The 113,391-nt window shown below is 66.4% G+C and carries 101 protein-coding genes and 2 pseudogenes (2 of these 103 only partly in view); 50 read left to right on the top strand and 53 right to left on the bottom strand.

Going from position 1 to position 113,391, the window contains the following annotated elements:
* Positions 1 to 640, bottom strand: partial view of a hydroxypyruvate isomerase family protein gene (locus ACZ9J7_RS04830; RefSeq protein ID WP_476207480.1) — the 5' portion only. 161 nt of this gene lie to the left of the window's left edge; 640 of the gene's 801 nt are visible here — the first part of the coding sequence; the start codon lies at positions 638 to 640; its stop codon lies beyond the left edge, outside the window.
* Between the two features lie 192 nt (positions 641 to 832).
* Here ACZ9J7_RS04830 and ACZ9J7_RS04825 point away from each other — a divergent pair, with 192 nt between their 5' ends.
* Positions 833 to 1,705, top strand: a complete 873-nt coding sequence (locus ACZ9J7_RS04825; protein WP_476207478.1) for a hypothetical protein — start codon at positions 833 to 835, stop codon at positions 1,703 to 1,705.
* A 100-nt stretch (positions 1,706 to 1,805) separates the two neighbouring features.
* On the opposite strand, the gene ACZ9J7_RS04820 is transcribed toward ACZ9J7_RS04825, so the two are convergent.
* Both ACZ9J7_RS04820 and ACZ9J7_RS04815 read right to left on the bottom strand, forming a co-directional pair.
* Positions 1,806 to 3,095, bottom strand: a complete 1,290-nt coding sequence (locus ACZ9J7_RS04820; RefSeq protein ID WP_476207476.1) for an MFS transporter — start codon at positions 3,093 to 3,095, stop codon at positions 1,806 to 1,808.
* A gap of 66 nt (positions 3,096 to 3,161) precedes the next feature.
* Positions 3,162 to 4,382: a M20 metallopeptidase family protein gene (locus tag ACZ9J7_RS04815; protein ID WP_476207474.1), complete on the bottom strand. Its 1,221-nt coding sequence runs from the start codon at positions 4,380 to 4,382 to the stop codon at positions 3,162 to 3,164.
* 128 nt (positions 4,383 to 4,510) lie between these two features.
* Here ACZ9J7_RS04815 and ACZ9J7_RS04810 point away from each other — a divergent pair, with 128 nt between their 5' ends.
* On the top strand, positions 4,511 to 5,542 hold the full coding sequence (locus ACZ9J7_RS04810; protein WP_476207472.1) for an Lrp/AsnC family transcriptional regulator: 1,032 nt from the start codon (positions 4,511 to 4,513) through the stop codon (positions 5,540 to 5,542).
* Positions 5,543 to 5,552: 10 nt separating this feature from the next.
* On the opposite strand, the gene ACZ9J7_RS04805 is transcribed toward ACZ9J7_RS04810, so the two are convergent.
* Positions 5,553 to 6,533, bottom strand: coding sequence for a hypothetical protein (locus tag ACZ9J7_RS04805; RefSeq protein WP_476207470.1), 981 nt, complete (start codon positions 6,531 to 6,533; stop codon positions 5,553 to 5,555).
* 143 nt (positions 6,534 to 6,676) lie between these two features.
* Between ACZ9J7_RS04805 and ACZ9J7_RS04800 the strand changes: the two genes are divergently transcribed.
* The 3 genes from ACZ9J7_RS04800 (at position 6,677) to ACZ9J7_RS04790 (ending at position 8,898) form a co-directional block, all read left to right on the top strand.
* A complete protein-coding gene (locus tag ACZ9J7_RS04800; protein WP_476207468.1) occupies positions 6,677 to 6,976 on the top strand; it encodes a putative quinol monooxygenase in 300 nt (99 codons plus the stop codon).
* 33 nt (positions 6,977 to 7,009) lie between these two features.
* Positions 7,010 to 7,888: a Rieske (2Fe-2S) protein gene (locus ACZ9J7_RS04795; protein WP_476207467.1), complete on the top strand. Its 879-nt coding sequence runs from the start codon at positions 7,010 to 7,012 to the stop codon at positions 7,886 to 7,888.
* A gap of 179 nt (positions 7,889 to 8,067) precedes the next feature.
* A complete protein-coding gene (locus tag ACZ9J7_RS04790; RefSeq protein WP_476207465.1) occupies positions 8,068 to 8,898 on the top strand; it encodes an MBL fold metallo-hydrolase in 831 nt (276 codons plus the stop codon).
* A gap of 57 nt (positions 8,899 to 8,955) precedes the next feature.
* Here ACZ9J7_RS04790 and ACZ9J7_RS04785 read toward each other — a convergent pair whose 3' ends face one another.
* Positions 8,956 to 10,551 carry an HNH endonuclease signature motif containing protein gene (locus ACZ9J7_RS04785; protein ID WP_476207463.1) on the bottom strand — a complete coding sequence of 532 codons (1,596 nt, stop codon included), beginning with the start codon at positions 10,549 to 10,551 and terminating at the stop codon, positions 8,956 to 8,958.
* Positions 10,552 to 10,687: 136 nt separating this feature from the next.
* Between ACZ9J7_RS04785 and ACZ9J7_RS04780 the strand changes: the two genes are divergently transcribed.
* Positions 10,688 to 11,563 (top strand): hypothetical protein, encoded by an 876-nt coding sequence (locus ACZ9J7_RS04780; protein ID WP_476207462.1) that lies wholly within the window; start codon positions 10,688 to 10,690, stop codon positions 11,561 to 11,563.
* Between the two features lie 91 nt (positions 11,564 to 11,654).
* Here ACZ9J7_RS04780 and ACZ9J7_RS04775 read toward each other — a convergent pair whose 3' ends face one another.
* On the bottom strand, positions 11,655 to 13,142 hold the full coding sequence (locus ACZ9J7_RS04775) for a cation:dicarboxylate symporter family transporter (RefSeq protein ID WP_476207460.1): 1,488 nt from the start codon (positions 13,140 to 13,142) through the stop codon (positions 11,655 to 11,657).
* A 195-nt stretch (positions 13,143 to 13,337) separates the two neighbouring features.
* Positions 13,338 to 14,594: an SLC13 family permease gene (locus tag ACZ9J7_RS04770; RefSeq protein ID WP_476207458.1), complete on the bottom strand. Its 1,257-nt coding sequence runs from the start codon at positions 14,592 to 14,594 to the stop codon at positions 13,338 to 13,340.
* Positions 14,595 to 14,857: 263 nt separating this feature from the next.
* On the opposite strand from ACZ9J7_RS04770, the gene ACZ9J7_RS04765 reads away from it, so the two are divergent.
* A complete protein-coding gene (locus ACZ9J7_RS04765) occupies positions 14,858 to 15,121 on the top strand; it encodes a hypothetical protein (RefSeq protein ID WP_476207457.1) in 264 nt (87 codons plus the stop codon).
* A 2-nt stretch (positions 15,122 to 15,123) separates the two neighbouring features.
* Complete coding sequence (locus ACZ9J7_RS04760; protein WP_476207455.1) at positions 15,124 to 16,056, top strand: threonine/serine dehydratase; 933 nt, start codon at positions 15,124 to 15,126, stop codon at positions 16,054 to 16,056.
* A gap of 43 nt (positions 16,057 to 16,099) precedes the next feature.
* Here the strand turns inward: ACZ9J7_RS04760 and ACZ9J7_RS04755 are convergent, their stop codons facing one another.
* A complete protein-coding gene (locus ACZ9J7_RS04755; RefSeq protein WP_476207454.1) occupies positions 16,100 to 16,453 on the bottom strand; it encodes a hypothetical protein in 354 nt (117 codons plus the stop codon).
* A gap of 157 nt (positions 16,454 to 16,610) precedes the next feature.
* Here ACZ9J7_RS04755 and ACZ9J7_RS04750 point away from each other — a divergent pair, with 157 nt between their 5' ends.
* Entirely contained in the window at positions 16,611 to 17,525 is a 915-nt protein-coding gene (locus tag ACZ9J7_RS04750; RefSeq protein WP_476207453.1) for an SMP-30/gluconolactonase/LRE family protein, read from the top strand.
* 84 nt (positions 17,526 to 17,609) lie between these two features.
* Here the strand turns inward: ACZ9J7_RS04750 and ACZ9J7_RS04745 are convergent, their stop codons facing one another.
* The 3 genes from ACZ9J7_RS04745 to hisC all read right to left on the bottom strand — a co-directional run bounded on the left by ACZ9J7_RS04745 (position 17,610) and on the right by hisC (position 20,125).
* Positions 17,610 to 18,251, bottom strand: coding sequence for an NADPH-dependent F420 reductase (locus tag ACZ9J7_RS04745; RefSeq protein WP_476207451.1), 642 nt, complete (start codon positions 18,249 to 18,251; stop codon positions 17,610 to 17,612).
* Positions 18,252 to 18,335: 84 nt separating this feature from the next.
* Complete coding sequence (locus ACZ9J7_RS04740; RefSeq protein ID WP_476207449.1) at positions 18,336 to 19,025, bottom strand: YitT family protein; 690 nt, start codon at positions 19,023 to 19,025, stop codon at positions 18,336 to 18,338.
* Positions 19,022 to 20,125: a histidinol-phosphate transaminase gene (gene hisC / locus ACZ9J7_RS04735; RefSeq protein WP_476207447.1), complete on the bottom strand. Its 1,104-nt coding sequence runs from the start codon at positions 20,123 to 20,125 to the stop codon at positions 19,022 to 19,024. Before hisC ends, ACZ9J7_RS04740 begins: the two co-directional genes overlap by 4 nt.
* 83 nt (positions 20,126 to 20,208) lie before the next feature.
* Here hisC and ACZ9J7_RS04730 point away from each other — a divergent pair, with 83 nt between their 5' ends.
* On the top strand, positions 20,209 to 20,688 hold the full coding sequence (locus ACZ9J7_RS04730; RefSeq protein WP_476207446.1) for an Lrp/AsnC family transcriptional regulator: 480 nt from the start codon (positions 20,209 to 20,211) through the stop codon (positions 20,686 to 20,688).
* A gap of 77 nt (positions 20,689 to 20,765) precedes the next feature.
* On the opposite strand, the gene ACZ9J7_RS04725 is transcribed toward ACZ9J7_RS04730, so the two are convergent.
* A complete protein-coding gene (locus tag ACZ9J7_RS04725; RefSeq protein ID WP_476207444.1) occupies positions 20,766 to 21,728 on the bottom strand; it encodes an SRPBCC family protein in 963 nt (320 codons plus the stop codon).
* A 128-nt stretch (positions 21,729 to 21,856) separates the two neighbouring features.
* The gene (locus ACZ9J7_RS04720; protein WP_476207442.1) at positions 21,857 to 24,499 is read right to left on the bottom strand and encodes an exo-rhamnogalacturonan lyase family protein; all 2,643 of its coding nucleotides are present in this window, start codon (positions 24,497 to 24,499) and stop codon (positions 21,857 to 21,859) included.
* A gap of 280 nt (positions 24,500 to 24,779) precedes the next feature.
* On the opposite strand from ACZ9J7_RS04720, the gene ACZ9J7_RS04715 reads away from it, so the two are divergent.
* Positions 24,780 to 25,391 (top strand): NADPH-dependent FMN reductase, encoded by a 612-nt coding sequence (locus tag ACZ9J7_RS04715; protein WP_476207440.1) that lies wholly within the window; start codon positions 24,780 to 24,782, stop codon positions 25,389 to 25,391.
* Positions 25,392 to 25,493: 102 nt separating this feature from the next.
* On the opposite strand, the gene ACZ9J7_RS04710 is transcribed toward ACZ9J7_RS04715, so the two are convergent.
* A complete protein-coding gene (locus ACZ9J7_RS04710; protein ID WP_476207438.1) occupies positions 25,494 to 25,970 on the bottom strand; it encodes a sensor histidine kinase in 477 nt (158 codons plus the stop codon).
* A gap of 259 nt (positions 25,971 to 26,229) precedes the next feature.
* Between ACZ9J7_RS04710 and ACZ9J7_RS04705 the strand changes: the two are divergent.
* The 3 genes and pseudogenes from ACZ9J7_RS04705 to ACZ9J7_RS04695 all read left to right on the top strand — a co-directional run bounded on the left by ACZ9J7_RS04705 (position 26,230) and on the right by ACZ9J7_RS04695 (position 28,575).
* Positions 26,230 to 26,962: pseudogene (locus ACZ9J7_RS04705) on the top strand (FadR/GntR family transcriptional regulator).
* A 118-nt stretch (positions 26,963 to 27,080) separates the two neighbouring features.
* On the top strand, positions 27,081 to 27,848 hold the full coding sequence (locus ACZ9J7_RS04700) for a glucosamine-6-phosphate deaminase (protein WP_476207437.1): 768 nt from the start codon (positions 27,081 to 27,083) through the stop codon (positions 27,846 to 27,848).
* A gap of 202 nt (positions 27,849 to 28,050) precedes the next feature.
* The gene (locus tag ACZ9J7_RS04695; RefSeq protein WP_476207436.1) at positions 28,051 to 28,575 is read left to right on the top strand and encodes a YbhB/YbcL family Raf kinase inhibitor-like protein; all 525 of its coding nucleotides are present in this window, start codon (positions 28,051 to 28,053) and stop codon (positions 28,573 to 28,575) included.
* A 33-nt stretch (positions 28,576 to 28,608) separates the two neighbouring features.
* On the opposite strand, the gene ACZ9J7_RS04690 is transcribed toward ACZ9J7_RS04695, so the two are convergent.
* The 8 genes from ACZ9J7_RS04690 to ACZ9J7_RS04655 are packed head-to-tail and all read right to left on the bottom strand — an operon-like array spanning position 28,609 to position 38,031.
* Positions 28,609 to 29,817: an N-acetylglucosamine-6-phosphate deacetylase gene (locus tag ACZ9J7_RS04690; protein ID WP_476207434.1), complete on the bottom strand. Its 1,209-nt coding sequence runs from the start codon at positions 29,815 to 29,817 to the stop codon at positions 28,609 to 28,611.
* Positions 29,814 to 30,497, bottom strand: a complete 684-nt coding sequence (locus ACZ9J7_RS04685; RefSeq protein WP_476207432.1) for an N-acetylmannosamine-6-phosphate 2-epimerase — start codon at positions 30,495 to 30,497, stop codon at positions 29,814 to 29,816. Before ACZ9J7_RS04685 ends, ACZ9J7_RS04690 begins: the two co-directional genes overlap by 4 nt.
* A gap of 54 nt (positions 30,498 to 30,551) precedes the next feature.
* A complete protein-coding gene (locus ACZ9J7_RS04680; RefSeq protein WP_476207430.1) occupies positions 30,552 to 31,499 on the bottom strand; it encodes an ROK family protein in 948 nt (315 codons plus the stop codon).
* Between the two features lie 8 nt (positions 31,500 to 31,507).
* Positions 31,508 to 32,425: a dihydrodipicolinate synthase family protein gene (locus ACZ9J7_RS04675; protein ID WP_476207428.1), complete on the bottom strand. Its 918-nt coding sequence runs from the start codon at positions 32,423 to 32,425 to the stop codon at positions 31,508 to 31,510.
* 42 nt (positions 32,426 to 32,467) lie between these two features.
* Complete coding sequence (locus ACZ9J7_RS04670; protein WP_476207427.1) at positions 32,468 to 33,274, bottom strand: ATP-binding cassette domain-containing protein; 807 nt, start codon at positions 33,272 to 33,274, stop codon at positions 32,468 to 32,470.
* Positions 33,271 to 35,409, bottom strand: coding sequence for a dipeptide/oligopeptide/nickel ABC transporter permease/ATP-binding protein (locus ACZ9J7_RS04665; RefSeq protein ID WP_476207426.1), 2,139 nt, complete (start codon positions 35,407 to 35,409; stop codon positions 33,271 to 33,273). The genes ACZ9J7_RS04670 and ACZ9J7_RS04665 overlap by 4 nt, the downstream gene beginning before the upstream one ends.
* Before the next feature lie 3 nt (positions 35,410 to 35,412).
* Entirely contained in the window at positions 35,413 to 36,369 is a 957-nt protein-coding gene (locus ACZ9J7_RS04660; protein ID WP_476207424.1) for an ABC transporter permease, read from the bottom strand.
* Between the two features lie 21 nt (positions 36,370 to 36,390).
* Positions 36,391 to 38,031 (bottom strand): ABC transporter substrate-binding protein, encoded by a 1,641-nt coding sequence (locus ACZ9J7_RS04655; RefSeq protein WP_476207422.1) that lies wholly within the window; start codon positions 38,029 to 38,031, stop codon positions 36,391 to 36,393.
* Between the two features lie 146 nt (positions 38,032 to 38,177).
* On the opposite strand from ACZ9J7_RS04655, the gene ACZ9J7_RS04650 reads away from it, so the two are divergent.
* Positions 38,178 to 39,083: a DUF4862 family protein gene (locus ACZ9J7_RS04650; protein ID WP_476207420.1), complete on the top strand. Its 906-nt coding sequence runs from the start codon at positions 38,178 to 38,180 to the stop codon at positions 39,081 to 39,083.
* Here the strand turns inward: ACZ9J7_RS04650 and ACZ9J7_RS04645 are convergent.
* Together ACZ9J7_RS04645 and ACZ9J7_RS04640 are read right to left on the bottom strand one after the other, a co-directional pair.
* Complete coding sequence (locus tag ACZ9J7_RS04645) at positions 39,040 to 39,657, bottom strand: hypothetical protein (RefSeq protein ID WP_476207418.1); 618 nt, start codon at positions 39,655 to 39,657, stop codon at positions 39,040 to 39,042. The genes ACZ9J7_RS04650 and ACZ9J7_RS04645 overlap by 44 nt on opposite strands.
* Before the next feature lie 46 nt (positions 39,658 to 39,703).
* Entirely contained in the window at positions 39,704 to 40,747 is a 1,044-nt protein-coding gene (locus tag ACZ9J7_RS04640) for a sialidase family protein (protein WP_476207416.1), read from the bottom strand.
* Positions 40,748 to 40,958: 211 nt separating this feature from the next.
* On the opposite strand from ACZ9J7_RS04640, the gene ACZ9J7_RS04635 reads away from it, so the two are divergent.
* A complete protein-coding gene (locus ACZ9J7_RS04635; RefSeq protein WP_476207414.1) occupies positions 40,959 to 43,841 on the top strand; it encodes a sialidase family protein in 2,883 nt (960 codons plus the stop codon).
* A gap of 72 nt (positions 43,842 to 43,913) precedes the next feature.
* On the opposite strand, the gene ACZ9J7_RS04630 is transcribed toward ACZ9J7_RS04635, so the two are convergent.
* On the bottom strand, positions 43,914 to 44,612 hold the full coding sequence (locus tag ACZ9J7_RS04630) for an ABC transporter ATP-binding protein (RefSeq protein WP_476207413.1): 699 nt from the start codon (positions 44,610 to 44,612) through the stop codon (positions 43,914 to 43,916).
* Positions 44,613 to 44,643: 31 nt separating this feature from the next.
* Complete coding sequence (locus ACZ9J7_RS04625; RefSeq protein ID WP_476207411.1) at positions 44,644 to 45,747, bottom strand: ABC transporter permease; 1,104 nt, start codon at positions 45,745 to 45,747, stop codon at positions 44,644 to 44,646.
* 166 nt (positions 45,748 to 45,913) lie between these two features.
* Between ACZ9J7_RS04625 and ACZ9J7_RS04620 the strand changes: the two genes are divergently transcribed.
* From ACZ9J7_RS04620 to ACZ9J7_RS04605, 4 genes are all read left to right on the top strand, one after another.
* Entirely contained in the window at positions 45,914 to 47,224 is a 1,311-nt protein-coding gene (locus ACZ9J7_RS04620) for a sensor histidine kinase (protein ID WP_476207410.1), read from the top strand.
* The gene (locus ACZ9J7_RS04615; RefSeq protein ID WP_476207408.1) at positions 47,221 to 47,880 is read left to right on the top strand and encodes a response regulator; all 660 of its coding nucleotides are present in this window, start codon (positions 47,221 to 47,223) and stop codon (positions 47,878 to 47,880) included. Before ACZ9J7_RS04620 ends, ACZ9J7_RS04615 begins: the two co-directional genes overlap by 4 nt.
* 116 nt (positions 47,881 to 47,996) lie before the next feature.
* Positions 47,997 to 49,610, top strand: coding sequence for an AMP-binding protein (locus ACZ9J7_RS04610; protein WP_476207406.1), 1,614 nt, complete (start codon positions 47,997 to 47,999; stop codon positions 49,608 to 49,610).
* 103 nt (positions 49,611 to 49,713) lie between these two features.
* On the top strand, positions 49,714 to 49,899 hold the full coding sequence (locus ACZ9J7_RS04605; RefSeq protein WP_476207404.1) for a hypothetical protein: 186 nt from the start codon (positions 49,714 to 49,716) through the stop codon (positions 49,897 to 49,899).
* 221 nt (positions 49,900 to 50,120) lie between these two features.
* On the opposite strand, the gene ACZ9J7_RS04600 is transcribed toward ACZ9J7_RS04605, so the two are convergent.
* Together ACZ9J7_RS04600 and ACZ9J7_RS04595 are read right to left on the bottom strand one after the other, a co-directional pair.
* The gene (locus ACZ9J7_RS04600; protein ID WP_364401756.1) at positions 50,121 to 50,432 is read right to left on the bottom strand and encodes an antibiotic biosynthesis monooxygenase family protein; all 312 of its coding nucleotides are present in this window, start codon (positions 50,430 to 50,432) and stop codon (positions 50,121 to 50,123) included.
* Positions 50,433 to 50,459: 27 nt separating this feature from the next.
* Positions 50,460 to 50,978, bottom strand: a complete 519-nt coding sequence (locus ACZ9J7_RS04595; protein ID WP_224023164.1) for a GNAT family N-acetyltransferase — start codon at positions 50,976 to 50,978, stop codon at positions 50,460 to 50,462.
* 143 nt (positions 50,979 to 51,121) lie between these two features.
* On the opposite strand from ACZ9J7_RS04595, the gene ACZ9J7_RS04590 reads away from it, so the two are divergent.
* Positions 51,122 to 52,363 carry a GAF domain-containing sensor histidine kinase gene (locus ACZ9J7_RS04590; protein ID WP_224023162.1) on the top strand — a complete coding sequence of 414 codons (1,242 nt, stop codon included), beginning with the start codon at positions 51,122 to 51,124 and terminating at the stop codon, positions 52,361 to 52,363.
* Positions 52,364 to 52,427: 64 nt separating this feature from the next.
* On the opposite strand, the gene katG is transcribed toward ACZ9J7_RS04590, so the two are convergent.
* On the bottom strand, positions 52,428 to 54,722 hold the full coding sequence (gene katG / locus ACZ9J7_RS04585) for a catalase/peroxidase HPI (RefSeq protein ID WP_476207401.1): 2,295 nt from the start codon (positions 54,720 to 54,722) through the stop codon (positions 52,428 to 52,430).
* Positions 54,723 to 55,047: 325 nt separating this feature from the next.
* Here katG and ACZ9J7_RS04580 point away from each other — a divergent pair, with 325 nt between their 5' ends.
* Positions 55,048 to 56,139: an SDR family oxidoreductase gene (locus ACZ9J7_RS04580; RefSeq protein ID WP_476207399.1), complete on the top strand. Its 1,092-nt coding sequence runs from the start codon at positions 55,048 to 55,050 to the stop codon at positions 56,137 to 56,139.
* Here ACZ9J7_RS04580 and ACZ9J7_RS04575 read toward each other — a convergent pair.
* Entirely contained in the window at positions 56,093 to 57,328 is a 1,236-nt protein-coding gene (locus ACZ9J7_RS04575) for an MFS transporter (RefSeq protein WP_476207397.1), read from the bottom strand. The genes ACZ9J7_RS04580 and ACZ9J7_RS04575 overlap by 47 nt on opposite strands.
* Positions 57,329 to 57,561: 233 nt before the next feature.
* Here ACZ9J7_RS04575 and ACZ9J7_RS04570 point away from each other — a divergent pair, with 233 nt between their 5' ends.
* Together ACZ9J7_RS04570 and ACZ9J7_RS04565 are read left to right on the top strand one after the other, a co-directional pair.
* The gene (locus ACZ9J7_RS04570) at positions 57,562 to 59,295 is read left to right on the top strand and encodes an ABC transporter ATP-binding protein (protein ID WP_476207395.1); all 1,734 of its coding nucleotides are present in this window, start codon (positions 57,562 to 57,564) and stop codon (positions 59,293 to 59,295) included.
* Positions 59,292 to 61,319 (top strand): ABC transporter ATP-binding protein, encoded by a 2,028-nt coding sequence (locus tag ACZ9J7_RS04565; RefSeq protein WP_476207394.1) that lies wholly within the window; start codon positions 59,292 to 59,294, stop codon positions 61,317 to 61,319. The genes ACZ9J7_RS04570 and ACZ9J7_RS04565 overlap by 4 nt, the downstream gene beginning before the upstream one ends.
* Positions 61,320 to 61,332: 13 nt before the next feature.
* Here ACZ9J7_RS04565 and ACZ9J7_RS04560 read toward each other — a convergent pair whose 3' ends face one another.
* Positions 61,333 to 64,281: a helix-turn-helix transcriptional regulator gene (locus tag ACZ9J7_RS04560; RefSeq protein WP_476207392.1), complete on the bottom strand. Its 2,949-nt coding sequence runs from the start codon at positions 64,279 to 64,281 to the stop codon at positions 61,333 to 61,335.
* 598 nt (positions 64,282 to 64,879) lie between these two features.
* Between ACZ9J7_RS04560 and ACZ9J7_RS04555 the strand changes: the two genes are divergently transcribed.
* On the top strand, positions 64,880 to 66,328 hold the full coding sequence (locus ACZ9J7_RS04555) for an HNH endonuclease signature motif containing protein (RefSeq protein ID WP_476207391.1): 1,449 nt from the start codon (positions 64,880 to 64,882) through the stop codon (positions 66,326 to 66,328).
* 44 nt (positions 66,329 to 66,372) lie between these two features.
* Here ACZ9J7_RS04555 and ACZ9J7_RS04550 read toward each other — a convergent pair whose 3' ends face one another.
* Entirely contained in the window at positions 66,373 to 66,840 is a 468-nt protein-coding gene (locus ACZ9J7_RS04550; protein ID WP_476207389.1) for a hypothetical protein, read from the bottom strand.
* 230 nt (positions 66,841 to 67,070) lie between these two features.
* On the opposite strand from ACZ9J7_RS04550, the gene ACZ9J7_RS04545 reads away from it, so the two are divergent.
* Entirely contained in the window at positions 67,071 to 68,108 is a 1,038-nt protein-coding gene (locus tag ACZ9J7_RS04545) for a hypothetical protein (RefSeq protein ID WP_476207388.1), read from the top strand.
* A 60-nt stretch (positions 68,109 to 68,168) separates the two neighbouring features.
* On the opposite strand, the gene arsA is transcribed toward ACZ9J7_RS04545, so the two are convergent.
* Together arsA and ACZ9J7_RS04535 are read right to left on the bottom strand one after the other, a co-directional pair.
* Complete coding sequence (gene arsA, locus ACZ9J7_RS04540; protein WP_476207387.1) at positions 68,169 to 69,926, bottom strand: arsenical pump-driving ATPase; 1,758 nt, start codon at positions 69,924 to 69,926, stop codon at positions 68,169 to 68,171.
* Positions 69,927 to 70,100: 174 nt separating this feature from the next.
* Positions 70,101 to 70,573: pseudogene (locus tag ACZ9J7_RS04535) on the bottom strand (GNAT family N-acetyltransferase).
* A 191-nt stretch (positions 70,574 to 70,764) separates the two neighbouring features.
* Between ACZ9J7_RS04535 and ACZ9J7_RS04530 the strand changes: the two are divergent.
* From ACZ9J7_RS04530 to ACZ9J7_RS04520, 3 genes are all read left to right on the top strand, one after another.
* Complete coding sequence (locus tag ACZ9J7_RS04530) at positions 70,765 to 71,676, top strand: patatin-like phospholipase family protein (protein ID WP_476207385.1); 912 nt, start codon at positions 70,765 to 70,767, stop codon at positions 71,674 to 71,676.
* Positions 71,677 to 71,931: 255 nt separating this feature from the next.
* Positions 71,932 to 72,066, top strand: coding sequence for a hypothetical protein (locus tag ACZ9J7_RS04525; RefSeq protein WP_476207383.1), 135 nt, complete (start codon positions 71,932 to 71,934; stop codon positions 72,064 to 72,066).
* Between the two features lie 105 nt (positions 72,067 to 72,171).
* The gene (locus tag ACZ9J7_RS04520; RefSeq protein ID WP_476207381.1) at positions 72,172 to 72,516 is read left to right on the top strand and encodes a hypothetical protein; all 345 of its coding nucleotides are present in this window, start codon (positions 72,172 to 72,174) and stop codon (positions 72,514 to 72,516) included.
* Positions 72,517 to 72,604: 88 nt separating this feature from the next.
* Here ACZ9J7_RS04520 and ACZ9J7_RS04515 read toward each other — a convergent pair whose 3' ends face one another.
* Both ACZ9J7_RS04515 and ACZ9J7_RS04510 read right to left on the bottom strand, forming a co-directional pair.
* A complete protein-coding gene (locus ACZ9J7_RS04515) occupies positions 72,605 to 73,840 on the bottom strand; it encodes an NYN domain-containing protein (protein WP_476207379.1) in 1,236 nt (411 codons plus the stop codon).
* Positions 73,841 to 73,993: 153 nt separating this feature from the next.
* The gene (locus tag ACZ9J7_RS04510; RefSeq protein ID WP_476207377.1) at positions 73,994 to 74,353 is read right to left on the bottom strand and encodes a VOC family protein; all 360 of its coding nucleotides are present in this window, start codon (positions 74,351 to 74,353) and stop codon (positions 73,994 to 73,996) included.
* Positions 74,354 to 74,429: 76 nt separating this feature from the next.
* Here ACZ9J7_RS04510 and ACZ9J7_RS04505 point away from each other — a divergent pair, with 76 nt between their 5' ends.
* Positions 74,430 to 74,750: a hypothetical protein gene (locus ACZ9J7_RS04505; RefSeq protein WP_476207375.1), complete on the top strand. Its 321-nt coding sequence runs from the start codon at positions 74,430 to 74,432 to the stop codon at positions 74,748 to 74,750.
* Between the two features lie 26 nt (positions 74,751 to 74,776).
* Here the strand turns inward: ACZ9J7_RS04505 and ACZ9J7_RS04500 are convergent, their stop codons facing one another.
* Positions 74,777 to 75,760 carry a LysM peptidoglycan-binding domain-containing protein gene (locus tag ACZ9J7_RS04500; RefSeq protein ID WP_476207374.1) on the bottom strand — a complete coding sequence of 328 codons (984 nt, stop codon included), beginning with the start codon at positions 75,758 to 75,760 and terminating at the stop codon, positions 74,777 to 74,779.
* Between the two features lie 234 nt (positions 75,761 to 75,994).
* Positions 75,995 to 76,951: a zinc-binding dehydrogenase gene (locus ACZ9J7_RS04495; RefSeq protein WP_476207372.1), complete on the bottom strand. Its 957-nt coding sequence runs from the start codon at positions 76,949 to 76,951 to the stop codon at positions 75,995 to 75,997.
* A gap of 164 nt (positions 76,952 to 77,115) precedes the next feature.
* Here ACZ9J7_RS04495 and ACZ9J7_RS04490 point away from each other — a divergent pair, with 164 nt between their 5' ends.
* The 4 genes from ACZ9J7_RS04490 (at position 77,116) to ACZ9J7_RS04475 (ending at position 80,174) form a co-directional block, all read left to right on the top strand.
* Positions 77,116 to 77,430, top strand: coding sequence for an ArsR/SmtB family transcription factor (locus tag ACZ9J7_RS04490; protein WP_476207370.1), 315 nt, complete (start codon positions 77,116 to 77,118; stop codon positions 77,428 to 77,430).
* The gene (locus tag ACZ9J7_RS04485) at positions 77,427 to 77,834 is read left to right on the top strand and encodes an SRPBCC family protein (protein WP_476207368.1); all 408 of its coding nucleotides are present in this window, start codon (positions 77,427 to 77,429) and stop codon (positions 77,832 to 77,834) included. The genes ACZ9J7_RS04490 and ACZ9J7_RS04485 overlap by 4 nt, the downstream gene beginning before the upstream one ends.
* A 90-nt stretch (positions 77,835 to 77,924) precedes the next feature.
* A complete protein-coding gene (locus ACZ9J7_RS04480) occupies positions 77,925 to 79,859 on the top strand; it encodes an ATP-binding protein (protein ID WP_476207366.1) in 1,935 nt (644 codons plus the stop codon).
* Between the two features lie 66 nt (positions 79,860 to 79,925).
* Positions 79,926 to 80,174: a hypothetical protein gene (locus ACZ9J7_RS04475; protein ID WP_476207364.1), complete on the top strand. Its 249-nt coding sequence runs from the start codon at positions 79,926 to 79,928 to the stop codon at positions 80,172 to 80,174.
* 26 nt (positions 80,175 to 80,200) lie between these two features.
* Here the strand turns inward: ACZ9J7_RS04475 and ACZ9J7_RS04470 are convergent, their stop codons facing one another.
* The 5 genes from ACZ9J7_RS04470 to ACZ9J7_RS04450 all read right to left on the bottom strand — a co-directional run bounded on the left by ACZ9J7_RS04470 (position 80,201) and on the right by ACZ9J7_RS04450 (position 85,328).
* Entirely contained in the window at positions 80,201 to 81,178 is a 978-nt protein-coding gene (locus ACZ9J7_RS04470) for an IS481 family transposase (protein ID WP_476207363.1), read from the bottom strand.
* A gap of 105 nt (positions 81,179 to 81,283) precedes the next feature.
* Positions 81,284 to 81,448 carry a hypothetical protein gene (locus ACZ9J7_RS04465; RefSeq protein ID WP_476207361.1) on the bottom strand — a complete coding sequence of 55 codons (165 nt, stop codon included), beginning with the start codon at positions 81,446 to 81,448 and terminating at the stop codon, positions 81,284 to 81,286.
* A gap of 133 nt (positions 81,449 to 81,581) precedes the next feature.
* A complete protein-coding gene (locus tag ACZ9J7_RS04460; RefSeq protein ID WP_476207359.1) occupies positions 81,582 to 82,793 on the bottom strand; it encodes a hypothetical protein in 1,212 nt (403 codons plus the stop codon).
* A 304-nt stretch (positions 82,794 to 83,097) separates the two neighbouring features.
* Positions 83,098 to 84,849, bottom strand: coding sequence for a DUF5671 domain-containing protein (locus tag ACZ9J7_RS04455; RefSeq protein WP_476207357.1), 1,752 nt, complete (start codon positions 84,847 to 84,849; stop codon positions 83,098 to 83,100).
* Complete coding sequence (locus tag ACZ9J7_RS04450) at positions 84,846 to 85,328, bottom strand: LpqB family beta-propeller domain-containing protein (protein WP_476207355.1); 483 nt, start codon at positions 85,326 to 85,328, stop codon at positions 84,846 to 84,848. Before ACZ9J7_RS04450 ends, ACZ9J7_RS04455 begins: the two co-directional genes overlap by 4 nt.
* 343 nt (positions 85,329 to 85,671) lie before the next feature.
* Between ACZ9J7_RS04450 and ACZ9J7_RS04445 the strand changes: the two genes are divergently transcribed.
* From ACZ9J7_RS04445 to ACZ9J7_RS04435, 3 genes are all read left to right on the top strand, one after another.
* Complete coding sequence (locus tag ACZ9J7_RS04445; RefSeq protein WP_476207354.1) at positions 85,672 to 87,042, top strand: MFS transporter; 1,371 nt, start codon at positions 85,672 to 85,674, stop codon at positions 87,040 to 87,042.
* 100 nt (positions 87,043 to 87,142) lie between these two features.
* Entirely contained in the window at positions 87,143 to 88,399 is a 1,257-nt protein-coding gene (locus ACZ9J7_RS04440; protein ID WP_476207352.1) for an aminopeptidase P family protein, read from the top strand.
* A gap of 84 nt (positions 88,400 to 88,483) precedes the next feature.
* On the top strand, positions 88,484 to 89,308 hold the full coding sequence (locus tag ACZ9J7_RS04435) for an IclR family transcriptional regulator (protein ID WP_476207350.1): 825 nt from the start codon (positions 88,484 to 88,486) through the stop codon (positions 89,306 to 89,308).
* A gap of 21 nt (positions 89,309 to 89,329) precedes the next feature.
* On the opposite strand, the gene ACZ9J7_RS04430 is transcribed toward ACZ9J7_RS04435, so the two are convergent.
* Both ACZ9J7_RS04430 and ACZ9J7_RS04425 read right to left on the bottom strand, forming a co-directional pair.
* Positions 89,330 to 91,759, bottom strand: coding sequence for an Ig-like domain-containing protein (locus ACZ9J7_RS04430; protein ID WP_476207348.1), 2,430 nt, complete (start codon positions 91,757 to 91,759; stop codon positions 89,330 to 89,332).
* 157 nt (positions 91,760 to 91,916) lie between these two features.
* The gene (locus tag ACZ9J7_RS04425) at positions 91,917 to 93,518 is read right to left on the bottom strand and encodes a PucR family transcriptional regulator (protein ID WP_476207346.1); all 1,602 of its coding nucleotides are present in this window, start codon (positions 93,516 to 93,518) and stop codon (positions 91,917 to 91,919) included.
* A 107-nt stretch (positions 93,519 to 93,625) separates the two neighbouring features.
* On the opposite strand from ACZ9J7_RS04425, the gene ACZ9J7_RS04420 reads away from it, so the two are divergent.
* From ACZ9J7_RS04420 to ACZ9J7_RS04410, 3 genes are all read left to right on the top strand, one after another.
* Entirely contained in the window at positions 93,626 to 95,194 is a 1,569-nt protein-coding gene (locus ACZ9J7_RS04420) for a purine-cytosine permease family protein (protein ID WP_476207344.1), read from the top strand.
* Between the two features lie 55 nt (positions 95,195 to 95,249).
* A complete protein-coding gene (locus ACZ9J7_RS04415) occupies positions 95,250 to 96,197 on the top strand; it encodes a polysaccharide deacetylase family protein (protein WP_476207342.1) in 948 nt (315 codons plus the stop codon).
* A 135-nt stretch (positions 96,198 to 96,332) separates the two neighbouring features.
* A complete protein-coding gene (locus ACZ9J7_RS04410) occupies positions 96,333 to 97,568 on the top strand; it encodes an amidohydrolase (protein WP_476207341.1) in 1,236 nt (411 codons plus the stop codon).
* Here the strand turns inward: ACZ9J7_RS04410 and ACZ9J7_RS04405 are convergent.
* Positions 97,565 to 98,398 (bottom strand): helix-turn-helix transcriptional regulator, encoded by an 834-nt coding sequence (locus ACZ9J7_RS04405; protein ID WP_476207339.1) that lies wholly within the window; start codon positions 98,396 to 98,398, stop codon positions 97,565 to 97,567. The genes ACZ9J7_RS04410 and ACZ9J7_RS04405 overlap by 4 nt on opposite strands.
* 85 nt (positions 98,399 to 98,483) lie before the next feature.
* Here ACZ9J7_RS04405 and ilvD point away from each other — a divergent pair, with 85 nt between their 5' ends.
* From ilvD to ACZ9J7_RS04375, 6 genes are all read left to right on the top strand, one after another.
* Positions 98,484 to 100,343, top strand: coding sequence for a dihydroxy-acid dehydratase (ilvD, locus tag ACZ9J7_RS04400; protein ID WP_476207337.1), 1,860 nt, complete (start codon positions 98,484 to 98,486; stop codon positions 100,341 to 100,343).
* Between the two features lie 80 nt (positions 100,344 to 100,423).
* Complete coding sequence (locus ACZ9J7_RS04395; protein WP_476207335.1) at positions 100,424 to 101,203, top strand: hypothetical protein; 780 nt, start codon at positions 100,424 to 100,426, stop codon at positions 101,201 to 101,203.
* Between the two features lie 89 nt (positions 101,204 to 101,292).
* The gene (locus ACZ9J7_RS04390; protein ID WP_476207333.1) at positions 101,293 to 102,111 is read left to right on the top strand and encodes an oxygenase MpaB family protein; all 819 of its coding nucleotides are present in this window, start codon (positions 101,293 to 101,295) and stop codon (positions 102,109 to 102,111) included.
* Entirely contained in the window at positions 102,104 to 103,000 is an 897-nt protein-coding gene (locus tag ACZ9J7_RS04385; RefSeq protein WP_476207331.1) for a DUF817 domain-containing protein, read from the top strand. Before ACZ9J7_RS04390 ends, ACZ9J7_RS04385 begins: the two co-directional genes overlap by 8 nt.
* Positions 103,001 to 103,368: 368 nt before the next feature.
* Positions 103,369 to 104,289 carry an MFS transporter gene (locus ACZ9J7_RS04380; RefSeq protein ID WP_476207329.1) on the top strand — a complete coding sequence of 307 codons (921 nt, stop codon included), beginning with the start codon at positions 103,369 to 103,371 and terminating at the stop codon, positions 104,287 to 104,289.
* 44 nt (positions 104,290 to 104,333) lie between these two features.
* Positions 104,334 to 104,729, top strand: coding sequence for a (R)-mandelonitrile lyase (locus ACZ9J7_RS04375; RefSeq protein ID WP_476207327.1), 396 nt, complete (start codon positions 104,334 to 104,336; stop codon positions 104,727 to 104,729).
* Between the two features lie 72 nt (positions 104,730 to 104,801).
* On the opposite strand, the gene ACZ9J7_RS04370 is transcribed toward ACZ9J7_RS04375, so the two are convergent.
* Positions 104,802 to 105,224 carry a universal stress protein gene (locus ACZ9J7_RS04370; protein WP_476207325.1) on the bottom strand — a complete coding sequence of 141 codons (423 nt, stop codon included), beginning with the start codon at positions 105,222 to 105,224 and terminating at the stop codon, positions 104,802 to 104,804.
* Positions 105,225 to 105,361: 137 nt separating this feature from the next.
* Here ACZ9J7_RS04370 and ACZ9J7_RS04365 point away from each other — a divergent pair, with 137 nt between their 5' ends.
* Positions 105,362 to 106,102 (top strand): hypothetical protein, encoded by a 741-nt coding sequence (locus ACZ9J7_RS04365; RefSeq protein ID WP_476207323.1) that lies wholly within the window; start codon positions 105,362 to 105,364, stop codon positions 106,100 to 106,102.
* A 14-nt stretch (positions 106,103 to 106,116) separates the two neighbouring features.
* Here the strand turns inward: ACZ9J7_RS04365 and ACZ9J7_RS04360 are convergent, their stop codons facing one another.
* A complete protein-coding gene (locus ACZ9J7_RS04360) occupies positions 106,117 to 107,010 on the bottom strand; it encodes a helix-turn-helix transcriptional regulator (RefSeq protein WP_476207322.1) in 894 nt (297 codons plus the stop codon).
* Positions 107,011 to 107,150: 140 nt separating this feature from the next.
* On the opposite strand from ACZ9J7_RS04360, the gene ACZ9J7_RS04355 reads away from it, so the two are divergent.
* Both ACZ9J7_RS04355 and ACZ9J7_RS04350 read left to right on the top strand, forming a co-directional pair.
* Complete coding sequence (locus tag ACZ9J7_RS04355; protein WP_476207321.1) at positions 107,151 to 108,167, top strand: zinc-dependent alcohol dehydrogenase family protein; 1,017 nt, start codon at positions 107,151 to 107,153, stop codon at positions 108,165 to 108,167.
* Between the two features lie 144 nt (positions 108,168 to 108,311).
* Positions 108,312 to 109,352 (top strand): NAD(P)-dependent alcohol dehydrogenase, encoded by a 1,041-nt coding sequence (locus ACZ9J7_RS04350; RefSeq protein WP_476207319.1) that lies wholly within the window; start codon positions 108,312 to 108,314, stop codon positions 109,350 to 109,352.
* A 95-nt stretch (positions 109,353 to 109,447) separates the two neighbouring features.
* On the opposite strand, the gene ACZ9J7_RS04345 is transcribed toward ACZ9J7_RS04350, so the two are convergent.
* From ACZ9J7_RS04345 to ACZ9J7_RS04325, 5 genes are all read right to left on the bottom strand, one after another.
* Positions 109,448 to 110,485 (bottom strand): nitronate monooxygenase, encoded by a 1,038-nt coding sequence (locus ACZ9J7_RS04345; protein WP_476207317.1) that lies wholly within the window; start codon positions 110,483 to 110,485, stop codon positions 109,448 to 109,450.
* Between the two features lie 137 nt (positions 110,486 to 110,622).
* Positions 110,623 to 110,817: a hypothetical protein gene (locus ACZ9J7_RS04340; RefSeq protein WP_476207315.1), complete on the bottom strand. Its 195-nt coding sequence runs from the start codon at positions 110,815 to 110,817 to the stop codon at positions 110,623 to 110,625.
* A gap of 226 nt (positions 110,818 to 111,043) precedes the next feature.
* Positions 111,044 to 111,811 carry a GAF and ANTAR domain-containing protein gene (locus ACZ9J7_RS04335; RefSeq protein WP_476207313.1) on the bottom strand — a complete coding sequence of 256 codons (768 nt, stop codon included), beginning with the start codon at positions 111,809 to 111,811 and terminating at the stop codon, positions 111,044 to 111,046.
* Complete coding sequence (locus tag ACZ9J7_RS04330) at positions 111,808 to 112,059, bottom strand: hypothetical protein (protein ID WP_476207311.1); 252 nt, start codon at positions 112,057 to 112,059, stop codon at positions 111,808 to 111,810. Before ACZ9J7_RS04330 ends, ACZ9J7_RS04335 begins: the two co-directional genes overlap by 4 nt.
* Positions 112,060 to 112,419: 360 nt before the next feature.
* Positions 112,420 to 112,614 (bottom strand): hypothetical protein, encoded by a 195-nt coding sequence (locus tag ACZ9J7_RS04325; protein ID WP_476207310.1) that lies wholly within the window; start codon positions 112,612 to 112,614, stop codon positions 112,420 to 112,422.
* Between the two features lie 233 nt (positions 112,615 to 112,847).
* On the opposite strand from ACZ9J7_RS04325, the gene ACZ9J7_RS04320 reads away from it, so the two are divergent.
* On the top strand, positions 112,848 to 113,391 hold the 5' portion of the coding sequence (locus ACZ9J7_RS04320; RefSeq protein ID WP_476207308.1) for a GAF and ANTAR domain-containing protein. The gene runs 191 nt beyond the window's last position; only the first 544 of its 735 coding nucleotides appear in the window; the start codon lies at positions 112,848 to 112,850; the stop codon falls past the right edge of the window.

The raw sequence follows: 113,391 nt of genomic DNA, 5'->3' as shown, positions 1-113,391 counted from the left end.
CCGCGATCTGGATGTGGCCGAAGTCCTTGGCGTGGTTCTCGATGACGGCCTGCACGTCGTCGCCGTTGACTGCCAGGTGGTAGAAGTCGGCGAGGAGCTTGATGTTCTCTGCGCCGGCCTCTTCCTTGACACGGGCGATGACCTTGAGGGCGTCGTCGGCGGTGAGGAGCGGGTACTTGGGTGCGCCGCTGACGGGTTCGAGGAGGACGGTGCCGCCGATGCGGGCGACGCCTTCGGCTGCTGCCGCCAGGTTCTTGACGGCGAGTTCATCCTGCTCTTCGGGGGTGAATTCGTCCTGCCGGTTGCCGTAGAGGGCGTTGAAGGCCTTGCAGCCCAGGCGTTCGCCGATGCCGGCCACGACGTCGATGTTGTCCTTGAACTCGGAGCAGCGTCCCTTCCAGGAAACCAGGCCACGGTCGCCGCCGGGCATGTTGCCCGCGTTGAAGTTCAGGCCCGTGAGCTGGACACCGGCGTCCGTGATGGCGTTCTCGAACCTGGTGATTTCACTGTCCGCCGGGACGGAGGACTCGAAGGGCCACCAGAACTCAACCGCGTCGAAGCCGGCTGCCTTGGCTGCGGCGGGGCGCTCCAGCAGGGGCAGCTCCGTGAGGAGGATGGAGCAGTTCACTGTGTACGTCATCGTAGGTCCTTCCGAGGAGGGGCTTTGATCTATCTTCCCTTGCTTCCGGCCTTGTCACCGTTTCCGCTTTGTGGAATTTAGATTCTGCTTTATGAAAAGTGTAGGGAAAGTGGGCGGGGGTAGTCAAGGGGAGCCGTGGGCAGGAGACTGGTAGCAGGTAAGCCCGCCCACCGTGAAGGAACTGGAGCGAATATGACCGCTGCCCGCCTCCGGCTTCTGGCCTGGCTCATAGCCCTGGCCGCCGTGGTCGCCGGCTGCACCCCGGCAGCGGCACCTGGGCAGACCCTGCCCGGAACCGCGGCCCCTTCGCCCGGGGCGGGCGCCACGGTGTCCACCCCGGCGGCCGGTTCGGCAAGCTCCGCGCCGGACGCGGCCGACGTCGCCCTCGCTCCTCCGCAGGTGCCGGTCCCGGCGGTGGTACCTGAGGCGGGTTCGGCTGCCCCGCCGGCTCCGGCCCCCGCACCGCAGCCGTTCGCCCTCAACCTGTACCGGGAAGGAGACTTCGTCCCGCAGTACACCTTCGACTGGTGCGTTGCAGCGAGCATCCAGATGGCGCACAACCTTATTGACGACACCGGCGGCGGCACCTGGGCCGACCGCACGCAGCAGAATGAGCTGTGGGAGAGGGCCCGCGCCCACTCCTCGGACTCGTTCAACGGTGCCAATCCCTTTGGCTGGGCGCAGGTACTGACGGAAGCGGGGATGGGGCCGTACGCCGTCGTGAGCGTTCCGGGCTATGACGAGGCACTGCGGACCGCGGCCCGTGCCATCACTGAGACGGGCAGGCCGGTGGGCCTGGTGATGTGGAGCGGCCGCCACGCCTGGGTCATGAGCGGCTTTGAATCAATGGGCGATCCCCGGCAGTTCCCCGACTTCCTGGTGACCGGCGTCCACGTCCTCGACCCGCTCTATCCGTACGGCAGCGGCCAGTGGGGACCGTCGCCGGCGCCCGATGCGCTGCTCACGCCGGAGCAGCTGGCCACGCAGTTCGTGGTCCGCGAACCGCGGCGCTGGAGCAGCGGGCTGGCCGCCGGCTATCTGCTGGTGCTGCCCACCGCCGCGTAGCCAGCCCGGCATCCGGCCCGGCTGCCTCGAATCCCTGGAAACGCCAAACATCCCCGGCACGAAAAATTGTGCCGGGGATATTTGTTTGGGAAGCCGGGAGCTAGTGGGTCAGGTCCTTGCCCTTGGTTTCAGGAATCGTGAACACGAACGCTGCGCTGACCACCAGGAGCAGCACTGCGTAGATGTTGAACACCTGCGGTGCCCCGAGTGAGGAGCCAAGCCACTGCTGGAGGTAAGGGGCAGTGCCGCCGAATACGGCCACGCAGATGGAATAGGGGACGCCGACGCCCACGGTGCGGATCGAGGTGGGGAACAGTTCCGCGTACACGGCCGGAACAATGGCCGCGCTCGCGGCCACGAAGATCAGCATCACGGACATGCTCACGGCCAGCTGCCAGGCGGAGTCCTTCAGCAGCCAGGTCATGGGGAAGTGCAGCACCGCGGAACCGATGGCACCGGCCCACAGGACCTTCTTGCGGCCGATCCGGTCCGAGAGCTTTCCCCATACCGGCAGGGCTGCGATGAAGACGATGTTGGCGATCACGCCCGCCCACAGCGCCTCGCCGCGGTCGATCTTCAGTGCGGTGGTGGCGTAGCTGGGTGCCACGACGCCCCAGATGTAGTAGATGACCGTCAGGCCCACGGTCAGTCCGATGACCTGCATGGCCTGCTTGCGGTAGCGGACAATCTGCGGCCAGATGGGAGCGCGCTTGGCGGTGACGGCCTCGTCCTGGAACGCCTCGGTCTCGTGCAGGCGCGACCGCATGATCAGCGCGTACAGGCCCATGGCGGCGCCGATCAGGAAGGGGACCCGCCAGCCCCAGGCGTTCATCGCCTCGGTGCTCAGCGACATGTTCAGGACGGCGCCCAGCAGGGTGCCGAACAGGATGCCCACGGTGCCGGACGTGTAGATGAGGGTGGCCCAGAAGCCGCGGTGCTCCTTGGGTGCCATTTCGGACAGGTATGTCTGCGACGACGGCAGCTCGCCGCCGTGCGCCAGGCCCTGCACCAGACGGGCCACCAGCAGCATCAGCGAGGCGAACGCGCCGACGCTGGCGAACGTGGGGGCTACGCCGATCATCAGGCTGCCGAGGGAGGCGAGGCCGACGGCGAACGTCATCGAGGTCTTCCGGCCCACCCGGTCACCGATCCAGCCGAAGAGGAAGCCGCCGAAGGGCCGGGCGACAAAGCCGACGGCGAAGATCGCCAGGGTGGACAGTACGGCCGACGCCGGGTCTTCCTTGCTGAACAGCTGGCTGGCGATGAAGGGGGTGAAGGTGGCGTAGATAGCCCAGTCGTACCATTCAACGGCGTTGCCGATGCCGGTGCCGACGACGGTCTTGGCGGTGGACATGCGCCCCGCCCGGGGCTTGCTTACTGCAACGGACATGGTGTTCTTCCTGGTCATTGGTCTATTGGGTGGGGGCAGCGTTGCTGCCGGATAGGGGAGGGGCGCTTACGCGGCCCGTGAGAGCGTGGCGAGCCGTGAGATGGCGAGTTCCGCGTACAGCGCGGCCCCGTCGGCCAGCACGGCGTCGTCGAACGTTGCGTACGGTGAGTGGTTGAAGGGTGAGGCGGAGTGGTCGGCGCCGGGTGCAACGGCGCTGAGACCGACGAAGGTGCCGGGCACCTCGGCCAGTACCCGGGAGAAGTCCTCCGAGCCGCTGAGCGGGGTGGCCCAGCGCGAGAGGCGGCGCTCGCCGAAAAGCTTGGTGATCACTTTCTCTGCGGTGTGGGTTTCGTCTTCGCTGGTGATGGTGAGCGGGTACTCCTGCAGGTAGTCGACGGCGACCTCCACCCCGTGCGCGGCTGCAATCCCCTTGAGCAGGCGGGGCACGGCGTCCATCATCTTCAGCCGGGATGCTTCGGAGAAGGTCCGGATGGTTGCTTCGATGCGGGCCGACTCCGGGATGATGTTCCGCTTGGTCCCGGCGTGCAGCACCCCCACGGACAGGACCACGGGATCGAACATGTTGAACTGGCGGGTGACCATGACCTGCAGGGCCGTCACCATCTCGGCAGCCACGGTGACGGGATCCTTGGCCGAGTGCGGGGCCGAACCGTGGCCGCCGGCGCCGAGTACCGTGACTTCCAGCCCGTCCGAGGCGCTGAGCATGACGCCGGGCTTGGTGCAAAAGGTGCCGTGCGGCTCCAGTGAGGAGAATACGTGCATGCCGTAGGCGGCCTGGACGCGGGGGCCGGCGGCGTCCAGCACGCCTTCCCGGATCATGTAGCTGGCACCGTCGCACCCTTCCTCGCCCGGCTGGAACATGAGGACGACGTCGCCCTGGAGCTGGTTCCGCTTCTCCGCCAGGAGCGTCGCGGCTCCGGCAAGCATGGTGGTGTGCAGGTCGTGGCCGCAGGCGTGCATGGCGCCGTCAGCCTGGGAAGTGAAGTCGACGCCGGTCTTCTCCTGGACGGGCAGGCCATCCATGTCGGCGCGGAGCAGCACGGCCGGCCGCTGTGCGCCGGCACTTGGACTGCCGCCACGCAGGACCGCGGTGACCGACGTCGTCTCTTTGCCCAGGGTGACCTCGAAGGGGAGCCCATCCAAGGCCTTGAGGACCTTCTCCTGGGTCCGCGGGAGGTGGAGGCCGATTTCCGGCTGCCGGTGCAGGTCGTGGCGCAGGCGGACCAGGTCATCCTGCAGGTCCTTGGCGTCGGCGGTTATGGTCATGTGTTACTCCTTGGCAATGGGCTTCAGGGCTTGGGGACTATTCTGAAGTGGCGTGGTTCACATTTCCGTGAAGCGCAGGAATTATTCTCGGGCTGCCGATATCGGGCAGGATTCATGCAGGGAAAAGGATGGTTTGGGTGGAGCTTAGCGAAGACGACCTTGCGCTGATCCAGGTGCTGCAGGCATCCCCGAGGCTCGGCTGGGCTGACGCTGCCAAGGTGCTGGACGTGCATGCCACCACCCTTGCGGCCCGCTGGGACCGCCTGACGTCGCAGGGGGCGGCATGGGTGACGGCCCACCTGGCGGGTGACCCGAAGCAGATGCTCCTGGCCTACGTCGCCGTTGACTGCGAGATGAACCGGCGGGACAGTGTCACGGCGCAGCTTGCTGCGGTTCCAGAGATCGTCACGGTGGAGGAGGCGGCGAGCAACCGGGACCTGATGCTGACGGTCATTACCCGCTCACTGGAGGAGTTCAGCGAGCGGGTGGTTTCACACCTGAAGACCATTGATGGGTTGACCAAGTACCAGGTGGCCCTGTGCACCCGGCTGCACAGCAGCGGGGACGACTGGCGGCTGAATGTCCTCAACCGTTCCCAGCTGGCCACCCTTCGCACGCTCGGACCACCTGCAAGCGTTGAGCCTGCGCACACTGCCGGGCAGCTTCCGCAGAGCCACCTTGACCTGCTGCCGTTCCTGGCCCGGGACGGCCGTGCCACAGCTGCCCAGATTGCCCGTGCCCTTGGCCGCCATCCCGCCACCGTCCAGCGGCAGCTGAACCGGGTCCTGGCCAGCGGCATCCTCTCGTTCCGCTGCGAAATCGCGCAGCGGTACTCGTCGTTTCCGGTGACCTGCCAGTGGTTCGTGAACGTCCCTGCCGGCCAGCACGAGGCAGCTGCCGCCGAGATCCGCACCATCAGCAATGTGCGGCTGAGCGCCTCCACTACCGGCCCCACCAACTTCGTGATCATCATGTGGCTGCACACGCTGGCAGACGTCATGTCCGCTGAGCTGGCGCTGCAGCAGAAGGTGCCCGGCCTGGAGATTGTCGAAAGTGCGGTCATGCTCCGGACGGTCAAGCGGGTGGGCTGGATGCTGAAGGAAGATACGACGGCGAGTGGCGCCGTCGTTCATGGTGGGAGCCTGGGCGCGGCGGAGTGAGCGTGGGGGCCTACCGCTGGTCGCCGCCGCCGCCGCCGTGCAGTGCTGGTTCGGGACGCCTGTTTTTCCGCTCCAGAAGGGCCAGGGAAAGTGCTCCGACCAGCCCAACGCCCAAGGCCAGCAGCACGATGGGTCCCGCGCCGCCCGCAGGACCCAGGGTGGCGGCGAGGATATCGCGCGACAGCATGGCCATCTCGGAGAAGTTGCCGAGGTATGCGCGGGTGCCCAGAACGTAATTGACGCTGGTGAACAGGGCGGGAACCAGCCACAGCAGTGCGAGGTCTGCCGCCCACACCCACAGGCGGGCGGGAGGTTTGAAGCCGCACCAGGATAATGCGGCGCCCACAAGCACGGCAGGAAGCCAGTGCCACACGATTGTCAGGAAAATCGGCACCCCGCCCGGGCCGCCCAGGAACGCGGCGGCGGCAGCTGCCAGCCATGAAGCAAACGGCACCGCCATCAGGCCAACGCCCAGGGCCACGACGGGACGGGATAGCGAGACGAACAACAGGAGGGCCACCACGCCGGCTGCTATCGCAGCGATGGTCCCGCCGAGCAGGCCGGCGATGTAGATGGAAGACCTGGGCTCCGGGTCCAGGCCGCTGCTGAGGGCTGCGAACGACTGGACGGTGGCCCCTCCGTGGACCAGGAGCATACCGCCCACTGCACATGCAGCGGCGGATCCGCGGCGGGCAGGCTTCAACGCTCGCAGGGCGAGCCCTGTGGCGGATGCGCCCACGGTGAGCAGGGCAACGAGGGTGGTGCTGCGGTACTGGCTAAGCGGCAGGAGGGCAAATGGCATATCGCGGGGCTGTGTTTCCTCTCCCCAGAGGTTCTGCACAGGAAGTTGGGCCCCTGTGATCAGCCAGGGTGCCAGCCCCAGGAGTCCTCCCAGGATTCCCAGCAGGGCAGCAGTGGCCGCCTCCGCAGCGGGTGTCCGGCCGGTCCGGCGGTCACCCGCGCCGGCCACGCCAAGTCCGGTGCTTTCCATGGAACGCCCTTTGATTGCAGGTAGGCCACCGAACGGAAGGCAGGCCAACACAATAGTACAACGTATGGATTAAAGGTTCGCGGCTGTGTGCTGGAGCAGGCGAACCCTCCCCACCGCCCGGTTCCCTGCTGCAGACTGTCCGTATGACCTTCGCGAATGTGGGAATGCTTGGAACGAAGCCCGGCCAGCGGGATGCCCTGGTGGCCATCCTGCTCCGGCCGAAACCGGGGATGAAGGAAGCCGGGTGCCTGCTCTATGAGGTGGGCGTCAACGCCGATATGCCTGACACCGTGTTCGTCTCCGAGCTGTGGGAGTCCGCTGAGGCGCATCAGGCATCGCTGCAGTTGGACAGTACGCGGGCCGCGATCTCCGAGGCGATGCCACTCCTGTCCGGGCAGGCGTCGGGCCACCGATTCACTGTGTTGGGGTCGCCGTTGCGGTGAGTGGATTGCAGTAATCGGGGTAAGGGAGGACACATGAAACCGTTGCCCGCACTTGAGCTTGTCACCCGCTTCGAGGATGCCGAGTGGCTCGATCCACTGGCCAAGAGCGTCCGGAAAATCGTGCTCAAGGTCATCAAGCCCCGATGGGCCCGTGATGTCCTCCATGGCGTCCCCATTGGACACCCGGTTCACCCCCTTGCCGTGCAGGTGCCCATCGGCGCCTGGGTCTCCGCCGGCATACTCGATGCGGTACCCGGGGGCGAGAAGGCCGCCAGGCTGCTCATCGGGGTGGGCGCCGCCACCGTAATTCCGTCTGCGCTGGCCGGGTTCACCGACTGGTCCCAGCTGCACCCGCAGCAGCAGCGGGTGGGGTTGGTGCATGCCGCGGCAAACGTCACCGCCACCGGCCTCTATGTGGCATCCCTCGTGCGGCGGGCAACCGGCGGAGAAGGCAGCGGCAAGGTGCTCGCGTACCTCGGGCTCGCCACGGTGGGCGCCGGTGGTTTCCTGGGCGGCCACCTCTCCTACCGCCAGGCGGCCGGCGTAAACCACAGCGAAGAAATTCCCCACCGATTCCCGTCCGGCTGGCACCCCTTGGCGCCCCTGGCGGAGCTGCCCGAGGGTGGCCTGCACAAGCGCGATGTTGCCGGTATCCCGCTGCTGGTCCACCGCGAGGGCGGGACGGTCAACGTATTGTCCGACGTCTGCAGCCACCTGTCCGGACCGCTTCACGAGGGCAAGATCAAGGACGACGGCGGGGACCCGTGCGTCGTTTGCCCATGGCACCGGAGCGCATTCTCGCTGCGCACCGGCGAGGTCAAGTCCGGCCCGGCAACTTCCCGGCAGCCGCTGTTCGAAACCCGCGTAACGGGGGACCTGGTCGAAGTACGCCTGCCCGGGGCTGACGGCTAGGGAGGCCGTTCGGCCCTACCGTCGAAGGCGGCCCGGCGTAAAACTGGGTGTATGGCGAGGCCCAATCGAGTGGAATGGTCCGGCCATGCCCCGCCGTGGCATAAGGCAGCAATTGCGCGAGCCTTCGTGCCTCCCGCGTGCCTTCTTCATTACAGTCTTCGGAGCGGTGTGATGTCACGGTGACGCGGGTTTCGGAACCGCAGGAGATCGCATCCGGTGTGGTGCTGATGACCACTGGCGCAGGCCCGCTCGCATCAAACGTCTACCTGGTCCGGTCCGGCCCCTCGTGGGCGATGATCGACTGCGGGTGGGCCGCCAGTGCTGAACCGCTGCGCGCGGCAGTGGAGAAAATACTCGGTCCCGGCGAAGTTCCTGCAGCCATCTTCCTGACGCACCTGCATCCTGACCATTCCGGGGCTGCAGGGACACTTGCCCGGACATGGAAGATTCCGGCCTACGTCCACCATGCCGAACTGCCGATGGCAGCCGGCCGCTACGTTCCCGGATATTCAATGCCGCTGGACCGGTGGCTGGTTGCCCCGTTCGTATGGTCCCTGCCTGCCCGCGTCCGCCGGCGGATCGAGGCCACGGGTGACATTACGGACGTCGTGCATGGCCTTCCACGAAGCGGCGAGGTGCCCGGCCTGCCCGATTGGTCCGCCGTACCCACGCCGGGGCACACCCCTGGACACGTGGCCTATTGGCGTTCCAAGGACGGCGTCCTGATGACCGGTGATGCGGTGGCCACCGTGGATTTGAACTCGGCTCGCGGTCTCCTGCTCCGGGCATCACATGTTTCCGGGCCGCCCTGGTACACCACCTGGAGTCGCAAGGCGGCGATGGACTCCGTGGCACGGCTGGCAGAACTCGGGCCCCGGCTGCTGGCCCCCGGCCATGGGCAGCCCATCGCCATGGGGGTGGTACCCCGGCTCCGGGCCGTGGCCGCCAAGGAACGGGCGCAGCGGATCTCACGCCGACGGCGGATCGCAGGAGCGCCCGAAGCGGCCTAGCAACTGGCCTTAGGGCGCGGTTCACACTTGCGAAGACACGTTCACGCTTGCGGAGGTTCACACTTGCGAAGACAGGGCGAATGGCGTGGCCAGGAGTTCGGCCCAGAGTGGATCGTCAGCCGGCAGGTCGTTGAGGTCCACGTATCTGTCGTCGTCTGGTTCCCACTGCGGGAGGTTTTCGAGGCTGGCCTCCAGGCATGGGCAGAGGGAAGCGACGTCCCGTTGAAGCCACGGCGGCTGGATTCCCGGTGGCCAGTGGGTTGGTTCGGGGTCTTGGCGTTCGGGGTTGTAGTGGCGTCCGGTGGGTGAGGTCCAGCCGGGTGGTTGATTCTTGGTGGCTGGGTAGGGTGTCCATTGGCTGTGGTGTTTGAGTCGGTGGTGTTTGGGGCAGAGCTGTGCGAGGTTGTTGACGTTGGTGGTGCCGCCGTGTTCCCACGCTTGTAGGTGGTCTGTTTCGTTGTCGGGGGTTTTGTTGGTGCAGCCGGGGAAGGTGCATGTGGTGTCGCGCATGCGGATCCAGTGTTTGATGGCCCCGGTGAGCCGGTAGTTTTTGCGGCCGATCTCCAAGGGTGCCCCGTCCCTCGGGTCGACAAGGACCCGGTGGAACGAGTCCGCCCCGTCGGCGACAAGTTTGCGTGCCATCGATGCCGGGATCGGCCCGAAACCATCCAGCACGGCTGGTTCGTCGGTGAGGCCCAAGAGCGCGAACACCGGCACGGTGACCAGCACATCGGCCCGCGGAGCAGGAACCTTCCCGATCCCTGTGAAGCCCTGGGTGCCCGGGGCGGTGCCGGCGGAACCCTCACCCGCCGCCTGGCCGGCGAGGAGGAGGCTGGCGGCGATGTCGGGACGGAGCTGGGTGAGGGTGCGCTCTTCGTCGGGCCCCTGGAGTCCGCGGGCGGTGGCGGTGGTCCGGTTCCAGATCGCGCACGCGGTATCGCCGGGGAGGTAGAGCGAGACCCAGGCCATGCCGTCCCGGTCTGGCGTGTATTCCATCCGCCGGTCAGCCACCCCCTTTGCATGGCGTTTCTCGATCGATGCCGGATGATGGCGTTCCCGCCACGCCCGGACCTTCGCCCGGAACCGTGACGGAACGAGCTCCCCCGGCGCGGCACCCCGGGCGGGGTGGGGTGCAGCCGGGTCGAAGAAATGCGCCACCAAAAACGCCTCGCCCTCAGGGGTAAGGCCCTCGGTTTCGTCCGCGACAATCCGGGCGTGTTGCCACGACACTTCTCCGGCGGCCAGTGCCTCGGATACCAGCGGCAGGGAGCAGATCCGGCGTGAGTGCTCCACCATTGCCCCCGCTGCGGCGGAGCTGATGGTCAGGACACCGGCGATCTCCTCCACCACCGACATCTGCGCGTAAGTGCGGTCCTGCACCGAGGCGTCCGGCGGCGTCATCGCCTCCTGGAACCCGGCGGCGTCGGCAGCGTCCCGTGCTTTCACCGCGGCGAGCTGCGCCTCCAGCCGCGCCGCAACCTCCAACCGCTCCAGCCGGATCTCATACCGACGCTGCAACACATCCACACGGGCACCCCCGGCGGCCGATGCAGCATCGTCAAGGTTTCGGTCCTCAAGAGTGAGCGCGCCCAGGGCAGCAACAGAGGCGCGAACACCCTCCAAAACCACCCCAACACCACTGCTGATTCCCATACCGACATCATCCATCGACCCACCGACATTTAACGCGGGTTCCCAATTCCCTCCCGGTGCCGTTATTTCACACTTCCAAGGGGAACCTCTACAGTGAAAGTACTAAGCATGCTGTCTATATGGGAGGATGAACCTGATGCGGAAAGTATCTGCGCTTGGAGTTGTGGCTGCGGCGATGCTGGCGTTGGCCGGCTGCTCGGGAGGGGGCGGTGGAACTGCCAGTCCTTCCAGTTCGTCGACGGCGTCTGCTTCCGCCAGCCAGACTGCCGAGGCCAAAGTGTATTCGGAGGACGAGCTCCGCAACCTCATCTCGGGCATGAGGGACGACGACGGCAATGAGCTCAAGCTGTACTCCAAGGACCAGGTTGCCCAGGGCGGCAACATCGCCAACCTGCTGATGAGCACCGCAACCATCGATCCCAAGGACTGCAAGGACATCGCCACTGCCGGCCTGCTGGACAAAGTGGAGAACGGTGATGTCGCCGTCGCGCTTTCCGAAGGCGACCAGCCGCGCAGCCTCTCCGCCCAGTCCGGAAGCGGCGGTCCCGACGCAGTAAAGACCCTCAGCGACATCAGCGGCAAGATGGACCAGTGCGCCAAATTCTCGGTCTCAGCGCTCGGGCAGAAATATGACGTTTCCAGCAAGGAACTCAAGGCTGACACTGATGCGGACAAGACCTTCGCAACCATCAGTACCCGGAGCGGCGACAACCAGCAGAAGCTGATGCAGGTATCCGCCGCGAAGGGACGCCTGCTGGTGGTGGCCACCAAGAGTGGAACCGACCTGGGCGACACGGACCAGAAGGAACTCGAGGGCCTCATCAACGACGTGCTGAAGAAGGCCGAGGGTGGCAGCGCAACGTCAAGCCCGTCCTCTCCCAGCTCGTCCGGCTCAATGGGCACGTCCTCGCCCAGCAGCTCAGCTTCGTCCACTGCCTCGTCCACCTCTTCGGCGACGATGTCCGCGGGCGGCGGCGCCTCGTCGTTGGCCTCTCCCACGTCCTCGCGGTAGCGGCAACCAAGACCCCGCGAAAAGAAGGTGCAGGCCGGGACCCAAAGGTCCCGGCCTGCACCTGTTCGAATGCCTGTTTGCCTGGGGCTATCTACTTGGGCTTGCTGCCTGCCGTCATCCCGGCGCCGGAGGCCGCGGGAAGCTCGGTGACAACTTCCCGGGTGGGTGCACCCCGGAACCTGGGCGATGGGTCCTGGCCCTCAGCCAGGCGTTGCAGTTCCTGGCCCGCGAAATCCTCCTCCTTGCCGAGGAGGATGGCGGAGTCGTGGTTGGTGATCTCACCTTTGAAGGCGCGGAGCATGACGCTGCGGTCGAACTGGCCTTCCCATTTGGAGACGATGAACGTGGCAACGCAGTTGCCCAGCAGGTTCACCACCACGCGCATGGAGTCCATGAGCCGGTCGGCGCCGAGGAGGAGGGCGACGCCGGCAACCGGGAAGATGCCGAGTGCTGCGGCCGTTGCCGAGAGGGCGAGGAAGGAAGAGCCGGGAACCCCTGCCATGCCTTTTGACGTGAGGAGCAGGACGCCCAGCGCGGCAAGCTGCTGGCCAAGGTCGAGGTGGTGGCCGAAAGCCTGGGCCAGGAACAGCAGCGAAATGGACAGGTAGATCGCGGCGCCGTCGAGGTTGAAGGAATATCCGGTGGGGACCACCAGTCCGGTTGTGGCGCGGGAGCAGCCGGCGTTGGTCAGCTTGGTCATGATCCTGGGCATCACTGCTTCGGTGGATGCCGTGCCCAGGGCGAGCAGGAATTCCTCGCGGGTGTACTTCAGGAAGTGCCATAGCGGGACGCGGGCAAAGCCCCACGCCACGACGAACAGCAGGCCGATGAAGACCAGCGCGGCTCCGTAGCACGCCGCAATGAGGACCGCGTAGGTGCTCAGGGTATCGAGCCCGTACTGGCCGATGATGAAGGCCATGGCCCCGAAGGCGCCCAACGGGGCGACTTTCATGATCCATGCCATGATCTTGAAGATCAGTTCAAGGACTGTCTCCATCAGGTTGATGACGGGCATGCACCGGTCGCGGCCGATCACCACTATTGCGGCGCCGAAGAACACCGAAAAGAACAGCACCTGCAGGAGGCTGTTGCTGGCAAAAGCTCCAATAACGCTGGCCGGGATGATGTCGAGGATGAAGGAGGCGGCATCCTTTGGAGCGCCGGTTCCGGTTTTTGCGTCCAGGTCTGCCTGGGAAAGGGTGGCCGGATCGATGTGCAGGCCCGCTCCGGGCTGGACGATGTTTCCGACGATCAGTCCGAAGACCAGGGCGAACAGCGTTGCTGCCGTGAAGTAGAGCAGGGCCTTGACCCCAACCCTTCCAACTGCCTTGACGTCGCCCACGGCCGAAATTCCGGTAACGATCACCAGGAAGATCAGCGGCGCGATGATCATCTTGATGAGTTTGATGAAGCCATCTCCGAGCGGCCTCAGTTGGGATCCAAGGTCCGGCCAGAAATGCCCGATGAGGACACCTGCCACGACGGCGATCAGAATCTGGAAGAAGAGCGACTTATACAGCGGCTTCTTCTTCGCGGGCACCGAACTCGCCTTCAGTGCCTCAGGGTTTGGGATCTTCATTGACCTTTGCCTATCAATTGGGAACGACCCGTTTGCGGGGTTAAGCCCAAAGTAATCCTCATCACACTAATTCCGCAAGAGGAAATTAGATTTCCACATGGCGGAAGGCCTGTTTTCGCTTTGTGACTGACGGATCCTTGCGGGTCGTTCCGGAACCCCGCACCATGCGGACGGGGTGAGGGCTGGAACCGGGCCCTACATGATCCCGGTGGGGATCAGCAGCGCCCATGCCAGGGCGGGAGCCACCAACACCACGCCGCCTGCGTAGAACATGAGCTGGCGGTAAACCCGCTGCCGGTCGTCGTCCCGCGCGTTGGCCACCACCAGCGCACCATCGGTGGAGAAGGGGGAGACGTCGACGACGGTGGCTGCGATGGCCAGCGCGGCCACGGTTCCGGAGGCGCTGAGCGAACTCGTGGCCAGGAGGGGGCCGGCCAGCGGGATGAACGCGGTGAGTAAAGCGGTAGAGGACGCGAAGGCCGAGCCCACGCCGATCACGTAGCAAAGGACCAGCGCGACCAGCAGCGGGGCACCCAGGGCCAGGGCCTGCTCGGCCAGGGTGTCGATGACCCCCACATGCTCCAGCAGGGAGACATAGGTGATCATGCCTGCCACCAACAGGACGGTGGACCAGGAGATACCGCCGATGAACGTCTTGTGTTCCTGGATGTTGATGAACGCCAGCAGCAGTCCTGCGGAGAGGGCCACGAAGCCGATGGGCAAGTGGAAGCCAAGGGTGGCCACCAGCATCACGGCAATCAGGACCAGGGTCATGATCTGCTGGCCGTGGGGGCGTCCAACGGACGAGGTGTCGATGTCCACATGCTGCCCGGAGGCGCCGTCACGCAGTTTGCCGAACACGGCGAACAGGACGATGGTGAGCACCGAGAGGACCAGGTTCAGTGCGAAGCTGGCAGTGAAGAGGGCGCCCTGGGAGGTGGGAAAGCCGTTCTTCAGCGAGATGTCATGCACCACGACGCCGGCCACGGACAGCGGTGAAAAGCCGCCGGCGTGGGCCCCGTTGATAATGAACGCGCCCATCATGACGGGGTGGATGCGCGATTCGTAGGCAAATCCGATGGCCGCGGGAGCCAGCAGGGCGATGGCGGCGGGTGAGAAGGTGCCAAGGGAAGTCAAGGCGGCGGCAATCAGGAAGAACACCCACGGCAGCAGCATGGTCTTTCCGCGAACCATGCGGACGCAGCCCTTGACGATGATGCCGATGGTGCCGTTCCTCTGCGCCATGCTGAAGAAGTAGGTGACCCCGATGATGGTCAGGACAATGCTGGCGGGAAATTCGGCCAGGATCTCTTTGTCCGACAAGCCCAGCAGGAAATAGCCGACGCCAAACGAGGCCACCAGCCCCATCACCCCAATGTTCAATGGCCACCTGGTGGCCACGACGAACATCACCACGAGGATCACCAGGGGGATGATCTGGATATAAGTCATGTCAGGCTCCCGGGTCATGGCGGCTGCCCGGGTGGGCGCGCCCGGATAAGGGGCACGCACTCCCGGGATGGCCGCGCCGGCCGCCGTCCACAGCAGGATACGACGCCGGGAGGCAGCACGCCGGGCGCACCTTCAGCGAATCCCGCGGTGGCGCGCCCTTGAACCTCGCGCGGAACGGCCCGGGGAGGTGACCAGACCGTAGGCTGGAGGACGGGCGGATTTTCCCCGGCCCAACAGGAAGTTCCCAGGTGAAAGGCAGGACCATGACCGTTTCCAGCGACGATCCCCAGAACACCGCAAACCTCCGGGGCCCGGGCGACCCGGATGAAGCCAAGGGCGAAGCCACCAAGGCTCCCCAGTCCGGCCAGCACCCGGAACAACCGGGGGCATCCAACATCCGTGAGGAACAGCAGGCCCACGCGCCCGGAACCGTGCCGGCGTCGTACGTCGGCGGCGAAGAAACCGTCCGGGACCACAAACCGGAAGAGGCGCTGGAGGAACCGGGCACCTGGGACGACGAAGTCTGAGCATGGTCACCCGTGCCGATATAGACCAGGCGGAGCGGCGGACGGCCGGCCTTCTCCGCAGGACGCCCGTCATGGCGGCGGACCCGGGCGTGGCCGAGGGCCAGCTCTGGCTCAAGTGTGAGTTCATGCAGCACACGGGCACGTTCAAGGCCCGCGGCGCCTTCAACCGGATTCTGGCCAGCAAGGAGCGCGGGGAACTGGGGGCAGACGTGGGCATCGTGGTTGCCTCCGGCGGGAATGCCGGACTTGCCAATGCCTATGCAGCGAAGCAGCTCGGCGTACCGGCTACCGTCTTCGTTCCGGAAGCCGCGCCGGCCGTCAAGGTAGCCAAGCTGAAGGCGATCGGCGCCACCGTGGTCCAGGGCGGCGCGGAATACGCTGCCGCCTACCAGGCCGCCGTGGCCCATGCAGAGGAAACCGGCGCGGTCTACTGCCACGCCTACGACCAGCCCGAAATCGTTGCCGGTGCCGGAACCGTGGGCTCTGAACTGCTGAACCAGGTGCCGGATGTGGACACCATCCTGGTGGCAGTGGGAGGTGGCGGGCTGATGGCCGGGGTAGCCGCCGCCGTCGAAGGTTCCGCCAAAGTGGTGGCTGTGGAACCGGAGGCCGCGCCCACGCTGCACGCTGCCCTGGCTGCCGGGAAGCCGGTGGACGTCCCGGTATCGGGTGTCGCGGCTGACTCCCTGGGCGCCAGGCGGGCCGGCGGGATTGCCTTCTCAGTGGCGGTCCGCTGTGGCGTCGAAAGTGTCCTGGTCACGGACCCGGACATCGTCGCAGCCCGCTCCGCGTTGTGGAACGACTACCGCATTGTGGTGGAACACGGCGCCGCAGCCGCTTACGCTGCCTTGATCACGGGAGCCTACGTGCCGGCCCGCGATGAACGCGTGGCGGTTATCCTCTGCGGCGCAAACACGGACCCGGCAACGCTCTAGTCGGGCCCGGGCGTCCAACGGGGCGCCCGGGCCGGTCAGCAGGCTACTGGGCGCCGCCCTGGCCGCAGAACTTGCTGTAGGTGGTGCCGGCTTCCTGGTAGCCCGACTGGAGGTCCGCCAGCTTGTCCTTGTCCGGGTTCTCCTTGGCCTGTTCATCCGTGTACGCCAGGATCTGCGCCAGTGCGGGCTTGAGGTCGTCCGAGGCAACTGCGTGGATGGGGCGGATCTGGTTGGCGAGGTTGTTCATGCCCGTCTTGCCGGCGTTGTTGGCGGGGTTCGACACAACGGCCTGGATCCGCTCGCAGGTCTCAGCGGTGGTCAGTTGGTGTGTGGCGGTGCAGGCCGTAGCGGAAGCAATGAGGCCGGCGGCAAACAGGGCTGTGGCGAATTTCTTCATGGGTCCCTCGGTAGTGGTCAGAGGGTTCGATTGTAAGCAGATTGGGTAGCCCGGTGCCTTCGCATGCTCAATACACGCGCCTAAAATGGCAGTACCAATCGTGCGGAGCTTCCGCAGATGGGGCCCCGCGCGCATCATTCCAGACTAAGGAACCAGCATGCGCCAAACACTGCGCCGCCATGCGGCTGCGGGCCTTGTCGCCCTGTTTTCGCTGTTTCTCCCCACAGCCCTTCCGGCGTCAGCAGCGCCGCCCGCAGGGGAAATAGTGCTCGACGGCGCCACCTCCGCCGAAGGCATCGCCGCAGGGGAGGGCACGACTTTCTACGCCGGCGAGTTCACCACCGGCGACATCTTCCGCGGTGACCTCCGTAAGGGCACCGCCACCCGTTTCATCCACGCTCCCGAGGGGCGGGCCGCCGTGGGCCTGAAGGCTGATACCTGCCACGACCTGCTGTTTGTGGCCGGTGGCGGCACCGGCAAGGCATTCGTCTACAACACCCGGACCGGAAAGCCCGTGGCCGATTTTGACCTGGCAACGGGATTCATCAACGACGTCACGCTGACCGGCGAGGGCGCCTGGTTCACCAACTCTGCCGCGGCCGAACTCTACTTCCTGCCGGTGGGGGAGCATGGGGAGCTCGGCAAGGTGAAGACCCTGAAACTGAGCGGGCCGGCAGCGGACCTTCAACCCGGGTTCAACCTCAACGGCATTGCATCCACTGAGGATGGCCGCACCCTCATTGTGGCGCACACCAACAACGGGGCTTTGTATACGGTCAATCCGAAAAACGGCAGGAGCGCCGTCATCAAGGGAGCCGATGTTCCGTTCGTGGACGGCATCCTGGTGCAGGGCGATAACGTCTGGGCCGTCCAGAACCAACTGAACCAGATCAAGCGGCTGGATCTTTCCAGCGATCTGTCCTCCGCCGCCGGGAGGAACACGATCAAGGCCGGGGCGTTCGATATTCCTACGACTGTTGCCAAGTTCGACGACACCCTGGCCGCTGTGAACGCCCAGTTCAACCGGCCGCCCAGCCCGTTCGAAGTGGTGCTGGTTCCTGCGTGGAACTAGGCCGGAAGCAGCACAGGGACAAGGAACTGGCCGGCAGCCCGAACAGCCGGCCAGTTCCTTATCGATGAACGACGGAAGGGCGGGTCAGATGGTCCGCGGGGCCTTGGCCAGGTTGTCCTTCAGCTCGGCGGCGGTCTGCCGGGCCACGTAGGCCGGGCGGTCACGCTCCACGCGCCAGCTCTCGGAGAGCGGGCCCACATTGACGGTGTCGAATCCGAATTCGTCGTAGAGGCGCGTCACCAGTTCGGCCGCGTCGGGGTAGTCGCTCGCGGTGGCCAGGGCACGCCGGCCAGCGCTGCCGGCGGGTGATCCGTCAGTGGTGATGTCCTTGGCCATGATGTGGTTGAAGCCCTTGGCCACCTTCGACTGTGGGAGGTGCTCCTGCAGCATCCCGGACGTGGTGGCTTCGCCGTTGTCCAGGGCCGGGATCCTGCCGTCCCGCTCCCAGTAGTAGTTGTTCGTATCGATCACGATCTTCCCGGCCAGCGGTTCCACCGGGACGTCCTTATAGTTCTTCAGCGGCACCGTGACCACGGCGAAGTCGCCTGCCGCTGCCGCTTCAGCCGGCGTTGCCGCCTTGGCTTTGGGGCCGAGCTCCGCCACAAGGTCCTGGAGGGTCTCCGGCCCGCGGGAGTTGCTGATGACTACGTCGTAGCCCTGCTCCACGGCCTTCCGTGCAACCTGGCTTCCAATATGTCCTGCACCGATGATTCCGATTGTTGTCATAGTGGCGCCAACACCGGTCCCAGGGCAGATATTTCAGCCGGCTTCCGGGAATAAATGGGCTGGCCGGTGCCTGCTTTCCAGTGCCTAATTGCCCGTATAGCGCCCGGGCCGGTGGTTGAGGGCAAGGACGAGGTTCAGCAGGGTGGCGCCGGCAGCGGACAGCAGCACCATCAAGGGTGGAACGAGGGCAAGCGAAGCCAGGACGATGGCCACATCCAGGACCATCTGAACGTATCCTGCACGCCAGTTCAGCTTGTCCTGCAGGAGCAGTGCCAGGATGTTGAAGCCGCCCAGGCTTGACTGGTGCCGGAAGAGGATCAGGAGGCCGACGCCGGCCAGCAGGTTTCCGCCCAGCACCCCGTACACCGGGTCGAGGTGCAAGGACCCGAAGGCGGCGGGGTGCACGCTGGCCATCAGGGAGACCAGAGTGATCGCGGCGCCCGTCCGGAGCGCGAAGTTCCAGCCCTTCTTCCAGACGGCCAGCGCGAAGAACGGCAGGTTCACGGCGAAGAAGATCACACCAAACGGAAGTGCAACCGAGTAGCTGACCAACAGCGCCAGGCCCGCGGTTCCGCCCGTGACGGCCCCGCTCGACTTGAGCAGGAACAGCCCCAGTGACGCCGCGAAGGTGCCGGTAAGGAAGCCCAGGACGTCCTCAACCACCGAATGGCGGACGGCCGACGGCGGCGCGGAACCTCCCGCCGTCGGCTTTTCCGGGTGCGTGGCCGGGGCCGCGGTGGTTGCGTCAGCACGTGTTTCCGTGGACGTGCTCACTGGGCCGCAAACTTTCCGCGGTCCGCCAGGACGGCAAGCACACGGTCATTGGTTTGCTGGTCCGCCAATGTGATGCGGACGCCGTCGGCAGCGTAGCCGCGGGCCAGGATGTCTGCCTCGGCCAAGGCGTCGAGAAGTTGCCCGCGCAGCCCGTCCGACGCCCGCAGCCAGTAGAAGTTCGCCTGGCTGTCCGGGACGTCCCAGCCGTAGCCGCGAAGGGCCCCGACCATGCGGGTCCGTTCCTGGGCCACCGCCTCGGTCCGCTCAAGGACCTCGTCCTCCGCAGCGAGCGAGGCGACCACGGCGGCCTGTGCCATCCTGTTGACGCCAAACGGAACGGCCGTGCGCCGAAGGCCCTCGGCGATTTCCGGCCGGGCAATGGCGTAGCCGATCCGCAGCCCCGCCAGCCCGTATGCCTTGGAGAAGGTCCGCAGGATGCATAGGTTGGAGTAGCGGCGGTAGAAGTCCAGGGAGTCGATGCCGTGGCCGCGCTGGAACTCGATGTAGGCCTCGTCCAGGACCACCAGCACACGCGGGGGAACGGACTGGAGGAACGCCTCCAGTTCCTCCGGGCTGATGGACACTCCGGTGGGGTTGTTCGGCGAGCACAGGAGCACCAGCCGGGTCCGCTCAGTAATAGCGTCAGCCATGGCCGCGAGGTCGTGGTGCTCGTCCGCCAGCAGCGGGACGGGGACCGAAACCGCGCCGGCCACCGCCACCAGGATGGGGTAGGCCTCGAACGAACGCCAGGCAAAGACCACTTCGTCACCGTGCCCGCAGACGGCTGAGATGATCTGCTGCAGCACCCCCGAGCTTCCCGGTCCGGCCGCGACCTCATCAGCATTGACGCCGAAGTGCCCGGCGATGGCCTCCCGTGCCTCCACTGCCCCCATGCTCGGGTACCGGTGGATCCTGGCGGCCTCCGCGGCAATTGCGTCGACGACGGATGGCAGGGGAGTGAAATGGCTTTCGTTCGAGGCCAGGGCGGCGGTCAGGGCCGACTGGGCGCTCTTGCCTGCCACGTAGGCGGGCAGCTGGGCGATAGCGGCGCGGACCGCCGGCGCCGCGGCTTCGGGGAGGGTGCTGGTCATGGACAGCATGATCAGCGATTTCGGGACGTCTGCGCAACAGGGAAGAATCACACAGGACAGATCCAGGGTTTGAAGGTCAGTTGGATGGCAAAATGCTCAGTATGCACCTTATAGATGCCCTGGACGCAGAGATCCTCCTCACACTCGACGGGGACCCGCAGGCTACCGTACTGTCCCTCTCCCGGACGCTGGGCGTGGCCCGCAACACCGTCCACGCCAGGCTCCGCCGCCTTGCGAACGACGGCAGCCTGGCACCCTTCAGCCAGCGGGTACGGACCGAGGCCCTTGGCCTGCCGCTCATCGCCTTCATCTCGATTTCCATCAGCCAGTCCTCCAGCGACCTTGCCGTGGCGGCGCTGCAGACCATTCCCGAGATCATCGAAATGCATGCCACCACCGGCGACGCGGACCTGATGGCCAAAGTGGCCGCGCGGGACCCGGCCGACCTGCACCGCATCACCAACGCGATGCTCGCGATCGATGGCGTGGTGCGTACCAGCACCGCAATGTCCCTGGTGGAAGTGATGCCTACCCGCACCGTGCCGCTGCTCCAGGCGGCAGCCCACAAGTAGCAACCCCGCCGCAGACGCGGAAGCGCCGCCCGCCTTGGGAGGAAGGCGGGCGGCGCTTGCATTTGGGTGGGTGCGGGTCAGTGGCCGCCGAGGTTGCCACCCACCGGAGGCAGCCCGCCCTCGGCACCGCGGTCGTCCTCGCGCCGTTCGCCGGCGCTGAGGTTCTCGCCGGCAGCCGTCTCGTCGGACTCGCCGGTGGTGTCCACCAGTCCATTGGTCTGGTCAAAGGCGTGCCCGATCCTGTCATCACCCAGGTCGGCGACGGAACCGGAGGAGCCCGCAGCCGCCGTCGTTCCTGCTGCGGTGGTGCCGGAGATGCCCGCGTCCGCTGCCCCTGCGGTTGCACCCCTGGTGAGGGGCTCTGCGGGAACAACCGGTTCTGCCGGAACCACAGGAGTCGTCTCGGTGACCGCCACGTCGCGGGTCTCCGTCTTGTCCTTGTTGCCGCTGGCTGCCATCGCCGCTGCTGCGCCGGCAGCCGCTGCAATGCCGACGCCGGCGGCAACCTTGCCGGAAACGCCGGCTTTGCCGGAATCGCCGCGGGTAGCGCCTGCGTGTTCAACACCGGGCGTGCCTACAGCGGTGCCGGCGTTGACGGAACCGCGCCACGCACCGCTGGCATAACCCTCGTCTTCGATGAATGCCTTGAACTTCTGCAGGTCGGATTCGGCCTGCCGGTCAACGACATTCAGTTTGTCGCCCACCTTCTCGACGATGCCTTCGGGCTCGTATTCGAGGGTCAGCCTTAGGGAGGTCTGGCCGCCTCCGACATCCTCGAAGTCCACGGCGCCGGCGTTCGTTGCGCCTTCGGTGGCCGCCCAGGCCACACGCCGGTCCGGGACCTGCTCCAGGATCCTGGCTTCCCATTGCCTGCGGACGCCGCCGATCTCGGCCACCCACTCCAGCCGGTCGTCACTGAGCTGCGTAACGCTCTTGACGCCGCCCATGAAGTGCGGGAACTCCTCGAACTGGGTCCACTGGTTGTATGCGGTGCTCACCGGTACGTTCACCAGAATGCGTTTTTCCACCTTCGTGCTCATAACGTCTCCTTCGCTTTCTTACCGGGGGCTGACGACCAGGAAAAATCATCAGCATGCTTACCAACATACCTTTTGGTCGCATCGGATTCCAGAGCTGGATGAGTTGGGCTGCAGCCGGCGGGCTGTCGTCAGTGCAGGTGTGTGCCCACCAGCGCCAGGTTCTGGATGACGGCAAGCCCGAACTGCGCAGTGTCATTGGTGGACACGGTGGGCGCTTCATCAACCGGCAGCAGGACGAAGGGGGGCTCGATTTTTCGCAGCGAGAACGCCGCCCCGTGGTTCAGGTGCTCGCCGCCCTCGGCAAAGCGTTCCCACGCCCGGGCTGCCAGGCCGGCATCCTGCAACCGTGCAGCAGCGTAGGCTGTAAGGCGGCTGTGCGCCTGGGTGAGGTAGACGCCTTCCAGTGCTTGGCCCACGGCTTCCACCTGTTCCTCCTTGCCGGCAAGGAACAGCCGGCAGTACTGCAGCCAGGCGCGTTCAAACTCCGGATCATCCACCAGGTCGACCAGTTCACTGCAGATCTCCACCAGCCCGAACACCGCGCTGAGGTGGGACACCGAGATCTGCTCCCGGCCTGTGTCGAACCTGCCCTTGTCCAGGTCGTACAGCGCTTCTCCGGTGAGGAACCCGTACTTGAGCGCACCGATGTCCGCCATGGTGCCCAGCAGTCGGTCGCGGGAGCGCGGGTTGCCGGTGCGCTCCCAGTCCGTGAGCCACGTTGCCGCGAGCGAGCCCCAGTCTGTCCCGAGCCCCACACCCAGGGCGCCGCGGTTCGGCCGGTAGGTGGCGGCATCGGGACGGACCTTCCGGACCGGATCCAGGCCCAGGAAGTTCTGGTCGCTGTCCACCAGTTCGGACAGCAGGTCGCCGGTGCGCTCGTCCGCCGTCAGGTAATAGTAAAAGCGGCGGTAGGCCGGCGTGCTGATGCGCAGTTGCTTGGCGCTGCAGCCCCAGTGCTGCACGTTGTGCCGGGAACCGAGGCCTTTCCACGGGCCCAGGTGGTAGACGTCCACCTCGCCGGTGTGCCGGGTCATGGCCTCCGCGAACCGGAAGATGTCCGCCCGGCCGGAGCGCAGGTAGGAGTACCACAGCCAGAGGTCCGGGGAGAGCTCCGAGTTGTCCCACGCGTAGCCGCCCACGTCGTACCGCCAGACGTGCCGGTCGAAGTCGTAGGTGTGCATGACGTCGCCGTAGTTCCAGAACCCGTACCAGCGCCGCTGTTCCACCTGCCCGGCGTAGAAATCGAACAGGAAGTCCAGCCGGTCCTCGAGGTGCGCGCGGGCCGGGGTGCTCCGGTCCACCGGGGCCCAGTCGCCGAAGATCCTGACGGAGTGCAGGTATTCCGGGGTGGCCTGCAGCAGGGCGGGGGTGGAGGCGGCCGCCGCGTCCTGGGCCAGGCCGTCGGTTGACGGCGTGGACTCATACGCGAACAGCGTCAACTCATGGGTGCGGGCAATGCCGGTGGGGTTTCCGAAACCCGGCTCGTAGTCCTCGTAGGTGATTTCGAGGCCCTCGAGTTGCTCCTCGAACGTCTCCTGGCCCATGCCGTCGTGGTAGAACCGCAGGTCCATGGGCTGGGCTTCGGGAGAGAACAGCCATGCCGTCAGGGAGGGTTCGCGGCCGGCCGCTCCCCGGATGTCCAGCTGGCCAGGGTGGGACTGCCAGAAGTCCTTGATCCCCACTCCCAGGCCGCCGCGGGTATCGCTTAGCGAGCAGAATCCGGCGGCGCGGGTACCGCCGGAAATACCCACCCAGCCATGGCCGGCGGCGGTGCGCTTGCGGAGCTCAAAGCCATCGGCGCTGAGCTGGCTGAGCGTGTAGTCACCCCAGGCCGGGATCAGGTGCAGGCGGCTTGAAACCTCGGGATTCCACGTCTCCGCCGGGGGAGTGGCGCGTCCCGCGACCTGGGCGCCGCGCACGTCAGCGCCCGGGTCCCGGCGGAGCCCGGTCAGGCCGCGGACCGCCTCGGTGAGGAAACCGCCGTCCGCCCCCGCGATGCGGATGTGCCTGTTGTGCAGCTCGGCCTCCAGCGGCACCGTGAACCGCACGCCGAGTCCGGCCAGGAAGTCCCGCTCTGCGTCGCCGTCCCAGATAAAGGAGTGCACCATGCGCACGCTGCGGGCGTTGGCGTGGAAGTAGAAGCGCACCACGAAGGGCAGCCAGCTGCGACCTTGGCCTCCGGCGCCGTCCTGGCGGTGCCGCCCCTCAAGCCGCACCACGGCGCGGACAGGTCCGCTTTGTTCAAGGACGACGGCGGTGACCTCGCCGGTGAAGGCATCGCGGCTGGCGGTCCCGGCGCCTTCGGCCACGCCGTCCTGCCGGAGGCTGACCAGCCGGGCGTCCCGGGCAACAGGTTCACCATTGCGGGAGAGGCTGCGGAACAGTGACGAGCCGGCGCGGTCAATCACCATCTGCAGTGCGCCCGTGTCCACGGTGAGGGCGTCGGCACTTTCGGTGACGGTAACTGGGCGGCTGTCCGACGGCGGCCGGCTGGCTGCGGTGCCTGTACCGGCGTCGGACATCACATGGTAGGTGGCCGACGGCGAGGCCGTCGCAGGGAGTGCGACGCCGGCCCACTTCAGGGACCCGTCAGGCCAGGTGGCCAGTGGCCACACCTGGCTGGCCAGGCGTGCGCCCGAGGCATCCGTCACTGCCAGCGCCTCTGTTCCTTTGACCGAGCCGCGGGGGAACGGCATGCCCCACGTGGTTCCGCCGCTGATTTCCCTGGGGGCCTGTCCGTCGATCCACCTGATAAGGGCGTTGTCCGTCATGTCATCCAATTCCGCTGGTCATGTCAGTGCGCAGAAGCCCCGGTATGAGCCGGGAAAGCGCTTTCTTGAATGGTTTCAAACCTACTGCCGCGGGATGGGGAGGTGCAAGAGGGGGGGCCGGAAAATTGCCGGGAGGTGTGGTCAGGCCGGGGCGCCCCGCATGTGCTGGACTGAATGAAGCAGTGAGCACCAACCGCCGCTCCCGTCCCGTGCGGGGCCGGCACCATTTCCAGCCACACTCAGCCAGCCGGGACGGACCGGCTGTTGGAAAGGATCACTGATGGCAACGTACAAGATCGGATATTTCGTAGGCAGCCTGGCGAGCGGTTCCATCAACCGGGTCCTGGCCAAAGCCTTGATCAAGCTCGCGCCCGGCGAGTTGGAATTCTCCGAGATCCCCATCAAAGACCTCCCGCTGTACAGCTATGACTACGACGCCGACTTTCCGCCCGAGGGCCGCGCCCTCAAGGAAGCCGTCGAGGCTGCCGACGGAATCCTCTTCGTCTCGCCCGAGTACAACCGCTCCATTCCCGGCGCCCTGAAGAACGCCATCGACTGGGGTTCCCGCCCCTGGGGCACCAACTCCTTTGCGCGCAAGCCCACGGGCATCATCGGCGCTTCGCCGGGCAGCATCGGCACGGCCGTGATGCAGTCCTCCATGCGCAGCGTCCTGAGCTTCCTCGACGCCCCGCAGCTGAATTCCCCGGAGGCCTACATCAGCTACAAGCCTGATGTTTTTGGCGCTGACGGCGAGGTCAAGGATGAAGCGACCGCGAAGTTCCTGGGCCACTTCATGGACGAATATGCGGCATTCGTGGCAAGGGTCCTCGCTGCCAACGCGCCGGGCCACATCGGCGACCTGGAGCCGGATGCGGAAAAACTCTCCCGCTAAGTCCCCGGCCCTGCACGTACGGAGGCCCGCCGTCCCAACAACGGCGGGCCTCCGGGTCTATGGGCAGGCCGTCCTTCGCGCCTGCGGGTTGGAACCTCCGGGTCAGTCCAGCGGCAACGTCACCGTCACGCTGGTTCCCATCCCGGGTGAGGCGCTGATGTCCACTGCGCCGCCGGCCTCCTGCACGGCCACGGCCATCAGCCGCAGGCCATAGCCGTGGTGCCGGCCGCATGTGGCGAGGCTGCTGTCAAAGCCCGTGCCGTCGTCGGACACCACCAGCCTGATGCCATGGTCAACGGCCGCCAGTTGAATGGTCAACGAGTGCGCCGCGGAGTATTTGAAGGCGTTGCTGAGGACTTCGCGGGCGGACTGGTACAGGAGGGAGGCGGAGCCTGCCGGGATCTCGATGCCCCAATGCGGAGTATCCCAGTGGACCACGGTTCCGCGCTGCCGCAGGGGTGCCGTCAGCCGGTCAATGCAACCGGCGAGCCCCAGCGTGTGGAAGTCGATGGGCTGCTGGTCGGTCAGTACACCTCCCACGGTTGTGACGTCGGTGTCCAGTGCTGCTCTGATTCCCATGACTTCCTGCTCCCCACAAGCTGGTTGGTCTCTTGGCTCCAGCGTGGACCTGCAACGTCTAGGGATGGCAAGGTTTGCCTCAAGATCGCATCAATTCTGCGCGGTGGGGAGGACGCTGTCCGAATGCCCGTCGGGCGGGCAGGGGCCAACGGCCCACCCCCGGAAGATTCGTTACGGAATACCGGATGAAGGACGTCCCATCTCCTGTACACTGAACCCAGACGAGAGGCCGCCGCCAGGCGCGGTCGAAGGAGATGACGTGACAGTAGCATCAGCAGCGGTGCCCCCCGCAAGATTCAGCGCGCAAATCCGCTCCCATGCCCTCCAGAACAGAATCATGGAGCTTATCCTTGAGCGCGGGCTGGACGTCGGGGACGCCCCTCCCTACAGAGAGCGAGCTGTCCAGCGAGCTCGGTGTGGGGCGAAACACCGTCCGGGAGTCCCTCAAGGTCCTTCAGGCCCTGGGCGTCATCGAAATCCGCCATGGCTTTGGCATGTTTGTTGCCCCGAACAATTTCAGCGCCCTGGTGTCGGGACTGACATTCCGCGGCCGGTTGTCACTTCGGCACAAGGGCGAAGAAGCTATGGAGCTGATCGATGTACGCCAGGCGCTCGAGTCCGGCCTGATCGGCTCCGCCATCGATCTGCTCACGGAAGAGCACCTGTCCGATCTCCGGGAAACCATGGAAGCGATGCAGGAGGCTGCACAGAGGGGTGAGCCCCTGGCTGAGCATGACGCGGAATTCCACCGCAAGCTCTACGCGCCGCTGAACAATGAACTCCTTATCAACCTCATGGACGTGTTCTGGCAGGTATACCGGCAGATCCATGAAGCCCTGGGCCATGGACCAGTCAACCTGGAAGAGCAGGCCCGGATGCATTGGGACATCTACGAATCGGTTGCCAGCCGGGACAAAGCCCTCGCTGCCGAGCGGCTCCAGCGCCACTTTGACGGTATCCGCCAAAAGCTCAAGGACGTGGCATCCGCCTAGCGGCCACGAGAGCCGGCCTTTAGGCCACCACCAGTACATCCCGGAAGGGCGGTCCCGGACCGGCCTGGCCGCTGCATGCCCTGTGGCAGCCCAAAAACCCCCAGAAAGAGGCCCAGCCTTGGAAATCTTCGTCGTCCCTGATGCCGCCGTCAGTGGCGCTGTAGCCGCCGGAATCATTGCCGCCGTCGTCCGCAGCAAGCCGGATGCCGTCCTCGGAGTTGCCACGGGAGGTTCCCCGCTGCCTGTCTACGCAGCCCTCGCCGGCCACCGGCTCGATCTGTCGCGCGTGAAGGCGTTTGCCCTTGACGAATACGTGGGGTTGCCGTCCGGGCATCCCGAAAGCTACGGCGAGGTTGTCCGGCGTGAGGTCACCGAACGCCTGGGCCTGGACCCGGAGCACGTTCGGGTGCCTGCCGGCGGTGCAGAGGACCCTGAGCAGGCAGCGGTCGAGTACGACGCTGCCATCCAGGCTGCCGGCGGCATCGACCTGCAGCTGCTGGGTATCGGCCACAACGGACACATTGCCTTCAACGAACCGGGGTCAGCGCTCGACTCCCGTACCCGTGTCGAGACGTTGGCACCGCGCACCCGCGAGGCCAACGCCCGCTACTTCGCTTCCCCGTCGGACGTCCCTGAGCGGTGCATCACCCAGGGTCTGGGGACCATCATGGAAGCCAGGCATCTTCTCCTGGTGGTCCACGGACAGGACAAGGCAGAAATCCTGGCCGGAGCCCTGAGCGGTCCTGTCACCGCTGAATGCCCGGCGTCAGTCCTGCAGCGCCATCCACACGTCACCGTGGTGGCAGACGAAGCAGCAGCCTCGCGGCTCACGCGCCAGGAGGGCGGTATCACGGTTCGGGTGGCCGGCTCCGCCATGAGCGTCTGACGTCCGGTTTGGGCTGCCGCCCTGGGAACCACGTGCAGCAGCACCGTGCCGCGGCCGCCATGGGTGTTGGGGTGAACCGTTCTCCGCTTGGATACCTCGGGCTTATCCACCGAAACCGGCGTTAGAGTGTGCACCAGGAAACCTTTTTCCACCGTGTTTGCCGGCAATTCGAATCCCGTTGTTTAGGAAAGGTACCAAAGAGATGTCATACGACCCGTACGCCGCCCTTCCCCAGCTTCCCGAGTTCTCCTTGAGCAGCACAGACATCCAGGACGGGCAGCCGTTTCCTGTTGCCCAGGCGAGCGGGAAGATGGGAATCGACGGCGGAGAAGACAGGTCTCCACAACTGACCTGGGAGGGTTTCCCGCCGGAGACAAAGAGTTTTGCTGTGACGGTTCTGGACCCGGACGCTCCCACTGGCAGTGGGTTTTGGCATTGGGCAGCCTTCAACCTGCCTGCGTCCACCACTTCGCTTCCGTCGGGCGCCGCCGAGGACGGTCTGCCCAAGCCGGCGGTGCAACTGACGAACGATGCCGGTTTCCGGGGTTTCGTCGGCGCGGCTCCGCCTGAAGGGCACGGCCCCCACCACTACCACGTCGTGGTCCACGCAGTGGATGTGGAGGAACTCGACATCCCGGCCGATGCAAGCCCTGCCTACCTCGGCTTCCAGCTTTTCAGCCATGCAATCGGACGGGCCAGGCTCACCGCCACATTCGAGATCAAATAGAACGAACGCCGCCGCAATTTCCTGGAAGCCTGACTACGGCGCCAGGACTTTTCCGTGACGGACAACCAGTGCGGGATTGAGGCCGGCATCGAGGACTACGACGTCGGCGCGCAGCCCGGTGCGGAGGCTGCCCACTTCATTTGACAGTCCGAGGATCTGGGCGGGCACGGCGGTGGCGGACAAGACAGCCGCTGCAGCGTCCACGCCCGCGGCAATGGTCCGGCGCACTACGTCCAGCAAAGTTGCGGTCCCGCCGGCCAGGGAGCCGTTGCTGCGAAGGCGCGCCTCGCCGCCAATGACCCGGACGGCGGCGGGTCCGAGGTCGTAGTCGCCGTCCGGCAGCCCGGTGGCGGCCATGGAATCGGTCACCAGGACCACGTTCCCTGCGCCCACCAGTGCGAACACCATGCGGACAGTCTCCGGGTCCAGGTGCACCGAATCCGCCACCAACTCCACCGCCACTGTGCCGGCTGCGGCAAGGCGGAGGCACGCCGCAGCCGGGCCGGGGCTCCGGTGGTGCAGCGGAGGCATGCCGTTGAACAGATGCGTGACCGTGGGCCGTGCGCCAGCGCTGCCGCCGGCAGCCATCAGCCCTGCTGCGAGGGCCAGCGAGTCCGCCGTCGTTCCCGCATCCGCGTCCGTGTGCCCCAGCGACGGAACAACGCCGTGCGCCACCAGGGCCTGCACAAGGTCGGCTGCCCCAGCCAGTTCCGGGGCATACGTCATGGTGCGCAGGTGCCCGCCGGCCGCCGCGACCAGTTCGTCGAGCAACCTGAGGCTGGGCTCAAGCAGGAAGCGGGGGTCCTGGGCACCGCAACGGGCGTGAGACAGGAAAGGGCCTTCGGCGTGAATCCCGGCGATGATGCCCTCCCCGGCCAGGGTGCGCAGCGTTGCCGCGCCCTGCAGCAGGTCCTCCCGGGAAGCCGTGACCAGGCTTGCCAGCAGCGTGGTGGTGCCGCTGCGGTGCAGGAATTCGACGGCGGCACGGGCGGCTGCGGCATCACCGCCCGGGAAGTCCCCGCCGGCCGCGCCGTGGCAGTGCAGGTCGACCAAGCCGGGCAGGAGCAGGCTCCCCGGCGGCAGTTCACGCTCGCGCAACGAAGGCAGCGCCGCGGTGTCCATGCCGGCCCGCGGCCCCGCGTACGCGATCCGTCCGCCAACCACCGCGACGGCGCCGTCCCGCACCGTGGTGCCGTCCGTCAGGAGGGTGCCCGTGAGCAGCAGCGCGTCAGGATCCGTCATGCCAGCGCGTCCACAAACCAGCCGGTAAGGGTGGCCGGGTGCGTGATGGCGGTGCCCACCACCACGGCGAAGGCACCGGCGTCGAGGGCCTGGCGGGCCTGGGCAGGGGTGTGGATCCGGCCCTCGGCAATCAGGGGAACACCAAACCCGGCTGCCGCAATCTCTGACAGCAGGTCCAAGTCCGGGCCGGAGGTTTTGGGGCGCTCGCCGCTGTAGCCGGCGAGGGTAGTGCCCACCAGGTCCGCGCCGGCCTCCACCGCCGCAGCAGCATCCTGGAGCGAGCCGCAGTCGGCCATCACCAGGGCATGCGATTGGGCGTGGATTCCCGCCACGGTTTGCGCCAGGGAAAGTCCGTCCGGGCGTTCGCGCCGCGTCCCGTCTATCGCCACTACATGGGCCCCGGCGTTGGCCACTGCCAGGGCGTGCCGGAGCGTTGGGGTGATGAAGACGCCGTCGTGCCCGTCCTTCCAGAGCCCGATGACCGGCACTTCCACCCCCGCCCGGGTGTGCTGGACATCGGCCAGGCCTTGCACCCGGACAGCCGCCGCGCCGCCAACCACGGCCGAGGCCGCCACCTGCGCTGTGGTCCGGGGATCGCGCATCGGCTCACCCGGATATGCCTGGCAGGACACAATGAGCCGACCGCGGAGGGATTCGAGGGCTTCGGGGGACAGGAGCATAGCGGGTTCCTCTGGAGGTTTGGCGCCGGTTGGGCGAGTACGTGTGAGGACGTTTCAGGCAGGCGGAAGGAGGCTAAGCCGTGCCGCGCCCACCAGTGCGGCTGCGTTGCCGAGTGTAGCCGGAAGGACGGGGAGCCCTGCAAGGGCGGGCAGGAGTTCGGCGCGGAGGGCCCGTTCCATCGGCCGCCACCACGGGGCACCGGCGTCGGAAAGTCCGCCCGTGACCACGACCACCTCGGGGTCCAGGATGTTGGCCAGGCCGCCCATGGCCTGCCCGGCAGCCCCGGCGCCGATGCCTACGGCCCGGATGGCGGCGGCATCGCTTCGGCCGGCCAGGGCGAAGACGGCCCGGGCGTCCGTGACGGGTTGCGTGCCGCCCAGCCGAAGGTACGTTTCGCGGATGGCGGGCCCCGAGGCAACGGCCTCGACGTGCCCGGCTCCGCCGCAGACGCAGGGGATGGCGGTGCCCTCGTGGAACGCGTAGGGCGAGGCGAAATGACCCACGTGTCCTCCCGCATGGCGATGCCCCAACACCGGGCGTCCGCCGAGCACGAAACTGCCGCCCACGCCCGTGCCGAAGGCCACCAGGAGTGAGCTTGCGGCACCGGCTGCGGCGCCGGCCCACGCCTCGCCAAGTGCGTGGGCGTGGACGTCGTTCACCGCCAGGACGGACGACGCCGGCAGGCCCAGCCGCGTGGCGAGGCCCGCCGTGAGTGCCGTCCCGGCCCAGCCGCGGATGGCGTCGGTGGCGGACACCACCACACCGTGCCCGGCATCAATGACCCCGGCGGAACCGACGCCCACGCGCTCAACGGCGATCCCGTCGTCGGCCGCCTTCTTGATCAGTCCGGCGACAAGTTTGGCCGTGGCGTCGAGAATGGCCTCGCCGCCGTCGCGGTTCAGTGTGGGAACAGTGTCCGAAAAGAGCACCTCGCCGTTGGCCGAAACCACGCCGGCAGCGGTCTTGGTACCCCCAAGGTCAACACCAACGGCATATTTCATCGGGACGCCTAGACCAGGCCGTTGCGTTCCAGGATGACCTTGATCGCCATCGTCTCTTCCTCGTTGAGGGACAGCATGGGTGCGCTCATGGTGTTGGACTCGATGATGCCCATGATCTGCAGGGCGGTCTTGAATGCGCCCAGGCCGGCTGCCCCGCCGGAAACACGTCCGTTGGGGGTGTAGACGATCTCGAAGAGGTCTGCCAGGCGGTCCTGTTCGGCCGCAGCCTTGGCCCAGTCCCCGGCTTCGGCGGCATCCACCAGCTTGCGGTAGCCAGCCGGATCAACGTTGCCCAGACCAGGAACTACGCCCTGCGCGCCGCCCAGGAGCGCACCGTCCACCACTACCTCGTGGCCGGTGAAGATGTCGAAGTTGTCGATGTCCCGGGCCGCGAGCAGGAGTTGGCGGAAGGAAACATCGTCACCGGAGGAGTCTTTGACGCCTGCAATGACGCCGTCCCGGCCCAGCCGAACCAGAAGGTCGGTGGGGAGCTTGTAGTGGGTGCGGACCGGCACGTCGTAGGCGAAGACCGGAACGTCGACCGCAGCGTGGATGCTGCGGAAGTGGGTCTCGGTCTCATCGGCGTTGCCGATTGCGTAGTACATGGAAGTGGCCACGATGGCGTCGGCCCCGAGCCCGATGACCCGTTTGGCCTCTTCGATAACGCGGTTCGTGGTCTGCTCGTTGGCACCCACGATCAGGGGCACAGCCCCGGCATTGGCGTCGGCAATGGTGCTGACCACCTGGGCACGTTCGGCGTCGGTCATGTACGGAACCTCGCCGGAGGACCCCAGCACGAAGAGCCCGGACACGCCGCCGTCGAGCAGGTGCTTGGTGAGGTTCTGCAGCGAGGCGGTGTCAATGCTGCCGTCTGCGTGGCGGGGGGTGACGACAGGCGGGATGACGCCCGAGAACTGGGAAGACAAGGAGAACTCCAATAACTGGTTGGGAAAGAGGGGATGGGTGGTCTAGGTATGCAGCAGGCTGGGAGCCGCGCCGAGGAGCTTGCGGGTGTAGTCGTTGGTGGGGTTGTCGAACACTTGGGCTGCGGGTCCTTCCTCCACGATTTCGCCGAAATACATGACACAGATCCGGTCGGAGACATAGCGGACCGTCTGGATGTCGTGGGAGATAAACACCATGCCCAGGTTCAGCTGTGTCTTCAGGTCAGAGAGCAGGTTCAGGACCTGCGCCCGGACGGACACGTCCAGGGCCGACGTCGGCTCGTCCGCGACGATAATGTCCGGGTCCAGGGCCAGGGCCCTGGCGATGGCGACGCGCTGGCGCTGGCCACCGGACACTTGCGACGGCGTGACTTCTGCCGCGGAACCGGGCAGCCCCACCAGCGCCAGCAGTTCCTTGACCTTGGCGGCACGGTTGGCGGCGTTGCCGATGCCGTGCACCTGGAGCGGGTCCGTGAGGATGTCCTGGATGGTCATGCGCGGGTTCAGTGCCGTGGCGGGGTCCTGGAACACCACGGACACGGACCGGCCGAATTCTTTGCGCATGGCGGCGTTCCGCTTGATGGCGGGTTTGCCGTGGAAAAGGACCTGCCCGGATGTGGGCGCCTGCAGGCCCACCAGCACGGAGGCGAGGGTGGACTTGCCGCAGCCGGATTCACCCACGATGCCCACGGTTTCGCCGCGGCTGATGGTGAAGTCCACGCCGTTGACGGCCTTGACCACGTTGGGGCGGAAGAGGCCCCCGGTGCGGGCGCGGTGGTGGACCTTGACGTCCTTGAGCTCAATGACGGGCTGTCCGGTGGATGCGCTCACTTGGCGTCCTCCTTGCGGTGGCTGGCCCAGACGTGGTCAGCATCCCTGCCATTGGCCGAGGCCACGGCGGTGAGGACCAGTTGCTGGTTGGGGTCTGCGTCGCTGCGCAGGGAACGCGGCGCGAACCGGTCCCCGGGAGCGAAATCGTTGGGGGAGGGGACCGTGCCGGGGATCTGGTGCAGGCGGGCGGCGTCTGCCTCGATGGAGAGCACGGCGCCCAGCAGGCCACGGGTGTATTCGTGTTTCGGGTTCCGCAGCAGCTCGGAAGCCTGGGCGGATTCCACCACCTGGCCGGCGTACATGACGGTGATCCGGTGGGCCAGGGAAGCCACCAGGGCGAGGTCGTGGCTGACGAACACCATGGCAAAGCCCAGCTGCTCCCGCAGGTCGTTGAGCAGGTCCACCACCTGCTTCTGGACGGTGACATCCAGGGCAGTGGTGGGTTCATCTGCCACCACGATCCGTGGCGAGCGGGACAATGCCATGGCGATCAGGACGCGCTGGCGCTGCCCGCCGGAGAGCTCATGCGGGTAGCTGGCAAGGGTCCGTACCGGATCCAGCTTGACCATTTCCAGCAGCTCGGCGGGGGTCTTGCGCCCGCCGCGCCGGGTCAGCTGCAGCATCTGGTCCTTGATCTTCATGGACGGGTTCAGCGAACTGAGCGCGTCCTGGTACACCATGGCGATCTGCTCGCCGCGCAGGCCCTGGTAGGCCTTGGTGTTGCTGTGGCTGGTGTCCGGATCCAGCAGTTCCCTGCCGTCAAATTTGATGGAACCGGTGATCCGCGCGGTTTTGGGCAGCAGGCCCATGACGGCCAGGGAGGTGATGGACTTGCCGCAGCCCGATTCGCCCACCAGGCCCATGGTTTCGCCCTCGCGGACGGTGAAGGAAACGTTGTCCACGATGGCCGTCTCACCGAACCGGCCCGGGAAACGGATGGACAGGTCCTTCACCTCCAGCACCGTCCGGGCGTCCGCGGGGACCTGCGGGAGGCGGTCCGTGCGCGTGGCCTCGACGGCGGCGAGCAGTTCCAGCTCGCGGTCCAGCAGGGCGTGTGGGTTGGCCGCGGCCGTCCTGACGTCCGTGAGTATTGCTGAGGTGTCCTGCCGGCCCTCGGTGGGGGTTGTTCCGGAAGCCGGCAGGACGCCGTCGAGTTCGTGCTGTTCCACGACTGACGGCTGGGCAACCGAGGTGGCCACTTCCGTGTCCACCGCGGAGCCGGTGACGGCGGCGCCGGCCACCGAAGCGGCAGCACCGTCGTCGTCCTTCACCGCCGGCGCGCGCCGCAGCCGGGGATTGACCATGGCGTCGGTGAGTCCCTCAGCGAGGATGTTCAGCGCCAGGACGGTGAGGAGAATGGTGAGGCCGGCGAAGGTGGTGGCCCACCAGCCGCCGGACAAAACAAGGTTGCGGCCGTAGGAGATCACGTTGCCCCACGACGGCGCGGGGTCCTGGACGCCGGCACCAAGGAAGGACAGCGATGCTTCCAGGATGATGGCGTCGGCCACCATCACCGTGGCAAACACCAGGACCGGGGCCGCGGTGTTGCGTACGATGTGCTTGACCAGGATGTAGAACCGGCCGGCTCCGATGACCCGTTCGGCACGGACGTAGTCCTCGCCGTACTGGGACAGCACGTTGGCGCGGACCACCCGGGCGAGCTGCGGGGTGTAAATGATGGCGATTGCAATGATGATGGTGGGCACAGAGTTGCCGAAGGCCGCCAGCAGCACCGCGGCCAGGGCGATGCCGGGGAATGCCATCAGGATGTCCATGAGGCGCATGAGCAGTTCGTTGACGGCCTTGCTGGAGGTGGCCGCAAGTGACCCCAGGAGGGCGCCCGCCAGGACTGCCAGGCCCACGGCGCCGAGGCCGATCATCAGCGATGACTGCGATCCGTAGAGCAGGCGGGAGAAGATGTCGCGGCCCAGCCGGTCGGTGCCAAAGAAGTGCTCGGCGCCCGGGGGAGTGGCCGGCATGAAGGTTTCCAGCGGGTCGTGCGGTGCCAGGACCGGGGCGAAGACGGCGGCGAGGGCGATCACCACCAGGAAGGCGAGGGCCAGCCGGGAGCCCCAGGGCAGGGCCTTGAGGCGGAGGCCGGGGGCGCTCAGACGTTCAGCGAGTTTGCTGCGCATGGGTCACACGGTCCTGATTCGGGGGTTGATGAGCAGGTAGAGCAGGTCCACGGCGATGTTTACCAGGACGAAGGTGACGGAGATGGTCAGGACCACGCCCTGCACCAGGTTGACGTCCAGGTTGGTGATGCCGTTGAGGATCAGCTGCCCCATGCCGGGCAGGGCAAAGATCATTTCAATCACGACGGCGCCGCCCAGCAGGTAGCCGATCCGCAGTCCCAGCACGGTCACCGGAGTCACCAGTGCGTTCCGAAGCACGTTTTTGGAGACGACTTCGCGGTACGGCACGCCGTTGCCGATGGCCGTGCGGACGTAATCCCGGTCCAGTTCCTCCACCATGGAGGTGCGGACCACCCGGATGAGGGACGCCGAGACGGGGATGCCGAGGGCCAGGGCGGGCAGTGCCATGGAGTTCAGCCACCCCCCGAAGCCGGACTCCGGGGTGGCGATGCCGCCGGACGGGAACATCGGTGCCGGACCCAGTGCAAACCACTGGATCAGCAGGATGCCCAGCCAAAATGACGGCGTCGCCACCGCAGCGATGGAGAAGACACGGACCAGCTGGTCCTGCCATTTGTCCCGGTACAAGGCGCCGATGATGCCGAACACCAGAGAAACCACAACGGCGATGATGACGCCCAGGAAGGTCAGCTGCAGCGTCAGGGGGAACGCCGAACCGATCATGCTCGCCACGGATTTGGCCGGGGGCGTGGTGACGCCCAGGTCAAACTGCAGGAGCTTTCCCAGGAACCGCACATACTGCAGCAGCAGCGGATCGTTAAGGCCGTTCGCCTGACGGTACTGTTCCTTGGCTTCCTCGCTGGCGCCCTCGCCCAGGGCACTGCTTGCCTGGTCTCCGGGGGCCGCCTGCAGGACCAGGAACACCAGCAGGGTGATGCCCAGGACCATCAACGGCAGGGCTGCGAGCCTTCGGCCCAGCAGTCGCAATATGGTGCTCAATGTAGTCTCCGGTGGGTAGGGCTAGGCGGTGCGGCCCACACCAACGAAGGACACTCCGGTGGTGGGCAGGGGCTTGAAGCCGCTCAGTTTCTTTGCATCCCAGGCGCTGGGAAGCTGGCGGTGGAACAGCGGGTATAGCGGGACCTCTTCGGACACCAGGTCCACGATCTCGCCGGTCAGTTTCCTGGCGTCTTCCTTGCTGGCCTGGCCTGCCTTGGACATCAGGTCAACCAGCTGGGCGCGCTCCGGGGTTCCGCCCCAGAAGGCGCGGTTCTTCATCCAGGTGTCACCGGCGTAGAACCAGCTCAGCAGCAGGTCTGCGTCATTGCCGAAGACCGAGGGATCCCCCGGCGCGGCAACAACGGTGTAGTCGCCCTTGGCTACGCGGTCCGTGTACAAAGCGCCGGACTGCAGGTTCTTGAGCGTGACTTTGACGCCGGGGATCTTGTTCCACGATTCCAGCATCAGGGGTGCCACGTCCTTGACCCACGCAGTATCCGTGGTGAGCAGTTCGAATTCCAGGCTGCTGACGCCGGCTTCCTTGAGGAGGTCCGCCGCCTTCTGGGCGTCATAGCCGTACACGTTCTTGGCCTTGACGTAGTCCGGGTGGCCTTCCTGGAAGTAGGAGCTGGCCGGCTTGGCGTTTCCAAACAGTGCCTTCTTGATGATGGAGTCCTTGTCCAGGCCGTAGTGCAGGGCCTGGCGGACTTTCTTGTTGTTGAAGGGTGCGGCGTTGCAGTTGAACATCATGAACAGCAGGCCGAAGGACTGTACGGACTCGACGGTCGCTGCGGACTTCAGGCCCTGCATGTCCAGGTAGGGGACGTCCTCAATGGCCTGGACACGGCCTGACTGCATGGCGGTCACCCGTGCGGCCGCGTCCGAGAGCAGCAACCAGGTCATGCCCTTTGCAAGCGCTGGCATGGGGCCGGTGTAGGCCTGGTTGGCCTCGAAGACGATCTTGTCGTCTTTGACTGCGGAGATCAGCTTGTAGGGTCCGGTGCCCACGGGCTTGGCGTCGAAGGACTTCAGCTGGTCCGAGCCCACCGGGAAGTTGGTCAGCGCCTTGGGGACTACCTTCACCACGGAGATGCGCGGGCCGAAGCCGGGGAAGGCGTACTTCAGGGTGAACTCCACGGTCTTGGCATCGAGCGCCTTGACCTCCTGGATGAACGGGATGAACTGCGAGAACAGCGACTTGTTGGCCGGGTCCATGACCCGGGTGAAGGAGAACACCACGTCCTCGGCGGTAACGGGGGAGCCGTCGTGGAACACCGCGCCGTCCCTGATGGCCACCTGGTAAGTAGTGGCATTGACCATCTTGGGATCGGAAGCCGCGAGGGCGTTGAAGGGCTCCCGCGTAGCCGGGTGCAGCTCGATCAGGCCCTCGAAGATGTGCAGGTTCGCGGCCATGGGGGTTGCGCCGGAGGAGGAGATGGGGTCGAAGCCGGTGGAGAGGGCGTAGGAGATGCCAGCCTCGATGGTGAGGTCCTTGTTGATCGGCGCCGTGTTCTCAGCTGACCCCGTGGTGGTCGCGGCAGGTCCCCCGCAGGCAGCCAGGGAGCTGGTGAAGGCTGCGGCCAGGCCCATGGCCCCGCCGAGCTTCAGGAAGTTCCGGCGACTGGCGTCATTGACCAGTGGCAGGTTCTTGATGTTGTTCATATGCCTCACCGTTCAGAAGGATGTTTATCGGATGTAGGATGTCCTAGCTCGTAAGAAAAACTGTAAGTCCCATCACAGGCAACGTCAAGTGGACTTCCCAGCGCCCGTGGCCGTGGGTTTCGCTTGGCAATGCAATTGGAGGTTCAATGTCCCTGATCGTCGGTGCCTATGCTGCCCACCCCGATGAGTTGCAGCAGCAGTTCTACCAAGCGCTCGCCGGAGTACCTTCCGTCCGCGGACTGGAACTTCCCTATGGGCCGTACGGCGGAGCCGGCTGGCCCGCCGGCGCGCCGCACCATTGGTCCGCGGTGGTGACCTCCATTCCCGGAACCATGCAGCGCCTTCAAAGGAATCCAGCCTTCGGCCTTGGCTCCCGGGACGCCTCCGCCCGGCGGGAAGCGCTCGACCATGCGGCAGGCCTCAGGAAGTTTGTGCTGCGACTTCAGGATGACGGGCATGTGGTGGAGGGCGTTGAGCTGCATTCCGCCCCGACCGGCAGCGCCTCGGCCTGGTGGTTCGAGGAATCGCTCAAGGAAGTCCTCAGCTGGGACTGGGGAACCGTACGGGTGCTTATCGAGCACTGCGATGCACCGCGCGAGGGTGTCCGGCCGGAAAAAGGGTTCCTGGCTTTTGCTGACGAAGTGGACGTCGCCGTTTCCTTGAAGGCCCAAGGCTGGGGCCGTGTGGGGATGGTCGTCAACTGGGGCCGGTCGGTCATTGAATCCGGCATGCCTGAGACGGCGGCAGGGCACCTGTCCCTGGCCCGCGAGGCAGGGGTTCTGGCCGGGCTGGTCTTCTCCGGGTGTTCCCCGGAGAAGACGGAATTTGGTTATCCCTGGATCGATGCCCACCTCCCGCCCGTGGAAGTCGAAGGGGCTCCGTCCAGCTCCCTGCTGAACCGCGCGGAAATTAATCGGTGCAACGAGGCCGCAGGCAACCTGCCCATGCGTGGGTTTAAGATCGGCCTGCCCCGCCACGGGCTCTCTGTCGAGGAAAGGGTGGAGCGGCTCAGGCAGATGTGCGCCCTGGTCGAAGGGAACCTTCCAGGCTGACGCGGCCGGTGCTGATATCGAACCGGAACGTCCTGCGTCGCCGTACCGGCGAACCGCCACACATCCCTTCAACCAAAAACTCGAGCTCCAAGGTGTCCCGCCCGGCATCCTCTGCCGTCACTGTGTAGGAGGGCGAGAAATAGAGCGCTTCCCGGCCCGGCGGCAGGTCGGTTGCGGGAAAATCCCGGGCCCCGGGCCCGGCGAGACGGACCTGCGTGACCGTTGTGCCGCCGTCGTTCCTTGCCCTTCCCGTGAAGGCGAGGATGTCCCCGGCTTTGTAGCCGGGAATGATGGGGCCGTAGTTGAGGTCCTGCGCCTCGCGGGTGCCCAAAATCTGGGTTTGCCCGGCGGAGTAGCCCTGGCCGATCTCCTTGGACGCCGGGCCCCAGTCGCCGCCGTCGGCCGCCATGGCGTGGAAATCACCGGCGTGCTGCCACACTGCCGGGAGGCCGGGTGTGATGGACCGGAGCTCCATGTCGAAGGTGAGGCCACGGTCCACTTCCTTGCTGCCGGGCAGGGTCTGGGGCGCTGGAAGCTGGTCCGTCAGCTGGCCGGGTGGGATCGAGGCGAACACAATCTCCCGGTAGCCCTGGCGCTCGTACAGGACGCCGATGTTGCCGTCAGGCAGCCGGGCGGCAGTGGAGTAGGCGGAACTGCCCGCGCAGAGGACCAGCCCGGCGCGCCACGTCCCGCCGTTGTCCGTGGAGAGGCTGAGGACCGTGTTCCGCCGGAGGGCGGGGTCCTGGTTGTTGGTGGCCAGGAGCCACCCGGTCCGTCGCGGGGGTGGCCAGGCCCTTCACCGCCGGCAGACCGTCGAAGCGGGCTAGCGAGCCGTTATCACTCGGGTCCGGAAGGTCCATGACCGGAACCAGGCCGCTCCAGCTCTGCCCGCCGTCGCTGGACGTGGCAGCCAGCCGCCGTGGCGTGGCTCGGCTGTGCAGCAGCAGGCGTCCGTCATCCAGGGCGGTTACCTTGTTTTCGTTCGGTGCGGCGTCATGGGTTCCTGCGCCGATGAACTCCCCGAACCTCCAGGTGTCCCCGTGGTCGTCGCTGCAGGCCGAGGCTGCCATGATCGCTCCGCCGCGCAGGACTACAAACTGCTGCACCAGCCGGCCCCGGAACGGCCCCGAATGGACCTGGATTCCCTGCCCTGCCGCGGCGAACATGCCGGTGATGTCCTGGCCTGCGGTCGAACTGGCTTTGAGCTCGGACGTAAGGCGCCGGTGCTGCCAGGTGGCACCGTCGTCGTCAGACCAGCTGAGGTCGCAGTGCTGGACGTCATCGTCGCCATGGTCCATTCCCGTGGTCGATTCGAAGAACCCGGCGCGTGTTCCGGCGGCGTGGAACAGGAAGACCCGCCCCGTCTCGGCATCGACCAGCAGGCTGGGGTCGCCGAAACCCTCCAGGCCGGTGCCCCGGCGCACTACTTCCTGTGCACTCCACGTCGCGCCGTTGTCGGTGCTGCGGCGGAGCAGCAGATCGATGGGGCTGGGCAGGTCGTCCAGGTTCGGCCTGCCATCGTAGGCGGCCAGCAGCGTCCCGATAGTGGTGACGGCGAGCGCAGGAATGCGGTACTGGCGGTATCCGCCATGGCCGCGGGTGGCGAGGGCACGCTCCACTGCCGGCGTGGCAATGGGCCATTCAGGAGAAAGGTAGGACGTCACATGTTTAGTCTAGCTTTCCGGATCGCGCCACCCTATGGTGGTAGGACGTCGTATGTAGCAAGAATCACATTTGCGGGCAGCCTCGGCGTCGTTACCTCCCCTCGAGCCGCCGCGCGGCGTCCAGAAAGGACATGGTTTGCGAACTACCACTAAAAGAACCAGGAAAAGATCACTGAGGAAGGCCGCCGGCGCGGGCGCCGTGGCCCTGTGTGTGCTGGCTGGCAGCGCGCTGCCCGCGGAGGCCGCGCCCATCCCGTCCAGCAGCCCCACTGTTCCACCGGGCAGCTTCCAGGAACAGAACCTGGCGGCAGACCGGACCGCCAACAACTTCTTCTACCGGATCCCCGCGCTCGCACACCTGGGCAACGGCGTGGTCCTCTCAGCCTGGGACGGCCGGCCCGGCAGTGCTGCCGATGCCCCCAACCCCAACTCCATCGTGCAGCGCCGCAGCACGGACGGCGGCCGCACGTGGGGCCCGGTGCAGGTCATCGCCACCGGGCACGTGGCCGACGCCAGTGGCCCGAAGTACGGCTACAGCGACCCGTCCTTCATCTACGACGCCGAGGCCGGGAAGGTCTTCGCGTTCTTCGTCTACTCCAAGGAACAGGGCTTCGGCGGCAGCCAGTTCGGCAACGACGACGCTGACCGGAACGTCATTTCCTCCGCCGTCATCGAATCGTCCGACGGCGGTGCCACGTGGAGCCAGCCCCGTCTCCTCACCGGCGTCACCAAGCCAGGCACCAGCAAGACCAGCCCCGCGGCGGGCGACGTCAGGTCCAACTTCGCGTCCTCGGGCGAAGGCATCCAGCTCAAATACGGACCCTACAAGGGACGCCTGATCCAGCAGTACGCCGGCGACGTCCGCCAGGCAGACGGCACCAACAGGATCCAGGCCTACAGCGTCTACTCCGACGACCACGGTGCTACGTGGCACAAGGGCGCCAACGTGGGTGACCGGATGGATGAGAACAAGACCGTGGAACTCTCGGACGGGGGGGTCCTGCTCAACTCGCGGGACAACGCCAACCAGGGCTACCGCAAGGTGGCGGTCTCCACCGACGGCGGCGCCACCTACGGGCCGGTCACGCAGGACACCGAATTGCCGGATCCGGCCAACAACGGTGCTATCGCCCGGATGTTCCCCAACGCCGCGCAGGGCTCGGCCGATGCGAAGAAGCTGATCTTCACCAACGCGAATTCCAAGACTGCGCGTGAGAACGTTTCAGCCCGGGTGTCCTGCGACGACGGCGCCACCTGGCCGGGACTCCGCACCATCCGATCCGGCTTCTCCGCCTACTCCACGGTGACCACGCTGGACGAAGGCAGGTTCGGCGTCCTGTACGAGGGCAACTACACGGACAACATGCCGTTCGCCTCCTTCGATGACGCGTGGCTGAACTACGCCTGCGCCCCGCTGGCGGTCCCCGCCGTCACCACCGCACCGGGAGCCACCAAGCAGGTGGCCGTGACAGTGACCAACCAGGAAGCCGCAACGCTTTCCGGCGCCAGCGCCACCGTCTACACCCCGTCCGGCTGGTCTGCCACCACGGTGCCCGTGCCTGATGTCGCACCCGGTGCCTCCGCGACCGTGAATGTGGACCTCACCGCCCCGGCCAACGCCAGCGGCCCGCAGAACCTCAACGCGGCGTTCACGACGGCGGACGGCCGGGTTTCGCAGGCCACCTTCACGGCCACCGTGCCGGTGTCCCCGCAGGTGGGCCTCACCATCACCGGTTCCGCGCCGGACCGGGACGTTGCCGCCAGCCCGTACCAGGCCGGCGACGTGCTCAGCTACACGTTCAACGTCAGGAGCACGGCCAACGTCACCGCCAATTCCGTGCCCGTTTCCGGTACTTTCGACGCCGGCTTCCTCCCGCCGTCGGCCCCTAACTGCCGGTTCAACAACCTGGCTGCAGGTGCCGGCTACACCTGCACCACGGCTAAGCACACGGTAACGGCCGAGGACGTGGCGCGCGGCTACTTCGTCCCGGAGGCGGCATTCAGCATTACTGCCAGCGCGACGCCGTCGCTCACCAAGATGGTTCCCTTCACCGGCGCCGCCGTGGCACTGCGTGATGGCCTGGCGGCCGCCTCCATCGCTGGCAGCCGCAACGACGCCGGCCGGGACCTGGCCGCGCAGCCGTACAGCGCGGGGGAGGCGTTCCCCTATAAGTTCGACGTCACCAACACCAGCCCCCTGGTGGAAAAGGTGGTACCCACCGCCGGTAACTTCAGCCCGTTTGTCCCGGACGGCCCGGGCAACTGCCGTTACAGCGTCCTGCCCGCCGGTCAGTCCTACACCTGCGCCACTCCCCGTCACACCGTCACCGCCGAGGAAGCAGCCCAAGGGTTCTTCGTCCCCGAGACCTCCTGGGAGGTCAGCGCCGCCGGCCAGGCCACCCGAACCTATGCCGTTAACGGCGGCGAGGTGGACCTGAAAGTGCGCGACGCCAGGCTTGAAGGCACCGTCGACGCGGAATGGAAGGACGCCGACGGCGACCGGTACGCCTCAGCGGGCGATACCGTCACCTACACCTACACCCTGGGCAACGCCGGAAACGTGGCATTGACAGCGGTTTCAGCCCCGGACGCGGGCATCAGTGAACAGCTGCTGGCCGCCGGCAGCAGCGTGACCGCCACCCGGGACTATGTCCTGACCGCGGCTGATGTCTCCGCCGGCCAGTTGGCGCCCGTCAGCTTCGAGGCCGCCGCGGACAACGGTGCCAAGCGCATTACGGCATCGGTGGCCGGCGGGAGCATCCGGCTCAACCTGCAGCCCGCGCAACCCGAATCCGCGCCGGCGCTGGCGGTCCAGGACTTTGAAGGCCAGACGCCTCCGTCGGACCTCGGCACCGCGGACAAGTACCGCAACGGCCAGAAAGTGGTTCTCGCGGGCCTCGACTACGGGCAGTGGTACTACGTTTACCTCAACAAGCGCAGCTACCGGATCGGCTGGATCTTCCCCACCACGGCTAACACGGTGGAGTTCATCCTGCCTGCCGACGTGCCGAACGGCCGCGACGACGTAGTGGTGCTGGACAAGGACGCCAAACAGGTGTCCTTCGACCGCCTGCAGGTGACCCCCAAGGGTTAGTCCGCGGCCTTTTTACGAACGCAAAACGGCCCCGGTGGGTGGCACCGCCGGGGCTGTTTTGCGTCGTTACCGTCAGGCGCCTGCCAGCACCGGCGCCGTGAGCCGGCCGTCCCGCATGGTGGCCACCTCGTCGGTCAGCGGCACGAACTCGGTGTCATGGGTGACCATCACCGTTGCCACCGAGAATTCGGTGGTCACCTGCCGAAGCAGCGCCACAATGGAGGCACTCCGTTCGTGGTCCAGTGCCGCCGTCGGCTCATCCACCAGCAGGACCCTGGGGCTGCCCATGAGCGCCCGGGCAATGTTTACGCGCTGGCGCTGGCCGCCGGAGAGCTGGTGCGGAAGTTTCCCCGCGCTGGCGGACAGCCCGACGACGTCCAGCAGTTCGGCGGCCCGCGCCTTTGCCGCTTTGGCGGACTTTCCGCGCAGGTGGTCGCTGATGACGAGCTGTTCGACGGCGGTGAGCGACGGGAGCAGGTTGGGCTGCTGGAAGATGATGCCCACTTTCCCGCGCCGCAGGGCTGTAAGTTCCTTGTCGCGGAGCCCCGCGGTGTCGGTGCCGTCGATGATGACTTGGCCACTTGTGGGGCGGACCAGGGTGGCGGCGGTGGCCAGGAGGCTGGATTTGCCGGAGCCTGAGGGGCCGACGAGTGCCACCAGCCGGCCGGCTTCGGCGGTGAGGCTGACCCGGTCCAGGGCGGTGGTGGTGCGGCCGCCGTCGGGATATTCGAGGGTGACGTTGAGCAGATTCAGGGGAGCGGTTGTGGCCATGACGTTTCCTTTCAAAGGGAGGGAGGAGGGGTTAGTTGCCGCCGAGCGCCAGGAGCGGGTCGACCTTGGTGACGCGCCGGACGGCCAGCGCCGCGCCGGCCAGGCCCAGGGCAACGATCCCGACGACGGGAACCACCGTGGTGACCAGGTTCAGCTGGAAGGGGGCGGCCTGCGCGGCCAAGAAGCCGGCGGCAGCACCCACGGCCCCTCCGGTTCCGGCGCCGGCCAGCAGCACGATGGCGGCCTGGGTCATGGCGTCCCGAAGGATGTAGGAACTGGGTGCGCCCATGGCTTTCAGGACGGCGATGTCGCGGGTGCGCTGGATGGTCCACACGGTCAGGAAGGCGACGATCACCAGTGCAGAGATTCCGTAAAGGAACGCCTGCATCAGCGTCAGCGACCCGTTCTCGCTTTTGAAGGAGCCCAGCGCCTGGAAAGATCCCGTGCGGGATTCGCTGACCGTGTGCGCGGCGGAATCGGCGGCGGCCCGGTCGACGTCCGCCCCGTCCGCGTAGGTAACGGCGACGACGGTGGCCAGCTGGCCGGCGTCGGACACGTGCGCAGCTTTGGCCCATGCGGGCAGCGCGGTCCACACCACGCTGGTGTGCGCGTACCACTGGTCCGGCACCACGGCGGCGACGGACAGCTCCACGCCGCCCAGGGACACCTTGTCCCCTTGGCCCACCGACAAAGCCTCCGCCACCGAGGCGCCCACCACGGCCGTGCCGGTGGAGACCTCCACGGGCGCCAGCGGACTCCCCGGCGAAACGCCGAACACGGCAACATTCGCCGTCCCCGAACCATCCGCCGTCTGTGCCCTTGTCTGGGTGACGCCCAGCGGTTCGGCAGAACGGACACCGGGCTGGCCCTTCCAGCTGTCCACCTGCACGGCGGTCACCGAGCTTTCGGTATAGGACGCCTTGGGGGAGCCGGAGCCGGGGGCACCGAAGGCGATAACGTCCACGGGTGTGGCGGCGGACGACCCAAGCCTTCCGATGGCGGACGTGGATTGCTCGGCGAGCCCCGCGGTCAGGCCGGACAGCATGACCAGCAGGAGGGTGATCAGGGCTACGACGCCGCCCATCATGGCGAACCGGCCTTTGGCGAAGCGGATATCGCGGATTGCCAGGAACACGTTGTTTCTTCTCTCAGCAGGGGTGGATTGTTCTGTAGTTCCACTCTCCTGGCAGGAGCCTGCCCGGGGATCGCGGGAATGGTTGATCCACGGGAATGGAAGGGTTGATACCGGAGTCAACCTTTTGGTTGATTCCCGGCACGTGCTCCCGGCATAAGCTGGTGAAATGCCTGCCACGCCCCTGCCGCAACCACCGGAAGCGCGCGGCGGTATCCCCAAGCGAGGGCCATTGAACGCCCTGGTAAACGCGTCGTCGGCAGCCATCCTGAGGGTCCTGCGGGTCACGCTGCACACGGGGTTTGCGCTGCTGCTGGCCGTCGGCCTGGTCCGGATGCTGATGGCGGGAGGTACCGTGCGCTGGGTGTGGGCCGGCGCCGCCGTCGTCCTTGCTGCCCTCTACCTGGCCGGCACGGTCCTGGAAAAGCGCCACGCCGAGGGGCGGACCGGGGTGGCTCCCCGCCGCTACGGTGTGCTGTGGCTCGGCCTTGTGACGGCCCTGTGGGCGCTCCTGCTCGCAGGCAGCCCCGACTTTGCCTGGCTCGCGTTCCCCATCTTCTTCCTCCACCTGCACCTGCTGCCGCGGCGTGCCGCGCTCCTGGCCATCGCGCTGATGACGGCAGCGGTGATCGGTTCCCAGTGGGCCGCCAGCGGTGCTCCGGTTCCGCATGCGGCGGCCGTGGTGGGGCCTGTCCTGGGGGCGATTTTCTCGGTGATCACCGGCCTGGCCTACGCGGCTTTGTACCGCGAGGCCGAAAACCAGCGGCGCGCTGCGGATGAGCTGCGGCGGACCCGTGAGGAACTGGCCCGGTCCCAGCATGAGGCCGGCGTGCTGGCAGAGCGGGAGCGGCTGGCCCGGGAAATCCACGACACCCTGGCGCAGGGCCTGTCCAGCATCGTGCTGCTGGGGCGGGCAGCGGAGCAGTCGCTCGCAGACGGTGATGACGCCACGGCTTCGGGCCGGCTGGCGCTGGTGCAGCAGACCGCGGCGGACAACCTGGCCGAGGCCCGCAGCTTTGTCCGCGGCCTGGCTTCGCCCCAGCTGGAGGGAACCACCCTGGTGGAGGCCCTGGACCGCTTGTGCGGCAGGACCGAGACCGACGCTGCGGCTGCGGGGGTGTCGCTGCGCTGCCGGCTGGAGGTGGACGGGGAAGTCCAGGACCTGCCCCAGCCCGCCCGCGTAGCACTGCTGCGCGCGGCGCAGGCGAGCCTTGCGAACGTCCGCCAGCACGCCCGGGCAAGCACCGCCGTCGTCAGCCTTGCCTTCCTGGGCAGTGAAGTGACCATGGACGTGTACGACGACGGCACGGGCTTCGATCCGGAGGTTGCGGCAGGTGCCGCGGGCGCAGCGGACGGCAGCGGCTTTGGGCTGCGCTCGCTGCTGGAACGAGTGGCCGCCCTGAACGGGACCCTGACGGTGGAGTCGGCGCCGGGCGAAGGCACGGTGGTGGCCATCCGGCTCCCGGTGGAGGAACTGTGAGTGAGGTCCGGGTTCTGTTGGTGGACGACCACCCGGTGGTCCGCGCCGGGCTGCGTGCCATGCTCACCGGTTTTGAGGGCATTTCGATCGCCGCGGAGGCCGCTGACGGGAGGGCGGCGCTGAGGGAACTGGCGCGGCTCGCTGCCCTGGACGAGGCACCCGATGTTGTCCTCATGGACCTGCAGATGGGGGAGGGGATGGACGGCGTCACCGCCACCGCCGAAATCAGGAAGCTCGACGCACCGCCGCCGGTGCTCATCCTCACCACTTATGACACGGACGCGGACATCCTCGCCGCGGTGGAAGCCGGGGCGAGCGGCTACATGCTGAAGGACGCGCCGCCAGAGCAGTTGCGGCAGGCGGTGCTGCAGGCGGCCGCCGGCGGCACGGTCCTGGCGCCCCGGGCCGCAGCGCTGCTGATGGGCCGGATCAGCAACCCCGGGACCTCGCTGACCCCACGGGAAGTGCAGTTGCTGGAACTGCTGGCCACGGGCCTGTCCAACCGCGCCATCGCCAAGCAGGTGTTCATTTCGGAAGCGACCGTGAAGACGCATTTGGTGCACATCTACGGCAAACTCGGTGTGGACAACCGCACTGCCGCGATCGCCGCCGCAACGCAGCGGCGGATCATCCGGCCGCCCGGCGCCAAGGGCTGACCTGTCGGCGCATGACAGCAGTGCGCGGCATGTGACGGCCATCTCAGTGCAGTAGGTTGATTCCACGGTGTTACAAATGCCGGTGTTTCAAGGTGCTGTTGTTCGAAGGAGAACGAATGTCCCGTCTGGTTCCAGCCGTTGATGCCCTTCTTGCCACCTATGGCGCCCCGGAGGCCTGCGCGGCCGATCTCCTCTGCGACGGCCATGACCCGAACGCCGTTGCCTTCACGGTGGTGGCTGCCGATCTTTCCGCGGAGGACATCACCTATGGCGCGCTCCGGGAACGCTCGGAACGGGGAGCCGCAGCCCTGGCCGAGCTGGGCATCGGTCCCGGGGACGCCGTAGCCACCCTGATGGGAAAGTCGGCAGACCTGGTGGTCATGCTCCTGGCCATCTGGCGGCGGGGAGCGGTCCATGTCCCGCTGTTTACGGCCTTTGCATGGCCCGCTATCGAATTACGGCTGACCGCCTCCGGGGCAAAGGCCGTGATCACCGACCCCGACCAGCGGGCGAAGATCCAGGAAACCGGCGCCGCCGTGGTGGTTGCCGGCGAAGAAGCCTCCGCGCCGGACCTGGCGCTCACGCCGCTCCTGGCCAGGCAGCGGCCGGGGATCGCCTCCGAAGCTGTGGGAGGGGACGGCGACCTGGTCCTCATCTTTACGTCCGGCACCACGGGCGCCCCCAAGGGCGTGCCGGTGCCGGTCCGGGCGTTGGCAGCGTTCCGTCAGTACATCGAACTGGGCCTGGACGTCAGTGAAGGGGATGTCTTCTGGAATGCCGCAGACCCCGGCTGGGCGTACGGCCTGTACTACGGGATCCTCGGTCCCATGGCGGCGGGACGGCGGAACATCCTGCTGCGCCCCGGGTTCTCCCCGGAACTCAGCTTCAAGGTGCTGGAGGCGTTCTCGGTGACCAACTTCGCCGCCGCGCCTACCGTGTACCGCACCATGCGGGCCAAGGCCGGCGCCGGAACCGGGCCGTTCCAGCTTCGGCGCGCTTCATCCGCCGGCGAACCGCTGACCCCTGAAGTGATCAGCTGGGCCCGGGAGGTGCTGGGCGTTCCGGTGCGGGACCACTACGGGCAGACCGAACACGGAATGATGATCATCAACGCCTGGCATGACGATGTGAGGACGGAACTGAGGCCGGGTTCCATGGGCCGGCCCTTGCCGGGGTGGAGCTGCGCGGTCCTCAAGGACAATGCCGACGAGCCGGCCGCGCCCGGCGAGCTGGGCCGCGTCGCCGTCAACGTGGCGGAAAGTCCCATGATGTGGTTCAAGGGCTACCAGGATGCGCCGAAGAAGACCGCCGAAAGGTTCAGCGCGGACGGCAAGTGGTACCTGACCGGGGACGCGGGCATGGTGGACGCGGACGGTTACTACTTCTTCTCCTCCCGCGATGATGACGTGATCATCATGGCCGGATACCGGATTGGCCCGTTCGACGTGGAAAGCGTCCTGGCCACGCATCCGGCGGTCCTGGAATGTGCTGTGGTGGGCGCTCCCGACGAACTGCGCGGTGAAGTCCTGGAGGCCTACGTGGTCCTGGCGGACGGCACCGCCGCCAGTGATGCCCTGCTGGTTGAACTCCAGACCATGGTCAAGACGCAGTTCGCCGCCCATGCCTATCCGCGCCGCATCCACTTCGTTGCGGACCTGCCCAAGACGCCGTCGGGAAAGCTCCAGCGCTACATCCTGAGGCAGCAGCGGGCAGCGGCACCCGGCAGCTAGCGGGCGGCGGTTTTTGGGGGACGGGCAGAAAACCTCAAGCTGTTCCGGAGCCTTTTCCGGCACCGGCTGTTAGCGTTGAGGCCCAGCCACAGAAGGAGGAGCGATGTCCATCAATTCACCTGATTCACTGCCTGAGGACGAGCCGCAGGAGGACACGGCCGCCAGGAAAGGCAACCCCGACGGCGGGATCCCCGGCGGGAAAGACGGCGTCGGGATCTCCGGTGGGGCCGAGCCCAACACTTTTGAGCCGGAGGAGGACCCCGACGCCGCGGCGGGCCCGGCAGACTAAAGGGCCTCGCGGACTAGAGGGCCCCGCAGATTGAAGGGACCCGGGGCCACCCTCAAAGTTCCATCAAGATTGGCCAAAGCCGCTGCAATCTGTGATTTCCGCAAGCTACCGGCCGGTAATTTATAACTGTTTCCAACGCCAGTTCCCCGGCAGGAAGCAAGGAGCCCCCGCGCTGGAGCGAGACTCGCGCGGGGGCTTCCCCCCAACGTCCGCGGCGCGGCTTATGACGCGGCTTTCGGCGCGGCGCTAACTGTTTCGAAGTGCTCCACCACCGGAAACGGCTCATAGAAGCGGTGCAGCAAAGAACGCCACTGCTGGTACCCCGGGGATCCCCTGAAGCCCACTGTATGGTCTTCCAGCGACTCCCATTCAACGAGCAGCAGGTACGTTTGGGGAGATTCAATCGAGCGCGACAAAGACATGGCGAGGAAGCCCGGCATTGAAGCGATGATGTGCCGGGCCTGGGCGAAAGCTGCCTCGAAGTCCTCTTCCCGGCCGGGTATGACCGGAAGCAGCGCGTGTTCTGTGATCACCCGCCAAGTTTGGCACGCGTTCGCCGGCTACTCGGTGTCGATCCAGTAGCGGCGCTTGCCGTTGCGCGTGTCCTCGTATTGGCCGCCGTTCTTTTCGATGGTTGCCCGCGAGCCGGCGTTGTCCTCGTCGCACGTCAGGAGAACCTGCGTGATTCCCAATGCCCGTGCCAGGGGCAGCGCATCGGCAAGTGCTTTCGCGGCATGGCCGCGGCGCCTGGCGGAGGGCCGGACGCTGTAGCCGATGTGCCCCCCTTCGTTGAGGAGGTGGTCGTTCAGCCCGTGCCTGATGGCCAGGGACCCAAGGAAGGTGCCGCCGTCGGCAATCCATAGATAGGTGCAGGGCACGTAGCCCGGCTTCCGCACGGTTTCCGGCTGCGCGTCTTTGATGAGGGCATCGACGAAGCGGCCAAAGACGGCGGGGTCCTGGAGATCGTCCGGGGACCAGCCCTCGGCGCCTGCGCCGTCCAGGTGGGCACCTTGGAACTCCGCAGTTCCTTCCAGCCAGGAAGAGTGGAGGGCTGGGTCCGGGACGATGAGTTGGGCCATAACTGGATCCTATGCCGCCTGCCGGAGCAATGCCTCTGGATCCCGGCCCGCGGCAGAGGAGCGGGGAAACGTATTCCCGGGACACGGGTGGTGGCCTGTACTATCTCCCCGGGGACCCCTTTGCGGTCTGGGAAGGGACGTTCATGGTTGGCACGCACTCGATGACAGCAGCGCTCAGCGATCCACTCGGACGGGACGAATTACTGCAGGAGTACGGATTCACCTTCGCCAACGGCGGGGGACGCCAGCGGAGCGTTGATCAGGCGCTTTCAACGGAACCCCTCGAAAACCTTGTCCAGCTTGCCGCAAAGCTCTGCGGCGTCCCCTACGGCGTGATTAACGTTGTCACGTCCGATGAGCAACAGCAGGTGGCCGCCGTCGGCTTTGAGGCCGCCGTCTGCGCCCGGGAGGACTCCATGTGCGCACAAGTCTTCCTCTCGGGGAAGACAACAGTTGTCCCGGACGCATCCCTGGACCCCCGCCTCGCATCGAATCCGTTTGTGACAGGGGAAATTGCCGCCGTCCGGTTCTATGCTTCGGTTCCGTTGGAGACGTCGTCCGGGTTCGTGCTGGGGTCGCTGTGCGTCTTTTCCAATTCTGCGGGCACACCCGATAAGGACCAGCTGGACATGCTGGAGATCCTGGCCCGCCAGGCAGTGCAGCTGCTTGAGCTCCAGCGGCGCACGCTGCAGTTGAACAGTGCCCTCGACGAGGTGCGGGAAAGCAACGCCAAGCTGGCGGAGTTTGCAGGACGCGTCAGCCATGACCTGCGCGGACCACTCACCACCATGCTGGGCTACGTGGAGATGGCAGAGGATGAAGTGGACGGGGACCACCCGGCGGCCGAGTATCTGCAGATCATCGGCGCCAGCGGCCACCGCATGCTGACCATGCTTGAGGACGTCCTGACCTACTCACGGATGGGCGGTGTCCTCCAGCGGCAGCACGTATCCCTTCAGGACGTGGCGGCCGAAGTGGCCAGGGATTTGGGCCTGTCCTTCGGGCCCGGCGCCGTCCTGGACAGCGGGGAGATGAAGCTCCACGTGGACCCCGGGCAGTTGCGCACCCTGCTGCAGAACCTGGTGGCCAATGCCATGAACTACCGGAGCCCGGACCGGGACCTCAGCGTGCGCATCAGCGGCATTTCGAATTACCACGGAACCACTGTGCTGGTGGCGGACAACGGCAAGGGCATTGCGCCGGTGGACCGGCAGCGCGTGCTGGAACCACTGGTCCGGCTGCACCGCGACGGTGACGGGCACGGCTCCGGCCTTGGGTTGGCCATCTGCCGCCGCATTGTTGAGGCGCACGGTGGGGAATTGAGCTTGAAGGAATCGCCCGGCGGCGGGACCACGGCGGTCATCAGCTTCCCGGCCGACCAATAAAGCCGCCTCAGCAGGTCCGGGCCGGCTGCGGAATGCAGCCGGCCCGGAGCCTGGATTGTGGAGGCTAGTTCAGGTCGAACCGGTCCAGTTCCATGACCTTTGCCCAGGCGGCCACGAAGTCGTTCACGAACTTCTCCTTGGCGTCATCGCTGGCGTAGACCTCGGCCAGTGCCCGCAGCTGGGAGTTGGAACCGAAGACCAGGTCCACCGGGGTGGCCGTCCACTTGAGTTCACCGGTGGCAACATCGGTGATCTCGTAGGAGTTCTCCTCCGACTCCGACGCCTTCCATTTGGTGCCGGGCGAGAGCAGGTTGACGAAGAAGTCGTTCGTCAGGACCTGCGGCTTGTCCGTCAGCACACCGTGGCTGGAGCCGGCCACGTTGGTGCCCAGGGCACGCATGCCGCCCACCAGCGCCGTCATCTCGGGCGCGGAGAGGTCCAGCATGTACGCCTTGTCCAGCAGGAGGGTCTCCGGCTGGACCTTCGCACCGGGGCGCAGATAGTTGCGGAACCCGTCGGCCCGCGGCTCCAGGTACTGGAAGGATTCGACGTCGGTCTGTTCCTGCGTGGCGTCCGTGCGGCCCGGACGGAACGGCACCGTGACGGGGAACCCGGCGTCGGCTGCTGCCTTTTCCACCGCGGCGGCGCCGCCCAGGACGATCAGGTCAGCGAGTGAAACCTTCTTGCCGCCGGCCTGTGCCGAGTTGAACTCCTCCTGCACCCGCTCGAGTACGGGAAGCACGGCAGCCAGCTGCTCCGGCTCGTGGGCCTCCCAGCTGCGCTGCGGCTCCAGTCGGATCCGGGCGCCGTTGGCGCCGCCGCGGCGGTCCGTCTTTCGGTAGGTTGCAGCCGATGCCCAGGCGGTGCTGGCCAGCTGCGGGATGGTCAGTCCGGAGTCAAGGATCTTGGCCTTGAGCCCGGCAATGTCCTGTTCGCCGATCAGTTCGTGGTCGACGGCGGGGACCGGATCCTGCCACAGCTGTGCCTCCGGAACCCAGGGCCCCAGCATGTGCGGGCCCACCGGTCCCATATCGCGGTGCAGCAGCTTGTACCAGGCCTTGGCGAAGGCCAGCGCGAACTGGTCCGGGTTCTCCAGGAACCGCCGGCCGATCTGCTCGTAGGTGGGGTCGAAGCGCAGCGACAGGTCCGTGGTCAGCATGGTGGGCCGGTGCTTCTTGTTGGGGTCGTGCGCATCCGGGATGATCTCGGGAGCGTCCTTGGCGACCCACTGGTGGGCGCCGCCGGGGCTCTTGACCAGTTCCCATTCGTATTCGAAGAGGATCTCCAGGAAGCGGTTGCTCCACTGCGTGGGCTTGTCCGTCCAGGTGACCTCCAGGCCGGAGGTGATGGTGTCGCCGCCCTTGCCGCTGCCGTAGGTGCTGAGCCAGCCCAGGCCCTGCGCCTCCAGGTCCGCGCCCTCGGGTTCCGGTCCCACGTGTGCGTCGGCGGGGCCGGCACCGTGCGTCTTGCCGAACGTGTGGCCGCCGGCGATCAGAGCGAAAGTCTCTTCATCGTTCATCGCCATGCGCTTGAACGTCTCACGGATGAACGCGGCAGCAGCCACGGGGTCCGGGTTGCCCATGGGGCCTTCGGGGTTGACATAAATGAGGCCCATCTCGGTGGAGCCGACCTTGTCCGCCATGGTGCCCTCGCCGGTGTACCGCTCATCGCCGAGCCAGGCGTCCTCGGGGCCCCAGAAGATCTGCTCGGGCTCCCACACATCCTCGCGGCCGAATGCGAAGCCGAACGTCTTGAAGCCCATGGACTCAAGGGCAACGTTGCCGGCGAGTACCAGGAGGTCCGCCCAGGAAAGCTTCTGGCCGTACTTCTGTTTGACCGGCCACAGCAGGCGCCGGGCCTTGTCCAGGTTGGCGTTGTCCGGCCAGCTGTTCAGCGGCGCGAAGCGCTGGCTGCCGTCGCCCGCGCCACCGCGGCCGTCAAAGACGCGGTAAGTGCCCGCAGCGTGCCAGCTCAGGCGGATCATCAGGCCGCCGTAATGGCCGAAGTCCGCCGGCCACCAATCCTGGGAAGTGGTCAGGACCTGGCTGATGTCCTGCTTGAGGGCATCGACGTCGAGCTTCTGGAATTCCTCGCGGTAGCTGAAGGACGGGCCAAGCGGGTTGCTTGCCTGGCCCTGCGTGTGCAGCACGGACAGGTCCAGCTGGTTGGGCCACCAGTCCTGGTTGGTCCGCGGGCGGGTTCCCTTGGGTTGCGGGGAATCGATCGCCGGGTTTTCGCTTTCACTGCCCTGGGCGGTGGCGCTGCCATGGGCCACCGGGCACCCGCCCTCAACCTTCTGGTCCAGGCCCTGTGCGCTCCCGGGAGTGGGGACCGGGGGATGGTCTTGGGGATCGGTCATGTGCTTTTTCCTTCCGTTGGGCCGAGGCCGCGGTTGGACTCGGGCAGCCGGTGCAACCCTCCTATTTGACCATGGACGGGTGACAGGGGGAGACCCTCCTACGCCAGGGGTGAAACCCGGCCTGTCATCGCCCTGATCGGACGTGCGGGGCCGGACGCTTTCATGCAATTTCCGTCCACCGGAATATCTGCCCGGGCCACCGGCTTGTCGCCTAAGGGCCCTTGCCGGCCCGACGTCCCGGCGTGACGCAGCGCGGCCGCCTCCGCCCACGCGTGGGGCCGCGGCCGCGCGCGGACGCAACCAGGCACCTACCAAGAGGAGCACCATGACCACCGGATCAGGAACAGCAACGGGAAACGGACGGACTGCGCTGGTAGTCGGAGCCACCGGCATCGCGGGGTCTGCCCTCGTGGATACCCTCGCGGGCGAGGGCTGGGAGGTCCTCGCCTTGTCCCGCCGGCCAGGCCCTGGGCGTTCCGGCGTCAGGTGGCTATCCGCGGACCTGACCTCCGCTGAGTCGCTGGCCGCCGTCCTTGGTCCGGAAAATCCCTCCCGGGTGTTCTTTACCGCTTGGTCGCGCCGGGACACCGAGGAAGAGAACATCGCCGTCAACGCGGGCATGCTGCGGGACCTGCTCGCGGCGCTGCGGGGCAAGGAGGTGGCACACGTTGCCCTGATGACCGGGCTCAAGCATTACCTGGGACCGTTTGAGGCCTACGCGGCGGGAGAGATGCCGGACACGCCCTTCCACGAGGAAGAGCCGCGACTGCCGGTACGGAACTTCTATTACGCCCAAGAGGACGAACTGTGGGCCGCGGCAGGGGAGCAGGGTTTCACTTGGTCCGTGCACCGCGCCCACACCGTTATAGGGCATGCGGTAGGCAACGCCATGAACATGGGACTCACGCTTGCCGCGCAGGCCACCCTATGCCGGGACAGCGGGGAGCCCTTTGTCTTCCCCGGTTCCAAAACGCAGTGGGACGGCCTGACCGACATGACGGACGCCGGCCTGTTGGCCGAGCACATGCTCTGGGCTTCAACTACCCCTGCGGCCGCCAACGAGGCCTTCAACATCGTCAACGGCGACGTGTTCCGCTGGCGCTGGATGTGGCCGAAGCTTTCCGCCTACTTCGGTGTGGAGTGGGAGGGGTACCAGGGCGGCCCGCGTCCGCTGGAGCAGTCGATGGCAGGGCGGGAGGAGCAGTGGCGGCAGATCGCCGCGGAGAACAACCTCAGCGAACCCGACCTGAACCGCGTGGCGAGCTGGTGGCACACGGACGGAGACCTGGGGCGCGGCATCGAGGTGGTGACGGACATGGGCAAGAGCCGGGACGCGGGCTTTACCGGGTATCGCCGGACGCTGGATGCCTTTACCTCGCTGTTTGACCGATACCGGGCCGACCGGCTGATTCCCTGATGACGCGGTCGCGTCCGGCGAACAGACCCACCACTGCCAGGACGGCCATGGCTCCGGCGGTGCCGAGCAGTGGAAGTGTCCAGTCCCCGCTGGCATCCCGGAGCGCACCAAAGGCCACCGGGCCCACCGCGGCCAGGCCGTAGCCCACGGACTGGGCCATGCCGGACAGTGATGCGGCCTGCGGATGGTTCACTGTCCGGAGGCTGAACAGCGACAGGGCGATGACAATGAGGCTTCCGCATCCGACGGCGCCCAGCAGGACCCACAGGAGGATGAGGTCAGGCGCGAGCGCAAGGCCCAGGAAGGTTACGAACACCAACGCCCCGCTGGTGAAGGACACCAGCCGCTGGTCCCGTCCCCGGTGCAGGACCGCGCCCGCCCCCAGGCTGGCGAACACGCTGATCAACAGGAAGACCGACAGATGGACGCCGGCAGTGGTGGCGGGAATCCCGCGGCTCTGCTCAATGGTGGGCAGCCAAGCCATCAGGACGTAAAAGGCGATCGATTGCAGCCCCATGAACGCAGTGACCTGCCAGCCCAGGGCTGAGCCCCAGGGCGACCGGTGCGAGGTTTCGGTCCTGGCGGAATGGCTGCTGGCTGTCCCGTGCCGGCGCAGCCAGGGCAGGAGCACGGCCATGGCGATGAGGGCCAGCCCCACCCAGGCTCCCAGGGCCAGCCGCCACCCTGCCGGGGAGGTTTGCGCCACGGGAACGACGACGGCGGCCCCCACCGCGGCGAACGCGGCCTGGGCAGCGGTGTAGCTGCCGGTGACCTGGCTGACCCGCAACGGAAAGTCCCGTTTCACGAGGGAGGGAACCAGGACGTTGAGGAACGCTATGGCCACGCCGATCAGGACCGTCCCGGCCCAGATGAAGCCGGGCACAGGCAGGGAGCGGAGCACGATGCCCGAGGCGAGGGTCAGCAGTGACATCCACAGTGCCCTGTCCAGGCCCAGGCGGGCGGCGAAGCCGGGCGCCAGGGGTGAGAAGACAGCGAAGGCTATGAGCGGGAGGCCGGTGAGGAATCCGGCTGCGGCACTGGACAAGCCCAGGTCGGTGCTGATGTTGACCAGGACGGGTCCGACGCTGACGAAGGACACCCGAAGGTTGACTGCGATGAGCAGGACGCCGATGAAGGCGGCTCCGAACCTGGCAGTGCGCTGAGGGGGGTTCCGTGTGCCGGCAAACATCGTTGTTTCTTCCATCCTTCGGTGGGGTGGGGCGCGGTTGGCGCCATCCATCCAGTTGTCTCACACGAAAGTACCCACCGGTGCCGCTGTATCCCGGCGGGTCCGCTAAATACGCCGTGGGAGAACCTGCCATTTTTCCCAGCCAACTGTAAGGATCATCCGCTCCTCCCGGACGTACACTGACCTTCGCACCACGTTTTGTGGACACTCCGTCAGGTGAGGGCCTTTTTCGTATGCTCTGGAAGTTGCTCGTCGAATACCTGCGGCCGCACCGGCCGCTGCTGGCCGCCGTCGTGGTTTTCCAGCTGGCGCAGTCCATCGCGTCCCTGTACCTGCCCACGCTGAACGCGGACATCATTGACCAGGGCGTGGCGCGGGGCGATACCGGCTACATCCTGTCCACCGGCAGCGTCATGCTGCTGATCACCCTGGCCCAGATCGCGTGCTCGGTGGTGGCCGTGTACTTCGGGGCCAAGGCCGCGATGGGCCTGGGCCGGGACCTGCGCGGCGCCATCTTCGAGCGGGTGGGGCAGTTCTCTGAACAGGAAGTCACCAAGTTTGGTGCGCCCAGCCTCATCACCCGTTCCACCAACGATGTCCAGCAGGTGCAGCAGCTGGTGCTGATGTCCGCCACGCTCATGGTGGCGGCGCCCATGCTCAGCATTGGCGGGGTGATCATGGCCATCCGGCAGGACGCCCAACTGTCGTGGCTGATTGCCGTGTGCGTCCCGGTGCTGCTGATCGCCGTCGGGCTGATCGTCACGCGGATGGTGCCGCTGTTCCGCAAGATGCAGGCGCGGATCGATACCGTGAACCGGGTGCTCCGCGAGCAGCTCACCGGCATCCGGGTGGTGCGGGCGTTCGTGCGCGAGGACATGGAAACCGAACGGTTCGCGGGCGCCAACGCGGACGTTACCGACGTCGCCCTCCGCGCAGGCCGGCTGATGGCCCTGATGTTCCCCACCGTCATGCTGGTCCTGAACGTCTCAAGCGTGGCGGTGATCTGGTTCGGCGCGTTCCGAATCGAGGACGGGTCCATGCAGGTGGGCACGCTGATCGCGTTCCTGAGCTACCTGATGCAGATCCTGATGTCCGTCATGATGGCCACCTTCATGGCCGTGATGATTCCGCGTGCGTCGGTGTCCGCGGACCGGATCGGCGAGGTGCTGGGCACCAGCTCCAGCGTCATGCCGCCGGAGCAGCCGGTCACCAGCGCGGTCCGGCGTGGTGAGCTGGAAATGCGCGACGTCGGATTCGCCTACCCGGGTGCCGACCAGCCTGTCCTTTCCGGGATCAGCTTCACCGCCCGGGCGGGACAGGTGACCGCGATCATCGGCAGCACCGGCTCGGGCAAGACCACCCTGGTGAACCTGATGCCGCGGCTGTTCGACGCCACCTCCGGGGCGGTGCTGATGGACGGCGTGGACGTGCGGGACCTGGACCCGGACCTGTTGTGGGGGCACATCGGGCTGGTCCCGCAGAAGCCGTACCTCTTCTCCGGCACCGTGCGCAGCAACCTGCTGTACGGCAACCCGGACGCCACCGAAGACGAGCTGTGGAGCGCGCTGGAGATCGCCCAGGCCCGGGACTTCGTGGAGCAGATGGACGAAAAACTGGACGCGCCCATCTCGCAGGGCGGCACCAATGTCTCCGGCGGGCAGCGGCAGCGGCTGGCGATCGCCCGGGCACTGGTGAAGCGGCCCGAACTGTACATTTTCGACGATTCGTTCTCCTCCCTCGATACCGGCACGGATGCCCGGCTGCGCCAGGCGCTGAAGCGCAACATTGCAGGCGCCACCATGGTGATCATCGCCCAACGCGTCTCCAGCATTGTCGATGCGGACCAGATCCTGGTGCTCGACGACGGCAGGATCGTCGCACAGGGCACGCACCACGAGTTGCTGGAGGCTTCGGAGACGTACCGCGAAATCGTCTCGTCCCAGCTGGCAGCGGAGGAGACGGTATGAGCCACGGACCCGCTCCCGCACGCGGCGCCAAAGGTGCGCCCGCTTCCGGACCCGGCCAGGCCGACGTCGTACGCATTCCCCGTCCTGCCGGCGGACCCGGACGGGGCGGCCCATTTGCCGGGATGAACGTGCCGGCGGAAAAGGCGATGAACTTCGGCGGCTCCGCCAAACGCCTGCTGGGAACCCTCCGGCCGGAGCGGTTCTGGCTGGTGCTGGTGCTGGCCATGGCGGTGTCGGGCGTGGTGCTGCAGGTGATCGGGCCGCGGCTGCTGGGCGAGGGCACCAACCTGATCTTCTCCGGCGTCGTGTCCAAGCAACTGCCGCCCGGAATGACGCAGGCGCAGCTGATTGCGATGCTGCGGGCGTCCGGGGACAACCAGAAGGCGGACATGCTCAGCGCGATGACGCTGACGCCGGGCGCGGGGATCGACTTTTCTGCGCTGGCCAGCGTGCTGACGTGGGCCCTCGTGCTGTACGTGCTGGGATCGGCGTTCATGTGGGGGCAGGCATATGTGCTCAACGGCGTGGTGCAGCGGACGGTGTTCGGGCTGCGCGAGCAGATTGAGGCCAAGATCAACCGGCTGCCGCTGCGGTACTTCGACTCGATCCAGCGCGGTGAGCTGCTCAGCCGGGTGACCAACGATGTGGACAACATTTCGCAGAGCCTGCAGCAGTCCATCAGCCAGGCCGTGACGTCCGTACTGACCGTGCTGGGCGTACTGGTGATGATGTTCATCCTCTCGCCCACACTGGCACTGATCGCGCTGGTGACCATCCCGCTGACGCTGGGGATCACCACGCTGATCGCCAAGCGCTCGCAGAAGCTTTTCGTGCAGCAGTGGAAGAACACCGGCGAGCTGAACGGCCAGATCGAGGAGACCTACACCGGGCATGCGCTGGTGAAGGTGTTCGGCCGGCAGCGTGAGGTGGGGGAGCGGTTCCGGCAGAAGAACGCCGAGCTGTATGAGGCGAGCTTCGGGGCGCAGTTCATTTCGGGGCTGATCATGCCGGCCATGACGTTCATTGGGAACCTGGTGTACGTGGGGATCGCCGTGGTGGGTGGCCTGCAGGTGGCCTCCGGTGCGATGCAGCTGGGCGATGTGCAGGCGTTCATCCAGTACTCACGGCAGTTCACCCAGCCGCTCGCGCAGCTGGGCTCAATGGCGAACCTTTTGCAGTCCGGCGTTGCTTCTGCCGAGCGGGTGTTTGAGCTGCTGGATACGGAGGAGCAGTCCGCCGATCCTGTGGGGGCTGCCTTGCAGAGCCCTGATGGTGCAGCGCGCGGGCGGCTGGTCTTTGAGGATGTCTCCTTCTCCTATTCGCCGGACAAGCCGCTGATCAGCGGGCTGTCCCTGGCGGCTGAGCCGGGGCAGACGGTGGCGATTGTGGGGCCGACCGGGGCGGGCAAGACGACGCTGGTGAACCTGATGATGCGGTTCTACGAGCTCGACGGCGGCCGGATCACTTTGGACGGGGTGGACATCACCACCATGAGCCGGCACGACCTGCGCTCGCGGATGGGGATGGTGCTGCAGGATACGTGGCTGTTCGGCGGGACCATCCGGGACAACATCGCTTACGGGCGGCCTGCCGCGTCTTCTGCTGAAGTTTTGGAGGCGGCGCGGGCAACGTACGTGGACCGGTTCGTGCATTCGCTGCCCGAGGGGTACGACACCATCCTCGACGATGAAGGGTCCAACGTGTCCGCCGGCGAGAAGCAGTTGCTGACCATTGCCCGGGCATTCCTGGCTTCGCCCTCTGTGCTGATCCTCGACGAGGCGACGTCTTCGGTGGATACCCGGACCGAGGTGCTGGTGCAGAAGGCCATGAGCGCTTTGCGGTCCGACCGGACGTCCTTTGTGATTGCGCACCGCCTGTCCACGATCCGCGACGCCGACCTCATCCTGGTGATGGAGGCCGGCCAGATCGTGGAACAGGGGAACCACGCTTCACTGCTGGCCGCCGGCGGGGCCTACGCACGGCTGTACGAGGCCCAGTTCGCGGCACCGGTGGCGGAGGTGTAGGGACTGCCGGATGTTAGGGACCGACGGATTTAGGATTGCGCAATTCTCGCGATCCGCCCGCTAGTCCGGCTGCCGGGGCGTCCGTTGCAGCCAGCCGCGCAAGGTCCACCCGGTTGGCAGCACCTGTCTTCCGCAACAGGTTCGAGACGTGGGAGCTCACCGTCTTCTCGCTGATTATCAGGGCCCTGGCAATTTCGCCATAGGTCCGGCCGGCCACGATGTGGTTCAGGATGTCCAGTTCCCGTGGTGTAAGCCCTGGAAGCCGCGCGGGAAGGGACAGGGATGTGGGCTTGACGGGCGTCAAAGGGATCCGCGCCTGGGCGGCCAGGAGCTCCAGGGCCGCCTGGACCGGTGCCGCTTCGAGTTGGGCCGCCAGCGCGAGACCCCGGTGAAGGAATTCAGCTGCACGTGGCCCGCGGTGGTGCCCGTGCAGCAGCAGGGCCTCCACAGCCCTCCTGCAGGCGTAGGCCTCCTCCCATGGCAACGACGCGTCCCTGAGCGCGTCGGCGGTAGCTCCCCATTGCGCTGCATTGCCCGCATCGTTCCTCGCCCGCCCGAGCTCGGCAGCGTACAGGGCATTGAAGGCCGCTACTTGGCGTTTGTACAATTCCGAGTGCCCCATCCGTTCATGGAGTATCTCCGGGAACCTTTCCTGGAGCTGGGTGGCTTCTTCCAGGAGTTCGGAACCGGTGAGGCCGTGGTCCCTTTCCTGCCGGACCTGGTCCGCCAGGGCACGGGCGGCGATGGGCAGCAGCCATTCGCACATCGTGGGAGGTGGGCCGGGGCTGGTGGCGCCGGTCATGGCTGCCGAGAAGGCAAGCCGCGAACGTCCGGCTGCCACATGGACTTCGGCGCGGACCGCATCAAACGTGAGGTTGAGGTAGCCCGAGTTGTCCTTGTACAACTCCTCTGCGCGCTCAAGATAGATCGCAGCCTCATCATGGCGCCCTTGTAAATGGGCCAGCCGGGCGGCCGTCAGCCTGGCATCCACATCCCCCATCGGGCCGGGATCGAGTCCCACGGCTATCCTCAGCGCCGCCCGGCATTTCGGCCACGCGCCGATGGCCAAGTAGCTGGCCGCCTCGGTTGCCGCAATTTTTGCCGTATACGAGTGCGGGGCTCCCTGCTGTACCAGCTCCTGCCTGGCGCACCCCAGAAGGTCTGCGTATTCCTCGCTGGTCCAGGGGCCCTGCGCATTGCCTGTCCAGTACGTCGCATGGACGAATGCCCAAAAATCGCGTGCCCGGAGCGCCTCGCGCGCGCCTTCGGCTGCCAGGTTCCGGGCTGCCTCAAACCGATCTGCGGCGAGCTCAGCAATTGCGGCCGCAGTCAGGGCATAGGCCAACGCCCGGTGATCGCCCGCCTCCCGCGCCAGGGCGAGCGATTGTGCCGCCGCAGCATCCGCGCCTGGCTCGCCGTGCCACATGCTCGCGTGCGCGAATTCGGCCAGCGCCATTGCATGTTGCCGGCTCTCCGGTGCTGCGGCGGACAGGCGGACAGCCTCCTGGATGTCCGCCATGGGAAGGAAGGCCTGCCCGGTAGAGAACTGAAGGTGCATCCGGCGCACCAAAAGTTCGGAGGCTTGCAGCGGCTCCCTCACCGGGTCCACGTGTGCCAGTAATTCTTCCGTTGCTTCGAGTTCAAGTGCCAGTGCGCCCGCTTCCCCGGCTGCGGTCCGGAGCTTGTCCCAGAGATCCCGTGGCCATTCCCCAAAGTCCGGAACGGCTGGCTGCAGCCGGATCGCCCGCCGCAGGAGCCGGATCGCATCCCCAAAGGCGCCTTGTGCCGCTGCCATGTCCGCTGCGGCGATCGCCCACCGGAGGGCCTCCCCAGGCCGATCAGCCGCGGAGTAGTGATCGGCGAGAGCCACGGCATTGTCCGCGGGCGGTGGGGGCCCGGTGCCCAGCCTTTGGTAATGGGCGGCAGCGAACGCCGCATGCCATCGCCGCCGCTCGCCCGCATCCAGTCCCTGTTCCAGTGCTTCGGCAATGATGGGATGGTGGAACCAATACTTACCGTCCTGGGTCACGTCCAGGAGGCCTTCCTCCACAGCTGACTGAAGGAGCGGCAGGACACCGGCGGGTCCTATGGCGGACCCAGCGACGTCGAGCAGTTCCGTACTGCTGGCCGGCCGTCCCCCGAGCGCCATGATCTGGGTCAACTCACGGGCTCCGGACGACAAGCCCTGCCAGGATCGCAGTACCGCGGATTTCAGGTCGGGCGGAAAGCCGGCGGGAAGACGCCGTGATTCTGCCGTGAGCCCGGCAACGAGGAGACGGTTGAGGTAGGGGTTCCCGGCCGAACGGGCGAAGACATCAGTGACGAGCGACTGGTAGGGAGGAGATTCCAGAAGGCCTGCGAGCTGCGCTTCGGTGTCGGGGCGATCCAAGGGTTCGAGCCGATGTATATCCACCCGCGGCATGCGCCGGACGTCGGTCATCCAGCGATGGAAGGTACCTCCGTCGGTCCGCACGGTGCCTATGACGCCGAGGGCCCTGTCGCTGGGTCCCGCCACTAGGTACATGAGGACATCGAGGGTACTTTGGTCAGCCCAGTGGAGGTCATCGATCGTCAGGATCACTGGCGACAGCCGGCACAGCGCTGTCAGCCACTCGTCTATCTGGACGAGTACATCGGGGCGGGAGTCACCCGAGAGCACCGGTGGCGGGGGGACTGGTCCGATGGTGCCGGCTTCCGCCGCGCGGAACGCAGACCGCAGTGCGAGGAACGGCACGTCCATGGATGACAGGGGGAGCGCACCCCCGCTCAGGACGAGGACGTTCCGCGGGACTGACGCGATGGCTCGTGTGACAAGCGCTGTCTTGCCGATGCCGGCGTCGCCGGTGACGATGTACGTCCTCGCTGTTCCGGAGCAAACGCTGTTGATGATGCCGGTCAGTTCGGAAAGGTCGGCTTCCCGTCCCACCAGTTCAGAATCGCCGGCGCTCCGCGCATTCGCCACAAATCCAGCTTGCCACCGCCGAACCCCACCGGTACAGATCTGAGGCTACCCCGCCTGTTTTTAAGGGTGACCGCCGGATGTGGATGGGGTGCTGCCAGACGGAAAGTGGACGTGTCCAAACAAACTGCTTTCCGAAAGGACAGGCCATGTCCGGGTCCGTCAACTCATTACACCGCTTGGTAGTCATCCTTCCCCTGCTTCTTCTCGCGCTGGCCGCCCCCGCTGCCAATGCAGACACCGGCAGCGACACGCTCGTCCCGTACGACGGGCCCAGTTTCGAGAATTGCGCGCTGACCAGGATAGGAACCCAACTGGTTCGCTGTGACAACCTCACCGGCGCAGGGGTGCCGGCACCATTTTGGATCCCCGAACAGCCGTGACATCACGTTCCTTACAGCTGCCGCAAAGTTCTTGCAGCAGCTATGCACACCCCCACCCAACCAGGGCGGACGACGCCGGGTTTCCACCCGCCGTCGTCCGCTCCGCCCCAGCCGCCCAATGGCAGGGGCTGCTCCGGCCGACGATGTGGCGCTGCATTGGACCGTGCCGTCGAAGGCGCCGAACTAAGAATGTCAGACCCCCGTGACAGTCTTTGGTTATGGGAACCGGAGCGGTTGTGGATGCGAAAGGCACGGCCGGAATCGCCGGTGCCGTCGCATCCCTGACCGGGTTCGTGGACCAGTTGGCGGGAGCCTTGAACCTATCTTCGGACCCTTGGGACGGTGCCGGCCGCACGGATGGTTACGACCCGCTGCACGAACTTTCCGAGTCCTGCCTAAACGGCCTGGGCATCGTGGCCCGCGTCGAAGCTGCTACTGCAGCGGTGAAAGTCCGGCTGCTCGCAGAATATTCGGAGGCCGCCGCCGCCATGGAAGCGCCGGCGGAAAATACCCATGGATCATCGGCGCGGGACATGAGTGTCGTCGCCGAAGTCGCCTGCACGCTCACCATCGGCGAGGGGGCCGCATCCGCGCTGTTGCAAGACGCCCATGCGCTAACCACGTCTCTTCCGGCTACGCTCAACGCCATGGAGGCTGGCGCCGTTTCCTGGCGGCATGCCCAGATCATGGTTGACGAAGCCAATGGCCTGGACTCTGCAGCTACAGCGGCATTGGAAGCCCACTTCCTGGACCCGGAGGCGTCTAACGCGGCCCGGGGTGCATCTGCCGGGGAGCTGGTCCCGGGCCGTTTCCGTCGGAAAGTGCGTGCCTGGCGGGAACGCCACCACCCCGAGTCCCTCGAAAGCAGGCACGTGAAGTCCTGGGCGGACCGGCGGATGGAGTACTCGCCGGACCGGGAAGGAATGGCTTGGGTTTCGCTCTATCTGGCTGCAGACACGGCCTGTGCGGTGTGGAACAAGACGTCCGCCCTGGCCCGTGGGCTGCAGGGACCGGACGAGCCAAGGACCCTCACCCAGCTCAGGGCAGACGTGGCCGCCAAATTGCTGCTCGGTGGTACCGCGGACCTCGCCGGACCCGGGCCGTCCCTCAAAGCCGATGTGCTGGTCACGGTACCAATCCTTTCCCTCCTTGGCGTCACGGACGAGCCAGCAGACCTGGACAACTATGGGCCCATCCCTGCGTCCATGGCACGCAGACTCGTCACGGAAGGTGCCGGCTCGTTCTACCGAGTGTTGGTGGACCCCCGCGACGGAGCCCCGCTGGAACTTGGCCGCACGAACTACCGGCTCACGGAGGCGCTAAAGCGGTGGTTGAGGTTGCGGGATGGCAAATGCACCTTCCCGGGGTGCAGCAACCCCAGCCCAGACAATGAGGCGGACCATCTCAGGGCCTGGGAGCGCGGAGGCACCACCGGAATCGGCAATCTGGGACAGCTGTGCCCAAAGCACCACCGGCTCAAGCATCGGACCGGGTGGAGTCCGGGTGCCGCTTCCAGGAATGAGCCACCGGCGTGGACATCGCCCAGCGGTCGCAAATACAAGGCCGAACAACCCGACCGGGAACCGACCCACTGGCCGCCGGGCTGCCTGCCCGGAGAGACCAGCGTGCTGGAGGCATCGGCAGTGGACTATCTCGCTGCCTTGTAGCAAGCGTCAGCCGAGCGCACCGATGCAGGCGCGCCCGCACCACGTCAGCCGCCTGCACCTACCGCTGCTGTTTCGACCGAGAGGAGCCTGGCGTAGTTCAGGCACATGCTCACGCCTTCATTGGCAGGCACCCGGTTTCCATCAAGGGCCACCGGATCACCCTGGGCCAGTGACGTGCCGCCGGGCAGGACCACGGCTTCGCCGCGGAAGGTGGTGCCCGCAGGAAAGAGCAGGGTCCAGTCGTCGCCGTCATCCGCCAGGACCGTGACGCAACCAGCACCGTCACGGGACACCTTTCCCACCACTTTGGCTTCCACTTGGGGCGTGGCAGATGCATCATCCACCGTGACCGCTTTGGTGCCCCCAGCGGAGATGATCAGCTTGGTGGTGATCTCCTGTTGGATGACCGGATCCGGACTTTCGGACGGCGATTGAGCGGGTTCCTGGGCAGAACACGCTGCCAGGAAAAGGACCGTGGCCGCGTACGCGGCAGAAGTGATGCCGGGTTTCATATCTCCCCCCACAGAAAGCTGATTCCCCAGCATAACGGCAGGCACCCAGACACCTCGCGCCCAGAAAACCAGGCACCCGGCACCCGCGAAGCGTCCTGTCCCTGCGCGTTCACCGTGCGGCCATCGTGAAGCCCACCACCGTTATCCCTGGTCAAGCATTCTTGCCGGGCACCCTCTGTCCAGCCTCTCCCAATGAGCCGGGCGGAACATCCCCGTTCAAGGAGTAGACCGTGTACGTGAAATCCGCCCTTGCCACTCTGGCCGTTCTTGCCACCCTGGCCGGAGCAGCAGCTCCCGCCCAGGCCGCGGACAACACCACGGACAGCAACCAGGCCTTCACCTTCGCCGCCATCGGCGACATCCCCTATGGCGCCGCCGAGATCGCCAAGTTCCCGTCCCGCATCCAGGATCTCAACGCGGACAGGGAACTGAAGTTTGTAGCACACGTGGGCGATATCAAGAACGGTTCCTCCGTTTGCTCGGACCAGTACTTCTCCTACATCCGCACCCAGTTCGACACCTTCACCCACCCACTGGTCTACACGCCCGGCGACAACGAGTGGGTGGACTGCCACCGCACCAACAACGGGGCCTACAACCCCCTAGAGCGCCTGGACAAGATCCGGGAAGTCTTCTTCAACCAGCCCGGCAAGACCCTGGGCACCACCATGCCGGTGAAGTCGCAGGAGAACCTGGGCCTCCCGGAGGACGTCCGCTTCGAGAAGAACCGGGTGGCCTTCTCCGTCCTGAACGTCCAGGGCAGCAACAACTCCCTCCTGCCGTGGACCGGGCTGGGCAAGACTGAACCCACGCCGGAGCAGCTCGCCGAGGTGGAACACCGCACGGACGCCGTGATCGCCCAGATCCACCAGACCTTCGCCGACGCCAGGCGCAGCAACGACCGCGCCGTGGTGCTCATGCAGCAGGCCGACATGTTCGACCCGTCGCTGCTGGCCGACGCCACCGCAAACCCGGCAACCGTCTCCGGCTTCCGCGGGATCGTCCAGGCCATGGTCGAGGAAACCAACAACTTCGACGCCCCGGTCTACCTGGTCAACGGCGACAGCCACGTCTTCACCGAGAACCAGCCCCTCGCCGCGGGCTCACCCTGGCTGGGCATCTACGGCTCACCGGCCGCAGACAACCTGCAGCGGATCACCGTGGACGGCGCGAACAACGCCGTGGACTACGTCCGCTTCACCGTGGCCGGCAACAGCGCCAAAGGCGCCGACGTGCTGAGCTGGGAAAAGGTCCCCTTCAGCCAGTAGCAGCCCAGAGGAAGCGGACGACGGCGGGCACCCACCCGCCGTCGTCCGCATAGGGTTTCCCTACACCCGCTCGCGGCTGAAAGCGGTCAGCGAGGTCAGCTTCGTTTCCCCCACCGGCTCTTCGGGCAGCAGGGGAATCAGGGCAATCCTTTGCGCCAAGGACCGCACCTCGGCGATCTGTTCGATTTCGTGTGCGGCGCGGGCCTGAAGCAAAGCCGTGTGGGGGTGGGCAGCCGCGATCGAGTTGTTGATGACCCAGGCCCACGGCTCAATTCCGGCCCGTTCCAGATCATTCTTTAGCTCCTTGGCCTCCAGCACAGGCGTCGTCTCAGCCAAAGTAACCAGAATGACTTTCGTCGTCAGCGGGTCCTGCAGACGCATGAGCGGCGTCACGAATCCGACGGAGTCTCCCACCTGGCGGAATATCTCCCGATGGTAGGAGCCGGTGGCGTCCAGGAGCAGCAGTGTGTGGCCGGTAGGGGCAGTGTCCATCACCACGAAGTTCCGCCGGGATTCCTGGACCACCCGGGAAAACTGCCGGAACACCGCCACCTCATCGGTACAGGGAGACATCAGATCCTCAGCCAAAGCTGCGCGTCCTTCAGCATCCATGTTCCGGCCCTTGGTTTCCATCACGTGGGCCCGGTACTCATCGATGGCCGCTATTGGGTCAATCCGGGACACTTTCAGCCCCGCAACAGACCCATGGAGTGTCTCGACCAGGTGCGCTGCCGGATCGGTGGTGGTGAGGTGGACGGCATGTCCCCTTTTGGCCAGGGAGACCGCGATTGCAGCGGCGACCGTGGTCTTTCCCACGCCGCCCTTGCCCATGCACATCACCAGCCCGTGGCCGTCGCGCTCGATGCCGTCCACCAAGGCAGCTAGTGGAGCATCCTCGATCTCCGGGACCGACGCCGGGTGCTCCACAGCCTCGGGAGCGGTCCTGAACAGGGATTCCAGCGCTGCCACACCAACCATGTTGGCGGGTTTCAGGTCCAGTATGTCGCGGGGGAGACCAGCGACTGACTCGGGAATCGCCGCCAGGGCCGCCGCTTCCCGGGCACGAACGGCCTTTGCGAGCTCCTCCTCACCGCCGGCTTGGGGAAAGACGCCGTTAACCACCAGGTACCCGCCGGAGATTCCAATCCGTTGGAGCTCCACGTAAGTCCGTTCAACCTCTTTCAGTGACGACTGCTGCGCACGGGTCACCAGGACAAGCCGGGTGCGCAGGGGATCCGCGAGCGCCTGGACCGCCTTTGCATACACCTCTTTGTGCTTGTCCAGTCCGGACAGCGGTCCCAGGCAGGACGGTTCGCCCGCGCCGGTAGCGAGGAAATCGGTCCATGACCCGGGAAGCTGCAACAGGCGGATGGTGTGGCCGGTAGGCGCGGTATCAAAGACGATGTGGTGGTACTGCGCAAATGAGGTGTCGTCTCCAAGCAGGCTGGTGAACTCATCGAAGGACGCCACCTCTGTGGTGCAGGAACCGGACAGGCTCTCCGCGATGCCGGCCAGCTCCTGCTCGGGCAGCACTCCCCGGACAGGGGCCAGGATCCGCTCCCGGTATGCGTCGGCCGCCTGTTCCGGGTCAATCTCCAGTGCAAAGAGGCCCGGCACTTGAGGAATGGCGGTGATGGTATTTCCAATGGCCATGCCGAAGACCTGGCCGATATTCGAGGCGGGGTCCGTGCTGACCAGCAGTACCTTCCGGCCCTCCCTGGCCAGGGAGAGTGAGGCGGCGCAGGCCACCGAGGTCTTGCCCACCCCGCCCTTGCCGGTGAAAAACAGGAACCGCGGCGGATTATCGAGAAACTTCACGGCCGAATGACCTGCTTGGCGGGACGGAAATGATCGGCCATGATGATGTTCCTTGCGCTCTGCGTGCAGACTGTTGCGGCCAGTCTTTCAGGCCCCCGGGAAGGGCCCCAGAGCCGAACGTCCCGGTCGACGGCGGGCGCCCACCCGCCGTCGTCCGCCTTCCTTATGGTGGAGCTAGAGGCGGAGCACCATGAAGACGCTGTTGGGGTCCAGCACGTAGTCGGCAAACGGCGGGCACTCCATGAACCCGTGCCGGGCGTACAGCCGGCGCGCGGGCGCAAAGTAGTCCTCGGTTCCGGTCTCCAGATAAACGCTCCCGAGGTTCCGCGCACGGGCGTCATCAAGAATATGCCCCAGCATGAGGGTGGCCACGCCCCGGCCCCGGGCCGTTGCTGCGGTGCGCATGGACTTGATCTCGCCATGCCTTCCCGGACTGGCGGGGGAGTCCAGCAGCTTGAGCGCGCCGCACCCCAAAAGGTGGCCGTTCTCGCGGGCCGTCCAAAACGTGATGGACGGGGCGGACAGCGCCAAGTGGTCCAGTGCATGGACGCTCTCGGCCGGCGAAGTGGCGAACATGTCCGCGAGGTGTTCGTCCAGGAGCAGGCGGACATCATCACGCGCGGGGCTGCCCGGTCAATCGAAATCATCGCTACAAACTTACCCGTTGCGCACATCAGCACCCGTGTGCCAAAATTCCCCTGATCGTGAACCGACTCCAGGAGGTGAGACCCATGAACGCTATATCCGTAATGGGTGCTCCCCCGCAGTCCACGATCCGCGGCTGACCCAGCCGCCCACCGGGAGCGCCGCACAGGCAAATTCGCGAAAGGCGACTCCCATGAACACAACACCTTCTCCCGTCCCGGACGCCGTTCCGTCGGTTCCTTCCGGGCGCGCCCTGGTCCTCGGTGGCGGCGGCTCCACAGGAAACGCGTGGCTGATCGGCGTTCTCGCCGGCCTCGCAGACGCCGGGCTGGACGTAACGGCGGCCGACCGGGTCGTCGGAACATCGGCCGGATCCACGGCCGCTGCGCAGATCGCGGGCGCCAGTCCGGCGGAGCTCTATGCCGCCGTCATGGACGCACCGCTTCCGCAGCGGCCGAAGCCCGCCGGAACTCCGTCAGCCGGCAGTCCGGTCCCCAACCATCTGGAGCGGACCGGCAGGATCATCGCCGGTTCCGCAACCGCGGCGGACATGCGCCGGAAGATGGGCGCCGCCGCCATCGACCTGGCGGCGGACTATGACCATTCCGGGCGGTGGCGGGCCACCGTTGCGGCCCGACTGACGACACAGGAATGGCCGGAGCATGAACTGCTGATCACAGCCGTGGATGCCAATACCGGCGAACCGGAAGTGTTCGAGCGGTCCGGCGGCATCGACCTGGTTGACGCGGTCGCCGCCAGTTGTTCCAGCAGCTCCGCCTACCGGGTTGGGGACAGGAGCTACATCGACGGCGGCTACCGGCGAAATGAGAACGCCGACCTGGCCGCAGGGTGTGGCAGGGTCCTGGTCCTGTCACCCTTTGGCGGCAGGACGCGGATGCCTCTTGAGTGGGGCATGCAGCTCGCCGCACAGGTGGAGGAGCTCCATGCACATGGCAGCAGAGTCGAAGTGATCTCCCCGGACAGCACGGCCGAGCACATGTTCGGCGCCAACGCCATGGACTTCTCACTCCGGCCGGCCGCGGCTCAGGCCGGATACAACCAGGGCAAAGCCATCGCCGCGGAACTAACTAAATTCTGGCAGTAGTGAAATATGCGAATTAAAGTTCGTTTTCTCTGCGGCGGCTGAGTTTCCGGCGGTTATTGCGGGATAAAACAAAGATAGGAAAAATCCTCGCGGCACAAAAAGATTTGCAGAAATACGCCAGTGAACCGGCCGCGCCCATTCCGTGCTGCGCTGGCGGCATCAAGCCGCCTCCCGATGCGCCACCGCAGGACTGGATAAAAAAATAAAAGTAGGTATGGTAGCCGGTAACGCAAAGCAAAGAAAGGCGTGATTCCGATGTCCGGAAAATCCCCCAAAAGCGGCGCCGCGAAAAAGGCCGGCAAGTCAATCCTGGAGAAACGTGTCGAGAAAAGAGCTAAAAGCGAAAACAGCGAGCTCAGTTTTGTAAAACCGCGCAAAAACCAGCGCTGACCATGCCAGCGGGCGGCCGCCCGGGACTCCTAGCCCGCGGCCGCCCGCACCACCCGGCAAGCCTTACCGCGCCCGAAGCCGGGGGATCAGCCAAAGGACACCACCATGATGACCTCCCACAACGCCCTCGTCGTTCCCACCCGGCTTACCCAGCCGGTGCATATCCGGCCGATCGACCTTGACGAGACGGCCTTCCAGAAAATCGCGTCAGGCGGCATCGGTGTCCTCGCCGGCACTGATTGGCACGTCTATTTGGACAGCCAAGCCAACAGCCCGACCATGAATCCGCGCGCCGAAGTGCTCATCCGCGAGGCCGGCATCGACCTCGACGGGACCATCCAGGGCACTGCCCTGTTCCTGGGGCGCGACAGGCTGGACGGCGAGTGTGACGCTCCACGCCACCTCATCAGGCTTGCCGAGCAGCTGTTCGACCTGCCGCTCGCAGCGTAGCCTACCCGGCGCTCAACGGTGCGTGCCGGGCCACATTGTTGGGGGGAGTGGACGGCGGCGGATGAGCAGCCGCCGTCGTCCACTGTGCTCACTTTTCCAGCAATCCGCCGCTCGCCCACCGGCGGACCGCCAGCTTTTCTGAAGCATCGAACTCCAGCAGCGCCACCCGGCAAAGTTCCTCCACATTGGCCGTCCACGCGGCAGCGATCTCGGCCGCGGTGGCATCGTCCCGCAGCTGGAAATCGGCGTACGCCAAGCCCTGGAGCACAAAGTTCACAGCATTGCGGGAGACCGGTTCCCCGGCACTGACACAGTCGTCCCGCACCTGCCGGGCCAGCTCATTCCGGTTAAGCTGCTGTTCCCTGAGCCGGGCCTCCATGGAGGTGAAGATCTGCCGAAACTGGGCCGATGACAAGGCCGGCACATCCGTCACCCGGGTAACCCGCTCCTCGACGCCGGGCTGAACTTCGGCGGGGGCGGGAAGGTCCTCAGCGGAAAACCGCTTGGCGTCCCATACCCAGCCGCCCTTGGCCGGTGAGTACTCGATGTCCTTGCCGATCTGGGCCACCCATGCTCCGAACCGGCCAAGGCCAGCCCAGTCCGTCTTCAACGACGGCTCCGCACTGAGGGCCCGGTGCGCCACCAAGGCTCCTTTCACCGGGCCGGACGCGGACCGGACAAACTTCAGCACCTCAGCCACCGCGGGCGAACCAGTTTTCGGCTTCGACTTTGCCGTTGCGGGGCCGGGCGGTTGCTTCGCCGAAGCCGCGGCATGGATGGGTTCGGCGGTGGTGCCGTTGAGAATGGCGACGAAGTCGTGCGACTCCACCACGTGGTCCGCCATTTCCCGGTAAGCGAAGGCAACGGCGCCGGCGGCGATGACAGTGGTCATCCGGTCAGCTGCGCGGAACCGCTGGATCAGCGAGGTGAAATCGGCGTCGGCCGAGGCGATGAAGAACTCCTCGATGGCCACGCTTCCGGAAAGCGCATCCATTGCATCGAGCACCAGGTTGATGTCCGTGCTGCTCTTTCCGCGCTGCGTCAGCGACGGGCAGTCGATCACGCGAAACCCGGCCCGCGTCCAGTAGGGGCGGTACTTGGAGTACACCATGGGGTTCAAGTAGCAGTTGCGGATCAGGAACCTCCGCGAGTCGTCAGCGGCTCCGCCATCGGACAGGGCATCGGCCCACTGCTTGGGATCCTCGGCAAACCGCCTCGCCGCGGCCGGGTCCAGGGCCTGGAGGCCGGTAAAAACATTGTCGAAATCGACAAACATCGCTGCACGGATGCCAGGCCGGCGCGCGGGTTCGGGTGCCTTGTTCATTGGCTCAGTGTGCCAGCCGCGCCGGGATCCGCGGTGGCGTTGCTGCTGCGACACGCGAGCGGACGACGGCGGGTGCGCACCCGCCGTCGTCCGCCTGACGCAGGAGCTGCCTCCGCCGCGGCGGTACGCGCGGCGGTTCCGTCCCGGGCGGTCCTACCGGGGGCTTTTGTCGATGACGCAGAACAGGTTTCCGTCCGGATCCTCCAGCACCACGAAGTCCGGATCCTCCGGGTACGAGTCCCAGTCCACGCGCCGGGCGCCGAGCGAGACCAGCCGCTCCACCTCCGCGGACTGGTCCTCCGCGTACAGGTCCAGGTGGATCCGCGGGTGGTCCTGCACCGGGGTTTCGCTGAGCATGAGGGACAGTTCCGCGCCAGGGCCCGACGACGGCACCAGGGTCACCCACGTATCGTCACCGGCCTCCCGGGGAACATAGCCGAGGGCATCGTTCCAGAACTTGGTAGCGGCGGCGACGTCGTTGACGCCGAGGACAATGGTGCCAATGGTCAACATCCGCCTAGCCTAAACCCGAAGTGCCGGGCCGGGTAGGTGGCCTGCGGCCCGGCGGTGTCGGGCTAGACTCGCCGGCATGGGGGAAGACAACACATCTAAAGAAAATGAACCATCCAGTCGCGCCGTTCCGGCCGCCGCAGTGCCTTTGCTGGGCTTAGTTGCCGTACTGGCAGGTGTCCTGATCGCCTACCTGAACCGCGACTTCACCGGATGGTTCGCGTACGCGCCGCTCAGCAACCAGCCTTTCACTGCCAACGGGGCGGCCTTCATCACCCAGGGCACCCAGGTCGGGTTGGCGGTCATGGTGGCCGGGCTGCTGGTGCTCGCCTTCTGGGCCGGCTACAGGCTGGGCCGGCGGCCCCGTCCCGCCGGCAGTGAAGGAAGAAGCCGGAGGTAAGGCGCTGCCCGGACCAGCGTCGGAGGTCAGGGACTGGGTTTGTTGATGGGCTTGTCGAGCGCCAGGCTGATGGTCTGGCCCGGTAACAATTCGCCGCTGGGCAGGTCGGCGAAGTCATACCAAGCCCCGGCCGTGCCCGTGCTCGGACGGTTGGCCGAGCGCAGCTGGTCGACGCCGAAGCGGAAGGCAACTTGCCGCTCGATGTCGCCCGGCGCCGTGGTGTAGGTCAGCGGGATGCCGTTGGCGTCGGTGGTGAAGGTTCCCTGGGCACCTTCGATCTTCAGCTCGCCCGGAATCAGGCGAACCTTCGTACCGGCAGGAATGGGCTGGTCCGCCACCAAGGACGGGTTGTACAGCAGGATCTGTGCGGTGGTTGAGCGGAACTTGTAGCCAAGGCTGTCGAACGAGTCGCCGTCCACCGTGGTGTAGAAGACCGTCTGGCCGAACGAGTTGTTGACCTCTGTGCCGGACCCCGAGCGGCTGTCCACCGGGTTTTTTTGCAGGCGGATGGCCCTTCCGGCCTGGATGAAGAAGACGTTCCCCTTTTCGTAGGCGAACGGAACCTTATTCGCTTCCGCCAACTGCTCCTCGGTCAGGTTGAACCGGTAGGTGATGCCGGCCAGGCTGTCGTCGGGTTCCACTGTGTAATCCATTGGGATGCCGTCTACGCCGCCCGTGGCAGCGCCCATTGCGCCCCGCGTTGGACCGGACGGCAGCAGCCGGAGCTTCGTGCCCGCAGGGATGACGGCTCCGGGCTGGAGTCCGTTGAACCCGGCCACCTTCGCCTCGGAAAGCTTGTTTGCCTTGGCTACTGCTGCCAGCGTGTCGCCCGCCGCCGTGGTGTAGAAGTCCACGTTGCCAAACGAGTCCCGCACGGTCTCCCCGCTGAGGGCGGGCTTCGCGGTGGAGGACACTGTAGGGGCGGGGGTGGAGGACTGGACGGCGGCCGCCGGCACTGCCGGGTGATCGGAATAGGTGCATCCCGCCAACCCGGCCAGCAGCAGAACCATTACCGTGGCGTGCGGCCACGCCAAGCGACTGGACGGCGTCTCTGATGTACAGCCGGTTCCCACCATGGATATGTCCCCCCCAATAAGTCCGGCGCAGCCGGGTCAAGGCCCACAGCGGACCAAAAGCGAGCCTAATGGATGAACCGCGGGCACGCCGAAGCAGCCGTCAAAAAAGCAAGCGGACGACGACGGGACATGCCCGCCGTCGTCCGCTCAGCAAAGTGCGTGGCTGATTTAGTCCTCGTAGACCGCGATGAAGCGGCCCACCACGCCGCCCTTGCGCAGCTTGTCGATGGCGCCGGGGATATCCGCCTGCTTGATGAGGTTCATCGGCGGGTTCAACTCGCCGGACTTCATCAGGGCATACAGGTTCTCCAGGTCTTCCTTGGTGCCCGACTTGGAGCCCTTTATGGACAGCTGGTTGATGATCAGCGGGTAGGTGTTGATGGTCGCTTCGAGGCGCCCCATGCCCACCTGGACCAGCGTGCCGAACTGGGCGAGGGTTTCAAGCGCCGCGGACGTGGTGGTGCCGAACCCGGCGTAGTCCACGATGAGGTCCAGGTTCTTGTCCTTGAACGCGGTAATGGAGTCGGCCACTCCGGCGAGGCCGATCTCATCGGCGAGCTTTTGCGTCTCGGGGTTCACCTCGGCGCCATAGACCTCCGCACCTGACAGTGCTGCCACGCGGGCGCCGATGTAGCCCAGGCCGCCCAGGCCAATCACGCCAACCTTCATGCCCGCCTTGGCGCCGCCCACAGCCATGATTGCGTGGTACGCGGTGAGCCCGGCGTCGGTGGCCATCGCGCCCAGCTCGAACGAGACCTCGTCCGGCAGCTTCACCAGGTTGTCGTCGGTGGCGAGGAGTTTTGGTCCGAAGCCGCCGTCCCATTTGCCATATCCCAACGCGTCGCCGTCCTTCATGACGGGGGAAAGGCCAACCCGGTCGCCAACCTTCCAGTGCTCCATGCCGGCGCCCACCTCGGTGATGACGCCCGCATTTTCGTGACCCATGGTGCGCGGGAGTTCGGGGAACAGCGGCATCCAGCCGGCGTCGTCGATGGCGGTGACGTCGGAGTGGCACACCCCGGCGGCCTTGACGCTGACCACCACCTGGCCCGGACCTGCACTGGGTTCAGCCACTTCGTTCAGCGTAAGGGGGTTGTTGGTGCCGGTGAACTGCCATGCCTTCATGGGGCATTCTCCTTCGGTCCGTTGATTAAGTTCATGCATTTGCATGCAATTACAGCGTACGCCTCTTTCGGCCCAGCGTAGCCCCGATGTGATAAGAGGAAGATGCCGCACTTCTTGCTTTCCCGGACGCTATGCGTCGGAAATTTCCGACATATAATGAAGCCGTGCTTCCCGATGTCTTCGCCGCCGTGTCCAACCCTGCGCGGCGCGTCATCCTGGACGAACTGCGCCAGGGGCCCAGGACGGCCGGCGAACTGACCGGCCTGCTGGACCTCAGCCGTCCGGCCGCATCCGAACACCTGGCCGTGCTCCGGGGCGCAGGGCTGGTCCACGAGGAACGGCAGGGGCGGAACAGGGTCTACCACCTGCAGCCTGCCGGCCTCGCCGAGATCGGAGGCTGGGTGAAGCACTTCGAGCACTACTGGAACCAGCGGTTGGACGCGCTGGCAGACCTTCTGGACGAGGAGAATCCCAAATGACTGAAAATGCCATCAGGCTTGAACGCCATTACCCGCATCCCGCCGCGGCCGTGTGGGCCGCGCTGACCACGCCGGAACTCCTGGCCCGCTGGTGGGCCCCGGGCAACATTGCCCCCGTGGTGGGCCACCGTTTCACCATGGACATGGACGCCTGGGGCCAGCAGCAGTGCGAAGTCCTCACCGTTGACCCCGGCGCGTCCATCAGCTTCCTCTTTTCCGAAGGCCAGCTGGACACCACCATCACCTGGCGCCTTGAGCCCGTGGACGGTGGCACCATCCTCCACTTCGAGCACGCCGGCTTCCAGCTCGACACCCCTATGGGACGCCACGCCATCGAAGGCATGGGCAACGGCTGGCCCGGCCTGCTGGCCCGCATTGAGGGGATCCTTGCCGGGGTGTCCTGACCTGCCTGCCTCCTGCTACGCTCCACGTACCCGGCCCGCCGTTCCCTTTGGTCCGGCCATCAGCTTCGGTTGTGAGCGAAGGAAGCATCCATGACGGTTGCCCAGATCCAGGTGGACCAGCGCGTGATCGGGATCGATTCCCGGCGCTTCGCCTCCGTTGAGAAGGCGCTCGTGGAGCTCATCACCAACAGCGATGACAGTTACGCGCGGGTGGAAGAAGCGGGCGGCAACGTAACCGGCAGGATCCTGGTCGGTTACCAGCGGCACCACTCCGGAGCGGTGCTGACGGTCAGTGACCAGGCAGAGGGCATGTCCTTCGGGCAAGCCGGCCGCATCCTCAGCTACGGCGGCGCCCACAGCCCGCTGGCGCGCGGCGAGGGCGCAGGCCGCGGATACTTCGGCCGCGGGCTCAAGCAAGCCATCTTCGGCCTGGGCCACGGCTGGATCGAAACCATCCACGCCGGGCGCTTCACCCGAATCGATATCTTCCGCGGCAGCAATGGCGGCTACCTGTATGACGACGACGGCGCTGACCGGCAGGCGTTCCCCGCGGACTACGCCCGGCTCGGCATCCCTGGGGGCGGCAACGGCACCAAGGTCACCATCGTCGTCGACAACCCGCATGCCACCATCACCCAGCAGGCAACCCTGCTTCAACTCCTCGCGGACAACATCTACCTGCGGGACGTCCTGGACCGGCGCACCGTGGAACTGCTGCACGGACACCCCGGAAACGGGGATTACGGCAGCGACAGCATCCGCTTCCGGGAACCTCCGGCCACAACACTCGTGGGCCCGGATGCACCCGGCAGTTTCAGCGTCGACGGAACCGAGTATGCATTTACCATCACGCTGAAGCGGGCCGAGGGCGTCGAGCTGACGTTGAAGGGCGACGAGCGCACCGCCGGCCTGGTGGTGGAGTCGGGCATGGCCGTGCTCGACTGCCAGATGTTCGAGTTCGAGAACCAGGTGGGCACCGAATACCTCTTTGGCATGGTCCGGTGCCCTGCGCTGACGGACATGCTGGGCAGGGGCGTAGCCATCATCAGCGACGAGCGGGAGGGCCTGAATACCAAAGACCCGTTCGTTGCGGCGTTCTCCCGCGCGGTAAGCCGGATGATCGCGGCGCCCGTACAGGCGGAGAAGGAAAAACTTACCCGTTTGGAACGTGCCACCACCTCGGGGCGGACGGCCGAGATGATCGAGCACCTGCTGCAGCATATGAGCGAGGCCGCAGTCCGGGACCTGGGCCTGGAAACAGCATCTGTGGGCCGCAACGGGAACGGCGTACAGCCACCGGAGGCACCATCGCCGGCGGCACTGCGGTTTACGACACCGTTCTACTACCGGCCACCCGTGCATCCATTCCACGTTGCCCTGCTGCTGGATCCGCACCAGCTGCCCCAGGGGGACATGCTGGAGTTTGACCTGGATCTTCCGGCCTCGATCCGGTTGGACCCGCTGCCTGCACCTGTTCCTGTCGGCGCACTCGCGGAGACCCTCCGGCTCGAATGGACTGCGGTGGGGGAGCAGGCCGGTGACCAGGGACAGATTACCGCCCGGGCGGGGGACTACTGGGCGCTCTGCGAGGTGGTCATCGCCGACCACGCCTCGCGCCGTACCGCAGACCAGCCGTCGCACCATGGTGCCGCCGGAGCTTTGCCGGCCATGCGCCGGGAAGCCCACCGCCCGAGCCGGGACCACGGCGTGGACCTCTTTACCGGCTACGACTTTAGGAACCTCCACAACACTACGGACCGCGCCGTCTACTCCGAGGATGAGCGGAAGGTCATCATCAACACCGCGGCTCCCACCGTCCAGCTCTATGTCGACGGCCGGGGGCGGTTCCGCGACTCCGCCCGGCTCCTGCTCGCCGAACTCTTCCTGGACGTGATCTCGGACGAACTGGCACGGCGCCGCGTGGAACAGCATGGCCAGGCCGGCGACCTCGCCGCCTTCCGAAACGCCAAACGGGCCATCATTGGCCGCTACGGCAGCGAAGTACACCGCACCTTCCTGGGCTGAGGCCCGGCAGGCAGGCCCCTCGAGGCCGGGCGTTTACCAGCGGCACCGGAAGGGTAACCCAGGAGTATGACTGATTCCGGAGCGGGCGGCGCCAACGATCCCTTCGACGGCAACGACGGGATTGTAGCCGGGCCCGGGCACGCCGAGACACCCGAGAGCATTGCGGAGGATGTCCGCCATGACATCCAGCTTGGCCAGGTCCAGGACGACGTAGCGCATGTCCTGGCGGAGCGGTTCGAGGACGCGGGCATCGACGCCCGCCCCGAAGAAGTGGACGACCTGGCCGAAGAAATCGAACGGGACGCGTCCAGCTAGCAGGGCGCCCGGGAGGCCGGCCGGCTCTAGGTGTAATTCCCACTGAGGTTGTGAACGCGGCTGATGGGGGTTTTGCCTCCGATGCCGGTATGGGTTCTGTGGTGATTGTAGTGGTGGAGCCACTGGTCGTAGGTGGCGGCGCGTTCGGCTTCTGAAGTGTAGGGCCGGGCGTAGGCCCATTCCGTAGCGAGAGTGCGGTTGAAGCGTTCTACCTTGCCGTTGGTCTGCGGCCGGTAGGGGCGGGTCCGCCGATGCTTGAGGTGTGGGCCCAGGGCTGCTGCGAAGGCCCGGGAGCGGTAGCAGGATCCGTTATCGGTCAGTACGGCTTTGACGGTGATGCCGTGCGCGGCGAAGAACGCCGCCGCGCGGACCCAGAAAGCGGCGGCGGTTTCCTTCTTTTCGTCGCCGAGGATTTCCGAGTACGCGAGCCGTGAGTGGTCATCGACGGCGTGGTGCAGGTACGCGTACCCGGTACCGGCCCTTCGGTTCCTACGGCCCAGCGCCCGGCCCAGGGCGCGGTGCCCGCCGCCATCGGGGATGCGCCCGAGTTTCTTGATGTCCACGTGGACCAGGTCTCCGGCGTTGTTGTGTTCGTAGCGCTGCGGTGCAGGCTTCCGGACGGGCAGCCCGGTGCCTTGGTCCAGGCAGGCCAGCCGGGGCATCCGGTATCGGGCCAGGACCTTGCCTACGGTCGAGCGGGCCACGCCCAGGTGGGCCGCAATCCGGTGCGGTCCCCACTGCCGGGTGAAACGCAGCGCGAGGATCCGCCGTTCGGTGCGTATGGGTGTGCGGTTCGGGCTCCGCCGCGGGCGGGAGGACGCGTCAGCCATGCCGTCCTCACCCCGGGCGACGTACCGGTCCACCCATTTCTTTGCGGTGGCGGGCGAGCACTGGAAACGCTCTGCAGCTCGGCGCAACGTCCAGCCCTGCTCGATGACTAAGCGGGCGAGCTTACCCCTGGCCTTAGGTGTGAGGTCGGCGTTGGCGTGGGTAACGTAGGACACGAGGGCCTCCTGGCGTCGAGATGAGTGTGGTAACCCAAATCGATACCGGAGGCCCTCGCCCTTTACATCACGCCACGCTGTTCACAACGTCCCTGGGAATTACATCTAGGGCCAGTCTGCGCGGGTGAAGCGGACGGGACTGCGGAGGGTCAGAAGGCAGTCCGACGTCCATTCCACAACCCGCTGCTGTACGTCCAGTGAATCCGCCGCCGGGACCTGCTGCGGATCCCGGTCGGTGGCGTCTTGAAGACCTTCAACTGAGCTGTTCACTTATCCCCCTAGTAACGCGTGTGTGCCCACACTAGGCACCGCTGAATGCCAAGGGAAGAGAGTTAATCCAGCAGCCGGATAAACTGCGCAAATCTTGAGGAAGGGTGTCCGCAGGGGTGGACCGGCGGCACATTTACTTTCCTGCGCGTGAGAAGACAGCGTTGAAAAAGGATGCCAGTTCTCCGGCCTTGGCCTGTGCCTCGGCTTGGGAGGCCGTGCCGCTGCCAGCTTCGATGGACAGCGTTCCCCTGCGCGCCCCGCACCGCACGTGCCATTGGCCTGTGCCGTCGCTGAGCTGGTACGCCACGGCGTAGCTCGAATCAGCGGTGATCGCGGTGGCCAATGCGGCAACAGGGGACCACGTCCGGCTCGTGCCCTCGAACAGGATTTCCTGCACAGAGGAACATTTCGGAAGCCGTTCCGCCCTGGCGTCGAACGGGTAGGGCGACTGCATTGTCGAAGGCATGTTGACGACGGTGAGCTCGGTGTAGTCCATCTTGGCGGCCCCCTGGATCTGCCCCTGCCCGACGACAGAACCAGCCAGGGCCGCGGTGTACGCCTGGTCATCGAAGGTGCAGGGGGAGTCGGCCGGTGGCGTCGGGACTGTGGGCGTGGAGCCTTGGGGAGGCCCAATGATCCCCGCCTGCGGCAGGCTCACCGTTTCCCCGCCGGGGGCGGTCATGCCCTTGAACAGCGCCACCATCTGTTCAGGCGACATTGAGTTTGGAGCGCTTGGTGCCGCTGGTGCTTGGGGCTTGCCCGCTTCGCTGATGAGCTCCTTCGCCAGTTCCGCCATCGAGTCCAGGGCCGGTTTGGCGTCGGCTTCAGAGTTCAGGGTGGCAACAGAGAGCGTCAGCGTGATGGACAGGGTGCCGTCCAGGACACGCAATCCGGCCATGCCGAAGTCTCCCTGCCCCTTTGGCTTGGTGACCTGCATGAATGCATGCTGCTTGTCGGCGATGGGGGGAGCAGCCAGCAACTGGAGGGCATAGGTGGAGGTCCTGCCCGCCTCCGTAGCGGCCAGGTCGAACTGCCCGCAGCGGGCCAATAGGTCGTCCGTATAACCAAAATCGGCCTTTGCAATGGACTCCCTTTCCGCGCTCCGGAGGATGACCCAGATGGTGGTCGTAGGTCCTGATTCCGCGCCGGCCGGCGGCATGATGCCCTCGGCGAAGTTGATGTTCTTGTCGGCCCAGCGGGTGAACGGGTCCTGGGGAAGCAGGGCAGCGCAGTCACCCGGGGTGGTTTCCGTCCGGGTTTGCGGGAGGGACCCGCTTGCCGCACCCGAGCGCAGGCGGGTTGAGTCCTGGGCCGTAGGATACGGCAGGTTGCGCGACCGTCCCACGCCGTTGATGATCGCTGCAAGCTCAGCGTCAGAGAAAGGCCCGGACGGTGACTCTGTTGCGGTAGCTGTTGCAGCCGGCTGGGAACTGTTGGCCGGAGGCGCAGGCGCCGGGCTGCTTGGCGGGCTGCTGGCCGGCGGCGTGCCAGCAGGCGAACACCCCGCCAATGCGAGCAGGACTGCCGCGAGGGCACCTGCCCGGCCCCCGCTCCTCCTTGCCGCTGCAACGCTGCTACGCGTCGCGCGTCCCCATGAAGCCATCGCCGGCCTCCCTTCCACTATCGCCGGGCGTCTGCCTCGCCGCACATCAGGGCCGGAGGACCCGGCCAGTCGCAGGGCTGCCAAGGACGGGAGCGCCGCCGACGGCCGCGAGCGGGATCACTTCCAGCCGGTCGTCCGGCCCGGCAACCACCAGGACATGCTGGGCCGTGACGCCTTCCAAAGCTGCCGCCACCAGCCGTACGGCCTCCTCTGCCCCCGGAGCAAGGACGGTCGACGGCGGAACTCCCGCGCCGCCGTCGTCCGCCATCAGCCAGGTGGCCACCTTGGCACCTCCCGTGGCATCAGCGATGCCGCGCGCCAATGCCTGGGGATCCATGGAACTGGGCGGATAGCCGCTGACCAGGGTGATCCGCTCGATCATGTGCTTGTGCACGGGTGCCGCGGCGGCGAACAGGACCCGGTCATGGCGCCACAGCGCGAAGTGGTAGCCCGCCACGAGCCCGGCTGCCACCAGGAGGCCCAGGGGTGCGCGGATGCGGTCCAGGAGCGCTCCGCCGGTGACGTCGCCCAGCAGGAATTCGAAAAGCCGGTAGCCAATCACCAGCAGCGTAATGAGGGCCACCACGGCACTGACGCCGAAGAACGCCACCAAATAGACCCGCCGGCCGGGCGGAATGTCTGCGGCGGACCGTGGCTGGTGCCTCGGTTTCCATGCCAGCCACCAGACAGGTGCTCCCACCACCAGGGAACTCAAGCCGCCCAGGAGCAGCGTGCGGGTGGCACCGCCGGCCAGCGGAGACACGGCTGTGGCAAGGAGTGCGTTGACCACGACGCCGATGCCGGATGCCGCCGCGGCAAGCGCCACGGCGGACGTCACCAGGAGGCTGGCGCGGCGCGTCCGGGTGGAACGGGTTACGGACGCGGTGCGGTGGTAGCGCCAGACCAGCGCCCCGATGCCGGCGGACGCGAGGGCAGGAGCCAGCGGCTCGAGCAGGTCGTTCAAGGGATCGCTCCGGTCAAACGCCAGCCGCAAGAGGACAAACAGGATGACGCCCAGGCCACCCAGGGCCGTGATGCCGGCGACGAAGATGCCCACGGCAATGATGGTGACGTCCACCAGCCCTGTCTGGAAGCGCCGGCCGCCCTCCCGGAACCAGTGCCACCACCACAGGGCCGCCCCGCCGGCCGCCCACACCACGGACCTCAGGACGGGGAACCACCACGACTCAAAGGAAGCCGCTGCCGCGAAACCGCGGATCGCCACGTCCAGCAGGCTGCCCAGCGCTGCAATGGCGGCGCCGGCACCAAGGAGGAGTCCAAACACGGAGCCGACGACGGCCCGCACGTCTTCGAGATGCGATGACGGTTTCCGGGGGTGCCTCCACATCCACCGGTGCCACCACCAGATGGCCGACCACACGATGCCGTTGGCCAGCGGGGAAGGCCACTGGCTCTCCTGCGTGTCAATGAAGGAAGTGGCAAGGTTCAGCAGCGACGTGGTGCTGATGATCAACGAGACCGCGTACATCCCGGTCAGGTAGAGGCCCCACCCGGGCGCCCTGCGTTCGGATTCGTCGTTCAGGCGCCTCCACGCGAACCACCACAGCAGCAGCGCGAGCGGGCCACCGATCAGGGTGAAGGCAAGGGACAGGGCCAATCCTGCGACATCACCGGACACCAAGGTGGATGCCGTCCGGAAGAGCCGTTCCAGCAGGCCCTGGAGCCCCGAGGCTGCGATGACCACCAGTGCAAAAAGCAGGACGTACATGATGAATCGGCGGAGGGTTGCCAGGCCGCTGGAGGGAGCGGCGGCCACCGGGGCTGCCGGGGCCGTCATTGCTTCACCGGGATGTCGGTGCAGGCCATCAGGGGGTACGGCGGCTGGTCAATCTTCCATGTTCCGTTCACTTTCAGCAGCCCGAAGGAGTCCTCCATCTCGTACTCGGAAGGACCGAACGGTCCGCCCTGGGACGATCGGACAATCGAAACCTTCACGGTGGCCGAATCGGTGCGTTCCGTCGTCGAAATCAGGACAACGCGGGCGGGGGCCGGCTCGCCGGAATAGGTGCCGCGGCACCGGCTCTTGGCAGCGTCTGTGAGGTAGGACTGGGCCGTGGTGCTGTCGCCGTCGATCACTGCCTTGCTGTACCGCTGGACCACTCCGGCGGGGCTTGCCCCATCCAAGGGTGCAGGCTCGCCGCGGGTGAAGACCACCGCCAGTGCCACCACCACCAGGACAACCACAACGCCCACCAGGCTCAGCAGGATCCGGTCCGGTCTTCGCCCAGTGCGCTCCTTGGCAGCAGTGTCGTCCATGGCGCAAGTATGGGTCAGGGCGCCCCTTTCCGCCCGAGTCTTTAGGCCCCTCGTTGTCGAGCCCAGTATGTCCAACGGCGGCTGCTGGTGCAGCGACTCAAGGATCCATTCTTGCGGAACCGCGTCCAGCGTCCAGAAGGCCTCCACAAAAACAACGCTGTTGTTCTTAGTGCAACATGCGTCGTTGCATCCAATAGAACCTGCTTGCGGGCGCTTGTCCTGCGTCAACAGGTATAAGTCGCGACTTAATGCTGAAAAAAACCCTTGACTGTGCCTTACATCACGGCCTATCTTGAAACAACCAAGTTGCAAGCAATGCAACTCCAACATCATTGGTGGTTTCATGAGTACCCAACAAAACTCACCCCAGGCAGGAGTGGTTGCCGCTGACGCCAACGCTCCAGCGGGGGCTGGTGGCGGCATGGATAACGTCGTTGCCGGCAAGGACGTTCGACGCCGGGTGGTCACCGCGAGCTTCATCGGCAACTTTGTCGAGTGGTTCGACTACGCCGTGTACGGCTACCTCGCAGCCGTCATATCGTCGGTGTTCTTCCCCGAAGCAGACAGGCAGACCGCGCTGCTGGCTACCTTCGCCGTCTTCGCCATCTCCTTCTTCGTCCGTCCCCTGGGCGGCTTCTTCTGGGGGCATATCGGCGACAAGCTGGGCAGGCGCAAGGCGCTGTCCCTCTCAATCGTCATCATGTCCGTCTCCACGTTCTGCATCGCACTCATCCCCGGATACGGCACGATCGGCATGCTGGCCCCTGTCCTACTGCTACTGGTCCGCGTGGTCCAGGGCTTCTCCGCAGCCGGCGAATACGCCGGAGCATCAGCCTTCCTGGTGGAATACGCTCCGGCCAACCGCCGCGGCCTTTATGCCGCCGTCGTGCCCGCCAGCACCGCCGCCGGCCTGCTCCTCGGCTCCCTGATCGCGGCGCTCCTCACCTCGGTCCTCAGCACCGACCAACTGCACGAGTGGGGATGGCGGCTGCCGTTCCTGCTGGCCGCCCCGATGGGACTGATTGGCCGCTACATCCGCACCAAGCTGGAGGACACCCCGGCTTTCCGCGCCCTGGCCGAGCAGGAAGAATCCGCTCCCAAAGCCCCCGCGCTGGACATGTTCCGGACCTACCGCAAACAGCTGGTCATCGCCTGTGGCGCGGTGCTGCTCAACGCCGTCGGCTTCTACGTCATCCTCAGCTACATGCCCACCTACCTGTCCGAGGAACTGGGCTTTGGTCCCACTGAGTCCTTCCTGGCGACCACCATCGCGCTGGCCAGCTACATCGGCTTCATCTTCCTCACGGGACTCGCCTCGGACCGGTTCGGCCGCAAGCGCATGCTGATCACCGCGTCCGTCCTATTCATGCTGCTGACTGTTCCGGCCTTCATGCTGCTGGACACCGGCAACTTCCTGGTGATTGTCCTGGTCCAGATCCTGCTGGGTGGCATGCTCACCCTGAACGACGGAACGCTGCCCAGCTTCCTGGCTGAACTGTTCCCCACCAAAGTCCGGTACAGCGGCTTCGCCGTCAGCTTCAACCTCTCCAATGCGCTGTTCGGCGGCACTGCACCCTTCATGGCCACCCTGCTCATCGGCTTGACGCAGAGCAAGCTGGCACCCGGCTGGTACCTCGTGGCCGCAGCTGCCGTGTCCCTCACGGCCGTGCTCTTCGCCGCCGAAACCTCCCGGAAGCCCCTCAAGCACCTCTGACCAGGGCCCCAAACCCCTCCGGGCACCACAGACCAACCTCACGACGCAAACCAACCAACTGCACCAAGAGCAGCTGGCACCCACTAGAAAGGCACCACCCGTGACTATCACTGCCGACAACGCCTCCTCCATCGCCGAACTCGAGCGCCTCAAGGTCCTGCACAACGGCACCAAGGGCAAGCTCACGTTCTCCGACGCGGAATTCGAGCGCCGCCTTGGCGGCCTCCGCAAGATCATGGCCGCCAAGGAGCTGGATGCGGTCATCCTCACCAGCTACCACGGCATCAAGTACTACTCCGACTTCCTGTACACCACGTTCGGGCGCAACTACGCCCTGGTGGTCACCGCCGACGACTCGGTCACCGTTACCGCCAACATCGACGCCGGCATGCCGTGGCGCACCTCCTACGGTGAGAACATCGTCTACACCGACTGGCGCCGCGACAACTTCTTCTTCGGTCTCCAGGAAGCCCTGCACCAGCGCGGTGTCAAGGCCACCCGGCTGGGCGTCGAGGACGACTTCCTCCCGGGCCTGACCCGCGAGAAGATCGCCGCCGCCTTCCCCGGCGCCCAGATGCTGGACGTCTCCCAGGACGCCATGCGCCAGCGCATGATCAAGTCCGCCGAGGAAATCGAAGTCATCAAGCACGGTGCCCGCATCGGCGACCTGGGCGGCGAAGCTATCCGCAACGCCATCCGCGAAGGCATCTCCGAGTACGAAGTTGCCCTGATCGGCACCGAAGCCATGGTCCACGAGATCGCCAGGACCTTCCCGGACCGGGAAGTCCGCGACACCTGGGTATGGTTCCAGTCCGGCATCAACACCGACGGCGCCCACAACTGGGCCACCACCCGCAAGCTGCAGCAGGGTGACATCCTCTCGCTCAATTGCTTCCCGATGACCTCCGGCTACTACACCGCCCTGGAGCGCACCCTCTTCCTGGGCCAGCCGGACGAACGCTCCCTCGAGCTGTGGAACATCAACGTCGAGGTCCACAAGCGCGGCCTGGAACTCATCAAGCCCGGCGCCGTGTGCAAGGACATCGCCGCCGAACTGAACGAGATCTACATCAGCAACGGACTGCTGGCCAACCGCACCTTCGGCTACGGCCACTCCTTCGGCGTCCTCAGCCACTACTACGGCCGCGAAGCCGGCCTGGAGCTGCGCGAGGACATTGATACGGTCCTGGAGCCGGGCATGGTGGTCTCCATGGAGCCCATGATCACCGTGGCTGACGGCCAGCCCGGAGCCGGTGGCTACCGCGAGCACGACATCCTGGTCATCGGCGAGGACAACTCGGTGGAGAACATCACCAAGTTCCCGTTCGGCCCGGAACACAACATCGTCAAGGGATAACCAACTGAACAGCCGAAGCGGCGCCGTGCACCACGGCGCCGCTTCGGCGTCCATCCCCGACAATAGGGAAAGATGGTCTCCATCATGACTCCTGCAAAGACCTCCGACACCAGCGCCAACGGAGCCGGCACCAATGGCGGGACTGATGCCAAAGGCGCTTCCGTTGTCGTCAACGCCATCGCCGTACTGCGCACCTTCACAGCCGACGAACCCCTGCTGGGCGTCACCGAAATTGCCAACCGGGTGGGCATGCACAAGAGCAGTGTCTCCCGGATCCTGGCCACGTTCGAGCAGGAAAACCTGGTGGAGCGCGACCCGGAAACCAAGCGGTTCCGGCTGGGCCTGGGGCTCATTGCCGTCGCTGGGCCACTGCTGGCCGAGATGGAGGAGCGCCGCGTGGCCTATCCCGTCCTGCGGCAGCTGACCGAGCAGACCGGAGAGACCAGCGCCCTCATGCTCTGGAACGGAGACGAAGCCATCTGCGTGGAGCAGATCGCCAGCCACCACCAGATCAAGCACACCACCCCGCTGGGTGCCCGCTACCGTGACGCCATGAGCGCTTCCGTCCAGGTCTTCCTGTCCACCCTTCCGGGCGAGCGGGTGCGGGAGCTGCTCAGGAGCGGCACCATCACCTTCCCGGGGCTGGACGACGACGGCCTGGCAGCCTACGAGGCCCGGCTCCAGGAGGTTGCGCAGCGGGGATGGGCGGGGAACTACGGCGAATCGTCCATGGACGAAGTGGGCGTGGCCGCGCCCGTCCGGGACCACCGCGGCGACGTGGTGGCGGCCGTCCTGATTCCAGCGCCGCGGTTCCGGGTGTCCAAAGAGCAGTTCGAAAGCCTCGGCGAGGCCTGCATGGCCGCTGCGGCCAAGGTCACCACGCGGCTGGGGGGCCGCCCGGCCAGCTGACGCGGCCGGCCGGCGCAGCCCCTATCGCCAGGTGATGTAGGAGCCGGTGGGGCTCCAGTGGATAACGCCGCCCTGGTAGTTCTGGGCCACGCTGCCGTCATTGCCCGTCGCGTACTCATCGCTGGTGGGGTAGCCGAGGCGGCCTGATTCATACCCGGTGGAGGCCCAGATGGAGCGGATGCCGCCCACGGAGAGGTGGGCTCCTGTGGCCGGTGACCAGATGATGGCGCCGCCCTGGTAGTTCTGGTAGACGCCGCTGTCCTTGAGGCCGCCCACTTCGTCGGTGGTCGGGTAGCCGAGGCCGCCGTTTTCGAACCCGGTGGCTGCCCAGAGCCCCCGGATCGCGCCGACCGAGATGTGGGCTCCGGTGGCCGGTGACCAGATGATGGCGCCGCCCTGGTAGTTCTGGTAGACGCCGCTGTCCTTGAGGCCGCCCACTTCGTCGGTGGTCGGGTAGCCGAGGCCGCCGTTTTCGAACCCGGTGGCTGCCCAGAGCCCCCGGATCGCACCGACGGAGATGTGGGCTCCGGTGGCCGGTGACCAGATGATGGCGCCGCCCTGGTAGTTCTGGTAGACGCCGCCGTCCTTGAGGCCGCCCACTTCGTCGGTGGTCGGGTAGCCGAGGCCGCCGTTTTCGAACCCGGTGGCTGCCCAGAGCCCCCGGATCGCACCGACGGAGATGTGGGCCCCCGTTGCCGGCGAGTAGAGGATGCACCCGCGTTCAAAACATTGGTAGCCGCCGTTGTCCTTGAGGCCGTACACCTCGGGGGTGGTGGCTGCACCAAGGGCGCCATTGAGCGACTCTGCTTTTATGGCGATCGGAGTCTGTGCGGACGCAGCCGTGGTGAAAGTCCACGTCTTGTCCGCGGCCAGGGTGTTCCCGGCAACATCCTTCACACCGCTGGTACCGCCCTTGATCGTGACGGTGTACTTGGTCCCCGCTGCAAGGTCGGCGTCAGGGTTCAGGGTTGCAACTTTGCCGGCGGCGCCGTAAGACACTGCCGCGGTCACGGGAGCCGTTCCGTCGGTCAACGTGAACGTGTCCGCGGTGATTGTGGAGGCGTCCATGGCCTCCGAGAACGTGCCCGTCACATTGGCTGTCACTGCCACGCCGGAGGCACCCGCGGCGGGAGACGTGGCCGTCACGGTCGGAGCCGTGGTGTCACTGCCGCCACCGGTCGGGTCGTAGTAGTGCCAGTACTGGCTGGTGGCATTGGCATCTGCCAGCAGCAGGAGGCCGCTGTTGGCAGTGCCCCAGGCAGAGCTGTTGACGTTCTGCTTCGTCGACGTCACGTTGTGCACGAACTGGTCGGCATCGACAATCCGGGCCGTTTTGGTGGTGGTGAAGCTGATCTTGTCCAGGGGCGTGGACTTTTCGTAGATTGCGCCGCCCGAGGCGGTGCAGACGCCGGCGTCGGTGGTGCCCGACGGCTTGGGATAGGTGGCGAAGGTACGCAGCCGCTGGGTGCTTTCGTCGATCATGACGATCACCCGGTTGGGGCACTCGGCGACGGTGGCGATTGTATGCGCCGACCATGTTGTGCCGCTCAGGGCCAGCAGCTGGATCTGGGGCTGCGACGGGGACGTGTACGAGGTCTTGATCGCCGCGAAGACGCGTCCGCCGGAGGAGTCCAGCCACTTCAGGTTCATGTGGTCATCGCTGCTGCGCTGCCCGGACACCGCAGCCACGGGAGTGCTCCAGGCCGTCGTTGATTCGCCGTCCACGTGGTAGCTCCAGTACATTCCATCGGTGGAGTCCCCCATCTGCCGGCTCCACATCACCCCGATGTTCCCGTCGAAGGAAATCACCGCCGAGGTGTCATCCACGGAGACGTTGCTCATCGATCCCGGAACCTGGAACGGGGTACCCCACGTCTTGCCGTCAGTGGCCGTCACGTTCAGGTAGATCTTGTTGTCCTCCTGCCACGTGGACCACACCCTGCCGGTGGAGTCCTTGTCGATGGTCAGGACTTCGACTTTGGAATTGTTGATCTGGCTGGAACCGAGCAGCGTGTACTTCTTGGTGCCGGGGTCGTAGCTGTAGCGGCGCATCGTTGTGGGGAAGTTTGGCTCAGCCGGCAGTTCGTCATTTACGAAGCGGTAGCTTGCAACGTACAGCGTCTTCCCGTCCCACAGCACGTCATGATGCGTGTTGGCCCGCGACTCCGTCGCCACGCCGGTGTCCACCCAGGAACCCGTGGCTGCGTTGAACCTGAAGATGTGGAACTTGGCGGAGGAAGTGTCCCACAAATTCCCCCACCAGAATCCGTCGTTGAACCACAACACGCTCGTGGCGCGCTTGGTGCCTGTGGGGGTCGCAGTACCGGCATGCGACGGGCCTTCAACACCGACATCGCCTGTCGCGGCGGATACCGGCACCGGTGCCACCAGCACACCCAGAGCAATCAACGCCGCTGTCAACAGACCACGGAAGAACGGATTCTTTTTCAATTTAGCCCCCAAGGTGAAAGCCGCCACCGATTCCTGATCCGATCAGTGTTGTTGCTCGGGGCACCCGAAACAATTCCGGGCACCCCCTAATTAGTGCCCCTATAGCCTGTCGGTGGGCTACCTACGGCCGCAGCCCTTCTGCGGCGCCGGTCCAAGGTCAGGGCAGCCCGGCCATCCGCGCCGCCAGATGCAGGGCCGCCAGCCTGCCGGTGCCGCGCGGATCACCGCCGCACAGGTCGAAAATCCGCTGCAGCCGATGGTGCATCGACTGCCGTTCCAGGTGCAGTTCGCGCGCCGACTGCGCGGTGTTGCAGCCGGAGTCCAGCCACACCTGCAGGGTCTCGAGCAGCTGGGACTGGCGCTGCGCATCGTGTTCCAGGACTGCCCGCAACTGCCGGTTGACGAACGCCTCCCGGGATGAGGGGTCCAGGCAGGTCAGGGCGAGGCTTTCCACGGCGGTGTCCTGGGCGTCCAGCACCACCAGGCCGCGTGCCGGGTGCCGCCTGCGCGCCGATGCGTTCCGGCGCTGGATCTGCCGTACCTCCAGGGCCCGCCGGGCTTCCGCCAGTGACCAGGCCGCCTCCGCCACCCCGTCAGCCAGCGGACCCACGGCGATCACGGCATCGTGGTCACCCTCCAGGTCCCGGAGGGATTCCAGGAGCTGCCGCCGCGCACCGGCAGTTTCGGTGCACGGCAGCCCGATCATCACCACCAGTTCGGTGTCGTCGAGGTAGGCGGCGCACGGGATCCGCTGTGAGCTCAGGAAATTTTCGACGGCGCCGCGCAGCTCCTGCGGTGCCGCCGCATGGATGGCTGCCACCACGGCGGGGGAGTCCGTGGGGAAACCCGCAGCGGGGGCCAGCTGCTCCAGGCGCCACTCCGGCGCGGCATTGAGCACGGCGCGCATCAGTTCGGCACCCGCCAGGGCATGCAGCCCCGGGGGTGTGTGCTGCAGCAGTGCCAGGCCCAGGATGTCCACGGCCCGCTCCCCGGCCACCTGCGCAAGGGCCGTGTCCGCAACATCGGGCACATGCACCTCCAGCCGCCCCATCAGGACCCCGCGCACGGGGATGTCCACGGTGATCACCGTTCCGCCGGCCACCGCGTAGAAGCCGCCGTGCCCACCGGTCCCCGTGCCGTCGTCGTCCGCTGTTCCTTCGCCGGCAGCCGCGTCCACCCCGTCGTTCCAGCCCTCCGGAACGGCGCTGCCCATGGTGACGCCCCAAGGGGAGGTGAGTTTTACGGCTGACCCGGTGATGCCGGCCAGCACGCCAAGGATCTTGTCCAGTGCCGCACCGTGGGCGAGTTCGGCCGCCATGGCGCGCGTCGCGGCATCTGCCTGCTGCAGGTGCCCCACGGACTCGCTGACCAGCATCGAATTGATGGCCTGCATGACGCCGACAAACGGGACCACCTTCCGCAGTTCCACGACGGGAAGGCCGTATTCCTCCGCCTTCTGCAGCATGTCCGCAGGGATTTCCGGCAGCGCCCCGCCGGTCTCGATGGCCAGGGCTGCGACGCCCCGCTGCGCCAGCCCGCGGACGTAGTCTTCGCGTTTTGCCGGGGAGGCGGTGGCCAGCGTGATTCCGCCGCAGAGCAGCAGTTCGCCGCCGCGCAGCAGGGGAGCGATGTCCAGCACTTCGCTGGAGTGCACCCAGCGGACCGGCTGCGCGTCGGCCATGGCCCCTTCCGGGTGGACCACTGGATCTGCGGCGGCAAGGGCGGGGTGGGCGAGTATTTCGCCAAGAAACACTGACACGACAGTCCGTAACGTAGTAGGAGGATTTGTTCGACAGATTGTATCTTGTTGCTTGTGATGAGGGCCACATAGCCTTATTTGTACTTATCCACCTCACGGAGGCCCCCATGCAAGAAAAGCTTTCAACAGCCACGCACGGCCAACCTGACCCGGCCACGCAGGACCACAACGCCGTGGACCACGAAGCCTGGCTGCAGCCCATCCCCGAATCAGCACGCACACGCAAGGTATCCGGCCAGTTCTGGATCTGGGCGGGCGCCAACCTGGCACCCATCAACTGGGTGCTGGGGGCACTCGGCATCCAGCTGGGACTCGGATTGGCGGACACCATCACCGTCCTGGTGCTGGGCAACCTGATCGGCATGCTGCTCTTCGGCTGCTTCGTCCTCCTCGGACAAAAGACCGGAGCCACCGGCATGGTCCTGGCCCGGGCGGCATTCGGCCGGCGCGGCAACTACCTGCCGGCCGCCATCCAGGCCCTGCTGGTCATCGGCTGGTGCGCGGTGAACACCTGGATCATCCTGGACCTGGTCATGGCACTCTTCGGAACCCTCGGCTGGGTTGACCCGGACGCCCCCAACTATGGCTGGAAGATCGGCGTCGCGACCTTCATCATGGCGCTCCAGGTGGCCATCGCCTGGTTTGGCTACAAGGCGATTGCCGCCTTTGAAAAATGGACCGTGCCGCCCACCATCCTCATCCTGGCCGTCATGTCCGCGGTGGCATGGTTCGGCATGGACATCGACTGGAGCTACGCCGGTCCTGCCGGCGCCGTCCTGGAAGGCTCCGAGCGCATCGCCGCCATGAGCGCCGTCATGACCGCCATCGGCATCGGCTGGGGCATCACCTGGTTCACCTACGCCGCGGACTACTCCCGGTTCGTCAGCACCAGCGTCCCCAAGAAAAAGGTCTACCTCGCTTCGGTACTGGGGCAGTTCATCCCCGTCGTGTGGCTCGGTGTCCTGGGTGCAAGCCTCGCCACCAACAGCGGCGAGATCGATCCCGGCAAACTGATCGTGCTGAACTTCGGTGCCATGGCGCTGCCAGTGCTGCTGATGGTGCTCCACGGCCCCATTGCCACCAACATCCTGAACATCTACACCTTCTCCGTGGCCACCCAGGCCCTGGACATCTCCATCAGCCGCCGCAAGCTGAACCTGTTCGTCGGCGTCTTCTCGCTCGCCGCCGTCGTCTTCTTCATCTTCCAGGAGGACTTCGCCGCAGTACTCGACGCCTGGCTGATCGGCCTGGTGGCCTGGGTGGCCGCCTGGGGCGGAATCATGCTGGTGCACTACTTCTGGCTGGAAAAGCGCTGGCCGGGCGGAACCGATCGGCTGTTCGACGGCGTCGGCACAAAGCGGCTGCCGGTGGTCAACTTCGCCGGCGTCATCTCCCTTGTGGCCGGGATCTTCGCAACGTGGCTGTTCATGTACGGACTGATCCCCATCATGCAGGGCCCCATCGCCGTGGCCCTGGGCGGCTGGGACCTGTCCTGGCTGGCCGGCGGCCTGACCAGCGCCGGGGTGTACGCCATCCTCGGACCGCGCCAGCACATCCGCTACCTCGCCATCGAGCCGCGCACCACGCAGCAGGCCGCAGCCGCCCCTGATGCCGCAGGCGCTCCGGAAGCAGAGAGCAAAGGGACGGAAAGCACGCCCGCCCTTCCCGCCCTCTAAGCTCACCATCCCGTAGAACCAGGCGGGCGCCCAGCGCCCGCCGAAAGGATTTCCCGTGAACCAGCCCGCCATCGCGGACCCCCTGCACCCCATCACCTGGCCCGAAGGCTTCAAGGCCGCAGCGACCTTCACCTTCGATGTGGACGCCGAGTCCTGCACCATCGCCCACGATCCCACCAGCACCCGGCGCATGTCGCTGATGAGCCACCAGTCCTACGGCCCCAAGATCGCGGTTCCGAGGCTGCTCGCCATCCTGGCCCGCCAGGAAATCCAGGCCACCTTCTTCATCCCCGGTTTCACCGCCGAGTCCTACCCCGACGTGGTCCGGCAGATTGTCGACGGCGGGCACGAGGTGGCCCACCACGGCTACCTGCACGAGCCCATGCAGGGCATCGACGCCGCCACCGAGGCCAGCTACATCGACCGCGGCCTGGAGGCCCTCGCCAAAGTCGCAGGTGTCCGGCCTGCGGGCTACCGGGCACCATGGTGGGAGCTCAACTGGCACTCTCCGGGCCTCCTGGCGGACCGCGGCTTCCTCTACGATTCGAGCCTGCTCGACGGCGATGCACCCTACCGCTTCGCCGTCGCCGCGGACGATCCCCGGGACATTGTCGAGATCCCCGTGGACTGGACCCTTGACGACTGGGAGCAGTACGCGTTCTACCCCGGAGTCACCGGCAGCGGCGTGATCGAGAGCCCGGCGAAGGTCCTGGAAATGTGGACGCTTGAAGCCGAAGCACACCACTCACAGGGCAGCTGCTTCGTCCTCACCAACCACCCCTTCATTTCCGGCCGGCCCTCCAAGGCCGTCGCGCTGGAGCAGCTCATGGAGCGGGTTAAGGCAATGGACGGCATGTGGGTGACCAGCATGGAGAACATTGCCCGGCACACTAAGGCCACGGTCACCGAGGTCCACACCCACGCACGGATCGAGGTGCCGGTATTCCCGGGCGCGGGTGCAGAGTTCAAGCCGGCCGTCGTGCGGCAGGGGGTGCTGGCCTAGCGTCCATGGGCAAGAGCGGCCGGCGTCGGGATTTCCCGCCGCCGGCCGCTTTTGGTTGCCCATGGACACCATCCATGGGTGCTGCCTATGGTGGCCGTGAGGGGCCGGCTGCCGCCGGCCGGAAGGAGCCTTCACATGGAACTGGCCAATAACTCTGCGGACGGCATCGGGCAGGAGCTGGACTGGCAGGTCCCGCTCTACGAACAGCTCCACCGGAATCCGGAACTCGGCCTCGCCGAACACCAGACCTCCGCAGCCGTTGCCGAGAAGCTGGCCGCCTGGGGCTTCGATGTCCGGCACTTTGGCGGTACCGGTGTGGTGGGTGTGCTTGCCAACGGGGCAGGTCCCGGCGTCCTGGCCCGGGCCGACATGGATGCCCTCTCGGTCGCCGAGGCAACAGGCGCAAGCTACGCCTCCGCCAACCCGGGGGTGATGCACGCCTGCGGGCACGATATGCACGTGGTGGCCCTGCTCGGGGCGGCAAAGTACCTCGCCGGCCATCGGGATGCCTGGCGGGGAACCTACGCCGCCCTCTTCCAGCCGGCGGAGGAAACAGCGGCGGGCTCGCAGGCAATGCTCGACGACGGCCTGGCCGCCGGGATCCCGCGGCCGGACGTGGCGCTGGCCCAGCACGTCATGCCCACCGAGGCGGGAACCATCGGCACCACGCCGGGTCCCATCCTCTCGGCAGGTGATTCGGTCCGGATCACTGTCCACGGCCGGGGCGCCCACGGCTCGATGCCGCATAAGGCGGTTGATCCAGTGGTGCTCGCCGCCTCGATCGTCCTCCGCCTCCAGACCGTGGTGTCCCGTGAAACTATGCCGGGGAAGTTCGCCGTCCTGACCGTTGGGTCCCTGCGGGCGGGTGCCACGGCCAACATCATCCCGGACCGGGCCGAGCTGCTGCTCAACCTCCGCACCTACGACGTTGACTTGCGGACCGCCATCATGGCGGCGATCGAGCGGATCGTCCGGGGTGAGTGCGCAGCTGCGGGCTCGCCGCAGGAACCGGAGTTCGAGTACTACGACCAGTACCCGCTGACCAGCAACGATCCGGAAGCCAACGCGCGGGTCACCGCCGCCTTCACGGAGGCCTTCGGCGCGGATGCCGTGTATCAAACTGCCCCGCAGACAGCGTCGGAGGATTTCAGCCGCATTCCCGACGCCTTCGGCATTCCGTACGTGTACTGGGTGGTGGGCTCCGTGCCGCCGGAAACCTACCGGCGGGCGGTGGCGAACGGAACGGTGGACGCCGACATCCCGGCCAACCACTCGCCGTCGTTCCTTCCCGCCGTCCACCCCACCCTCGCCGTGGCCACGCGGGCCCAGGCGGCAGCCGCGCTCGCCTACCTCGCGGCGCAGCCGGGTTAGGCCCCCGCCAGCAGGGACTTCATCTGCGCCGCGGCATCGCTGCCCGGGGCCGGCGTATAGACCACGATGTGCAGGTCCGGCCGGTCCGAGGGGGACACCTGGTGGTGTTCCAGCTGGAGCACCCCCACCGCGGGGTGGTGGAACAGCCGCTCGCGGGATTCGAAACCCAGGATGTCGTACAGGTCCCAGCCCTGCCGGAACTCCGGGCTCGCCTCCTTGAGCCGTTCCACCTGGTACTGGATGTCAGGATCGCCCAGCCGCTGCCCGGTTTCGGCCCGGAACTCGGCCAGGAACCGTTTGCTGGTGGTGTCCCAGTCGGGAAGGAGGTTCCGGACGTAGGGGTCGGTGAACACCAGCCACAACAGGTTCCGGTCTGCCGCCGGCACAGTGGCGATATTGGGATACAGCGCCGCGTAGGCCGTATTCCACCCCGCCACGCCCCAGTCCGGAAACAACGCGAAGGACGGATTGGGATCGAGGGCGTCCAGGAGGCGCTGGATGTGGGGCGGGGCAGTATCTGCGGCCGGCCCGGCAGGGGCCGCGGACGCGTAGCCACCCAGCGACAGGACGTAGCCCAGGCCGGTGCTCGACAAATGCAGCGCACGGCTGATGGCCTCCAGGACCTGCCGGGAGGGGCTGATGTCCCGGCCCTGCTCCAGCCACGTGTACCAGGTGACGCTGACGCCGGAAAGGAACGCCACCTCCTCGCGGCGGAGCCCCCGCTCACGGGTGCGGCCCACGGGCGGGAGGCCGTAGTCGGCCCGCAGCGCCTGGTCGCGCCGGGCCCGCAGGAAGAGGCCGAGTTCCTTGCGCCGTCCGGGATTGTTCACTCCCAAATACTATTACTCTGGTACTCCTACTACTAGTAGCAGGGCTGTCTTCCGCCCTGAACGCCGAACCAGCAGGATGGTAAGCATGCCTGCACTTCGCTCAAAAACAGTCACCCACGGCCGCAACATGGCCGGAGCCCGCGCATTGCTGCGCGCCTCCGGCGTTGCCAACTCCGATATCGGCAAGCCCATCATTGCCGTGGCCAACTCCTTCACCGAGTTCGTCCCCGGCCACACCCACCTGGCTCCGGTGGGCCGGATCGTTTCCGACGCCATCTTGGCCGCCGGCGCCGTGCCGCGCGAGTTCAACACCATCGCCGTGGACGACGGCATCGCCATGGGCCACTCCGGCATGCTCTACTCGCTGCCGTCCCGCGACCTGATCGCCGACTCCGTGGAGTATATGGTCAACGCCCACTGCGCCGACGCCCTGGTGTGCATCTCCAACTGCGACAAGATCACCCCCGGCATGCTCATGGCAGCCCTGCGGCTGAACATCCCCGTGGTCTTTGTCTCCGGCGGCCCCATGGAGGCCGGCCGGGTGACCCTGACCGACGGTTCCGTGCGCTCCCTGGATCTGGTGAACGCGATCGCCGACGCCGTGGATGAGTCCATCTCCGACGCGGACATCAACCTCATCGAAGAGAACGCCTGCCCCACCTGCGGTTCCTGCTCCGGCATGTTCACCGCCAACTCCATGAACTGCCTCACCGAGGCCATCGGACTTTCCCTGCCGGGCAACGGCTCCGTGCTGGCCACCCACACCGCCCGCAAGGCGCTGTACGAGAAAGCCGGCGCCACCGTCGTCGAGCTCGTGAAGCGCTACTACGACGGCGACGACGAGTCGGTGCTGCCCCGCTCCATCGCCACCGCCAAGGCGTTCGACAACGCCATGGCCCTGGACATCTCCATGGGCGGCTCCACCAACACCATCCTGCACCTGCTGGCCGCGGCCCAAGAGGCGGGCGTGGACTACGGCCTGGCCGAGATGGACGCCAAGTCCCGCCAGGTGCCCTGCCTGGCCAAGGTGGCCCCGAACGTGGCCAAGGACAAGACCTACTACATGGAGGACGTGCACCGCGCCGGCGGCATCCCCGCCTTGCTGGGCGAGCTGAACCGCGGCGGCCTCCTGCACAAGGACGTCCACTCCGTGCACTCCAACGACCTGGACGGCTGGCTGGACGACTGGGACATCCGCGGCGGCAAAGCCACCGAAGAAGCGCAGGCCCTGTGGCACGCGGCTCCCGGCGGGGTCCGTTCCTCCACCGCGTTCTCGCAGTCGAACGAGTGGACCTCCCTGGACACCGACGCTGAAGGTGGCTGCATCCGCTCCGTGGAGCACGCCTACTCCAAGGACGGCGGCCTGGCCGTACTGCGCGGCAACGTCGCGGTGGATGGTGCCGTGGTGAAGACCGCCGGCGTGGACGAGTCCATCTGGACTTTCTCCGGCCCGGCTGTGGTCTGCGAATCCCAGGACGAAGCCGTGGAAAAGATCCTGAACAAGTCCATCAAGGAAGGCGACGTGGTGGTGATCCGCTACGAAGGCCCCAAGGGTGGTCCGGGCATGCAGGAAATGCTCTACCCCACGTCCTTCCTCAAGGGCCGCGGCCTGGGCAAGAAGTGCGCCCTCATCACGGACGGCCGCTTCTCCGGCGGCACCTCCGGCCTGTCGATCGGCCACATCTCCCCGGAGGCTGCGTCCGGGGGAACCATCGCGCTGGTGGAGGACGGCGACATCATCAGCATCAACATCAGCCAGCGCTCGCTGCAACTGGAGGTCTCCGATGAGCTCCTGGCCGAGCGCCGCGAAAAGCTGCTGATCAACGGCGGCTACAAGCCTAAGGACCGGGACCGGCAGGTGTCCGCTGCGCTGCGCGCGTACGCCGCCATGGCCACCTCCGCGGACAAGGGCGCCGTCCGGGACGTGTCCCTGCTGGAGCGGTAACGCCCGAACCGGGCGGGGGAGGTAACAGGTCGGGTCCTCCGGCCCTCCTCCGCCCGGACATGCCGCGCCACACTGGGAAGGTGCGCAGGTTTTTCAAGGCACTTTCGGCAGCATCGCTGGCTGCCCTTGTCCTGGCCGGCTGCTCGCCGCAGCCGGGAAGTCAGCAACCGCCGTCGTCCTCATCCGGCTCCGCCACCAGCTCCGAACCGGGCACCGCCACCGCCCCGGGACCGATGTCGACGACCACGGCCTCCGCCGGCCTGCCGGGGGAGCGCGGAGACAGCACGCCCGGAACCGCGGGGTGGACCACGGTGCAGACGGCGGACCACACCATGGCGTTCGATCTGCCCGCCGCTTGGAGCGTCACCGATCCCGCGGGGGAACTGCCCGAGGGCGGAGGCGTCTTTGCGGAGGTTCGAAATCAGGCCGGCAAGCTCATGGCGACGCTGCGGACGAACATGGCCATCGGATCGTCCTGCACGCAGAAGTACCCGTATGAAGTGCTGGACGCCGCAGGCATTCCGGAACTTGCCCTGGAAGGTGTGGTGCCGCAGTTCGTGTTTGAGACCAGGGGAGACGCCGGGACGCCCGGGCCGCCTGGTGTCCAGGCAGCCGGTTACGGCATCACCTCCGGTCCGGACCCAACCGGACCGTCCGCCTGCCCTATCCTGCACTTCTTCCGGTGGCCGCCCACCAGCGCCATGTTTGGTGCGTTCTACGATCCCCGGAACAACACAACTCCCGGTGACCCCTCGCTGCCGTATCCGGAACTGGCGAAGAAGTACCGGGAAACGGCCGAGTACGCGGACATCAGGCAAATGATTACGTCGCTGCGGCCGGTGCGTGGCGACGGATACTAAGCCATGGGCAGCAACGGCACGCACGGCACGCACGACGACGGGCCGAAAGTCCCCGTCCCGCTGCCGCAGCACTCCGGTAGCCTTTTCCCATGGTGCAGGGAATTGCCGATTACCGGGCAGAAGGCATCCTGCTCGCCGGGGCAGGACGGGCCATCCTGCTGCAGCTGGCCAACCCTGCGATCGGCCGCGGGGTGGCAGCGCACAGCACGTTCACCCAACGGCCCGTCAACCGGCTGAAGGGCACGCTCACCTACGTGTACGGCGTGGTGTACGGAACCGAAGAGCAGGTCAAGGAGGTCCGGCGCAGGGTCAACCGTGCCCACGTCCCGGTACGCCGTCCGGAGGATGGATCGTCCGCCGGCTACAACGCCTTCGACCCGGTACTTCAGCTCTGGGTGGCAGCCACGCTGTACGACACTGCGCTGACCATCATCGAGAAGATCCACGGCCCGCTCGAGGACGCCGCCGCAGACGCGATGTACCAGGACTACTCACGGATCGGCACCGCGCTGCAGCTTCCACCGGACATGTGGCCAAAAGACCGGGCCGCCTTCGGCCGCTACTGGGAAGACCAGGTCGCCACCCTCCACGCCGAGGAAGAGGGTGTGCGCGTGGGCCGCGGCCTGCTGTTCCCCAAGCACACTGCCCTTTGGTACCGGGCCATCATGCCGTCGGCGAGGTTCCTCACCGCGGGGCTCCTCCCCGAGCAGCTGCGCAAGGACTTCGGCCTCGCCTGGAGCGACCGCCACCAGCGCCGCTACGACCGGACCTGGCGCATCCTTGCGGTGGCCTACCCCATGCTTCCGCTGCGCATCAGGCACTGGTTCAAGGACTACTGCCTGGCCGAACTGGAAAAGGACCTCCGCAGGAGCCCGCAGGCTGCGCAGCACCAAGGCATCCGTGCGTAGTTCCACCCCTTTGGAGCGGCGGATCGATGAACGCGCCCACCGCTTCCTGGCCACGGCCCCCGCCAACGGTGCCAAGGCCAAGCTCACTGAATTCACTGTTTTTGGACTCAAGCAGGGCTGGGCCTGCATTTTCGGCGCTGCACTCCTGGCCGTGCTGATGGCGGCCAGGCTCTGGTATCCGGACGGTGCAGGGCTGGCGCGCAACGACTTCCTGACCGTCGCCGCCGTCGTGATCCAAATCCTGATGGTGGCGTTCAAGCTGGAAACGCTGCGCGAACTGCGGGTGATCGTCCTGTTCCATCTGGTGGGCACGGTGATGGAGCTGTTCAAGACCGACATGGGTTCCTGGTCTTACGGGGCCGAAGGCGTCCTGCGCATCGGTGCCGTACCGCTGTTCAGCGGTTTCATGTACGCCGCCGTGGGCTCGTATATGGTGCGCGTCTACCGGCTGTTCGACCTTCGCTTCGCTGCCTACCCGCGCCGCTGGGTCACCGCGGTCCTCGCTGCCGCCGTCTACGCCAACTTCTTCACCCACCACTACATCTGGGACCTGCGCTGGGTGCTGCTCGCCGCCGTCGTGCTCATCTTTGGCCGGTGCGTGATGCACTTCCGCGTCTTCCGGCGGGAGTTCCGCATGCCGCTGGTGGTGTCCTTCCTGCTGGTGGCGCTGTTCATCTGGCTGGCCGAGAACATCGCCACATGGTCCGGCGCGTGGCTCTACCCGAGCCAGGTGGACGGCTGGCACCCGGTGGGCCTGGAAAAACTCGTGGCCTGGTTCCTGCTGATGATCATTTCCGTGGTGCTGGTGGCCTGGGTCTATAAGCCGCGGCCGCCGGAACCGGAGAACGCCCGGCCCCGGGAGGTTCGGCGCCCCGCCGGGCTGCGCTAAAGGGGGTCTGGCAAAACCCGTTTCAGCAGGGCCCTCGCTAGGGCCGCGGCGGCACGGTTTGATGGAAACCATGGCCCCCGAAAAACTTCTTACCAGTACCAGCGCGCCCCAAAAACCCGGCGCGCAACACCCCGCGCACTGGGGCGGCGTCTTCGCCATGTCCCTGTGCGTCTTCGCGCTCATCGCATCCGAGTTCATGCCGGTCAGCCTGCTGACCCCCATGGCCGCCGAACTCCAGGTCTCCGAGGGGATGGTAGGCCAGGGCATTGCCATCTCCGGGCTGTTTGCCGTCCTCACCAGCCTGTCCGTATCCGCGTTGGCCGGCAACATGAACCGCAAGGCGCTCCTCCCTGGGCCTGACCACGTTAATGGCGGTCTCCGGGGCCCTGGTGGCGATGGCCCCGGGATACCTGCTCTTCATGGTCGGCCGGGCCCTGATTGGCGTGGTGATTGGCGGGTTCTGGTCCATGTCCGCAGCAACCGCCATGCGGCTCGTGCCGGCACACCAGGTGCCGCGTGCCTTGGCCATTTTCAACGGCGGCAACGCCCTTGCCACCGTCCTGGCCGCGCCCCTGGGCAGCTACCTGGGGTCGGTCATCGGCTGGCGTGGAGCGTTCTTCTGCCTGGTTCCCGTGGCGGTGCTCGCCCTGGTCTGGCAATGGATCAGCCTTCCCTCAATGAAGGCCGGGACGCGGGCGGCGGGCAGCGTTTTCGGGATTTTCGCCGCATTCAAGAGCCGCACCGTCGCCTGGGGCATGGCCGCCTGCGGGTCCTTCTTCATGGGGCAGTTCGTCCTGTTCACCTACATCCGTCCGTTCCTGGAGACAGTGACCCGCGTTGATGTGGCCACGGTATCCCTGGTGCTGCTGGTGATCGGTGTGGCGGGTTTTGCCGGCACCATGCTGATTGGCCGTTTCCTGGGCAAAGGCCTGTACCGGACCTTGGTGGCCATTCCCGCACTGATGGCGGTCATCGCGGCGGCCCTCGTTCCGTCCGGCGGCTGGCTTGCCGCCGTGGTGGTGCTCCTGGGCTTCTGGGGACTGATGTCCACGTCCGCCCCGGTGGGCTGGTGGAGCTGGATCGCGGAGGCCATGCCGCACGACGCCGAGGCCGGTGGGGGCCTGATGGTGGCCGTGGTCCAGACCTCGATCGCGGTCGGCTCCACGCTGGGCGGCGTGCTCTTCGACTCCGTCGGCTATGGCGGGGCCTTCCTGGCGGGTGCAGCCATCCTGGCGGTTTCGTCGGTCCTCGCAGGCCTGACGGCCAGGTTCACGGACCGGCCCGCCTGACCGTCTCAAAAGTTTCAATCCATCCCAAACAACAGGAGGAGAACATGAAGTACACCAAGAGCGGCGGCCAGACAGGAGCCGGACCGAAGGAATGGTTCACCGGCACCGTGCAGATTGACGGCATCCGCAACCCCGATGAACAGTCAGCCATCGGTTGCGCGCACGTCCGGTTCGCCCCCGGTGCGCGCACCGCCTGGCACCACCACCCCAAGGGCCAGACCCTCTACGTCACCGATGGGGTGGGGCTGGTAGCGCGGCGCGGCGGGGAGATCCAGGAGATCCGTCCCGGCGACGTGGTCTACATCGGGCCGGGGGAAGAACACTGGCACGGGGCAACGCCGGAGCGCTTCATGGCGCACGTCGCCATGCATGAAGCGGATGCTGACGGGCAGGTTGTCACCTGGCTCGATCACGTCACCGACGAGGAATACGGCGCCTGACCACGCAAAGAAGGTGGGCGGACGACGGCGGGAAGGTCCGCCGTCGTCCGCCCACCTTCCTGCGTCAGCAGGTCAGTCCTCGTAGGTATTGGCGATGTACACGTCGCACGGGGCGTTGTGCGCCACGCTGTTGGCGACGCTGCCCAGGAGCCGGCCAATGCCGCGCATCCTGCGGTTGCCCACCACGATCACCCGGGCGTCCAGGCGGATGGCTTCCTTGATCAGTGAATCAGCAGGCTTGCCGCGGGCTGCGAAGTGGGTAATTTCCACTCCCGGCCGGGATGCGCCCAAGGACCTTGCCACGAGCTCGGAGCTGTCGGCGTTGGAAATCCTCACCTTGTCCGAGCCAACGCCAAAGGTTTCGGCGTTCTCCATTTCGAAGGCGGTCACCACGTGCAGTGAGGCCCCCAGCGACTCGGCCAGGTCCAGCGCAACTTCCGCTGCCTTCCGCGCAGAGGGGCTGGCGTCCACCCCTACAACCACTACTCCACTCATAATTTCGCTCCTTCATCAGGTCCCGGCATTAACGTCCATTGGCAAGTCTAAGGACTACCCGCCTTGAGCCGGCCTAACCGTAGACTCTGAGGGCGCGTCCCCAAAGGGCCGACGGGAAACGAAGGTGATGGGGGAACATGGCGGAGCTGAACCTGGCCGCGCAGGACCTGACGGGCCTGCCGCCCGTCTACGTGGAAGTGCCGGACAAATCCGGGATGCCGGGGGCAGGCACCAGCAGGCTCCTGAACACCGGCCTCACAGAAGCGGAAGCCCGGGTGGCTGCCGAACCGGCACCGGCCCTGTATCCCACCAAGGCACAGGAACGCTGGAGCACCATACTGGCGGTCACCTGGATCCTGGGGTCCATCACCGCGGGAGTGATGCTGGGACTCTACAAGCATGCGGTCCAGGACGGGGACGCCGGACAGGCCGGCTGGGTGCTGACAGCGCTGGCAGTCCTCGTCCCGTGCCTCCTCGTGCTGGGCGCCTACCCGACGTGGAAGAGGCGGAAGTTCATCAAGGACTATAAGCCGCGGCACCAGGCCTGGGTGGCCCGATTCGTCGGAAACTGGCCGCTCCGGGAGCGTCTGACCGACGTGGATGCCATCCCTGATGTCTGGCAGCGGGTCAGTACCCGGACCATGGCGGACACCCTGGAAGAAGATCGGAAGGCCGTCCTGGCCCAAGGAGCCCCAGGCGATCATTCCGCCACGCTGCTGGCCGGGGCGCTTGCCGCCGTGAGCGCATGGGCGCGTGCGCCCTGGTCGGACCCCGCCATGTACCGTGCCGCCCAGGAGGCAGTTGACCGGTTCGGCGAACTGGCAGGCCGACGGCGGGCGGACGCTGGAACGTCCGGGCCTGGGTCGAACGCACAGTAGCTGCGGCGCCGGCCCTAGCTGCCGACCTTTGCCTGCGCCGTTTCCATAATGTTTTCGGTGACCGCCCAGGATGCCAGGAGCTTGAGGGCTTCCGCGGAAGGGCTGCCGGGCGTGGCCGGATAGACCGTGAGGGTGTGCCCCGGGTCTTCTTCGAGCCCCAGCACCTGGTAGTTCAGCTCAAGGAGCCCCACCACGGGATGCTGGAAGAACTTGGTGCCCGCATAGTGCCGGCGGACGTTGTGGGCCGCCCAGAGCGTGCGGAAAACGTCGCTGCGCATGGAGAGTTCACCGATGAGTTCGGCAATGCCCTTGTCATGGGGGTTGCGGCCGGCCTCCCGGCGGAGGATGGCGACATTGGTGTGGGCAGCCCGGTCCCAGTCCGTGTAGAAGTCCTGGGCCCGCGGATCCAGGAAAATGAAGCGCGAGTGGTTGGCCGGCCGTGACGGATTGCGGTACATGTCCGAATACAGCGCATAGCCCAAGGTGTTGGCGGCCACGATATCCAGGCGGTTGTTACCAATGAAGGCCGGAGCTTCGGTGATCGCGTCCAGCAGGAACTGCAGCTCCGGCCGGACCTTCGATGGCGCGGAACCGCCGGCGCCCGCTGCACGCTTGCGGCCCGAGGTGTTGGCCGCCCGGGCCAGGTCGTAGAGGTGGTCATGCTCGGCGCGGTCCAGTTCCAGGGCGCCGGCGATGGCATCCAGGACGCTGTCCGAAACACCGTGGAGGTTTCCCCGTTCCAGCCGGGTGTAGTAGTCCACGCTGACGCCTGCCAGCCGCGCCACTTCCTCACGGCGCAGCCCCGGCACCCGCCGGCGGCCGCCGTAGGGTTCGATCCCAGCCTGCTCCGGGGTGATCCGTCCACGGCGTGAGGAGAGGAACTGCCGTACCTCGGCTCGGTTATCCATAGGGAACACGTTACGACGAATGGCGGGACCGTAAGGAGGTTCTGCCAGAACCAGTTACAGCAGGACCCTCGCCATGGATGCCGGGGACGGGTTTGATGGAGATGTCCCGTTCAGCCGTTCCACCCTTTGGAGGACCCAGCATGCGCGCAACCATCATGCACGCGCCCGGAGACGTCCGCGTCGAGGACCGTGACAAGCCCACCATCCAGAAGCCCACGGACGCAGTCATCAAACTCGCTGCCGCCTGCGTGTGCGGGTCCGATCTGTGGCCATACCGCGGCGCCGATAAGATCTCCAGGCCCGTTCCCATGGGCCACGAGTACGTGGGGATCGTCGAGGAAGTCGGGTCCGACGTGAAGAACGTTATGCCCGGCCAGTTCGTCGTGGGGTCCTTCATTGCATCGGACAACACCTGCGAGATCTGCCGCTCCGGCTACCAGAGCGGGTGCGTCCACCGCCAGGGCGTGAGCGGTTCCCAGGCGGAGTACCTCCGCGTCCCTTTGGCGGATGGCACGCTGGTGGCCACGCCTGGCATGCCCGACGCCGACAAGGTTCCGTCGCTGCTGGCCGCCTCCGATGTCCTGGGTACAGGATGGTTTGCCGCGAAGGCGGCCCAGGTGGGCCCCGGCAAGACAGTGGCTGTGGTGGGCGACGGCGCCGTCGGGCTTTTGGGGGTCCTCGCAGCCAGGCAGATGGGTGCCGAACGGATCATCGCCATGTCGCGCCACGCGTCCCGGCAGGCACTGGCCCGCGAGTTTGGTGCCACCGACATCGTGGCGGAGCGCGGTGACGCGGGCGTGAAGAGGATCAAGGAACTTACCGGCGGCCTTGGCGCGCACTCTGTCCTGGAAGCCGTGGGCACGCAGGAGTCGATGCTGCAGGCCATCCACGCCACACGGGCCGGCGGGCATGTGGGATTCGTGGGCGTCTCCCATGACGTCTCGCTGCCCGGCCGGGACCTGTTCTCCTCGCACGTCCACCTGCACGGCGGCCCCGCCCCGGTCCGGGAGTACCTGCCGGAACTGATCGACCTGATCCTCAGCGGCGAGATCAACCCCGGAAAAGTGTTCGACCTCGAACTGCCGCTGGAGCAGGCCGCAGACGCATACAAAGCCATGGACGAACGCCGGGCCATTAAGGTGCTCCTCCGTCCCTGACCAGGTTACGTACAGGAACATCGCCAAAGGTAGGACTCTCAAGACCAGTTACAGCAGGGCCCCGCTGGCCCGTCCTTTTCCGGGGTTCGCTCCGAACAACCCCGGTAGCATCTTAAATATCCCCCAACAGATCACAGGAGAACCATGACTACCGTCAAGGCTTATGCATCCCCGTCCGCCACGGAGGACCTGGTGGCAACCACCATCGAGCGCCGCGAAGTGGGTCCCCACGACGTCCTGATCGACATCAAGTTCGCCGGCATCTGCCACTCGGACATCCACACTGTCCGCGGTGACTGGGGCCCGCAGCAGTACCCGCTGGTTCCCGGCCACGAGATCGCCGGCATCGTCACCGAGGTAGGTTCCGCCGTCACCAAGCACGCAGTAGGTGACCGTGTTGGGGTTGGCTGCATGGTCAACTCCTGCAAGGAGTGCGTCAACTGCCAGAAGGGCGAGGAGCAGTACTGCCTCAAGGGAAACATCGGCACCTACGGCGCCGTTGACCGCGATGGCACCATCACGCAGGGCGGCTACTCCACCCACGTTGTGGTGACCGAAGACTTCGTTGTCACCATTCCCGAGGGCATCGACCTGGATTTCGCCGCACCGCTGCTGTGCGCCGGCATCACCACTTACTCACCGCTGCGGCACTGGGGCGCCGGCCCCGGCAAGAACGTTGCCGTCGTCGGTCTCGGCGGCCTGGGCCACATGGCCGTCAAGCTCGCCCACGCCATGGGCGCCGAAGTAACCGTCCTGTCCCAGTCGCTGAAGAAGCAGGAGGACGGCCTGAAGCTCGGCGCCGACCACTACTACGCCACCAGCGACGAGAACACCTTCTCCGATCTCGCCGGCTCGTTCGACCTGATCATCAACACGGTCAGCGCCTCGATCGACATCAGCGCCTACCTCGGCCTGCTGAAGCTCGACGGCGCCCTGGTCAACGTCGGCGCCCCGGCGGAACCCCTTCCCGTCAACGCCTTCGCGCTGATCGGCGGACGCCGTTCCTTCGCCGGCTCCATGATCGGTGGCATCCGCGAGACCCAGGAGATGCTCAACTTCTGCGCCGAGCACGGGCTGGGCGCCGAGATCGAGGTCATCCCGGCTGAGAAGATCAACGACGCCTATGAGCGCGTGCTGGCATCGGATGTCCGGTACCGCTTCGTTATCGACACCGCCACCCTCTAAGGCACCCCCGCTTCCATGGCGCGCACGGCGGGCCGGCTCCCTTCCGGGCCGGCCCGCCGTCGGGCTTTAACAAGCGGACGACGGCGGGCCAAGCCTTACGGCCCCAGGCTCGCCAGGATTGAAGCGGCCGGGCCCTCCACACAGTTCCGGTAGTTGATGCCCGACCACAGGTTCAACCAGTCCGGCTCTCCCGCTGCCGCCGCGGCGGCCCGCAAGGGCGTTGTGAGATGGTGGATTTCCGGGTAGCCGTAGGGGGCCTCGGCGTCGTGGCGGCGCATGAACTCGTTGTGCAGGCCCCTGGCGTTGCGGCCCGAAAAGGCCCGGGTGACGGCCGTGGTGGTGAAACGGTCCGGCGACGCCAACGCGGCCCGGTGCGCCGGTTTGGTTCCCGCTTCGTCGGCGCGGAGGAATGCCGTGCCGGCCTGCACGGCGACGGCACCGATGGCCAACGCGGCGCGGGTGTGATCCGCCGTGGCAATGCCGCCCGCTGCCACCAGGGGCACCTCCAGGTCGGCGAGGTCGCCAAGGATCCCGTGGAGGGGCGCCAGGGGAGGAGGCGCATCCGCCTTGAACGTGCCCCGGTGGCCGCCTGCTTCGGGCCCCTGGACGCACAACGCATCAGCGCCCCGGGTAAGCGCCTGGAGGGCCTCTTCCCGGCCGGTCACCGTGGCCATGACGTACACACCGCGATTCTTCAGGGCCTCGACAATGTCGGCGCCCGGAAAATCGAAGGTAAAGGACACCACGGCGGGTGCAAGGTCCAGCAATACTTCGAGCTTTTGGTCCCAGCCGTCGTCGTCATGCCTCGGCTCGCCAAGGGCCACCCCGAAGCGTTCCGCATCGGGGGCCAGCGACCTGGCGTATTGCTGCAGGGAGGCCTGGCTGATGACCGATTCCTGGGGCACGAACAGGTTCACGCCGAAGGGCTTGTCCGTTTGTTCCCTCACTGCCGCGATCTCTGCCCGCATGGCCGCGGCAGTCTTGTAGCCTGCCGCCACGAAGCCCAGTCCGCCACCTGCGCTCACCGCTGCTGCCAGTTGCGGGGTGGAAGGTCCGCCGGCCATCGGAGCCTGGATGACGGGGAGCCCCAGCGATTCGAACGTGAACCTGGTGTGCCTCTGCTGCGTTGCCATGAGCCCTTCCCCTCGTTTGGCTATCCCTGACGAATGCTACGCCGGATCTTCATGACCAATGCTTAAGGCAGCAAAAAGGGCGTTGACGACGGCGGGTGGGGGCCGCCGTCGTCAACGCCCTTTTGCGGGTGGACGGCTTAGAGGGCCAATGCCGGCTCGTTCGCGCGCAAGCTCAGCGTGAAGGTGTTGGGTCCGCTGCAGGTGACGGCAATGCGGCAGGTGGTGGTGTTGTGGCGCGCGGAGAGGTCGGAGACCGCGGAATCGAGGGTCTCGTGGAGGGAAGCCCGGTCCCAGATCTTCAGCGTCACGGATTCGGCAGTGTTAAACGTCATTGTTCAGTACTTTCCTGTGTCAAGCCGGTTGTGTCCCCGGCAATGGCCTGTCCGCGCTCGGAGGGTCGGTGGCCTGCGCTCACCGGTGGGCCTCGTTGCGTCACCAGGATGTCAAGGGCGGATATTCCGGCCCTGCCTATCCATAGTGCCCATGGCGGACGAGCCTGCTCAACCAAATCACGCATTTGTTGCGAGTGAATCTCATCACGTGTGACCGGCGCCACAGCTACTCGTCGAAGTGGGCGGTGATCCGCTCTTCCCCTGAAATCGAGGTAATGACCGTGGCGGCCACGTCACGGAGCTTGACGTTACGGGTGCTTGAGGCGCGGGTAAGGACGCTGAAGGCCGTGTCCCGGTCGCAGCGGTTCTGGGCCATGATCGCCCCGACAGCCATGTCGATCACGGTGCGAGACTGCATGGCGGCGGCCAGGTCATTCCTGGCTTCGCGGAGCTGGGATATCCGCAGGATCAGCCGCAGCGAACTGGCGGCCTGGGCTGCAAACGACTCAACGGTGGCGATGTCTTCTCCGGAGAACCCGTTGCTCCTGCCCGAGTAGAGATTCAAGACCGCCTCGCCGTCCCCCGCCAGGTCCAGCGGGACGGCGAGGATGGAGCAGACGCCGTGCCGGGCGGCGGTACGGACATAGGGTCCCCAGCGGGTTTCGGCAGCAAGGTCCGGCACCAGGAGGGTGGCTCCCTGCTGGAGTGCCGTAAGGCAGGGGCCTTGGCCAAATCCGTTCTGCAGTTCGTCAAGGGCCTTTGCCGCAGCATCGCTTGCCGCCACGGCCTGCGGTCTTTTGTGCCTCAGTACGGTGACGCCGCTGTGGATGGAGTTGCCCGGGGTGGACAGCCGCGTACTGGCCAGGACAGCCAGTTCGGTGAGGAAACCCCTGATGTCCTGGCTTCCCAGGACCAGCTGCTGCAGCGACTGTTCGGCATCTTCCAGGGGATGCCCGTCGGGTTCCTGGAACGGATGCCCTTCGCCGGTGGTCACTGGTCCCCACCCTCGGACAATTCCCTCATGGCCGTGGCAATCAAGCCTACCTGGGCCGCTGGAAGATGGAGCGCTTCGTTGAGGTAGGCGTCAAACGACATCTCGTCGGCGTCACCACCAAGGCCGTAGTAGTACGTCCACAGTTTTATCATCGGGACCTGCGTGTTTCGGAACCGCCGGGCCACATCCTTGCGCTGCTCGTCGGCCTCCAGCAGTTTGTCGGGGCCCCCGGTCCAGTCGGCGTTCATTCCCGCCCTCCAACCTGCGGCGCGGACAATCGGCCGGCGTCCAAGGTGCTGCGGTCCGTACCAGGCCGTGAAGCGGAGCCGGTGACCAGCCCGAGGAGGAACCGGTGGGACCCGGGGCTTTCCAGCAGCAGGTCCTGGTATTGGCCGGCGGCGGTCAGAGCGTTGTTCCCGGCCACATGGCCTCGATCCGTAGTTGTGCCAGGCGTTGCCCGTCCTGGCTGGCGGCCGCCGCTCTTGGCGCGGTGGGCCCTTTTATTCAACCTCCGGATCGTGACACCATCCCGAAATCTCCTACCTTTGACACTACGCCCTTGGGGATGGATCTGATATAGCGGCTCCTGCCCCCGGGAACTTGGCCGCCTACGCGCCCGCCGTCGTCGTCCCCGGTTCGCTGCCGCCGTCGTTGTCCCGCTCTGCCTCCGCCGGACTGCCCGGGCCGGCGTCGCCGGACAGGCCGAAGTATTTCAGCCACAAAGCGGCCAAGGAGATGTCGGCTGCCTTCATTGCCGCCCGCAGCCGCCGCCGTTGTTCCGGCTCGTTCTGATCGAAGCCCACTGGGCCGTTCCTAGTCCCGGAAGGCCGGCGTCCCGGCCAATGTCGAGGCACTGATGTCCTGCCGCGGACTGCCGGTTCCACGTGGTTTCCGCACACGTTGCTGCAGCGCTTCGCCAGAGGTGACTGTACTGGGTCCGTCAAGCGGAAGCGGCTGCGCCATGCCTTCAGCATAAGCCCACCCCAAGTGACGCCTCCGCTGCCGCGCAAGGGTCAGTAACCGTAAGATGAACCCCATGCTGAATCCTGCCAACAGTGTGACTGTCCAGCACCTCCAGGAGGTCCTGGTAGGCGCCGAGAATGCCGTTGAGTTCCTTTCCGGACTATCGGGAATGGCGGCAGCGGCTGTCTCCGAGGCAGCTGGGGACGACATCGAGTGCGCTGTCACCCTGAAGCTCCGGCGGCGCCCCACCACTGCGGCCGGCAGCAGCGCCAGGGCGCTGGAACTGGACCTTATCGAGCAGGCGCTGGGGGACGGTCCCTGCATCAGGGCGCTGCGTGAAATGGCGCCCGTGCTGATTGACGACGTCGGTCGGGACGCCCGGTGGACCACGTACAACCAGGAACTGGTGCGGCGGGGCGTGCACAGCTCCCTGGGTGTCCCACTGGAGATCAGCGGCGAGGCCAGTGCCGCACTGAACTTTTTCGCCACGCGGCCCGGAGTGTTCACGGCAGACGTTTACGACAAAGCGGCGGGCTTCGCCGCCGCTGCCCACAACACCTTGCACCTCTCGGTACGTATCAGCACGGCGCAGAACAGGGCTGATGACCTGGAAGCCG

Source organism: Pseudarthrobacter sp. TE9888 (assembly GCF_056279345.1).
The sequence above is the reverse complement of the archived record's forward strand: the minus strand, read 5'-3'. Positions and strand labels throughout refer to the sequence as shown.

Coding starts and splice junctions, on each gene's coding strand:
- ACZ9J7_RS04825 (WP_476207478.1), top strand. CDS start 833: ATGACCGCTGCCCGCCTCCGGCTTCTGGCCTGGCTCATAGCCCTGGCC.
- ACZ9J7_RS04820 (WP_476207476.1), bottom strand. CDS start 3,095: ATGTCCGTTGCAGTAAGCAAGCCCCGGGCGGGGCGCATGTCCACCGCC.
- ACZ9J7_RS04815 (WP_476207474.1), bottom strand. CDS start 4,382: ATGACCATAACCGCCGACGCCAAGGACCTGCAGGATGACCTGGTCCGC.
- ACZ9J7_RS04810 (WP_476207472.1), top strand. CDS start 4,511: ATGGTTTGGGTGGAGCTTAGCGAAGACGACCTTGCGCTGATCCAGGTG.
- ACZ9J7_RS04805 (WP_476207470.1), bottom strand. CDS start 6,533: ATGGAAAGCACCGGACTTGGCGTGGCCGGCGCGGGTGACCGCCGGACC.
- ACZ9J7_RS04800 (WP_476207468.1), top strand. CDS start 6,677: ATGACCTTCGCGAATGTGGGAATGCTTGGAACGAAGCCCGGCCAGCGG.
- ACZ9J7_RS04795 (WP_476207467.1), top strand. CDS start 7,010: ATGAAACCGTTGCCCGCACTTGAGCTTGTCACCCGCTTCGAGGATGCC.
- ACZ9J7_RS04785 (WP_476207463.1), bottom strand. CDS start 10,551: ATGGGAATCAGCAGTGGTGTTGGGGTGGTTTTGGAGGGTGTTCGCGCC.
- ACZ9J7_RS04780 (WP_476207462.1), top strand. CDS start 10,688: ATGCGGAAAGTATCTGCGCTTGGAGTTGTGGCTGCGGCGATGCTGGCG.
- ACZ9J7_RS04775 (WP_476207460.1), bottom strand. CDS start 13,142: ATGAAGATCCCAAACCCTGAGGCACTGAAGGCGAGTTCGGTGCCCGCG.
- ACZ9J7_RS04770 (WP_476207458.1), bottom strand. CDS start 14,594: ATGACTTATATCCAGATCATCCCCCTGGTGATCCTCGTGGTGATGTTC.
- ACZ9J7_RS04765 (WP_476207457.1), top strand. CDS start 14,858: ATGACCGTTTCCAGCGACGATCCCCAGAACACCGCAAACCTCCGGGGC.
- ACZ9J7_RS04760 (WP_476207455.1), top strand. CDS start 15,124: ATGGTCACCCGTGCCGATATAGACCAGGCGGAGCGGCGGACGGCCGGC.
- ACZ9J7_RS04755 (WP_476207454.1), bottom strand. CDS start 16,453: ATGAAGAAATTCGCCACAGCCCTGTTTGCCGCCGGCCTCATTGCTTCC.
- ACZ9J7_RS04750 (WP_476207453.1), top strand. CDS start 16,611: ATGCGCCAAACACTGCGCCGCCATGCGGCTGCGGGCCTTGTCGCCCTG.
- ACZ9J7_RS04745 (WP_476207451.1), bottom strand. CDS start 18,251: ATGACAACAATCGGAATCATCGGTGCAGGACATATTGGAAGCCAGGTT.
- hisC (WP_476207447.1), bottom strand. CDS start 20,125: ATGCTGTCCATGACCAGCACCCTCCCCGAAGCCGCGGCGCCGGCGGTC.
- ACZ9J7_RS04730 (WP_476207446.1), top strand. CDS start 20,209: ATGCTCAGTATGCACCTTATAGATGCCCTGGACGCAGAGATCCTCCTC.
- ACZ9J7_RS04725 (WP_476207444.1), bottom strand. CDS start 21,728: ATGAGCACGAAGGTGGAAAAACGCATTCTGGTGAACGTACCGGTGAGC.
- ACZ9J7_RS04720 (WP_476207442.1), bottom strand. CDS start 24,499: ATGACGGACAACGCCCTTATCAGGTGGATCGACGGACAGGCCCCCAGG.
- ACZ9J7_RS04715 (WP_476207440.1), top strand. CDS start 24,780: ATGGCAACGTACAAGATCGGATATTTCGTAGGCAGCCTGGCGAGCGGT.
- ACZ9J7_RS04710 (WP_476207438.1), bottom strand. CDS start 25,970: ATGGGAATCAGAGCAGCACTGGACACCGACGTCACAACCGTGGGAGGT.
- ACZ9J7_RS04695 (WP_476207436.1), top strand. CDS start 28,051: ATGTCATACGACCCGTACGCCGCCCTTCCCCAGCTTCCCGAGTTCTCC.
- ACZ9J7_RS04690 (WP_476207434.1), bottom strand. CDS start 29,817: ATGACGGATCCTGACGCGCTGCTGCTCACGGGCACCCTCCTGACGGAC.
- ACZ9J7_RS04685 (WP_476207432.1), bottom strand. CDS start 30,497: ATGCTCCTGTCCCCCGAAGCCCTCGAATCCCTCCGCGGTCGGCTCATT.
- ACZ9J7_RS04680 (WP_476207430.1), bottom strand. CDS start 31,499: ATGAAATATGCCGTTGGTGTTGACCTTGGGGGTACCAAGACCGCTGCC.
- ACZ9J7_RS04665 (WP_476207426.1), bottom strand. CDS start 35,409: ATGCGCAGCAAACTCGCTGAACGTCTGAGCGCCCCCGGCCTCCGCCTC.
- ACZ9J7_RS04655 (WP_476207422.1), bottom strand. CDS start 38,031: ATGAACAACATCAAGAACCTGCCACTGGTCAATGACGCCAGTCGCCGG.
- ACZ9J7_RS04650 (WP_476207420.1), top strand. CDS start 38,178: ATGTCCCTGATCGTCGGTGCCTATGCTGCCCACCCCGATGAGTTGCAG.
- ACZ9J7_RS04630 (WP_476207413.1), bottom strand. CDS start 44,612: ATGGCCACAACCGCTCCCCTGAATCTGCTCAACGTCACCCTCGAATAT.
- ACZ9J7_RS04620 (WP_476207410.1), top strand. CDS start 45,914: ATGCCTGCCACGCCCCTGCCGCAACCACCGGAAGCGCGCGGCGGTATC.
- ACZ9J7_RS04610 (WP_476207406.1), top strand. CDS start 47,997: ATGTCCCGTCTGGTTCCAGCCGTTGATGCCCTTCTTGCCACCTATGGC.
- ACZ9J7_RS04605 (WP_476207404.1), top strand. CDS start 49,714: ATGTCCATCAATTCACCTGATTCACTGCCTGAGGACGAGCCGCAGGAG.
- ACZ9J7_RS04595 (WP_224023164.1), bottom strand. CDS start 50,978: ATGGCCCAACTCATCGTCCCGGACCCAGCCCTCCACTCTTCCTGGCTG.
- ACZ9J7_RS04590 (WP_224023162.1), top strand. CDS start 51,122: ATGGTTGGCACGCACTCGATGACAGCAGCGCTCAGCGATCCACTCGGA.
- katG (WP_476207401.1), bottom strand. CDS start 54,722: ATGACCGATCCCCAAGACCATCCCCCGGTCCCCACTCCCGGGAGCGCA.
- ACZ9J7_RS04580 (WP_476207399.1), top strand. CDS start 55,048: ATGACCACCGGATCAGGAACAGCAACGGGAAACGGACGGACTGCGCTG.
- ACZ9J7_RS04575 (WP_476207397.1), bottom strand. CDS start 57,328: ATGTTTGCCGGCACACGGAACCCCCCTCAGCGCACTGCCAGGTTCGGA.
- ACZ9J7_RS04570 (WP_476207395.1), top strand. CDS start 57,562: ATGCTCTGGAAGTTGCTCGTCGAATACCTGCGGCCGCACCGGCCGCTG.
- ACZ9J7_RS04565 (WP_476207394.1), top strand. CDS start 59,292: ATGAGCCACGGACCCGCTCCCGCACGCGGCGCCAAAGGTGCGCCCGCT.
- ACZ9J7_RS04555 (WP_476207391.1), top strand. CDS start 64,880: ATGGGAACCGGAGCGGTTGTGGATGCGAAAGGCACGGCCGGAATCGCC.
- ACZ9J7_RS04550 (WP_476207389.1), bottom strand. CDS start 66,840: ATGAAACCCGGCATCACTTCTGCCGCGTACGCGGCCACGGTCCTTTTC.
- ACZ9J7_RS04530 (WP_476207385.1), top strand. CDS start 70,765: ATGAACACAACACCTTCTCCCGTCCCGGACGCCGTTCCGTCGGTTCCT.
- ACZ9J7_RS04525 (WP_476207383.1), top strand. CDS start 71,932: ATGTCCGGAAAATCCCCCAAAAGCGGCGCCGCGAAAAAGGCCGGCAAG.
- ACZ9J7_RS04520 (WP_476207381.1), top strand. CDS start 72,172: ATGATGACCTCCCACAACGCCCTCGTCGTTCCCACCCGGCTTACCCAG.
- ACZ9J7_RS04515 (WP_476207379.1), bottom strand. CDS start 73,840: ATGAACAAGGCACCCGAACCCGCGCGCCGGCCTGGCATCCGTGCAGCG.
- ACZ9J7_RS04510 (WP_476207377.1), bottom strand. CDS start 74,353: ATGTTGACCATTGGCACCATTGTCCTCGGCGTCAACGACGTCGCCGCC.
- ACZ9J7_RS04505 (WP_476207375.1), top strand. CDS start 74,430: ATGGGGGAAGACAACACATCTAAAGAAAATGAACCATCCAGTCGCGCC.
- ACZ9J7_RS04500 (WP_476207374.1), bottom strand. CDS start 75,760: ATGGTTCTGCTGCTGGCCGGGTTGGCGGGATGCACCTATTCCGATCAC.
- ACZ9J7_RS04495 (WP_476207372.1), bottom strand. CDS start 76,951: ATGAAGGCATGGCAGTTCACCGGCACCAACAACCCCCTTACGCTGAAC.
- ACZ9J7_RS04485 (WP_476207368.1), top strand. CDS start 77,427: ATGACTGAAAATGCCATCAGGCTTGAACGCCATTACCCGCATCCCGCC.
- ACZ9J7_RS04480 (WP_476207366.1), top strand. CDS start 77,925: ATGACGGTTGCCCAGATCCAGGTGGACCAGCGCGTGATCGGGATCGAT.
- ACZ9J7_RS04475 (WP_476207364.1), top strand. CDS start 79,926: ATGACTGATTCCGGAGCGGGCGGCGCCAACGATCCCTTCGACGGCAAC.
- ACZ9J7_RS04455 (WP_476207357.1), bottom strand. CDS start 84,849: ATGACGGCCCCGGCAGCCCCGGTGGCCGCCGCTCCCTCCAGCGGCCTG.
- ACZ9J7_RS04450 (WP_476207355.1), bottom strand. CDS start 85,328: ATGGACGACACTGCTGCCAAGGAGCGCACTGGGCGAAGACCGGACCGG.
- ACZ9J7_RS04445 (WP_476207354.1), top strand. CDS start 85,672: ATGAGTACCCAACAAAACTCACCCCAGGCAGGAGTGGTTGCCGCTGAC.
- ACZ9J7_RS04435 (WP_476207350.1), top strand. CDS start 88,484: ATGACTCCTGCAAAGACCTCCGACACCAGCGCCAACGGAGCCGGCACC.
- ACZ9J7_RS04420 (WP_476207344.1), top strand. CDS start 93,626: ATGCAAGAAAAGCTTTCAACAGCCACGCACGGCCAACCTGACCCGGCC.
- ACZ9J7_RS04410 (WP_476207341.1), top strand. CDS start 96,333: ATGGAACTGGCCAATAACTCTGCGGACGGCATCGGGCAGGAGCTGGAC.
- ilvD (WP_476207337.1), top strand. CDS start 98,484: ATGCCTGCACTTCGCTCAAAAACAGTCACCCACGGCCGCAACATGGCC.
- ACZ9J7_RS04390 (WP_476207333.1), top strand. CDS start 101,293: ATGGTGCAGGGAATTGCCGATTACCGGGCAGAAGGCATCCTGCTCGCC.
- ACZ9J7_RS04380 (WP_476207329.1), top strand. CDS start 103,369: ATGGCGGTCTCCGGGGCCCTGGTGGCGATGGCCCCGGGATACCTGCTC.
- ACZ9J7_RS04375 (WP_476207327.1), top strand. CDS start 104,334: ATGAAGTACACCAAGAGCGGCGGCCAGACAGGAGCCGGACCGAAGGAA.
- ACZ9J7_RS04370 (WP_476207325.1), bottom strand. CDS start 105,224: ATGAGTGGAGTAGTGGTTGTAGGGGTGGACGCCAGCCCCTCTGCGCGG.
- ACZ9J7_RS04365 (WP_476207323.1), top strand. CDS start 105,362: ATGGCGGAGCTGAACCTGGCCGCGCAGGACCTGACGGGCCTGCCGCCC.
- ACZ9J7_RS04360 (WP_476207322.1), bottom strand. CDS start 107,010: ATGGATAACCGAGCCGAGGTACGGCAGTTCCTCTCCTCACGCCGTGGA.
- ACZ9J7_RS04355 (WP_476207321.1), top strand. CDS start 107,151: ATGCGCGCAACCATCATGCACGCGCCCGGAGACGTCCGCGTCGAGGAC.
- ACZ9J7_RS04350 (WP_476207319.1), top strand. CDS start 108,312: ATGACTACCGTCAAGGCTTATGCATCCCCGTCCGCCACGGAGGACCTG.
- ACZ9J7_RS04345 (WP_476207317.1), bottom strand. CDS start 110,485: ATGGCAACGCAGCAGAGGCACACCAGGTTCACGTTCGAATCGCTGGGG.
- ACZ9J7_RS04340 (WP_476207315.1), bottom strand. CDS start 110,817: ATGACGTTTAACACTGCCGAATCCGTGACGCTGAAGATCTGGGACCGG.
- ACZ9J7_RS04330 (WP_476207311.1), bottom strand. CDS start 112,059: ATGAACGCCGACTGGACCGGGGGCCCCGACAAACTGCTGGAGGCCGAC.